This is a genomic window from Flavobacterium sp., assembly GCF_039595935.1.
In the GTDB taxonomy this organism is placed as follows: Bacteria; Bacteroidota; Bacteroidia; order Flavobacteriales; family Flavobacteriaceae; genus Flavobacterium.
Genome location: NZ_JBCNKR010000004.1, coordinates 818,112 through 933,454, shown reverse-complemented (window position 1 = coordinate 933,454; position 115,343 = coordinate 818,112). Strand labels below are relative to the sequence as shown.

The 115,343-nt window shown below is 35.0% G+C and carries 89 protein-coding genes (2 of these 89 cut by a window edge); 37 read left to right on the top strand and 52 right to left on the bottom strand.

Annotation, left to right across the window (positions count from 1 at the left end):
- Positions 1 to 535: the 3' portion of a class I SAM-dependent methyltransferase gene (locus ABDW27_RS04085; protein ID WP_343694693.1), read on the top strand. The gene continues 278 nt to the left of window position 1, outside the view; the window shows 535 of its 813 coding nt (coding positions 279–813); the start codon falls outside the window, past its left edge; its stop codon occupies positions 533 to 535.
- A gap of 195 nt (positions 536 to 730) precedes the next feature.
- Positions 731 to 1,465: a 3-deoxy-manno-octulosonate cytidylyltransferase gene (gene kdsB / locus ABDW27_RS04080; protein ID WP_343694692.1), complete on the top strand. Its 735-nt coding sequence runs from the start codon at positions 731 to 733 to the stop codon at positions 1,463 to 1,465.
- Positions 1,466 to 1,537: 72 nt separating this feature from the next.
- Here kdsB and ABDW27_RS04075 read toward each other — a convergent pair whose 3' ends face one another.
- The 10 genes from ABDW27_RS04075 to ABDW27_RS04030 form a co-directional block, all read right to left on the bottom strand.
- Positions 1,538 to 2,887, bottom strand: a complete 1,350-nt coding sequence (locus ABDW27_RS04075; protein WP_343694691.1) for a hypothetical protein — start codon at positions 2,885 to 2,887, stop codon at positions 1,538 to 1,540.
- A 185-nt stretch (positions 2,888 to 3,072) separates the two neighbouring features.
- The gene (locus ABDW27_RS04070) at positions 3,073 to 5,484 is read right to left on the bottom strand and encodes a thiamine pyrophosphate-dependent enzyme (RefSeq protein WP_343694690.1); all 2,412 of its coding nucleotides are present in this window, start codon (positions 5,482 to 5,484) and stop codon (positions 3,073 to 3,075) included.
- Positions 5,485 to 5,673: 189 nt separating this feature from the next.
- Positions 5,674 to 8,421, bottom strand: a complete 2,748-nt coding sequence (locus tag ABDW27_RS04065; RefSeq protein WP_343695272.1) for an aminopeptidase — start codon at positions 8,419 to 8,421, stop codon at positions 5,674 to 5,676.
- Positions 8,422 to 8,724: 303 nt separating this feature from the next.
- The gene (locus tag ABDW27_RS04060) at positions 8,725 to 9,453 is read right to left on the bottom strand and encodes a TIGR00730 family Rossman fold protein (protein ID WP_343694689.1); all 729 of its coding nucleotides are present in this window, start codon (positions 9,451 to 9,453) and stop codon (positions 8,725 to 8,727) included.
- 184 nt (positions 9,454 to 9,637) lie between these two features.
- On the bottom strand, positions 9,638 to 9,997 hold the full coding sequence (locus ABDW27_RS04055; protein WP_073417913.1) for a cupin domain-containing protein: 360 nt from the start codon (positions 9,995 to 9,997) through the stop codon (positions 9,638 to 9,640).
- Between the two features lie 374 nt (positions 9,998 to 10,371).
- Positions 10,372 to 13,203, bottom strand: coding sequence for an excinuclease ABC subunit UvrA (gene uvrA / locus ABDW27_RS04050; RefSeq protein ID WP_343694688.1), 2,832 nt, complete (start codon positions 13,201 to 13,203; stop codon positions 10,372 to 10,374).
- A gap of 103 nt (positions 13,204 to 13,306) precedes the next feature.
- A complete protein-coding gene (locus ABDW27_RS04045) occupies positions 13,307 to 14,260 on the bottom strand; it encodes a Fic family protein (RefSeq protein WP_343694687.1) in 954 nt (317 codons plus the stop codon).
- A gap of 63 nt (positions 14,261 to 14,323) precedes the next feature.
- On the bottom strand, positions 14,324 to 16,108 hold the full coding sequence (locus tag ABDW27_RS04040) for a chloride channel protein (RefSeq protein WP_343694686.1): 1,785 nt from the start codon (positions 16,106 to 16,108) through the stop codon (positions 14,324 to 14,326).
- Between the two features lie 84 nt (positions 16,109 to 16,192).
- Positions 16,193 to 17,875: a gamma-glutamyltransferase gene (ggt, locus tag ABDW27_RS04035; protein ID WP_343694685.1), complete on the bottom strand. Its 1,683-nt coding sequence runs from the start codon at positions 17,873 to 17,875 to the stop codon at positions 16,193 to 16,195.
- Positions 17,876 to 17,906: 31 nt separating this feature from the next.
- Complete coding sequence (locus tag ABDW27_RS04030) at positions 17,907 to 18,491, bottom strand: acyl carrier protein phosphodiesterase (protein WP_343694684.1); 585 nt, start codon at positions 18,489 to 18,491, stop codon at positions 17,907 to 17,909.
- Positions 18,492 to 18,734: 243 nt separating this feature from the next.
- On the opposite strand from ABDW27_RS04030, the gene glmM reads away from it, so the two are divergent.
- The gene (glmM, locus tag ABDW27_RS04025) at positions 18,735 to 20,123 is read left to right on the top strand and encodes a phosphoglucosamine mutase (RefSeq protein WP_343694683.1); all 1,389 of its coding nucleotides are present in this window, start codon (positions 18,735 to 18,737) and stop codon (positions 20,121 to 20,123) included.
- A gap of 67 nt (positions 20,124 to 20,190) precedes the next feature.
- On the opposite strand, the gene ABDW27_RS04020 is transcribed toward glmM, so the two are convergent.
- Complete coding sequence (locus ABDW27_RS04020) at positions 20,191 to 21,675, bottom strand: glycosyl hydrolase (RefSeq protein ID WP_343694682.1); 1,485 nt, start codon at positions 21,673 to 21,675, stop codon at positions 20,191 to 20,193.
- 206 nt (positions 21,676 to 21,881) lie between these two features.
- Positions 21,882 to 22,757, bottom strand: a complete 876-nt coding sequence (locus ABDW27_RS04015) for a lysophospholipid acyltransferase family protein (protein WP_343694681.1) — start codon at positions 22,755 to 22,757, stop codon at positions 21,882 to 21,884.
- A gap of 110 nt (positions 22,758 to 22,867) precedes the next feature.
- Here ABDW27_RS04015 and ABDW27_RS04010 point away from each other — a divergent pair, with 110 nt between their 5' ends.
- Both ABDW27_RS04010 and ABDW27_RS04005 read left to right on the top strand, forming a co-directional pair.
- Complete coding sequence (locus ABDW27_RS04010) at positions 22,868 to 23,506, top strand: rhomboid family intramembrane serine protease (protein WP_343694680.1); 639 nt, start codon at positions 22,868 to 22,870, stop codon at positions 23,504 to 23,506.
- A 53-nt stretch (positions 23,507 to 23,559) separates the two neighbouring features.
- The gene (locus tag ABDW27_RS04005) at positions 23,560 to 24,249 is read left to right on the top strand and encodes an SIMPL domain-containing protein (protein ID WP_343694679.1); all 690 of its coding nucleotides are present in this window, start codon (positions 23,560 to 23,562) and stop codon (positions 24,247 to 24,249) included.
- Positions 24,250 to 24,336: 87 nt separating this feature from the next.
- Here ABDW27_RS04005 and ABDW27_RS04000 read toward each other — a convergent pair whose 3' ends face one another.
- Both ABDW27_RS04000 and ABDW27_RS03995 read right to left on the bottom strand, forming a co-directional pair.
- A complete protein-coding gene (locus tag ABDW27_RS04000) occupies positions 24,337 to 25,440 on the bottom strand; it encodes a PepSY-associated TM helix domain-containing protein (RefSeq protein WP_343694678.1) in 1,104 nt (367 codons plus the stop codon).
- A 57-nt stretch (positions 25,441 to 25,497) separates the two neighbouring features.
- On the bottom strand, positions 25,498 to 27,879 hold the full coding sequence (locus ABDW27_RS03995) for a TonB-dependent receptor (RefSeq protein ID WP_343694677.1): 2,382 nt from the start codon (positions 27,877 to 27,879) through the stop codon (positions 25,498 to 25,500).
- Positions 27,880 to 28,130: 251 nt separating this feature from the next.
- Between ABDW27_RS03995 and ABDW27_RS03990 the strand changes: the two genes are divergently transcribed.
- The gene (locus ABDW27_RS03990; RefSeq protein ID WP_343694676.1) at positions 28,131 to 29,093 is read left to right on the top strand and encodes an alpha/beta fold hydrolase; all 963 of its coding nucleotides are present in this window, start codon (positions 28,131 to 28,133) and stop codon (positions 29,091 to 29,093) included.
- A gap of 131 nt (positions 29,094 to 29,224) precedes the next feature.
- Here the strand turns inward: ABDW27_RS03990 and ABDW27_RS03985 are convergent, their stop codons facing one another.
- Positions 29,225 to 29,635 (bottom strand): VOC family protein, encoded by a 411-nt coding sequence (locus ABDW27_RS03985; RefSeq protein ID WP_343694675.1) that lies wholly within the window; start codon positions 29,633 to 29,635, stop codon positions 29,225 to 29,227.
- A gap of 171 nt (positions 29,636 to 29,806) precedes the next feature.
- Between ABDW27_RS03985 and ABDW27_RS03980 the strand changes: the two genes are divergently transcribed.
- The gene (locus ABDW27_RS03980) at positions 29,807 to 30,655 is read left to right on the top strand and encodes an AraC family transcriptional regulator (protein ID WP_343694674.1); all 849 of its coding nucleotides are present in this window, start codon (positions 29,807 to 29,809) and stop codon (positions 30,653 to 30,655) included.
- A 106-nt stretch (positions 30,656 to 30,761) separates the two neighbouring features.
- Positions 30,762 to 31,256 (top strand): hypothetical protein, encoded by a 495-nt coding sequence (locus tag ABDW27_RS03975; protein ID WP_343694673.1) that lies wholly within the window; start codon positions 30,762 to 30,764, stop codon positions 31,254 to 31,256.
- A gap of 107 nt (positions 31,257 to 31,363) precedes the next feature.
- On the opposite strand, the gene ABDW27_RS03970 is transcribed toward ABDW27_RS03975, so the two are convergent.
- The 6 genes from ABDW27_RS03970 to ABDW27_RS03945 form a co-directional block, all read right to left on the bottom strand.
- Positions 31,364 to 33,124: a thiamine pyrophosphate-dependent enzyme gene (locus ABDW27_RS03970; RefSeq protein ID WP_343694672.1), complete on the bottom strand. Its 1,761-nt coding sequence runs from the start codon at positions 33,122 to 33,124 to the stop codon at positions 31,364 to 31,366.
- Position 33,125: 1 nt separating this feature from the next.
- On the bottom strand, positions 33,126 to 34,844 hold the full coding sequence (locus ABDW27_RS03965) for an NAD(P)/FAD-dependent oxidoreductase (protein WP_343694671.1): 1,719 nt from the start codon (positions 34,842 to 34,844) through the stop codon (positions 33,126 to 33,128).
- A gap of 350 nt (positions 34,845 to 35,194) precedes the next feature.
- Positions 35,195 to 36,049 carry an alpha/beta hydrolase gene (locus ABDW27_RS03960; protein ID WP_343694670.1) on the bottom strand — a complete coding sequence of 285 codons (855 nt, stop codon included), beginning with the start codon at positions 36,047 to 36,049 and terminating at the stop codon, positions 35,195 to 35,197.
- A 57-nt stretch (positions 36,050 to 36,106) separates the two neighbouring features.
- A complete protein-coding gene (locus ABDW27_RS03955) occupies positions 36,107 to 36,661 on the bottom strand; it encodes a hypothetical protein (protein ID WP_343694669.1) in 555 nt (184 codons plus the stop codon).
- 16 nt (positions 36,662 to 36,677) lie between these two features.
- Positions 36,678 to 37,244 carry a cupin domain-containing protein gene (locus ABDW27_RS03950; RefSeq protein WP_343694668.1) on the bottom strand — a complete coding sequence of 189 codons (567 nt, stop codon included), beginning with the start codon at positions 37,242 to 37,244 and terminating at the stop codon, positions 36,678 to 36,680.
- Between the two features lie 12 nt (positions 37,245 to 37,256).
- Entirely contained in the window at positions 37,257 to 37,478 is a 222-nt protein-coding gene (locus ABDW27_RS03945) for a 2TM domain-containing protein (protein ID WP_343694667.1), read from the bottom strand.
- Between the two features lie 215 nt (positions 37,479 to 37,693).
- Between ABDW27_RS03945 and ABDW27_RS03940 the strand changes: the two genes are divergently transcribed.
- Positions 37,694 to 38,269: a Crp/Fnr family transcriptional regulator gene (locus ABDW27_RS03940; RefSeq protein ID WP_343694666.1), complete on the top strand. Its 576-nt coding sequence runs from the start codon at positions 37,694 to 37,696 to the stop codon at positions 38,267 to 38,269.
- 3 nt (positions 38,270 to 38,272) lie between these two features.
- Here ABDW27_RS03940 and ABDW27_RS03935 read toward each other — a convergent pair whose 3' ends face one another.
- The 5 genes from ABDW27_RS03935 to ABDW27_RS03915 form a co-directional block, all read right to left on the bottom strand.
- Complete coding sequence (locus ABDW27_RS03935; RefSeq protein WP_343694665.1) at positions 38,273 to 39,382, bottom strand: alkene reductase; 1,110 nt, start codon at positions 39,380 to 39,382, stop codon at positions 38,273 to 38,275.
- A gap of 96 nt (positions 39,383 to 39,478) precedes the next feature.
- Positions 39,479 to 40,273 carry a type 1 glutamine amidotransferase domain-containing protein gene (locus tag ABDW27_RS03930; protein ID WP_343694664.1) on the bottom strand — a complete coding sequence of 265 codons (795 nt, stop codon included), beginning with the start codon at positions 40,271 to 40,273 and terminating at the stop codon, positions 39,479 to 39,481.
- Between the two features lie 47 nt (positions 40,274 to 40,320).
- The gene (locus ABDW27_RS03925; RefSeq protein WP_343694663.1) at positions 40,321 to 41,091 is read right to left on the bottom strand and encodes an antibiotic biosynthesis monooxygenase; all 771 of its coding nucleotides are present in this window, start codon (positions 41,089 to 41,091) and stop codon (positions 40,321 to 40,323) included.
- A gap of 441 nt (positions 41,092 to 41,532) precedes the next feature.
- Positions 41,533 to 42,099 (bottom strand): Crp/Fnr family transcriptional regulator, encoded by a 567-nt coding sequence (locus ABDW27_RS03920; RefSeq protein WP_343694662.1) that lies wholly within the window; start codon positions 42,097 to 42,099, stop codon positions 41,533 to 41,535.
- Between the two features lie 152 nt (positions 42,100 to 42,251).
- Positions 42,252 to 42,941 carry a TlpA disulfide reductase family protein gene (locus ABDW27_RS03915; protein ID WP_343694661.1) on the bottom strand — a complete coding sequence of 230 codons (690 nt, stop codon included), beginning with the start codon at positions 42,939 to 42,941 and terminating at the stop codon, positions 42,252 to 42,254.
- A 143-nt stretch (positions 42,942 to 43,084) separates the two neighbouring features.
- Here ABDW27_RS03915 and ABDW27_RS03910 point away from each other — a divergent pair, with 143 nt between their 5' ends.
- Both ABDW27_RS03910 and ABDW27_RS03905 read left to right on the top strand, forming a co-directional pair.
- A complete protein-coding gene (locus ABDW27_RS03910; RefSeq protein WP_343694660.1) occupies positions 43,085 to 44,440 on the top strand; it encodes a HAMP domain-containing sensor histidine kinase in 1,356 nt (451 codons plus the stop codon).
- Positions 44,437 to 45,138, top strand: coding sequence for a response regulator transcription factor (locus tag ABDW27_RS03905; protein WP_343694659.1), 702 nt, complete (start codon positions 44,437 to 44,439; stop codon positions 45,136 to 45,138). The genes ABDW27_RS03910 and ABDW27_RS03905 overlap by 4 nt, the downstream gene beginning before the upstream one ends.
- A 16-nt stretch (positions 45,139 to 45,154) precedes the next feature.
- Here ABDW27_RS03905 and ABDW27_RS03900 read toward each other — a convergent pair whose 3' ends face one another.
- Positions 45,155 to 47,149, bottom strand: a complete 1,995-nt coding sequence (locus tag ABDW27_RS03900) for an ATP-binding protein (RefSeq protein ID WP_343694658.1) — start codon at positions 47,147 to 47,149, stop codon at positions 45,155 to 45,157.
- Between the two features lie 252 nt (positions 47,150 to 47,401).
- Between ABDW27_RS03900 and ABDW27_RS03895 the strand changes: the two genes are divergently transcribed.
- From ABDW27_RS03895 to ABDW27_RS03880, 4 genes are all read left to right on the top strand, one after another.
- The gene (locus ABDW27_RS03895) at positions 47,402 to 47,569 is read left to right on the top strand and encodes a hypothetical protein (protein WP_343694657.1); all 168 of its coding nucleotides are present in this window, start codon (positions 47,402 to 47,404) and stop codon (positions 47,567 to 47,569) included.
- 76 nt (positions 47,570 to 47,645) lie between these two features.
- The gene (locus ABDW27_RS03890; RefSeq protein WP_343694656.1) at positions 47,646 to 48,155 is read left to right on the top strand and encodes a PRC-barrel domain-containing protein; all 510 of its coding nucleotides are present in this window, start codon (positions 47,646 to 47,648) and stop codon (positions 48,153 to 48,155) included.
- 33 nt (positions 48,156 to 48,188) lie between these two features.
- A complete protein-coding gene (locus ABDW27_RS03885; protein WP_343694655.1) occupies positions 48,189 to 48,557 on the top strand; it encodes a DUF4440 domain-containing protein in 369 nt (122 codons plus the stop codon).
- A gap of 328 nt (positions 48,558 to 48,885) precedes the next feature.
- Positions 48,886 to 49,665, top strand: a complete 780-nt coding sequence (locus ABDW27_RS03880) for a Ku protein (RefSeq protein WP_343694654.1) — start codon at positions 48,886 to 48,888, stop codon at positions 49,663 to 49,665.
- Here the strand turns inward: ABDW27_RS03880 and ligD are convergent.
- Together ligD and ABDW27_RS03870 are read right to left on the bottom strand one after the other, a co-directional pair.
- The gene (ligD, locus tag ABDW27_RS03875) at positions 49,657 to 52,224 is read right to left on the bottom strand and encodes a DNA ligase D (protein WP_343694653.1); all 2,568 of its coding nucleotides are present in this window, start codon (positions 52,222 to 52,224) and stop codon (positions 49,657 to 49,659) included. The two genes, ABDW27_RS03880 and ligD, sit on opposite strands and share 9 nt — an antisense overlap.
- Entirely contained in the window at positions 52,211 to 52,690 is a 480-nt protein-coding gene (locus ABDW27_RS03870) for a hypothetical protein (protein ID WP_343694652.1), read from the bottom strand. Before ABDW27_RS03870 ends, ligD begins: the two co-directional genes overlap by 14 nt.
- A gap of 268 nt (positions 52,691 to 52,958) precedes the next feature.
- Between ABDW27_RS03870 and ABDW27_RS03865 the strand changes: the two genes are divergently transcribed.
- A complete protein-coding gene (locus tag ABDW27_RS03865) occupies positions 52,959 to 53,156 on the top strand; it encodes a hypothetical protein (RefSeq protein WP_343694651.1) in 198 nt (65 codons plus the stop codon).
- 71 nt (positions 53,157 to 53,227) lie between these two features.
- Here ABDW27_RS03865 and ABDW27_RS03860 read toward each other — a convergent pair whose 3' ends face one another.
- From ABDW27_RS03860 to ABDW27_RS03810, 11 genes are all read right to left on the bottom strand, one after another.
- The gene (locus ABDW27_RS03860) at positions 53,228 to 53,710 is read right to left on the bottom strand and encodes a CinA family protein (protein ID WP_343694650.1); all 483 of its coding nucleotides are present in this window, start codon (positions 53,708 to 53,710) and stop codon (positions 53,228 to 53,230) included.
- Between the two features lie 48 nt (positions 53,711 to 53,758).
- Positions 53,759 to 54,730 carry an SDR family NAD(P)-dependent oxidoreductase gene (locus ABDW27_RS03855; RefSeq protein ID WP_343694649.1) on the bottom strand — a complete coding sequence of 324 codons (972 nt, stop codon included), beginning with the start codon at positions 54,728 to 54,730 and terminating at the stop codon, positions 53,759 to 53,761.
- Between the two features lie 217 nt (positions 54,731 to 54,947).
- Positions 54,948 to 55,130 (bottom strand): hypothetical protein, encoded by a 183-nt coding sequence (locus tag ABDW27_RS03850; protein ID WP_343694648.1) that lies wholly within the window; start codon positions 55,128 to 55,130, stop codon positions 54,948 to 54,950.
- Positions 55,131 to 56,039: 909 nt separating this feature from the next.
- Positions 56,040 to 56,312, bottom strand: coding sequence for a hypothetical protein (locus ABDW27_RS03845; protein WP_144219267.1), 273 nt, complete (start codon positions 56,310 to 56,312; stop codon positions 56,040 to 56,042).
- A gap of 124 nt (positions 56,313 to 56,436) precedes the next feature.
- Positions 56,437 to 57,723, bottom strand: coding sequence for an Ig-like domain-containing protein (locus ABDW27_RS03840; protein ID WP_276174780.1), 1,287 nt, complete (start codon positions 57,721 to 57,723; stop codon positions 56,437 to 56,439).
- Between the two features lie 269 nt (positions 57,724 to 57,992).
- Positions 57,993 to 58,730, bottom strand: a complete 738-nt coding sequence (locus ABDW27_RS03835; protein ID WP_276174779.1) for a T9SS type A sorting domain-containing protein — start codon at positions 58,728 to 58,730, stop codon at positions 57,993 to 57,995.
- Positions 58,731 to 59,006: 276 nt separating this feature from the next.
- The gene (locus tag ABDW27_RS03830; protein ID WP_144219270.1) at positions 59,007 to 61,187 is read right to left on the bottom strand and encodes a T9SS type A sorting domain-containing protein; all 2,181 of its coding nucleotides are present in this window, start codon (positions 61,185 to 61,187) and stop codon (positions 59,007 to 59,009) included.
- Between the two features lie 118 nt (positions 61,188 to 61,305).
- The gene (locus tag ABDW27_RS03825; protein ID WP_276174778.1) at positions 61,306 to 62,886 is read right to left on the bottom strand and encodes a hypothetical protein; all 1,581 of its coding nucleotides are present in this window, start codon (positions 62,884 to 62,886) and stop codon (positions 61,306 to 61,308) included.
- Between the two features lie 19 nt (positions 62,887 to 62,905).
- Positions 62,906 to 64,636: a RagB/SusD family nutrient uptake outer membrane protein gene (locus tag ABDW27_RS03820; RefSeq protein WP_276174777.1), complete on the bottom strand. Its 1,731-nt coding sequence runs from the start codon at positions 64,634 to 64,636 to the stop codon at positions 62,906 to 62,908.
- A 20-nt stretch (positions 64,637 to 64,656) separates the two neighbouring features.
- Positions 64,657 to 67,746: a TonB-dependent receptor gene (locus ABDW27_RS03815; RefSeq protein WP_144219273.1), complete on the bottom strand. Its 3,090-nt coding sequence runs from the start codon at positions 67,744 to 67,746 to the stop codon at positions 64,657 to 64,659.
- 586 nt (positions 67,747 to 68,332) lie between these two features.
- A complete protein-coding gene (locus ABDW27_RS03810) occupies positions 68,333 to 70,015 on the bottom strand; it encodes a tetratricopeptide repeat protein (RefSeq protein ID WP_144219274.1) in 1,683 nt (560 codons plus the stop codon).
- A gap of 492 nt (positions 70,016 to 70,507) precedes the next feature.
- Here ABDW27_RS03810 and ABDW27_RS03805 point away from each other — a divergent pair, with 492 nt between their 5' ends.
- The 11 genes from ABDW27_RS03805 (at position 70,508) to ABDW27_RS03755 (ending at position 87,839) form a co-directional block, all read left to right on the top strand.
- Positions 70,508 to 73,051, top strand: coding sequence for a sugar-binding domain-containing protein (locus tag ABDW27_RS03805; protein ID WP_223704646.1), 2,544 nt, complete (start codon positions 70,508 to 70,510; stop codon positions 73,049 to 73,051).
- A gap of 23 nt (positions 73,052 to 73,074) precedes the next feature.
- Positions 73,075 to 74,325: a glycosyl hydrolase gene (locus ABDW27_RS03800; RefSeq protein WP_223704647.1), complete on the top strand. Its 1,251-nt coding sequence runs from the start codon at positions 73,075 to 73,077 to the stop codon at positions 74,323 to 74,325.
- Between the two features lie 24 nt (positions 74,326 to 74,349).
- Positions 74,350 to 75,366, top strand: a complete 1,017-nt coding sequence (locus ABDW27_RS03795; protein ID WP_144219275.1) for an alcohol dehydrogenase catalytic domain-containing protein — start codon at positions 74,350 to 74,352, stop codon at positions 75,364 to 75,366.
- A gap of 120 nt (positions 75,367 to 75,486) precedes the next feature.
- A complete protein-coding gene (locus ABDW27_RS03790; protein ID WP_144219276.1) occupies positions 75,487 to 76,257 on the top strand; it encodes an SDR family NAD(P)-dependent oxidoreductase in 771 nt (256 codons plus the stop codon).
- A 25-nt stretch (positions 76,258 to 76,282) separates the two neighbouring features.
- On the top strand, positions 76,283 to 77,737 hold the full coding sequence (aldA, locus tag ABDW27_RS03785) for an aldehyde dehydrogenase (RefSeq protein ID WP_144219277.1): 1,455 nt from the start codon (positions 76,283 to 76,285) through the stop codon (positions 77,735 to 77,737).
- Positions 77,738 to 77,753: 16 nt separating this feature from the next.
- Positions 77,754 to 79,301 (top strand): arylsulfatase, encoded by a 1,548-nt coding sequence (locus ABDW27_RS03780; protein WP_276174776.1) that lies wholly within the window; start codon positions 77,754 to 77,756, stop codon positions 79,299 to 79,301.
- Between the two features lie 19 nt (positions 79,302 to 79,320).
- Positions 79,321 to 81,519: a glycoside hydrolase family 3 C-terminal domain-containing protein gene (locus ABDW27_RS03775; protein WP_343694647.1), complete on the top strand. Its 2,199-nt coding sequence runs from the start codon at positions 79,321 to 79,323 to the stop codon at positions 81,517 to 81,519.
- A 57-nt stretch (positions 81,520 to 81,576) separates the two neighbouring features.
- Positions 81,577 to 82,626: a mandelate racemase/muconate lactonizing enzyme family protein gene (locus tag ABDW27_RS03770; RefSeq protein ID WP_343694646.1), complete on the top strand. Its 1,050-nt coding sequence runs from the start codon at positions 81,577 to 81,579 to the stop codon at positions 82,624 to 82,626.
- Between the two features lie 451 nt (positions 82,627 to 83,077).
- On the top strand, positions 83,078 to 84,124 hold the full coding sequence (locus tag ABDW27_RS03765; protein ID WP_144219281.1) for an aldose epimerase family protein: 1,047 nt from the start codon (positions 83,078 to 83,080) through the stop codon (positions 84,122 to 84,124).
- A gap of 32 nt (positions 84,125 to 84,156) precedes the next feature.
- Positions 84,157 to 85,173, top strand: coding sequence for an L-rhamnose/proton symporter RhaT (locus tag ABDW27_RS03760; protein WP_144219282.1), 1,017 nt, complete (start codon positions 84,157 to 84,159; stop codon positions 85,171 to 85,173).
- A gap of 128 nt (positions 85,174 to 85,301) precedes the next feature.
- A complete protein-coding gene (locus tag ABDW27_RS03755) occupies positions 85,302 to 87,839 on the top strand; it encodes a sugar-binding domain-containing protein (protein WP_343694645.1) in 2,538 nt (845 codons plus the stop codon).
- Between the two features lie 268 nt (positions 87,840 to 88,107).
- Here the strand turns inward: ABDW27_RS03755 and ABDW27_RS03750 are convergent, their stop codons facing one another.
- The 3 genes from ABDW27_RS03750 to ABDW27_RS03740 form a co-directional block, all read right to left on the bottom strand.
- On the bottom strand, positions 88,108 to 88,614 hold the full coding sequence (locus tag ABDW27_RS03750) for a hypothetical protein (protein WP_260852720.1): 507 nt from the start codon (positions 88,612 to 88,614) through the stop codon (positions 88,108 to 88,110).
- Positions 88,611 to 88,946, bottom strand: a complete 336-nt coding sequence (locus tag ABDW27_RS03745) for a hypothetical protein (protein ID WP_223704651.1) — start codon at positions 88,944 to 88,946, stop codon at positions 88,611 to 88,613. Before ABDW27_RS03745 ends, ABDW27_RS03750 begins: the two co-directional genes overlap by 4 nt.
- 120 nt (positions 88,947 to 89,066) lie before the next feature.
- Positions 89,067 to 89,945, bottom strand: coding sequence for an AraC family transcriptional regulator (locus tag ABDW27_RS03740; protein WP_144221583.1), 879 nt, complete (start codon positions 89,943 to 89,945; stop codon positions 89,067 to 89,069).
- Between the two features lie 158 nt (positions 89,946 to 90,103).
- On the opposite strand from ABDW27_RS03740, the gene ABDW27_RS03735 reads away from it, so the two are divergent.
- The 5 genes from ABDW27_RS03735 (at position 90,104) to ABDW27_RS03715 (ending at position 94,941) form a co-directional block, all read left to right on the top strand.
- Positions 90,104 to 91,219: a Zn-dependent alcohol dehydrogenase gene (locus ABDW27_RS03735; protein WP_144219286.1), complete on the top strand. Its 1,116-nt coding sequence runs from the start codon at positions 90,104 to 90,106 to the stop codon at positions 91,217 to 91,219.
- Positions 91,220 to 91,227: 8 nt separating this feature from the next.
- Positions 91,228 to 92,025: an alpha/beta hydrolase-fold protein gene (locus tag ABDW27_RS03730; protein ID WP_288251373.1), complete on the top strand. Its 798-nt coding sequence runs from the start codon at positions 91,228 to 91,230 to the stop codon at positions 92,023 to 92,025.
- A 176-nt stretch (positions 92,026 to 92,201) separates the two neighbouring features.
- Positions 92,202 to 93,353, top strand: a complete 1,152-nt coding sequence (locus ABDW27_RS03725; protein ID WP_276174773.1) for a cytochrome P450 — start codon at positions 92,202 to 92,204, stop codon at positions 93,351 to 93,353.
- A gap of 17 nt (positions 93,354 to 93,370) precedes the next feature.
- Positions 93,371 to 93,679, top strand: a complete 309-nt coding sequence (locus ABDW27_RS03720) for a 2Fe-2S iron-sulfur cluster-binding protein (RefSeq protein ID WP_144219289.1) — start codon at positions 93,371 to 93,373, stop codon at positions 93,677 to 93,679.
- Between the two features lie 14 nt (positions 93,680 to 93,693).
- Positions 93,694 to 94,941, top strand: a complete 1,248-nt coding sequence (locus tag ABDW27_RS03715; protein ID WP_144219290.1) for an FAD-dependent oxidoreductase — start codon at positions 93,694 to 93,696, stop codon at positions 94,939 to 94,941.
- A gap of 109 nt (positions 94,942 to 95,050) precedes the next feature.
- Here ABDW27_RS03715 and ABDW27_RS03710 read toward each other — a convergent pair whose 3' ends face one another.
- The 6 genes from ABDW27_RS03710 to ABDW27_RS03685 form a co-directional block, all read right to left on the bottom strand.
- Positions 95,051 to 95,716 carry a bifunctional 4-hydroxy-2-oxoglutarate aldolase/2-dehydro-3-deoxy-phosphogluconate aldolase gene (locus ABDW27_RS03710; RefSeq protein WP_276174771.1) on the bottom strand — a complete coding sequence of 222 codons (666 nt, stop codon included), beginning with the start codon at positions 95,714 to 95,716 and terminating at the stop codon, positions 95,051 to 95,053.
- Between the two features lie 7 nt (positions 95,717 to 95,723).
- Entirely contained in the window at positions 95,724 to 96,746 is a 1,023-nt protein-coding gene (locus ABDW27_RS03705) for a sugar kinase (RefSeq protein ID WP_144219292.1), read from the bottom strand.
- Between the two features lie 17 nt (positions 96,747 to 96,763).
- Positions 96,764 to 98,023, bottom strand: coding sequence for a beta-porphyranase D (locus ABDW27_RS03700; protein WP_343694644.1), 1,260 nt, complete (start codon positions 98,021 to 98,023; stop codon positions 96,764 to 96,766).
- Positions 98,024 to 98,070: 47 nt separating this feature from the next.
- Positions 98,071 to 100,041: a CRTAC1 family protein gene (locus tag ABDW27_RS03695; RefSeq protein WP_343694643.1), complete on the bottom strand. Its 1,971-nt coding sequence runs from the start codon at positions 100,039 to 100,041 to the stop codon at positions 98,071 to 98,073.
- Between the two features lie 232 nt (positions 100,042 to 100,273).
- The gene (locus ABDW27_RS03690; RefSeq protein WP_144219295.1) at positions 100,274 to 101,524 is read right to left on the bottom strand and encodes a T9SS type A sorting domain-containing protein; all 1,251 of its coding nucleotides are present in this window, start codon (positions 101,522 to 101,524) and stop codon (positions 100,274 to 100,276) included.
- A 467-nt stretch (positions 101,525 to 101,991) separates the two neighbouring features.
- Positions 101,992 to 103,017 (bottom strand): LacI family DNA-binding transcriptional regulator, encoded by a 1,026-nt coding sequence (locus ABDW27_RS03685; protein WP_144219296.1) that lies wholly within the window; start codon positions 103,015 to 103,017, stop codon positions 101,992 to 101,994.
- A 284-nt stretch (positions 103,018 to 103,301) separates the two neighbouring features.
- Between ABDW27_RS03685 and ABDW27_RS03680 the strand changes: the two genes are divergently transcribed.
- From ABDW27_RS03680 to ABDW27_RS03665, 4 genes are all read left to right on the top strand, one after another.
- On the top strand, positions 103,302 to 104,948 hold the full coding sequence (locus tag ABDW27_RS03680) for a sodium:solute symporter family protein (RefSeq protein WP_144219297.1): 1,647 nt from the start codon (positions 103,302 to 103,304) through the stop codon (positions 104,946 to 104,948).
- 26 nt (positions 104,949 to 104,974) lie between these two features.
- Positions 104,975 to 107,254 (top strand): FAD-dependent oxidoreductase, encoded by a 2,280-nt coding sequence (locus ABDW27_RS03675; protein ID WP_276174770.1) that lies wholly within the window; start codon positions 104,975 to 104,977, stop codon positions 107,252 to 107,254.
- 109 nt (positions 107,255 to 107,363) lie between these two features.
- On the top strand, positions 107,364 to 109,061 hold the full coding sequence (locus tag ABDW27_RS03670) for a glycoside hydrolase family 2 TIM barrel-domain containing protein (protein ID WP_144219298.1): 1,698 nt from the start codon (positions 107,364 to 107,366) through the stop codon (positions 109,059 to 109,061).
- Positions 109,062 to 109,107: 46 nt separating this feature from the next.
- Entirely contained in the window at positions 109,108 to 110,388 is a 1,281-nt protein-coding gene (locus ABDW27_RS03665) for a family 43 glycosylhydrolase (protein WP_260850313.1), read from the top strand.
- A gap of 143 nt (positions 110,389 to 110,531) precedes the next feature.
- Here ABDW27_RS03665 and ABDW27_RS03660 read toward each other — a convergent pair whose 3' ends face one another.
- Together ABDW27_RS03660 and ABDW27_RS03655 are read right to left on the bottom strand one after the other, a co-directional pair.
- On the bottom strand, positions 110,532 to 111,782 hold the full coding sequence (locus ABDW27_RS03660; protein WP_276174769.1) for a T9SS type A sorting domain-containing protein: 1,251 nt from the start codon (positions 111,780 to 111,782) through the stop codon (positions 110,532 to 110,534).
- Between the two features lie 1,314 nt (positions 111,783 to 113,096).
- On the bottom strand, positions 113,097 to 113,498 hold the full coding sequence (locus ABDW27_RS03655) for a hypothetical protein (RefSeq protein WP_179005218.1): 402 nt from the start codon (positions 113,496 to 113,498) through the stop codon (positions 113,097 to 113,099).
- 264 nt (positions 113,499 to 113,762) lie between these two features.
- On the opposite strand from ABDW27_RS03655, the gene nhaA reads away from it, so the two are divergent.
- On the top strand, positions 113,763 to 114,947 hold the full coding sequence (gene nhaA, locus ABDW27_RS03650; protein ID WP_179005220.1) for a Na+/H+ antiporter NhaA: 1,185 nt from the start codon (positions 113,763 to 113,765) through the stop codon (positions 114,945 to 114,947).
- Positions 114,948 to 114,952: 5 nt separating this feature from the next.
- Here the strand turns inward: nhaA and ABDW27_RS03645 are convergent, their stop codons facing one another.
- Positions 114,953 to 115,343, bottom strand: the 3' portion of a protein-coding gene (locus ABDW27_RS03645) for a DUF389 domain-containing protein (RefSeq protein ID WP_179005222.1). The gene runs 920 nt beyond the window's last position; only the last 391 of its 1,311 coding nucleotides appear in the window; its start codon lies off the right edge, out of view — the gene reads right to left on this strand; it ends in the stop codon at positions 114,953 to 114,955.

Sequence of the window (115,343 nt, the reverse complement as noted above, 5' to 3'; positions counted from 1 at the left end):
CGATTTAAATGAGCTAAAAGATCAATCTTACGATGTTACGATGAGTATTTTTGGAGCAATGTTTGCTCCAAAACCTTTTGATGTAGCTAAAGAAATGGTTCGTGTCACTAAGCCTGGAGGTAAAATTATTATGGGTAATTGGATACCGGGAGATCCAACATTGATTGCACAAATCTTGAAGATTAGTGCTGAATTTACACCACCGCCTCCTGAGGGTTTTGTAAGCCCGATGCTTTGGGGTATTGAGGATAACGTAATCGAAAGATTCACAAATGCGGGTGTTCCTAAAGAAAAGATTTCTTTTGAGAGAGATACCTTTACATTTAAAGCAGCATTCCCTGCTTCAGAGTGGCTAAATCGATTAAAAACATACTATGGTCCAACTATGAATGCTTTTGAAGCTGCTGAACAAAATGGGAAAACTTCGGATTTGTATGCTAAACTTGAAGAGTTAGTTAATAGTCAAAACAAAAGTAATGACGCAAATTCTACATTAATTCCCGCAACTTACCTTCGTGTTACAGTTTTGGTTTAATTTTTTATCTTAATAATAAGACAAGAAAGTTGGTAATTGATGGTAAATAGAAAATTCCTGAATACGATTTCCGTCCTTTACAGAAATAGAAAAACAGAAAATTTAAAAGTAATTTTTGCATATTTGCAAACACTTAAAAACAGTGAAAATTAAATTACTAAATTTTGAGTTTTTTAAACTCAGTAAAATATAAAAATGAAAATAATAGCGGTAATTCCGGCACGATATGCTTCAACACGTTTTCCTGCAAAACTAATGCAGGATCTGGGAGGCAAAACAGTAATTTTAAGAACGTATGAAGCTGCGGTTTCTACAAAATTATTCGACGATGTTTTTGTTGTGACTGATTCGGATTTGATTTTTGATGAAATTGTTTCGAATGGCGGAAAAGCGATAATGAGCATTAAAGAGCATGAATCAGGAAGCGACCGAATTGCAGAAGCTATCGCAGATCTTGATGTTGATATTGTTGTGAATGTTCAGGGTGATGAACCTTTTACTGAAGCAGAACCTTTAGCTCAGGTTTTATCTGTTTTTAAAAACGATCCCGATAAAAAGATTGATTTGGCTTCGTTAATGCGTGAAATTACAAATGAAGACGAAATCAATAATCCGAATAATGTAAAAGTGGTGGTAGATCAATCGCAGTTTGCTTTGTATTTTTCCCGTTCGGTAATTCCGTATCCAAGAGAGCAAAATGTAGGAGTTCGTTATTTTCAGCACATTGGAATTTATGCTTTCAGAAAACAGGCTTTATTAGACTTTTACAGCCTTCCGATGAAATCTTTAGAAGCTTCTGAGAAACTCGAACAATTACGTTATTTAGAGTTCGGAAAACGTATTAAAATGGTCGAAACAACTCATGTTGGAATTGGCATTGATACGGCAGAAGATTTAGAAAAAGCGAGAGCGATGCTGAGGGATATTTAATTAAATAAGATTGTATAAAATCATAAAAAAAGCTCCAAAATGTTGGAGCTTTTTTTATCAAAAGAAATAAAACTAATAGACTACAACCGAAGTAACTTTGCCATTTGCACCATAATACTGCGTGCTGGCAATAAAGTTTTCGCAAGTGTAATCAACAGAAAATATCTTTGTTTTTCCAGAAAAACCATCATTGAATGATGCAAAACAAGAAACTGGTCTGTTTGTTACTTCTGCATCAAAACGAGATTCGTTGCGGCTAAAAGCCATCGTATCAAATTTGATTAAAATTATCGGGAAAAACTGAATACGGGTAACTTCACTGTTTTTGAAAGCTATTTCATAAGTACCGTTTTTGGTTTTGTATCTGCTTGCCGAATATTGTTGTACATTATAACCTTGACCAACATTCATTTTGAAGTTTTGAGCAATTGGAACTCCAAGATAGCTTTTTACAACTTCATCATTTTGCCCTATAAGAGAACGCAGTTTTATAATATTCGGATGCTCTGTATACCATTTCTTTGTTGCTTCTTTTCTTGCCTGAGCAAATTTAATTTCTTCTGCTTTAGAATATTTCTGATACCATATTTTGCAGGCATTTCCGCCATAATTGTTTTCATGAAAATAAAGAAGATCTGTATGATACAATAACGAACAGGCATTTTCGGTATCGCCCATTTCTATTCTTAATTTTGCTTCATCTATTTTTGTTTTTTTGAGAATGCCATACTCAACTTTATTGTTATAAAAATAATATTCAGCATATTCTTCTCGTTTTTTCAGAATATTCAGAAGTTCATTTTTATCAGTATTCGGATCAGCTTTTTTTTCCTTGTAAACCCTTGCTATGCTGTCGTAGCTAAAAGTATTTTTTTCCTGATAAGCAGTAGAGATTTTGTATAAATTAGATTTATTAAATTCTTTGTATTTCTCTTTTGAATTTTTGCCGATCTCATTAATTTTTTCTGTATAGGCGATCACTTCCTCTTTTTTATATCCATTGAGGTATGCATTTGAGAAATGTTCTAATGCATAATAAAAATAATAACCTTCAGACCAGTCTCTATTTTTTAGTTCTGTTTCTCCGCGGTTTAAGGATTCTATTGCACATTCATAATTAACTGCAGACTGAAGTTGAAAAGCTTCACTGTTGTTCTTGTCCAATAGTAAAGAATTACGAAGATTTATTAATGCATTTTTATACTTATAAGGATTTTTGGTAGTTTCTAAATAGCGTTTAGCAAGAAGTAAATAATAGTTAGAATCTTTTTCTTTATTTCTATACGATTGGATAGGTTCAACAGCATCGTATGTTCCTCTTAATCGTTCTTCAGTATCAACAATTTCGGATGTTTGTGCTTTTCCTTTTTGAATATTTAATGCTAATAAAAGTAGAATAAGGAGTATTTTACTTGTTTTCATAATGTAGAATAGATTGTTTTTGGTTTAATTAGGTGCGACTAAAATAATATTTATTCTACTTTATCTTGTTAAAATACCATTGCTTTTTGATGGTTATTATTAACCAATTTGCATTGATTTTAAGGTATAAAAAAAGCCCCAAAATTAATTTGGAGCTTTTTATTTATTTGAAATATTCTAAATTCTTAGTACAAAGCTGGGAATTTAGAAGGATTAACTTCATTCATCATGCTGTAAACTTTCTCGAAAATATCTTCGGCAGAAGGTTTAGAGAAATAATCACCATCAGTTCCGTATGCAGGTCTGTGGGCTTTTGCAGCAAGAGTCTGCGGTTTGCTGTCAAGATATTTGTAAGCATCCTGCTCTTCCAGAATCTGCTGTAAAATAAACGCAGAAGCTCCGCCCGGAACATCCTCATCAATTACTAACAAACGGTTTGTTTTAGCAATACTTTTTACAATGTCTTTATTCACATCGAAAGGAAGTAAAGACTGAATATCAATAACTTCACAGTCAATTCCTAAATCTAATAATTCATTAGCAGCCTGCTGAACCAGTCTTAAAGTCGATCCGTAAGAAACTAAAGTAATATCAGTTCCTTCTTTTAAAGTTTCAACAACACCAATTGGCGTTTTAAATTCACCAAAGTTTAAAGGCGTTTTTTCTTTTAAACGGTAACCGTTCAAGCATTCAATTACTAAGGCAGGTTCGTCGCATTCTAATAAGGTGTTATAGAATCCGGCAGCCTGCGTCATATCTCTCGGAACCAAAACGTGGATTCCGCGAATAGCATTTATAATCATTCCCATTGGAGAACCAGAGTGCCAGATACCTTCTAAACGGTGCCCGCGGGTTCTGATAATTAATGGTGCTTTTTGTTTTCCAACAGTTCTGTATTGTAAAGTAGCCAAATCATCACTCATGATTTGAATAGCATACAATAAGTAATCAAGATATTGAATTTCAGCAATAGGGCGTAAACCTCTCAATGCCATACCAATTCCCTGACCAATAATCGTAGCTTCACGAATTCCCACATCGGCAACACGAAGTTCTCCGTATTTTTCCTGCATACCTTCAAGACCTTGATTTACGTCTCCGATGTTTCCAACATCTTCTCCAAAAATCAAAGTTTCAGGATATTTGCTGAACAAAGCGTCGAAATTATCACGAAGAATCATTCTTCCGTCTAAATCCGGTTTTGCATCTTCTGCATATACAGGAAGTACTTTTTCTACTGAGAATACATTTTGAGGAGAATCTGAATGAAGGTTACTGCTGAATTTTTCCTGAGTAACTTCAATATAATTCGTAATCCAGTTTGATAAAAGAACTTTACTGTTTGGAACTTCTATAAAACGAAGAATTTTTCTTGCATAAACCAGAATTTCTTTCTTTAAAGGTGCTTTTATAGCACTTAATTCAGAAATATATTTTTTGATTCTTTCTTTATGATTAATGCTTGCTTCTGCAATTTTTTCCAGTAATTCTAAAAGATTTTTTTGATCCTCAATTATTGGATTTATAAAATCATTCCACGCATCTTTTTTAGCTTCAAGAACTTCTTTTTTCAATTCAAAATCAAGTTCTGCTAATTCTTCAGGAGAAGCAATATTAATCGCAATCATCCATAAACGCATTTGGCGGATACAGTCAAAATCTCTTTCCCAAGCCAGTCTTTCTGCACTTTTGTAACGTTCGTGTGAACCAGAAGTAGAATGACCTTGCGGTTGTGTTAATTCATTTACGTGAATTAAAACCGGAATATGTTCTTCGCGTGCAATAGCGCCCGCTCTTTCGTAAGTCGAAACTAACTCAGCATAATCCCAGCCTTTTACTCTAAAGATTTCATAACCTTTAGAATCTTCATCGCGTTGATATCCTTTTAAAATTTCAGAAATATTTTCTTTAGTCGTTTGGTGTTTAGCATGAACCGAAATTCCGTATTCATCATCCCAAACACTCATTACCATCGGAACTTGTAAAACTCCCGCAGCATTTATGGTTTCAAAAAACAAACCTTCAGAAGTACTTGCATTTCCAATAGTTCCCCATGCCACTTCGTCTCCGTTTACAGAAAATTTATCTTTAATGGTAATTCCGTTAACGTTTCTGTAAATTTTAGAAGCCTGAGCCAATCCCAATAATCTTGGCATTTGTCCCGCAGTAGGAGATATATCTGAACTCGAATTTTTTTGTTTAGTAAGATCTTTCCATGATCCGTCTTCGTTTAAACTGTGCGTTACAAAGTGTCCGCCCATTTGTCTTCCGGCAGACATTGGATCATAATCTAAGTCAGTATGGCCATACAATCCTGCAAAAAATTGTTTTGCATTCAATTCACCAATCGCCATCATAAAAGTCTGATCGCGATAGTAACCAGAACGGAAATCTCCATTTTTAAAAGCTTTCGCCATGGCAAGCTGTGGCACTTCTTTTCCGTCACCAAAAATTCCAAATTTAGCCTTTCCGGTTAATACTTCTTTACGACCTAATAAACTACATTCCCTGCTGGTTACAGCAATTCTGTAATCATTCAATACTTCCGTTCTGAAATCTTCAAAGGTTAAAGTTGTATTGCTTTTTTCTGTTATCATAATCTTGTAAGGGTCATGTTGATGCAGCGAAATTACTTAAAAACAATCAATAATCATAATTCTTTAAAATAAATATAATTTAATTATTTGTATTTAAAATCAAAAAACTACGTATTTTTTTTATTGTATTTTTATTGTTTTTGTCTTTTTTGTGATAATAATTTATGTTTTTGATTAAAATTTATTTAATTAAAACCATTTTCGGGTAAAAAGAGTAACTAATGCTTTTGGTGCTAAAGTGATAACAAATCGTATCTTTTCACTGTATTTTGGTTGAGAAATTTCCCACCCGTTGTTAGAATATATAGGAAAATACAGTTCAAAATAGTCAGGAACCAGATTTAATCGTACTCCACTGTCATAACCAAAATAAATACTTTGATGTTTATTTTTCAAAAAACCAACGTCTCCATACACTTCAACCCAATCCCACAAGGCATAACTTCCATTTAAAGTTGTCATCCATTGATTTGCAAAAGAAGGATCCAGTTTTGACTTAAAACCGCCTTCGGAATTTACAAACTGCTGGCTGAAAAGACCCGTAGTTTCAGATCGTCCCAAAATATTATAATCAAATAAATAATCAGTTGGCTTGTCTAAACCAAAACTAAAATAATCTGAATTTGTTGTATTGTATATAAAACTTCCGGCAAATAATCTCAGATTTAATTTACGATTGTTTTCAAATAATCGGCGGTATTCGACTTCGGCAGAAGCCTTTCCAAAACCGCCAGAAAACTGAAGATCAGTCATAAAATTAAAATGGTTAACCAGTTCAGTTTTTGTGTTTACATAACGCGCATCAAAAACAGAATAATTTGGTTTTGAATTGTCGGTAATAAAAGTACTCGCTTCACGATTTACAATTACTTGTCGAAACAAAATAAGCTGTTTTCTATTATCCCTAAAATTTTCTTCACGAATTCTAAGCTGAACCATCGGATTCAATCTCAAATAAGTAGCATCCGGTGCATAATGAAAATAGTTTTGACTTATTGAATATCGAACATTGTATAATGTGCTGTTTCTGTAAAACTGGTTCAAAGAAAAAGCTGATGAACCAGAAATTGTTCCCGCTTTTATAGAATACGCCGGATTTATATCAAAGGTAAAAGGTTTGTCTAATATGGTTTTATTATGAAAACGAATTCCCGGAGTTATTCCGTCATAATAATTATACGTAAGCGTTGGAATGTATAATATTTGATTGTAATACGGATCTTCTAAATCTTTAGCAAAATTAAACTTTATCGGACGGTTTGTAATAACAAGGCTTTTCAAAGATTTCCAGTTGTTTCTCTGATTAAACTCAGGAACCTCATTGTCGTAGTTTATAACTAATTTATCAGCATTTTTTCGGTCAAAATGATAAACAGAATCTGGATTTTTTGGTTCAATCCATTCCTTAAAAACGACTTCATTTTTCTTAATTCCGTAAACAGGAATCGGAGCATAAATGTTAGTTTTATTTTTAATAGAAAACTGAACGCTGTCTGCGGTTCTCGAAACATGTGTAAATTTATAATCAATAATTTCCCTTGAATCGATTATGGTTTTAAAGAACCAATCAATATTTTTTGGACTGTTTTCAGTTAGAATCTTTTCAAAATCATAACGGTTAGTCTGCTGTGATTTGTTTAAATTATAAAATTGCTTTACACTTTCAGGAACAATATTATGATTCAAATAATCATCTAAATAACTTAAACTTAAACCCGCGCGATATTTACTGGCAATTTGCTCGTTAAACTTTATCAAAGTATTTTTTGGATCGCCCAGGGGCTGGTCCAGATTTTTACGAGCCATTAACATATAATAATAGCTGTATTGTTCGTTGAAAGTCAGGTTGGTAATATTATAACTTTTAAAGAGTTTCATTTTCGAAAGTCTTCCCAGCATTTTTTCATCCAGATGGTTTTCTTCCATGTATTTCATCATGGCATAAATCTGAATTCCATCGTAAACCCAGTTGTCTTTTCGAGGATCAAGGCGAAGAGTATTCTTTAGATAATTGTTTAGATAGGTTTTAAAAAAAGTAACCTCAAACATAAATTCATCAGAAAACGGACTGATAAAAGATGGAAGCTGATTGAGGCCGTAAAACGGATTTCGCTCATAATCAGCCTGCGAAACCGTAATTTTTTTATGCGGATATGAACCTATAAAATTATTAGCAAACATCGCAACACGATCGATTATGATTGCTTTTTGAACTTCAGAAATTTTCTTGTTTTTTAAATCAGATAAAACTTCAACGATTCCGTTATCATAACTTTTAAAGTTTTTTTGCTTTTCTATGATAAGATTAAAATCGATTCGGTTATTTCCTGAAAAGAAATAAGAGCTGTAATCTGAGTTTGAAATATCTTTTGAAACTGAATCTAAATCAGTTGAAATAGCATAATTATTTGGAATTTTTATCTCAACTTCAAAATCAGACGTAGCATTTGCAATATCATCCAGATTAAAATTGTTGTATTTTTCAAAACGATGATTTTCAAAACGAGCAGGAGTTAAAAACCAGTTTTTTAAAATCATTCCGTTTTCATTAAAGCCGTAATGTGTGAATTTATCACTCGGAATTTTTGAAATATAAGAAATGTGCAGATCAATTTTTTCGCCCGGACGAAGTTTTTGATTCAGCCTCACAACAATAAAATCAGGATTTTTATCCGTTCTTTCCCATTCAAGTGCCATAAAGTTTGAATCGGCCAGACTTAAAATAGTTGTATTTCCTCTTTCTGCAGCTTTAGCCAAATGAAAACCACGATAAAATTCATCCGAAAAACGTCTTGCTAAAGGGGTGTTTTTGTCAGAAAAAGCATTGTTCCAATCATTCAAAACGATCGAAACCAAAGTATCGTTTGAAGTATTGTAATACGTAATATCCTGTTTTACGTTTAGCGTTTTAAGTTCAAGATTAACCGCCACTTCCATCTTAGACTGATGTTGTGCGTACTGTTTTACTGAACTTAATAAAACAAAAGTTAGGATTATAATTTTATATAATGATTTCAAGAATGGGCTTAAATGTTATGAATGTATCTTATAATTACGTATATAAAGTTGTTTCGGTTTAATGTAAAAATAACATAAAAAAAGCTGTTTTTTAAAACAGCTTTTAATTTTTATATTACTAAAGATGTAAATTTAACCTTATAAGTAAAATAAGTGTAGATTTTTTTAAGAATACTTAATCTTGCAGAATTTATTTAACTTACTGTGATTTAAAACTTTATTTTAGAAATTCGGACTTAAATCGTATTTCTTGTAGAATTTATCCAGATCATCAACAACTTCGTCTTCAGTATCTACGATTTTAAATAAATTCAAGTCTTCCGGACTTACCGTTTTCATTTTTTCAACTAAAACTGTTTTCACCCAGTCAATTAACCCAGACCAAAATTCAACACCAACCAAAATAATCGGGAATTTTCCAATTTTTTTAGTCTGAATCAGAGTAATCGCTTCAAACATCTCATCAAGAGTTCCAAAACCTCCAGGCATAACCACAAAACCTTGTGAATATTTTACGAACATAACTTTTCTCACAAAGAAATAATCGAAATTCAGGTTTTTATCGTGATCGATATAAGGGTTAAAGTGCTGTTCAAAAGGCAGTTCGATATTCAAACCAACCGAAGTTCCGCCGCCTAAATGCGCCCCTTTATTTCCGGCTTCCATAATTCCCGGGCCTCCTCCCGTAATTACGCCATAGCCGGCTTTACTAATTTTAAAAGCAATTTTTTCTGCCAGTAAATAATATTTGTCATCTGGTTTTGTTCTCGCCGATCCAAAAATAGATACACACGGACCAATACGTCCCATACTTTCATATCCGTTTACAAATTCGGACATGATTTTAAAAATCGCCCAGCTGTCATTTGTTCTAATTTCATTCCAGGTTTTTTGTTTTAAACTGTCCTGGATTACTTTATCCTCATCATTATCAAAATCTTCTAATCTCATTTTAGGTATTTTAATTATTTATATTTTATTAAGCTGTCATTTTAATAATAGTGATGCGAAGGAGCTTAATCCTGCTGTTCACTATATCTTTTGTGCCGAACCCCGGCACAAAAGGATGCCGCTCCCATCAGGGCTAGGGCAGTTGGTTTCAATTAAACAATTGATTTATTCGAAGAAATTTTTATTAATACGTTTGCTCTTCAATTGATTTGGTAATGTTACTTTTAACTTTTCCGGTATGTTCTGTAGTTTTAGATTCTATCAACATTATCAAACATTCTTCTTCCGATGAAACTCGGTGATTTACGCCTTTTTTTACAACAAACAAATCTCCTTTTTTCATTGTAAAAGATGGTTCATTTTCAATTTCCATTAAAAGTTCACCGTCGACAATGTAAAATAATTCATCTTCATTTTCATGATTATGCCACGGAACTTCCTGGCCTTTTATTTTAGCCACTTTAATATATTGATCGTTTACGGTATCAATTATTTTAGGCGAAAAATATTGGTCTACATTATTGAATTTGTCTTTTAGATTCATCGATTATATCTTAATCTTTTTGTCAAAATGAAAAAGCGTTGACAAAAAGGGCGTACTAAATTAGTGCTTTTTTTAAGAATTGTTATAAAAATGTAGATTTATTAATTGAAATGTAACATTTCTTTCTTAATTATTTTGCTTGAAGATTAATAATCAATAGATTAAAATTCGTCGTTAAAATATAAAGTGAATCAATGGCTTTTATAAATCAATTGTTGGACAAAAGTTCCGTAGGAACGAAATATCGGTAGCAACGGATTTTAATCCGTTGAGAATATGAATGCGCGTAACAATAGAGTTCCGAAGGAACGGAACATATTGTAGGGATGGATTTTAATCCATCATATTTATCATCATTAAATGGAGATATATTTTTATTCCAATTCCTTTTTCAAAAACTTAGCTGTATAACTCTTTTTATTCTGAGCTACTTCTTCCGGAGTTCCTTTTGCGACTAATTGTCCGCCGCCTTTTCCACCTTCAGGACCAATATCGATAATGTAATCGGCAAGTTTAATAACATCCATATTATGTTCGATAACCAGAATTGTATTTCCTTTATCAACCAGTTTATTAATAACGTCCATCAAAACGCGAATGTCCTCAAAATGTAATCCGGTTGTAGGTTCATCCAAAATATAAAACGTATTTCCAGTATCTTTTTTAGATAATTCTCCAGCCAGTTTGATACGCTGTGCTTCACCACCAGAAAGTGTGGTACTTTGTTGACCTAGTGTGATATAACCTAAACCAACATCCTGAATTGTTTTTACTTTTCTGTAAATCTTCGGAATATTTTCAAAGAAAGGAACAGCTTCGTCAACTGTCATATCCAAAACATCCGAAATTGATTTTCCTTTATAACGAATTTCCAAAGTTTCTCTATTGAAACGTTTTCCCTGACAAGTTTCACATTCTACATAAACATCTGGTAAAAAGTTCATTTCGATTGTTCTTACACCAGAACCTTCGCAGGTTTCGCAACGACCGCCTTTTACGTTAAAACTGAAACGCCCTGCTTTATAACCACGAATCATACTTTCAGAAGTCATAGTAAACAAGTTTCTTATTTCGCTGAAAACCTCCGTGTAAGTTGCCGGATTTGAACGCGGCGTTCTTCCAATTGGGCTTTGATCAATATCGATAACTTTGTCGATATGTTCTAAACCTTCAATTTTTTTGTATGGTTGTGGTTTCTTTACTCCGTTAAAATAATGAGCATTTAGGATAGGGTAGAGCGTCTCATTGATTAAGGTAGATTTTCCACTTCCGGAAACCCCTGTAACGCAAATTAACTGTCCTAAAGGCATTTCGATTGAAACATTTTTCAGGTTGTTTCCGGTTGCTCCGGTAAGTTTTAGAAATTTCCCGTTTCCTTTACGACGTTTCTTCGGAATTTCTAATTTCATTTTACCGTTCAGATATTGAGCAGTGATAGTATCAGATGCCAAAGTTTCTTTTGGGGTTCCGATACTTATTATTTCTCCTCCGTATTTTCCAGCTTTTGGTCCAATGTCAATCACATAATCAGCAGTTTCGATCATGTCTTTGTCGTGTTCTACGACAATAACCGAGTTTCCGATATCACGTAATTGTTCCAGAGAATGAATCAGTTTTTCATTGTCTCTTTGATGTAAACCAATACTTGGCTCATCCAGAATATACAAAACGCCAACTAATTGCGAACCAATCTGTGTTGCTAGTCGAATACGCTGCGCTTCACCGCCCGAAAGTGATTTTGAACTTCGGCTTAAAGCCAGATAATTCAAACCAACATTCATCAGGAAATTCAAACGATCTTTGATTTCTTTTACTACTTCTGATGCAATTAACAACTGTTTGTCTGTTAAATGATTATTTAAATCATGAAACCAAGCCGTTAAATCTGAAATATCCATATCACACAATTCGGTGATATTTTTTTCATTTACTCTAAAAAATAAAGCTTCTTTTTTAAGACGTGAACCTTCGCAAACCGGACAGTTGATTTCGTCCATAAAATCTTTTGCCCAGCGTTTTATACTGGTTGTGGCGCTTTCGTCATATTGATTTTTGATGAAGTTTGAAATTCCTTCAAAATCAATTTTATATTCTCTTGTTACACCAAGATCTTTTGAATTTATGGCAAATTTGTCTTTTCCACCATACAAAATCATTTGCATGGCTTCTTCTGGAATTTTCTCTATAGGGTCGGTAATTTTAAATCCGAATTTTTCTCCAATGGTTTCTAACTGTTTGAAAATCCATGAAGATTTATATTCGCCCAAAGGTGCAAGTCCACCACTTTTGATTGATAGTTTTGGGTTCGGAATAATCTTTTTTACATTGATTTCATGTACAGTTCCCAATCCGTTACAATGCGGGCAGGCCCCTTTTGGAGAGTTAAAAGAAAATAAATTTGGTTCTGGATTTTGATAGGAAATTCCGGTTGAAGGACACATTAAATTTCGGCTGAAATAACGAACTTCATTAGAATCCTGATCTAAAATCATTAATACATTTTCACCATGATGCATGGCTGTATTAATACTTTCTGATAATCGTTTTTGAGTGTCAGGATTATCTTCAATAACCATTCTATCAACCACAATTTCGATATCGTGTGTTTTATAACGATCAAGTTTCATTCCTGAAACCAAATCCTGAACTTCGCCGTTTACACGAACTTTAAGAAATCCTTGTTTGGTGATTTGCTGGAATAATTCGGCATAATGTCCTTTTCTGGCTTTAATAACCGGTGCCAGAATGTTGATTCGTTTTCCTTTATAATCTTGAATAATCAAATCTTTAATTTGTTCATCAGAATACGAAACCATTTTTTCACCAGTGTTATAACTATATGCGTCAGCACCACGAGCGTAAAGAAGTCTCAGGAAATCGTAAATTTCGGTAATTGTTCCTACTGTTGAGCGCGGACTTTTACTGGTTGTTTTTTGTTCAATTGCAATAACCGGCGAAAGCCCGTCAATTTTATCAACATCAGGACGTTCTAACCCGCCAAGGAACTGTCTGGCATAAGCAGAAAAAGTTTCGACATAACGACGCTGACCTTCGGCATAAATGGTATCGAAAGCCAAAGATGATTTTCCCGATCCTGAAAGACCAGTTATAACAACCAGTTTTTCACGCGGAATTGAAATATCGATATTTTTTAGATTATGAACTCTTGCGCCAAGAACTTCAATAGTATTGTCTTTATCTAGCATAAATTTTGAGCAAAACGCAAAGTTACCACTTTGATTTGTTCTTTTTGTACTCAAATGCAAAAGTTTATGTTACAATTAATAACAAATTAACGCTAGTTTATAACTAGCGTTTTCTTTTTCTGGTGGCCATATATTCTTCAATAGCTTCTTTGGTTGTATACCAGTTTCGGCCTTCTTTGTAAGCGTCTATTTTTCCTGTTCGGGCCAGTAAACTAACATATTCCTGTCCATAAGGAGTTTCCGGCTCGCTCACAATATCAGATATTGGCTGATAATCATAAGTGCTTCCGGGCATTGCATTTAGATAAATATTAAGCGTGCGTTCTAAAGCCTGACACATCAAAAGTGTTAGTTTTTGATAATTGCCATTATTTGCCTGATTTAGTGCTTCGTAATATTTCTTTCTGTCATTTTTTAGAATGATGGCAGGAGGAAAACCACAACGCATTAATAATAGATTCATACTCAAACGCACTGTTCTTCCATTTCCATCAAAAAAAGGATGAATCCACACTAATTTATGATGGAAAATTGTAGCGAGCTCTATATCGTTTAGATTTAATGGGTTTGTATTAACAAACTCAATTAATTCATCAAGCAGATCAGAAACTTTATTTGCGTTTGGAGGCATAAAATTGGCTCCTGAAATACGAACACCGCCATTTCTGATTCGTCCTGCAAAATATTCTTCAATAGAACGTAAGACTAAACTATGAAGTGAGAGTATGTCAATGCTTCTAAGTACATAATTATCATTAACAATAGAGTATAAATAATCAATGGCTTTATCGTGATTGTGAGTCTCAAAATGTTCCCTAAGTGATTTTCCTTTAATGGTAATTCCTTCCTGAATAACCATTTGGGTTTCACGTAAAGTCATTGTATTTCCTTCAATACTATTCGAATTATAGGTCCATTCCAGCGATAAGCTTTCCCGAATTTTATTCAAAGCAATATTAGGCAATGGCCTGCTGTTTTGCAGTTCCTGCCTTTTTTGATACAATCGGTCAAAAGTTGACTGAAATTCGGGTCTGTATGTTAAGTCTATATTCCACATTTGACCACAAAGGTATATCTTAATATCGGATACGACAAATTTTTAACTTATCCGATATTAAAACTATTCAATCGTCATAGAACGCAGTTTCATTCTGTAAGCTTCTAATGCAATAGATTTTGAAATGATCCCGAAGTATTTATCATTTCGTAAAACGGGAAGAAAAGCCGATTTAGATCTTTCAAATTTAGTCATTACAATTTCCATGCTGTCGTTTGTTGATATAGTGGCAGCCGGAATTTTCATTACATCTTTAATCAGAGTGTATTTTACACGATATGCATTAAAAATAATTTCCCGAATATCATTAAAATGAACAATACCTACAAGGTCTTTTTCATTGTTTACAACTGGGAAAACAACTTGATTAGAATGTGAAATAAGATCAACTAATTTGCTTAAATGTTCATCAGGATGTACGGTTAAGTAATCGCATTGTATTATGGTATCGATATCTAAAGTTGATAAGATATTAGAGTCTTTATTACTCGTAAAAGCATGACCTTTTTTGGCTAGATTTTTTACATCAAGTGAATATTTTTCAAATCGTTTTGAAATTGCAAAACTAATTGACGAAACGATCATAAGCGGAATCATTAATCCGTAGCCTCCTGTAATTTCTGCGATAAGGAAGATTGCGGTTAGCGGGGCATGAAATAATCCGCTTAGAATTCCGGCCATTCCTACCATTGTAAAATTGCTGATCGGCAGCTTTGATAAACCAGTTAAACTAATGAATTTTGAAAAAAAGTATCCTAAATACGAGCCTAGAAACAGAGAAGGAGCAAAATTTCCTCCGTTTCCTCCACTTCCAAGTGTAAGTCCCGAAGCAAAAACTTTGACCATCATTGTACAGCCTACAAAAAGCAGCAAGACCCAATTATTGTTTCTGAAATCAGCAAATAAAGTATTATCTAATAATTGTCCGGGATCGCTTTCTGATAATATTTTAATACTTTCATAACCTTCACCAAAAAGTGTTGGAAAAATGAAAATTAACAATGCCAAAAGAGAAGAACCAATTAAGGCTTTTTTATAGGGGCCAATTTTTAATTCTGAGAAATAATGTTCAACTCTTTGAAAATTTCGGGCATAATATACCGCAATAAATCCCGTAAGCAGCCCTAAAATGACATAAAACGGAATATTGTGATAATCGAATGTTTCTTGTTTTTTAAAAGACAGAAGAATGCTCTCGTCTAATACAATTGCCGAAACCAAAGCTCCGGTTGCTGCAGAAATCATAATAGGCGTAAATGCCGAAATACTAACATCAACCAATAAAACTTCTATGGCAAAAAGAACTCCCGCAATCGGGGCATTAAAAGCTGCAGCAATTCCTGCCGCAACACCACAGCCAATTAATAAAGTTCTGTCTTTGTATGCGAGTTTATAATTTTGAGCATAGTTAGAGCCAAAAGCAGCACCGGTAATAACGATAGGGCTTTCTAAACCTGCCGATCCTCCTAAACCAACCGTTAAGGAACTCGTAACAATCTGGGCGTACATTTGCTTTTTCGGAATTATACTTGCTTTTTTGGCAACGGCATATAAAATTTGAGAAGTTCCTTTTTGTATAGAACCATTTAATACTTTGTTGACCACAAAAACAGTCAGTACAATACCAATAATTGGCAAGATACTATTAATGAAACTAAGTTTTAAAATTCCGTTTAGATAAGTTGCAAAAGAAAATACGCTATGCGCAAAAGTTTTTAAAATAATTACTGCAAATGCACAGGAAATACCCACCAAAACACTTGATAAAAAAATAAATTGCTTTGGTGTAAGTATAGATTGTCCCAAAGCGATAATGCTTTCTAATCTGCGAAAAAGTTTTCTTATCATTAGTTTTAAAAAATATTACGGAGAATGCAAATTTAGCTCTAAACATTCAATTTTGTCAAATTTTTCTATTGAAAAATTTTCATTTTAAAATCCGGCAGCTTTGTCATCGCCTCTAAAATCAGCTCCTCCTTCAAGAGTATTATCTGGTAAAACTAAAATAGCATCTACTTTACCAATTACGGGTGTTGTTTTTTCGTTAATTAAATATCCTTTGGTTTTTAAACTTTCAATAGTGCTGTAATTGAAAGTATTAGGTTCGAATGTAATTAAATCCGGAAGCCATTGATGATGAAAACGAGGTGCATTTACTGCGGCCTGCATACTCAAATTATATTCATAAACATTCAGGATTGTCTGTAATACAGAGGTAATAATGGTCGATCCGCCCGGAGAACCTACAACCATATATAATTTTCCATTTCTTTCAACAATAGTCGGAGTCATAGAACTCAGCATTCTTTTTTGCGGTGCAATACTATTCGCTTCATTTCCAACTAAACCAAACATATTTGGCGATCCCGGTTTTGCACTAAAATCATCCATTTCGTTGTTTAAGAAAAAGCCTAATTCATCACAATAGTATTTTGAACCAAAACCGTCATTTATTGTTGTGGTGGCAGAAACGGCATTTCCAAATTGATCTACAATAGAATAATGTGTTGTTTCGGTGCTTTCGTTATAGGTAATATTTCCTTCTTTAATTTCTGATGATAAAGTGGCTTTTTCAGAATCAAAATTGGACATTCTTTCTTTTAAATAAGTATCTGATAAAAGCCCTTTTACTGGAATTTTTACAAAATCCGGATCGCCTAAAAACTGGCTTCTGTCTGCATAAGCTCTCCTTTCTGCTTCTACAATTACCTGAATTGACTGTTCAGAATTATGTCCCATTTTTGATAAATAAAAGGGAGAAATCATTTTTAAAATTTGAGCAAGACAGATACCGCCGCTGCTTGGCGGCGCCATCGATGTAATTTTTAAATCTTTGTATTCAAACTGCAGCGGATTTCTCCATTTTGCCTCGTAAGATGCTAAATCTTTAAGTGTTATAATTCCGCCTTTTTTCTTAAGATAATCAACCAAAACCTGAGCTGTTTTTCCTTTGTAAAATTCGTCTCTTCCGTTTTTCAAAATTCGTTTCAAAGTACTGGCAAGAGCAGGATATTTTATTGTGTCGCCTTCTTTAAACCTTCCGGCCATTAAAGTATTGGGACCATTTGCTTTAACAATTGATTCGTGATAATTTTCAAGCTGTTTTTGTTGCTTTAGAGTTACAACTACGCCTTTTTCAGCTAAAGCGATAACGGGTTTTAAAATCTCTGATATTGGCAGTGAACCAAATTTTTTATGAACGGCAAAAACTCCAGCAATTGTTCCCGGAACACCAATGGCCAAAGGAGATTCTGTGCTTTTTCCGGGAATTACATTTCCGTCTTTGTCAAGAAACATATTTTTTGAGGCTGCAAGCGGTGCTTTTTCGCGGTAATCTAAACTTCCTACTTCGCCGTTTGCTTTTCTGTAAACCATAAATCCGCCGCCGCCAAGATTTCCTGCATACGGGTATGCGACAGCCAGAGCCAGTTCGGTTGCGGCCATGGCATCAAATGCATTACCGCCTTTTTTCATTATTTCGACACCAATTTTTGATGCTTCTACACGAGCCGAAATGACCATTGCTTTTGAAGCGGTTAAACCAGTTGGTGCAGCTGTATTTTGTGCAAAATTATAAAAGGATATAAAATAAAATAAAAGTGAAATTTTTTTCATAACAAGAACATATTTTATAAAATGGTTAGGTTTATAAGGAAAGTAATTTTTGTTTGGCCTGATACTGAATATCCTCGAAAAAAAGAGTAAATTCCTGTTCAAATTCATTATAAAATTCTTTTAATTCTTCGCTGGCAAATTGCATTTTTGAAATATTTTTCGACCTCCTGTCCATCTGAGTCAAGATTTGATGGATTCCCTCTACAGTTCTGTAACTTAAGAGCCAGTTTCTTTCAATCATATATGGCATTAAGCCCTGGGTTTTTTCGGTTAAAATAGCATAGTTTGTATGTAAGGAATTGTAAAATCGGGTAATAAAATCTTCTAGTTTTTCATCTGAATAATTGGTCCAGTTTTTGGCCAAAAAATGATCGTAAACTATATCTATAATTACACCCGAATAGTGATGGTATTTATCATGCAGACGTCTCGTACTTTGCCTGAAAACATCATGAGAATCGGTATAAGTATCGATAAATCTATGCAAAAGAATTCCTTTCTGAACATCTTCTGGAAAATGTTCAAACTGTTTTCCGCGAATACCGTCGGCCATAAAATTGCCAATTTTAATTAAGTCGTTATCGCCGGAAAGGTATATGTGAGCCAGGAAATTCATTTTTTGTCAAGATCCTAAGGTTCTTAGATACTAAGAAGCTAAGTTATTTTAGTAAATGTATAAAAACTTTTTTAAATCGTTTTTGTTGTATTGTTTGACTATAAACTTTCGTTATTAATTATTTGTTATTATAATCTTAGCAACTTAGAACCTTAGTAACTTTTTTTAAATCTTAGTGTCTTAGTATCTCAGAACCTTAGTAACTTTTCTATATTTGTAATAAAATAACCATAACTCACAAAGATGACTTTAATAAAATCGATTTCGGGTATACGAGGAACTATCGGTGGAAAAGTGGGAGATAACCTGACTCCTGTTGATGCTGTAAAATTTGCATCGGCATACGGAACTTTTCTAAAAAACAATACTTCAAAAGAAAAATTGACAGTGGTAATTGGCCGTGATGCGAGAATTTCGGGACCAATGATTCATAACCTTGTGGTAAATACTTTAATTGGTTTAGGAATTGATGTTATTGATCTTGGACTTTCGACTACGCCAACGGTTGAAGTTGCTGTTCCGCTTGAAAAAGCTGATGGTGGGATTATCTTAACAGCCTCTCATAATCCGAAACAATGGAATGCTCTTAAATTATTAAACGAAAAAGGTGAATTTTTGAGCGGTGCCGATGGTGCTAAAATTCTGGAAATTGCCGAAGCTGAGGCTTTTGATTTTTCTGATGTTGATAGTTTAGGTGAAATTACGCCTAATGATGCTTATATGGATATTCATATTGATGAAGTTCTAGATTTGGCTTTGGTTGATGCTGAGGCTGTAAAACAAGCTAAATTTAAAGTAGTTGTTGATGGTGTAAATTCATCAGGAGGAATTATTATTCCTAAGCTTCTTAAACAAATGGGAGTTGAAGTGATAGAATTATACTGCGAACCAAACGGACATTTTCCTCACAATCCAGAACCATTAAAAGAACATTTAACGGATATTTCTGAATTGGTTGTAAAAGAAAAAGCTGATTTTGGAATCGTTGTTGATCCAGATGTTGATCGTCTGGCTTTTATCAGCGAAGATGGAGAAATGTTTGGAGAAGAATATACATTAGTAGCTGTTGCTGATTATGTTTTAAGTAAAACTCCGGGAAATACGGTTTCTAACATGTCATCTTCACGTGCATTGCGTGATGTAACAAATGCACATAACGGAAACTATGAAGCAAGCGCAGTAGGCGAGGTGAATGTGGTTGAATTGATGAAGAAAAATAACGCTGTAATTGGTGGTGAAGGAAACGGCGGAATTATCTATCCTGAATTGCATTACGGGCGTGATAGTTTGGTTGGAGTTGCTTTGTTCCTGACACATTTGGCAAACAAAAAAACGTCAGTTTCGGCATTGAGAGCTTCGTATCCGGAATATTATATGAGCAAAAACAAAATTGAATTAACACCGCAAATTGATGTTGACGCGATTTTGACTCAAATGACTGAGAAATATAAAAATGAAGATATTACGACAATTGACGGTGTGAAAATTGATTTTGCTACAGAATGGGTTCATTTAAGAAAATCAAATACAGAACCCATTATTCGTATTTACACTGAAGCGCCTTCTCAGGACGCTGCTGATAAATTAGCACTTCGTATTATTGATGAAATTAAAGTTATTGCTGGGATATAATTTTTTGCAATTCTTACTATAGAAAAAGCCTTTCTTATCTGAAAGGCTTTTTCTATTTAGTTAAACTTTAGTTTTTAATTATTTTCATTGATTTCTTAACGGCTCCATAAGAAACATTTACGATATAAATTCCGCTTGATAATTTATCACCAATTTTAATATCTTCATTTGTAAAATGATCATTTGATGAAAAACAAACTTTTCCGTTTGCATCAATAATTTTTAAAGACAAAGGCTCAGTTGTAAATGATTTTATATGAAGTGTCGACTGTACTTTTACCGGATTTGGATAAATGGTAAACGAATCATTTTCTGCTGTAGGATCGTTTACACCTAAATTTGCTGCAGCTACATCAATATAATTAAAGTTCATATCATCTGATTTGAATTTAATTTTCAGATAAACTTCTCCTTTTGGTAAATTAACACCAGTAACCAATTTATCTGCATACGTCTGCCAGTCTCCAGTTGGCTGAAAAGTTTCATCGGTTTTTACAACGACATTGTTTACCAAAATATCAAATTTACCCGGAATTGTAGGCGAAGCCACTCTAAAAGTTAAATTGTATGTTCCGGCATCGGTAACATTCAGCATAAATTCATTCCAGTCGCCTTTTTCAATAAAACAAACATTTTGTCCAGTACCAGAATCTGTAGTGTTTTGTAATCCCGTTCCTTTTCTTCTATAATGTTTGTTTGCAGTAATTCTTCCCGGAACGGTCATTTTTTTTGTTGTATAACTTTCGTTTACATAAGCGGTTCCAATTGGTTTTAAAACACCACTTGTCGGGCTTAATAATTGTCCTTCAAGCATATCTGTCCAGTTTGACGGAACCCGGCCTGTAAACCATGAATATCTGTAAATATCAGGATCGTTTTCAAAACTGCTGACGATTTGTTTCATAAAAGCAATTTTATCTGCTTCTGATTGAATTACGCGGTTTGCAAACTCAGTTACCCAAACCGGGCGGTTGTAGTTCTTTAAAAGTCCTGTTACACCTATTACAGCACCAGCAGTAGCATCATAAGTATGAAAAGCAATATAGTCTACCTTACAATTTGGACATAAAAGAAAAAATTGATCATGCCATGCAGTAGGACTGCTGTAACCTCCATAATTATCAGGTCCGTTATAAGCAGGAGAAGCACTCACAATTTCCAGATTTTTTGCGGCAGCTACTTTTTCTACATTTACCCAGGCATTTACAGCTTCTTGCGGAGTTAAACGTGCGCCGTCATTAAAATTAGGTTCGTTAAAAGCCAAAAGATATTTAGCTCCCGGTTTAATTTTGTCTATAAAAGCCTGTAAATCGTTATCGCTTAATTTTCCCCAAATCATTGGAACATATTCAACTCCAAGATTTGCGTAATTTGCATTAACGTCATTTTCAGGAAGAGATCCCCAATTGTACCACCAGGAAATTCCGGGTTTTAGTGCCAGCAAATCGGCAGTAGAATTATTTCCATAAGCAATCCCACGTTTTGGACTTTGCGAAAATGCCGAAATCGAAACCGTTACTATGGAAAATGTAAAAAGTAACTTTTTAATCATAGTTAAAATTTTGATGAGGTTTTTTATTTGATTTAGTTAACTTCAAATTTATGTTGTTTATATAATTTTTCTACAAAAAAAAACAGTACAAAAACCCATCAAAATCTATTTGAAAGCCTTTAAAAGCTTTGCTCTCATGATTTCATAATTACCATAAAAAGAAAATCCAAAAAGCCTCAATTACTTTTTGGATTTTCTTTTGTATATTATTCTTTCACGCGATGTTTCCATCTTTTATGTGTCCAAAGATAAAATTCCGGAGCTTCAAGAATTTGTTTTTCTACTTCGTTCAGGTATTTTTCTGTGATGTCAAAGTTTTTATATTCATTCGGATTGTCGGCAATAGTTAAAAATGTAGCTTCATAATACCCTCTGGCCACTTTTTTTACTTTTACCATTATTACGCTCAAATCATATTTTTTTGCCAGCATTTCGGCTCCCGTATGCACAGGAACTTCAATTCCCATAAATTTCATCGAATGAAAAATTCTGTCCAGTTTTGGCGACTGATCGCTTGCTAAACCATACATACTCAGTTTTCCGTCACGCTGGTTTTGCGCCATAGTTGGAATCGCTTTTCTGGTTTCGATCATTTCGGTATTGTATTTTGAGCGTATTTTTCGAACCAGTTTATCAAAATAAGGATTAGCCAGTTTTTTATAAACTGCGATTCCCTGAAAACCAAGTTTTGGATTAATTGTTAAAAGCCATTCATAACTTGCATAATGCGATGCCACAAGAATGACGCTTTTTCCTTTTTTAGCATAATCCAGAACAAGATCAATATTGGTTACCTGAAATCTTTTTTCCATTTCTTCCGGGGTAATGCTCATGGTTTTGATCATTTCCAGAAACATATCACACATGTGTTTATAGAATTTTTTCTCAATATTCTTTCTTTCGGCATCACTTAAATGCGGAAAAGTAAGCAGCAGGTTTTCGCGAACTACTTTTTTGCGGTATCCAATAATTCTATAAACTAAGATGTATATAAAATCAGAGAACAAATAAAATAAACGAAATGGGAGTATAGAGATTAGCCAAAGTAAAGGATAGGCTAAGATATAAACAATAAATTGCATCTAAATTTTTTCTGCAAATATAACGAAAAATGAATAGGGTTGATATTTTGGATATTCTTCAACTTATATTTGATAATGTTTATCTTTACATTTCACATTAAATAATATTTATGAATGCCATTTTAATTGGAATTATCGTTGCCAATGTATTAATCAGCTATAAAGGTTTTAATGATCTTTATTTTTTTAGAAAATATGAATTTCACATAGGAAGTATAAGAGCAGGGGAACAAATTAGAATGCTTTCGTCTGGATTTTTGCATGTCGATTTTATGCATTTGGCTTTTAATATGATTACGCTTTGGTTTTTTGCTCCGGTTGTTATTAATAATTTAGGAAATTTTTCATTTGCTCTGGTTTATTTTGGAAGTTTGATTTTTGGAAGTCTGCTTACAATGTTATTTCATAAAAATGATTACAGTTATCGTGCAGTTGGAGCTTCTGGTGCTGTAACCGGAGTTTTGTATTCGGCAATTTTATTTCAGCCAGATATGACGTTGGGAATTTTTGGTATTATACCTATACCGGCTTATCTTTTTGGAATTTTATATTTATTGTATTCAATTTACGGAATGAAAGCTAAAAATGATAATATTGGTCATACAGCGCATTTTGGCGGCGCAATTGGCGGATACTTAATTACTTTGATAAAAGAACCTTCTTTAATTACCGATCATACGTTTATTGTTATTTTACTTTTAGTGCCAATTTTAATTCTTTTTGGAATGGCGAAATTGGGAAAATTATAATGCTGGCATAACTTTTGAAATGCCTTTATCAAATAACTTAAAATATCACAGAAATGAGAAAACTAGTATTATTTTTAACAATCATGTTTATGACTATGTCTTACGGCCAGGAAACCAAACAAATTCCTCAAATTAATGTAAATGGGGAAGGAAAAGTAAAAGTAGCCCCTGATCAGGTTTGTATTTCAGCTACGGTTGAAACAAAAGGGAATAATGCTAAAGATGTCAAAAAACAAAATGACGAAAAAATGGACGCTGTTTTAAAATTCATCAAAAAAATGAATGTTCCAACAGCTGATTTCAAAACAAAACAAGTAGCTCTTAATCCACAATACGATTACGAGAAAAAGAAAACAAGCTATAATGCAACGCAGACTGTGGAAATCATTTTAAAAGATTTATCTAAATATGATGAATTAATGGAAGGTTTGGTTCAGCAGGGAATTAACCGCATTGACAGAGTTTCTTTTGAAACTTCAAAATTAGCGCAGTTAGAATCTGAGGCTAGAAAATTAGCGATGAAAGAAGCTAAATTAAAAGCAGAGGATTATGTTTCTGTTTTAGGACAAAAAGTAGGTAAAGCGTATACAATTTCAGATAATACTCAAATTTACCGTCCTCAGCCAATGTACGCTGCTATGAAATCAATGGCTGCTGATAATGCAGGAGCTTCTAATGAAACATTAGCAATTGGTGAGATTGAAATTACTGCAAATGTTAGTGTAAGTTTTGTTTTAGAATAAAAGTTTACAAAAATTTCAAAATAGAAAATCCAAATTCCAACTTAAAATTGGGATTTGGATTTTTTTTATTGGAATATTTCGGCACTATTATTTTTTTGCTTTTGCCTTTTTAGATTTTGATTTTTTGCCTTTTTTCCACCAAATGATAAATCCGGTTATAGGCAGTGATGCTCCAATAATACTTACTAAACTCCAGATTATTTTTCCTGTAATTCCAAAGAAAACTCCGGTATGCAGATCATGGTTGCTGGCTTCATAAATATCTGCTGCATTATTGTCTTTATAGAGTTTGGTTCGCAGTATTTGTCCTGTTTTTCCATCAAAGAAAATAGTATTTTGATTTCTGGCCCAGTCGTTTGGATAGGTCATTCTTAATCTCAACTCTCCCGTTTTTCTAATGGAGAATGAAACTGAAGCTGCACCTGGATATTTTGAATTGGCAGTTTCATAAATGTTGTTATATCGAACCGGAATTGTCGTTGAATCAATTTTTTCCTTTGATGCAATTTCGTCGCCTTTTCTTAGTTTAGTTCCCGTTACCAAACTCACGCTTTTTTTTACGGTATCGTATTTAAAATAGGTTCCTGAAAAAGCAATTAAAAGCAAAATTAAAGAAGCATAAAATCCTAAAACCTGATGCAAATCATAGTTTACTCTTTTAAAAGAACCGCTCCATTTTATTTTCAGCGATTGTTTTATTAAACGCTTCTGATTTGGAAACCATAAAATAAGTCCGGTAATCAGCATGATAATAAAAATCACCACAGACCAGCCCTGAATAAATTCTCCAAATTCGCCTAACAGTAAAGTGCGATGAATTTCAAGAACAATATTTAACCAATCGGCACTTTGTTTGTTAATTAAAGAGCCATCGTAAGGATTAAAATAATACGCTTTTTTCTTTTTAGTCGAAATTTCAACTGAAGCATTCGGTTCTTCTTTGTTTACTTTTAATGCCGTAATTTTCTGTTTAGGCTCCAGACGTTCATAATTCTCAATTATGGTTTTCAGACCTATAAAAGGTTTTTGCTGAACGGGAACATGCAGATATTCTTTGTTGGTATAATCACGGATTTCTTCTTCAAAAACATACAAAAATCCGGTTATGCTTACTATAAAAACAATGAGGCCCGATGCTAAACCGAGCCACAAATGTATTTGTCTTATGGTGTTTTTAAAACCTTTAGTCATAATTTGTAATAAAATCCAAATGTAGATAATATCATTTAGAATGATTAACTTAAAATCTTAGAATTTAAAGGTGATATTTCCTGTAACTCTCGTAGGATTTTGAGCTGCTAAACGGTATGACCAATATTTTTCGTTTGTTAAGTTATCCACTTTTAAACCTAATCTGTATTTTGGTCTGTCATAGAAAACAGAGGCATCTAAAACAGTATATTCCGGAATTTGGAATTTAAAAGCTGCTGTATTAGTTTGGTAATACTGGCTTCCGTAAATTCCACCCACACCAAATCCAAGACCAGATGCTGCACCTTCGGTTAATCTGTAACTTGCCCAAAGATTAGCCGTTGTTGGCGAACCTGCAGTTGTTGGTCGTAATCCGTTTGTTGCCGGACTTGCTTTAGTCAATCTGCTGTCATTATATGTATAACCCGCTACAATGTTTAAACCTTTAATTGGGTTTGCAATAAGTTCAGCTTCAAAACCTTTACTTAACTGTGTTCCGTCCTGAATTTGAAAGTTAGCATGATCCGGATCTTCACGAGTTATATTCGTTACTTTAATGTCATAATAACTTAAAGTGGCACTGATTTTATTAAAGTCGAATTTAAATCCTCCTTCTAACTGATTTGCCTGATTTGGTTTGAAAGTATCTCCGTTAAAATCTGAACCTCCAACATTATTAAATCCGTTCATGTAATTTGAGAATACAGAAACTTTGTCTTTTACGATTTGATAAACGGCTCCAAATCTTGGAGAAAATGCCGTTTGGTTGTAATTTCCTGTTGTAGTATTTGTACTTGGATAATACGCTCCTTTGTTAATATAACGGTCAGCTCTAAGTCCGGCCATTACGATTAATTTATCTGTAATGTTCAATACATCAGACACATAAGCGCTGTATGTTCTCTCATTATTAGAAACATAATTTGCGTAAGTAGCTGTTGCAAACATTGGTTTAATCTTTTCAAGAGTAAAGTTGTTGTAAGCATCGCCAGGTGTTCTAAAATTGATAGCCGGCATGTTTATCGATGCATCGTTGCGTGTTGCGCGAAGGCTGTAAAAATCTAAACCAGCAACCACTCTGTTACGCAGACTTCCAATTTTAAAATCTCCGTTAAAATTCTGCTGAATGTCAGTTCCATAATATGGATAATCCTGATTGGTAACCTGTTGTCTTAAAGTTTCATTACTCAAAGCAGTTAATTGTACCGTATATCCTTCTGAAGATGATCTTGTACGGGAAATGATAGTTTGCGATGTCCATTCATCTGAAATTTGATATTTCAACTGAGCAAAAATATTGTATTGCTGACTTGTGTAATTAACCGTATTGTTAGCGAAAGACAATTTGTATGGAATTCCCATTTCTTTAATACTATGAGCTGTAGCATCTGCTTTTGTATAAGGCGCTAATCTTGTTGGAGAAGTTCCTTTTGCTGCACTAAACTCAGCATCAATAAGTAAAGTTAATCTTTCGTTTACCTGATAAGAAAAACTTGGCGCAATAAAAAAACTTTTATTGAATCCTGCGTACTGAAAGCTTCTTTCGCTGTGTAAAGCCGTATTAATTCTAAAAAGTGCTGTTTTTTCGTCGTTAAGAGGTGTATTGATATCGGCTGTAAAACGATTCAAATCCCAATCACCAGCAGAGTAGGATACTTCACCTTTAAAGAAATCAAAAGGTTTTTTAGTTACTCTGTTGAATAAACCTCCAAAAGAAGAAATTGTACTTCCGAATAAAGTTGCAGATGGTCCTTTGATAACCTCAATACGTTCTAAGTTAGATGGATCGATCGTGGTATAAGTAAAACTTCCAACTCCGTTTCTTACCAATTGTGGTGTTGCAAAACCTCTTGAAATATTCGTTGTTCTTCCCTGATTTCTAACCTCGGCAATACCGGCACCAGGAACGTTTTTAAAAGCACTGTTATAATCTGTAATAACTTGCTCTTTCATAAGTTCCTTGCTTACAATAGTATAAGTTTGAGGGTTTTCCATATTTTTAAGTTTCATTTTCGAAACTTCTTCACTTTCTTTTCTGGCAAATCGGTTTCCTCCAGAACTTACAATTACTTCTTCTAATTTTTGTGAAGTATAAGTCAATTCAAAATCCAGAGTTGCATTTGGATTATTTTGATCGACTAAAACCGAAGCTGGAGTAGACTCGTAACCGTTTAATTTTATTTCAACTAAATACGTTCCGAAAGGAATATTTTTTAATTGATAAGAACCGTCAGAATCTGTAGTTGTAGATTTATTTAATTCTGAAATTTTTACTGTTGCACCTTGTAAAGAATTTCCGTCTTTCAAAATTGCTTTACCAGAAATTGTACCTGTAGTTGACTGAGAAAAAGCGGTTTCTGAACATAAAAAGATAGTTAGAAAAACTAGAAACACTTGTTGTAAACGATTGTTTTTAAGTGTTTTGAAAATTGTTTTCATATGAAATTAAATGATTTATTCTTATTTAGACTGATTACAAATATATTAAACAAGATATAACTTCATAGTGCTTCATTAAAATTTTCTTAAAAAAACATTAAAAATTAATGCCCCATAATAATGACATAACTTTAAGATTAGACCTGAAAAAATAATAGATTGATAAATGTGAAATAAAAAAAGACAGTTTTTGATTACATATTGATTGATTTCTTAGATTTGTATTGTGCACCGTAAAAAACTCTTTTATCATGCCAATAATTGAACAATCCAAATACAATTTTCCTCCTATTATTCATCGCAACAGACATGTTTCGACTATTTATGCTGCGTTGATTAAAAAGTTTGATGCGCCTCAATATACAAGGGAAAAAATCGAACTAAACGATGGAGATTTTATCAATGTCGATTTTATACTAAACGACTCTAAAAAGGCTGTTATTTTATGTCACGGTCTCGAAGGAGATTCACGAAGAACCTATAATAATAGCTGTGCGGCTTATTTTCAGCAGAAGGGGTTTTCTGTTTTTGCATGGAATAACCGCACTTGCGGAGGTGAAATGAACCGACTCCCGAGACTGTATCATCACGGTGCTGTTGATGATCTTGATGAGGTTGTTCAGTTTGTTTTAAAAAAAGGATTTGAAGAAGTATACATGATTGGCTATTCGATGGGAGGGGTTCAGCTGCTGAATTATTTTGGCTGGACAAAAATTGATGATCGTATAAAAGCCGGAGTATCAGTATCTGTGCCTACACATATCGCAACAAGTGCTGAGGTGCTAAAACAAGGTTTTAACCGTGTGTACTTAAAGAATTTTACAATTGATATTAAAAGAAAACTAAAATATAAAGCGGCTCAGTTCCCAGACTTTATAAATAAGGATCAAATTGATAAAATTTCTTCTTTTGATGAAGTCGATCAGTATTTTACGGCGCCTCTTCATGGTTATGCCAGCCGTGATGATTATTACACACGTGTTTCTCCGGAGTTTTCGCTTAAAGATATCACGACGCCGGTTTTAATTATCAATTCGCTTGATGATCCTTTTCTTGGTGAAAGATGTTATCCTAAAGCTATTGCACAAGATAGTGTATATGTTTATCTGGAAACTCCAAAATATGGCGGACATTGTGCTTTTCCGCTGAAAGATTCAATGTATTCGTATGCAGAGAAAAGAGCGTATGATTTTTTTACTTCTAATAAATCTTAACTAAACATAAAAAAGTCCTAATCGAAAAATTAGGACTTTTTGTTTTTCTATAGTTGCTTTTTAATCGTCATAATCACCAAAAATTTTGATAAAACTGCGAATTAATTAATAGGGAAATAGGGTTACGAGTGTTAATTTTGACTGCTAAATTTTGCAATTGCTTCTTTGGTTACGGGAGTAAATAAATTTACCAGATTACCATCAGGATCACGAAATAAAAATGATTTGTTTCCCCACGGCATTATTGTGGGTTTTTGAACGATTTTGTTTTGAAGGCTGTCGGCCAGTCTGTTATAGTCTTGTTCAACATCATCTGAACGAAATTCAATAATAACACTATTGTTTTGAGCTGGTTTTGCAACCTCGTCACCTCCAAAAAACTGAAGGGTTTTGGTACTTCCAATAGCTAATGTTGTAGCTGGTGTTTTAACTTCGGCAAAATCCGGAGTATATTGCACAGCAGTTACACCGGTAATAAGCTCATAAAATTTAACTAATTCTTCTAAACGGGCCGTAATAATGCGAATTGATACTAAATTCATTTCTCTTTTCTTTTAAAGTTATTGAGCAAAAGTAATGGGGCATTATGACAGCTGTTTGTCAGTAGACTTTATCTTTTTTGTATTAAGAAAGGCGAAATTCAGCAATTTGAGATTTATCATTTTTATAGATTAACTTTGAACGCAATATTAAAGTGTAAAGAAGAAAAAGTTATGATAAACGACTATAAAAAACACGATTTATATTGCAAAACCCTAATTCAAAAAATTGAATTAACACCGCCTTTTAAATTCGATTTTCCGGTTACAGAACAGGCTTGTTTTTTATATGTGAAAGGAGGAGAGGTTGAATATCAAATCGATGAAGAAGAAATCAGCCTTGCTGCTAATTATTCGTTATTATTGAACTGCATAAATTCTGGAAAACAAATACACAATTCAAAATCAAACAGTAATTGCGAAATTGTGATCGTTACATTTTACCCTGAAATATTAAAAAAAATATACGACAGAGAACTTCCTTTACTATTCCAGAAACCTAATAATGTAGTATCGAATAAATCAAGTGAAAAAATAAATAACGATTTTCTAATTCAAAAATACATTGAAGGATTATTGTTTTATTTTGAAAATCCGTCTCTTATTAATGAAGATATATTAGTGCTTAAAGTAAAGGAAATAATATTGCTGTTGTCTCAGACACAAAATTCAGAATCTATACAGCTGATATTATCCCAGCTTTTTTCTCCAGCTACTTACACTTTCAAACAAATAATTGAAGCAAATTTGTTTTCTCAATTCACAATTGAAGAGTTGGCGCAGCAGAACAATTTGAGTTTGTCATCATTCAAACGTGAATTTGCAAAGATTTACAATGATACTCCTGCCAATTATATTAAAACTAAAAAACTGGAGAAAGCGGCAGAATTACTTCAGTTTTCTGATCAGCGCATTAGTGAAATTGCATTCGACTGCGGCTTTAATGATCTGGCGAATTTTACCAAAAGTTTTACAAGCAAATACAATATCAGTCCCACAAATTACCGTCAAAAAATGCAATAATGATTGTGAACAAATTTGCCAAATAATTGAACGAATTGGCAAAAACATTTTCTTAGAACTGTTAGAAGTTTGTCCCTGTATTTTTAATCATTTAAATCAATAAAAAATGGGATTATCAAGTCTGGGAATTTTTCACACAATTATAGGTGTTGGTGCTATTGTGGCAGCATTAGTAGATTTTATCAAGTATGGTAAAATCAATCTGAACAAAATATCCGGTAAAATTTACTTTTACGGAACAATCATTACCTCATTAACTTCATTAGGAATTTCAAAACATGGCGGATTTAATCCGGGACATGCCTTTTCTATTTTTATAATCGTTCTGGTATTAGCAGCTTATTTTCTGAATTCGAAAAGAACGAATAGCGGGAGAGCGCGTTATTTTGAAAATTTCTGGTTGTCTTTTAGTTTTTTTCTTTCTCTTGTTCCAACCGTAAATGAAACTTTTACAAGAATTCCGTTAGGACATCCATTGGCAAAAGATATTAAAGATCCGGTAATTGGGAATACGCTTTTGGTTATATTACTGCTTTTTATTGCAGGTTCGGTTTATCAGTTTAGAAAACAGAAACTGAATAATAAAGCGGTTGGGTTTTAAGGTATTTGGTATTTCTGTAGAATCTTAAAATAATGATTTTTATTCAAAAAGAGCCGCCTCAGAATTAGAACTGAGACGGCTCTTTTTTTATTACTAAATGTTTTAACCTAACATAAACTCCAGTCTTTATCCAGAAATTCATCTTCTCCGGGTTCTTCTGTTTTATAAGCGATGGCTTCAGGAATAGACGTTTTTGGTATGTTTACATGTACAATGGTATTTTCCTTAATGCCGTCAAGCTGTTTTAAAACCTCTTCAAGCTCGTCGAGACTGCTCACTTCAAAACCTTTGCCTCCAAATACATCAACAAGTTTCGCATATTTCCAACGGTGCATTTCGTTGTAATCGTAAATGTTGTTTAAATCGGGAACACTGTATTCTACTTTGTCTTCACCACGAAACGGATTCGGATTTACAAGCATTTGTTCGATACCATAAATACCATTATCCAAAACAAAAATAATAGTGTCATGTTTCAGTTTATTTTGTGTTGATATGGCTTGACAAGTTTCCTGAAAAGCACCGTCTCCAACAAATACTACCGGTCTTTTATCAGGTCTGGCACATTTTATTCCGGTTGCAGCAGGAACAGAATACCCTATAGAAAGCCATGATGCCTGCGCTATAAATCCGTTAGGTTCTGCAATACGAATACCCTGAGCACCTAATAAAGGAAAACCTGCATCTGCAACTACTACATGACGTTCGTCTATAAAAGTATTGATTCTTTTAAAAAATGTATCATAAGTCAGTTCCGGTTTGCTTTTTTTCAGAATGCTGTCATCTGCAACAAAAAAGGATTCCGGCAGTTCTTTATCATCATACATTTCGTAAGCACTAAATTTAACTTTGGTAAGTTCTTCTTTCAGAAATACCATAAAATCTTTTAGCGATACATTGGCGATGTAAGAAGCGCCAATTCTTACACCACTATGATTAGCAAGTACAGTATCTTCTTTCCAGACATCAAAACCACCCAGATTTTTACCGGTTGTCCATACACCAAGACCAATTTTAAGCTGGGCTTTTTCGAATTGTTCCTTAACGTCTTTTGGTGATGCTTTACCATTAAAGACACCTTTAAATTTAGGATGGTTTTCAGATACGATTGATTTGCCAAGTATTGAAGTTACAAATTCTGTATCAGTAGTTTCGATAAGGTCCAGGAATTCTTTTTGAATACCATAGCGCTGAATTTCTATACCGCCCCAAAAAATAATTTCTTTTCCACGTGCCATTGCTGCCACTCTTTGAGCAGCCTTGCGAGCACTATTTTTACATTTAGAAGTTTCTCTTTCAGCCAATGGAGCGGCAGGCGGATCGCATTCCATTCGCCAGGCATCTTCAAAAACTTCAAGATAAACTGGTCTTCCGTATAAAATACAGGCATTTAACACGGCATCAATTTTATAAGGAGCATCTGATGAACCTGTTACTTGTTCTGCAGCGACAGTAACATTTCGGAATACGTTGATGTTACTGTACATATCACCTGTCATGTGTGATGCCAGCATGCCCTGAACTAGGCTTCGCTGTTGGTCTTTGTTCGTTGGAGCGCCATTAATAACAAGTACAGGACAGTGTTCTACATAAGAGCCTGCAACTGAGTTAAGCAGCGTAAATGCTCCTACGCCATACGTTACGGCTACTGCTGCAAAACCGTTTTGACGTGCGTAGGCATCTGTACAATGTCCGGCGTTTATTTCATTTGTGTCGTTTACGATTTTAATTTTTGCCTTTTTGTCTTCGTGAATTGTATTTAAAAATGGCGCGGTATAATTGCCTGCAATTCCAAATAAATGGGTAAGCCCTAATTGTTCCAGACGTATTTGCAGGTATTTTGCAACGGTTATTTTGTTCTGTGACATCTTAAATTGGATTATTCAGGTTACCGGTATTTTCGTTAACTTCAAGTGCGGTGCGAATTCCAGACTCGATGGCGCCTTCTATCCAGGCATGTTTCAGAGAAGTATGTTCTCCGGCAAAATGTGCTTTGCCATTCCACTCGGTTGAGATTATATGACGCTGTAATAAATGTAATTGTCCCGGATTAAATATTGCGGCTTCACCATAAGCATAAGGGTCGCGCATCCAGCTTTGTGTTGCACCGCCAATTAATTTTCCGTTTTTGTCTTTACGGTTTTTGATACTCGAACTCACTACGGCAAGGTCGATAATACGCTGTTGTTCTTTTTCGTCATCAGAGTGCATGATGGCCAGGTTTTTAAGTGCATAAAAATACCTGTCGTCATCGTCCATAGAATCCCAGCGGCTTGCTTCGTCAGACCAGCAATAAGATGCCAGCACGACACCGTGTCCTTTGCTTCCCAGATCATTGCTCGGATAATAAGTAAAACGGTTAGAAAAATCAGTAATGGTACCGCCGCCCACAATATTATAAGGCGCTTCCTGCCACCATTTCTCACGGAATTCCAATAAAATTTTAGTAGCAGAATCGTAATGCAGTTCGCGGATTGCTTTTCTTTTAAGCTGTTTGAATTGTGGTGTTACATACACATGTCTTAATGCCGAAAAAGGTATGGTAACAATTACTTCATCAAATTCAAGATCACTAACCGGCGTTTTTAATGCTTTGAAACCGGCATCTTCATAAAACTGAAAATCACGCTGAACCTCAATATCTACTTCTATTTTTACTTTGTTGTTAACGAGCATCATTTTGGTCATCCTGCAGTCAAAATAGGTATTTTCTTCAAGATGATGGGCTTTAAAGAAAGCATTTGGCAGCATGTCGCTTCCGCCCACGATTTCCAAAAAGCGAGTAGAATCTTTGATGATATTTTGTTCAATAAAGCTCTGAATAAAATCATAAGCCATTCTCGACTCCAGATTTTGCATTACGCCAATCATTTCGATAGCATTTTCTGAATACATCGAATTTTCCTTTAAAAAACGGCGCATCGAATATTCTCCGTAACGCTCGATCAATAATGGCCAGTTTTTTTCAGGATCTTCAGCAATAAAAGCTTTAAGCGGATTAATAAGATTGGCCATTAATACGTCAGCACGCATGTTTTCACTGCTTCCCAAATTAAAGTCCAAAAGTTTGTTTACATCGACCTTAGCGCCATCTTTTCGGATATATTCATTTTGCACAACACGTTTGCGGTTAACGTAAAAAATAGAATTTCTGGTAACTTCGGGTTCTGGTTTTGAAGGGTCTGCCTGATGTGCAATTGCCTGTTCCTTATCGACAGACAGATAATAAAAAGGTTCGGTTTTAAGTCCGAGTTTAGCAATGTATTTTAAAACCATTTGGTGTATGGTCGGGATACGCATCGCACCGGCTTCGCCATAAACACTATCATCTTCAAAATATTTTTTGTCTTTAGAATTTCTAAAAGTCTTGATCCTGCCGCCAACACGGGTATTTGATTCGACAATTGTAACTTTATGTCCGGCTTGTTTTAACAAAGCTGCGGCGACCATTCCGGCCATTCCCGCACCAATGATTAATACGTCTTTTGGTTTATTCGTACGCGGAATTCCCTCGTCGATGTATTTTAAGTATTGCTGGATAATAGGATCGTTGTCTTCGTCAAGTAAGCCGTGTAAGTAGTTTTCCATAATGAGCTGGTTTGGTTATTAGTTTATTTTTTTAAATGATTTTGGATTTAAAGCCGAATGGACAGATTTTGTGTTTTATAAATTAGATAAACAGGAACGTACATGCTTAGCGTTTATATAAGCATTGTAAAGTGCTTGATCGGAATCTAAAATTATAGCAGATATAAAATAAACTTAAAAGAAATGACACCAAACGGAAATTGTTTGGCATAAGAGTAATTTTATATGCAATAAGATTTTTAAAGCACCAAATTCTAATTGATTTCAGAGGGAATTAAAATTTCTGAATTAATAAAAAAGCTTCCTGAATACTTTTCAGGAAGCTTTTCTCAATCAAAAAAGACTACTATTTATTTTGATATAATTTCTTTTAAAAGTTTAGTCAATTCTGGAGATTTAGATATAAACGGACTGTGCCCTGAATTGACCGTATAAGTATTGGTAATACCTGCAGTTTTAGCCATTTCCTGTTGAAAAGAATATGTTATTGTATGATCAGCTGTTGTAAAAATGTAATATTTTTTGCCTGCTAAATTGTAATCCTCAGTTTTATAAGTCAAAGGTGTTGCCAGCGGAATTGTAGGTTCGGCTTTGTATTTTGCAACAAGAAACTGTTTTTGAGCCTCTGTAGCATCCTGAGAAAATATTTTAGGAAGATTAACTTCTGGATTTACAATTCCTGCTAAAGTTTGATCTTCAGATAATTGTAAAGAAGCAGGCAAAAGTGATGCTTTGTCCATTTGAGAATAATCTAAAACACTTTTTCCGCTTTGTGGAATAAAACCAGCCACATAAACCAATTTTTTTATTTTTTGAGGAACTTCGGCAGCCGTTTGCGTAATAACAGCGCCGCCTAAACTATGTCCAATTAAAATTACAGGTTCGTTATAACTGTTAATAGCTTTTTTAACTTCGTCAACATAAGCTTTAAACGAAACCTGATAAGCAGGAGTTGTATCGTCACCGTGTCCTGGTAATTTTACAACCGTAACATTGTAACCAGCTGCTTTTAAATCAGTTTCGGTTTGGTCCCACACATAAGATGCCTGCCATGCGCCATGTACAAGTACAACTGGAGATTTTTTGGCATCGGGTGTATTTTCATCGTTTGAACAGGATGCAGTTGCAATGGCTGTAAACAATAACAGAAAAAGTTTGGGAATTGTTTTTAAGGAATTTTGAGTATTAATTTTCGATTTTTTCATTGTTTTAAAATTTATTATTTGTTTTTATTTTTTATAAAATTGGATGTCTTATATGAATTAGGAAAGCACATCAAAACCATTTAAAACTGTTGCAAGAAGGGTGTAGGCTCCAATTAAAAATATAAGTTCGGCCAGACCTTCTTCTCCTAATATTTCTTTTGCGAGATTATAAGCAGAGTCTGGAATAATTCTCCCTTTTGTTAAAACAGAAGCGATTTCATAAGCGATGGCTTCTTCGTGATTTAACTCAGCCGGACGAATTCCCGATGCCAGTGATGCTATTGCTGCTGCAGAAAAACCAAAATGTCTGGCCATGATTTCGTGTGCATACAATTCGAATCGTGCGCCAAAAGCGGCACCAACCGTAAGAATGGCCACTTCCCGAACTTTTTTAGGAAGCGATGCATGATTATCTAATGAACGCACAAAGCTTAAAGCCGTAATTCCGAATTGAGGAAAACGCAGCATGGGAGGAAAAGGACCGGTTAGAGCACCTTCATCGTTAATCATTGAAACCGGTCCCTGACTGTTTGTAATGAGTTTAAAAATTTCATCATGTACATATCGAACTTCTTCGTTCATTGTTTCTGGGTTTATAGGATTTACTCGCATACTATTTTGTTTAGGTTTAACGAAGGTTTTCTTCAAATTGCCCGTCAATTAAGATGAAGACAACACGGCATACTTTTCCTGATTTATTGCTCCAGGCATGATTTGTACCTCTTTGCACAATAATATCTCCTGCTTTTGCTGTGGTTTCACCTTCGTCAACAATTAAGGTTAATTCGCCATCCAGAACAATTCCGTAATCAATCGTTTCTGTTTTATGCATTAAAGGATGAGGTGCATTTCCGCCCGCTTTAGAAGCGTGCTCACCGTTCATGGTTTTAAAATGCTCAGCAGCTTGTTCTTTGGTAAGATTTCGTATTTCATCACCTTCTGGCGGAAAATCGATAACTCGTATTCTTGTTCCCTGTTTTGGAGGCCCCAGAATAAGTCCGGTTTCTTCAGGATCTTGAGAAACAGCATCAATTAAAGCAGGAGTTTGTTTCGTGTTCCAAACCTCATGAAATTTGGCTCCGTTTGGTCCGCCAACCATATAAGTTCTTGTTGGAACTTCATCTGAAATAATAATCGCTTTACCTTCTGTATTATGTCCGGTTACGATACGTCTGAATGTTGTATTTGTTTCCATGGTTTCTTCGTTTTAGATTCTATTTTTTCTGAATACATATACACCTAAATAGTGAAAAACAACTCCAACTGCCCAGGCAGATGTAGACCATAAAGGCCATGGATAAGTAGTGTCTGTTAAATACCAAATAATAAAGATTATTGGGGTTGCTAATAAAAAGACAAGGAAATGAATTTTGAATCCTAATTTTAGATTTTTGTTTGTCTTAGTGTCGATGTTAAATCTGGTTTTCATGATTAAGTTTTTTAAACGTTGGTAATAGATTATTTTAAAATGAAATATTTAATTAATTGATTTTCAATTTATTTACATGGCAAAGGTAGAGACGGAAAATCAGTAACGTCATTGACTTTGGTTAAGAACGAATGTTGATTTTTAGAGAGAAAGAATTTTGTATTTAGCAGAATAAAATCTAATTTTAAACAAGTTATTTCTCTTAACGTATTGCTATGGATGCTATTAAAAATGTCATAACATCATTTGTTCCTATGTCTGATGAAGAGTATAATTTGATGCTTCCGATCATTGAAAGAAGGGAAGTTTCAAAAGATACAGACTTGTTACAGCAAGGAGAAATCTGCCGGCATATCTATTTTATAGAAAGCGGCTTTTTTAGAATGTTTTATGTGGATTATAAAGGAAACGAAATCAACTGCAGGTTTGCTAAACCCAATGATTTTCTGGTTGATTTTGCTAGTTTTATTACCCAGAGAACAGCTCAGTATTATTGCAGGGCGATGGAAGATTCGAAAGTGATTGCTTTAGAATATGAAAAAGTAGAAAACTTGTATAACAGTTCTCCAAATTGGTCAAAATTTGGAAGATTAATAGCCGAATCTGCTTACCTTATTATTATCGAAAGAGAAGAAATGCTTCATTTTCAAACTCCCGAAGAACGGTATAAAACCATCTTGAAAAAAGAACCTTATCTTTTTCAACTAGTATCACAGAATCAGCTTTCATCTTACATTGGTATTAAACCAGAATCCCTAAGCAGACTTCGCAAAAGAATGATTGGAAAATAAAATTTAAAGTAATTGTAGTTCTTTATACGTTTTCCAGTCCGTATAACCTTGATTTCCTAAACCGTAATATAAATTTCGATCTGGAGGAGTCAATTCCCAATTGTTTTCTAAGCGTTCTGCCAAATCAGGATTTGAAATAAAAGGTTCACCAAAACCAGCAACATCAATAGTTCCGGCATTAATTAGTTTTTCAGATTTTTCGCGGGTCATGCTTCCTGCCAGAATAATTACACCATCGTACCAGCTTCTAAAGCGTTCCAAAAATCCATCAGGCAAAGCATGACTTCCTTTAGACTGCTGATCCATTAAATGAACATAAGCCAGATTTCTTTTAGTTAATTCTTTTGCCAGATATTGATAAGTTGCTTCAATTTCATCATAATGTGGTAAATCTCCCAAACCACCGTAAGGCGTAAGTCTGATTGCTGTTTTTTCATTACCAAGAACTTCAATAACAGCATCTACAATTTCTAATAAAAATCGAGATCGGTTTTCTATAGTTCCACCATATTCGTCTTTACGATTGTTTACAAACGGATTTAAAAATTGTTCAATCAAATATCCATTCGCACCATGAATTTCAACTCCGTCAAAACCTGCTTCAAGAGCATTTTTGGCTGCTTTTGCAAAATCATTCACAACTTCTTTTACTTCGCTGGTAGAAAGGGCTCTTGGTTTAGAAGAAATTACAGGACCTTCTTTTCCGTTTTCATCATAACCCCAGGCATAAGAAGTTTCAGCCTGAATATCTGATGGGCCAACAGGAGCAATTCCGTTTGGCTGATTTGAAGTGTGAGAAACTCTGCCCACGTGCCATAATTGAGTAAAAATGGTGCTTCCTTTTTCGTGAACTGCTTTGGTTACTTTTTTCCAGCCTTCAACTTGTTCAGCAGTATATAAACCCGGAATATACAGAACACCTTTTGCAGTATCAGAAATCGCTGTTCCTTCGGTAATAATTAATCCGGCTCCGGCACGCTGCGAGTAATAAATTGCATTGTCATTGTTCGGAATTCCGTCTGCATTTCTTGCTCTAGTCATAGGCGCCATCGAAATGCGGTTTTTTAATTGTAATGAACCAAGAGTAACGGGTTCGAAAATATTTGTTTTCATTGTTTTTAAGAGTCTAAATTCTATTTAATAATTTTTGTTTTTAATAACGGAAGATCATTTTCATCTTCCGTTATTTTTTAATTGTAATGGGATGAATTATTTTTTAGCTAACCAGCTTTCAACAGCTTTAGAAAAATCAGCAACATCAATTGGGTGTCTGCTTGTAATAATGTTAGAATCTACAACTACTGGCTGATCAGATACGATTCCGCCTGCGTTTTTAAGATCAATTTGAATGTTCCAGTATCCGGTAAGTTTTCTTCCTTTTAAAATATCAGCAGAAGCTAATACAACTGGAGCGTGACAAATAGCCGCAATTAGTTTTCCTGATTTATTAAAATCCTGAATGAATTTGATAACATCTTTGTCATAACGAAGATTATCAGGATTCCACGCACCACCCGGAATGAATACAGCATCGTAATCACTTACTTTAATCTGATCGGCCGTTCTGTCAAATTTAATCCATCCAACAGGCTGTAAATATTGAATAGCCATAATATGTGTTTGTGCCATTTCTGGAGCGCTTAAACCATATCTTGCCGGAGCAGGATTGTATTTAGGAGCTACAATATCAACCTGAGCGCCTAATTCTCTAAAGTACCAAACTGGTCCTGTTAATTCTATTTCTTCAAAACCATCTGCGGCAAGCACTGCAATTTTTTTACCTTTTAAAACGGTTTTGTCTTTTACAGGATTAAAAAAGAAATCTCTTAAAGCTTCGTTTCCGGGTGCATTCAATAATTGTGAAACAGGCATCACAGAAACATGTGAAGGCGTTGCTAATTTATTCATCACATCTAATTTGTGATCTAAAGATTGTGCTTCTGCATTCAAAGTTGGAACTGCGCTTAAAGCACTTGCTACGATAATTTGTTTTAAATTTTTCATGATTTTTAATGTTTAAATTATTTATTATTTGAAATTATATTTGTGAATTATTCTCTTGTAAGCGGTGCAAATTCTATTAGGTTATGAATTCCGTTTTGAAAAGGCGGTTTTTTGATACTCGTTTCCAAATATTCTATTACAGGTTTAATAGGAGGAAAGTTGAGGTGATACTGAAAAGCATCGTTGCTTCTGAATTTTTCATAGGTTACAAATTGTGTTTCATCTCCTTCAATTTCAGAAAGCTGATACGTTACTACGCCGGGCTCGCTGCGAAATTGGGGCATGGCAATATGATAGGTGTCTTTAAAATTTTGTTCGGTTCCTTTTTTCCCGTCAACAAAAAGCATTATTACCAGTTGGTTGTCTTCCTTTTTAGAAGTTTTTCGCCATTGTTCTTTAGTTAAAGGCTCTAAATCTTTTACATAATAGATTTTAGGAGAAATTTTTAATTTTTCAGTTAAAGACTGTAATGCTTTTGCCGGAGCTTTTTTGCTGAAATTTTCCAATTGTTGTTTTCCGTTCCATCTTTCAATCAGCCATAAAACATTGGTTTTGTCCTGCTCATAAAAAGCTTCGGCCATAATGTTGTCTTTTGATGAAATCGATGCTGTTACATAATCTGTCAATGCTTTGCGAACTTCTGTTGTATTTTGTTCATTTACTTCATATTGGGTTAGTTTAGACGTTATTTTTGTTACATTTCCTGTTTTTATTCTATAGGAATTTTGAGCATTTGTATTTCCTGTAATTAGAGAAAAAGTACACGCTGCAACGGCTAGTGCTTTTTTTGAAATTGATTTATAAGCTGTTGTTTTCATAATTTTTATTTTTTAATTGGTTGAATTCTTTAAACAAAATTTGTGATCTGTAATTAGCTTTACTTTCAAGACAAAGTTCCGTCAACTGTAAAAACTACAGGTTGCGTCAACTCACTTTAAAAGTGTGATTTGAATCACATTTTTAAAACAAGCCTTTAGATGTAAAGCAGTTAAAGATTTTGGGGTTAAAATCAGAATTGAAACTTAGCTGTTAATTCTGATGATTTTATGAGGCAAAAGTAGGCCTGCGATTCTTTTGGAATCATTGACTTGGGTTAAGAAAAAAAAATTTTAATTTGGGAAATGGCATGTAGGGATCAATAAATATACTAAGAATTTTTAAGTATAACGTGTTGATAATTAAATGTTTATTGTTTTTTAAACAAATAACATTGATTTTACTAAGAAATAAGTGATGAGATTATACTTAAAAAAATAGTTTTAATGATTAGAATACAATCTGCTTAGAGTTTCCCGGCTTACTCCCAGATATTCAGCGATGTATTTTTTAGGTATTTTTTGCATAATGTTTGGATAAAGACTCGCAAAATCCTCATATCTTTTTTTCGGATTATTTGATAGAAGCGAAACTATTCTGCGTTGCTGTGCAGAGTAACCTTTGGTCAGTTTCATTCTAAAAAAGTGTTCCATTTTATGAAGTTCTGATGCTATTTTTTCTCTTCCGGAAAGTGTAAGACATAAAATTTCTGCATCTTCCATGCAAACAATATTAATATCAGATTCCTTTTCATTAAAAAAAGCATTATAATCAGAGAGCCACCAGTTTTCTAAGGCAAACTGCACAATATGTTCTTTTCCTTCTTTATCAATATAAAAAGCCCGAAAAATACCTTTAATGATCCAATATTCAGAAGAAACTTTGTCTCCGTCCTGAAGAAGATATTGATGTTTTTTTACTTTTTTCTCAGTAAAAAATGTTTTTATATAATCAAATTCTTCATCCGTGAGCGGCGTAACTTCCTCAATATGTTTTCGCAGTTCATTCATAAGTAGTAAAAAATTAATGTCGGCCTTTATTAATAAAGTGTAAGTGAAGTTAAAATTAAAATAATTACAATTTTGTTTTTCAAATACAATTATTAAAAATAAATCTTTTTTTACTTTGAATGAAAATGATTTTAAAATTCTGAGTCTCCTTTTTAACTCTCTTTATCGATGATGGTTTTTAAATCCTGATATATGTTGTCACTTTTTTCAAGGACGCCTTTAATAATCCCGTTTTTATCAATTACAAAACTAGTTGGGAAATAGAAGATATTATACTTACTAATTATTTCATCTGCATTTGGTAATTGAACGTAATTAAAAGCTCGTTTTTTTAGAAATGCTTCTACATGTTCGGGAGTGTTGAAAGTAATTCCAAGAAAAACAACTTCTTTATATTCATTTACTAATTTATTAAGTTCCGGAATTTCCTTAATACAGGGAGCACAAGAGGTAAACCAGAAATTTAAAACTACCGTTTTGCCTTGAAGTTCTTTTAAAGACCAAATTTTGCCATTAAGATCTTTAAGCTCAAATTGCGGAGCAGGAGTGTTAAGCATTTCTGCTAAAGCTTTTTTGCTTTTAGATTCCTGATTTTTAAATTCTGAAGTTTTCTTTACAAGATGTATTACGCCATTTTTGTCATCTTCTTCATTATGCTTAAAAAGTATCTGATCTTTTCCCCAAGCATTTTGAAGGCTGTCGAGATTTTTAAGAACTTTTCCATCTGGCAAAATAAACTGAATTGACTTTTTTGAAGCATTTTCTGCAATTGAAGTCTGACCTTTCATATTTACAAAAAGTAAACAGGAAGCCGCACACATTAAAAGTTTTTTATTATTCATGATTTCTATTGTTTCAGTTGTACAAGTCAAAAGTAGTTCTAATCTTCTGCGTGGAGGTTAAAGCCTTCTTAACCAATGTTAACTAGTGTTAACTGAGTCGGCCGATTACCAAAATGAGATATATTTGTATAGAATCATTTGCTATGAAAAATCAGTTTAAAATAATCCTAATCACTTCTATCACGGCCTGTAGTATTTTACTATTTCAGCTTTTCTGGGTTTACAGAACCTATCAGGAAAGTCAGGCGAATTTTCAGGTGAAAGTCAAAAATGCGCTGCAGCGAAGTGTTGATTTGTATTTTTTAGAAAAGGTTAGAACTCCTATGAGCTTATCTAATGCCGATCCTTATTTATCCATCATAAGTGAGGTTATTGATGATAAGAAAGAAAATGTAAACTTTAAAAATAATCTTCCAAAAACGACAGGACCGGTTAAAATTGGAATGCAGCCTTTAAAAATTGATACAGCAAATCTCGCAAGTGTACGTTTGTTTTTGGTGAAATTAATAGCTTCATCAAATAAACAAAATGTTGATTTGAAATTAGTAAGTGAAGATTTTAGAAAAGAACTCGACAAAGAAAAAATTTCTATTAACTATAAGTTGTCATTACAAAAAAAAGAGGTTTTAGATTCTAAAGATGAGGTAAGCGTTCCTTTAGGAACAAGTGAGAAAAACTGGGTAATTGAAGCGAGACTTTTTAAAACAGAAAAATTTCTTCTTTTAAATAACATAATTCCGATTTCTATATCTATAATTCTGATTATTCTAAGCGGAGGAAGTCTTTGCTATTTGGGATTGATAATTTACAGACAAAAACAACTGGATTTAAAAAAGAATAATTTTATAAGCAATATTACGCACGAATTGCGAACACCAATTTCTATTCTTAAATCAACTAACGAAGCTTTATTACAGTTTGGAGAAGCGGCTAATCCGGAGAAAACAAATCGTTATTTAAAAATTAATGCAGATGTTTTAAACAAACTGGATTACAATATAGATCGCCTTTTAGATATAACGAGATATGAATTGGGCGTAAAATATGTAAATTTAACTCATGTAAATATTGATGAGTTAGTAAGAAGCATAGTAGAAAAATTTTGTGTAAATGATCATAATCAGATTACAATTAGCACCGAATTAGAAAATGAAACCATTCTTACGGATAAAGATATGATTGATGGCATATTGACCAATCTTATAGATAATGCTTTGAAATATAGTTCCAATACTCCTGAAATTATGGTGAAAGTTTTGAGTTCGTCAAAATACTGGCAGCTCGAAGTTCAGGATAAAGGCAAAGGAATAAGTGAAGAAAACCTGCCTTTGATTTTTGATAAATTTTACAGAATTACATCTGGCTACCTGCATGATGTAAAAGGTTACGGAATTGGTTTGAGTTATGTTAAAGAACTCGTTAGTTTACTTTCGGGCGAAATAATTGTAAACAGCCGTTTAGAATTTGGTACAACCTTTATTATTAAATTTCCATTATGAATGAAGTAATTCACGTTTTGCTGGTAGAAGATGAAGAAGTACTATCGACTATCATTAAAGAAACCCTTGAACTGCGAGGGTTTAGTTTTACAATTGCCAAAAACGGAATAGAAGGCTGGGAGTTATTTCAGAGAAAGAAACCGGACATTTGTATTATTGATATTATGATGCCGAGAAAAGACGGCTATTCGCTTGTAGAAGACATTCGAATAGTAGATCAGCTGACGCCAATCATTTTTCTTACTGCGAAAAATGAAATCACAGATGTTTTAAAAGGATTAAAAATTGGCGCTGATGATTATATGAAAAAGCCTTTTAGTATGGAAGAGCTTATTCTGCGAATACAAAAGTTAATTCGACGAAAATATATACATTCAGCTGAAGATAATCCCATAACTTCAGACAAAAATATAAAAGTGGGAAATTTTCAGTTTAATCTTCATAGACTAGAATTGACAATTGACGGCAAATCGGTTAATCTTTCGCAGCGTGAATCAGAATTATTGGATTTGCTCATCCAAAATAAAAATCAATTATTAGATCGCAATAAAGCTTTGTTACTTCTTTGGGGCGATAATAGTCCGTTTACAGCAAGAAGTATGGATGTTTACATCACACGTCTCCGAAAATATTTAAGTGCCGACCCTGCTGTAGAAATTCTGAATATCAGGAATAAAGGATTTAAATTGATTGATTAAAAAATGACATAGCTTTTTAAAATGTGTTGTGCAGTTCTTTTATAATTTCCTGAATACTGCATTTTAGTATGTCGAGATTGTCTGCCGTTTCTGCGGTGAACTTTTTCTTGCGGGCTTGTTCTTCAATTACAGAAAGTTCTTTACTAAGACCATCAAGCAGAAAAAGATGCAGCCATACCTGAAGTTGTTCTGCCGTGTGAAGAACCGAGCGAAAATCAGAATTTTTCACAGCGTTTTGAAGCTCCTGAATTTCGGCTGGTGCTCTCTTGATAAACTGAGAAGTAACTTCTTTTTTCCAGCCGGGTTTTATGCGATCCGTTTCCTCAATATCAGATAAATCAGCTTTCGGAGTTTTAGCAGGACGGCGTTCTTTTTTTAAAGCAATTTTAATAGCTTCCAGCAATTCATGCTGTTTAAAAGGTTTAGGTACATAGCCATCCATTCCGGCATTTAGGCATAGATCCTGTTCCCCGGCAAGTGAGTGAGCCGTCATGGCAATAATAGGAATAGTATCGCCCATGTTGTTACGAATGTAATGCGTAGTTTGATAACCGTCTCGAATAGGCATTTGAAGATCCATTAATACCAGATCATACTGATTTTTAGAAAGCAGTTCAATACCCTGATCGCCATTTTCCGCAGTATCAAGTTCAAAACCAAAACCTTCGATTACATTTTGAGCCAGTTTTTGATTTAGGCGGTTATCTTCACAAAGTAATATTTTTAGTCTGCCTAGATCATTGACAGGCAGTATTTTTGGTTCCTCTTTTTCTTCGAATGTTTTTTTGTAAGTTACTGTGAAGTGAAATTCAGATCCCATCCCTTCACGGCTTTTAACCTGTATGTTCGAATCATGTAGTTCAACAAGCTGTTTTACAATTCTCAGTCCGAGTCCTGTACCTCCAAATTTTCGGGTTGTACTTTCTTCGGCTTGGGTAAAGCGTTCAAAAATAGTGGTAAGGTGCTGTTTAGAGATTCCAATCCCAGTATCTTTCACAGAAAAACGAATGAGATAAGCATCATCTGTTTCTGCAGTATTTTTTACAGAAATTGTTACTTCGCCTTCACTGGTAAATTTAAGGGCGTTCCCGGCCAGATTTACCAAAATCTGATTTAATCTGCCCTGATCACCAGATATCATTTCAGGAAGTTCGGCATCCAGATAAAGATTGAATTCTACATTCTCCTGAACTTTTACTTTCAGAAGATCATATACATGTCTCAGGGCCTTTTTTAGATCGAAAGGTTTTTTCTCCAGAGTGAGCCCGCCCGATTCAATTTTAGACAAGTCCAGAATATCATTCACAATCAACAGCAGGTTTTCTCCCGCAGTCTGCACGTCCTGAACATACGTATGCTGCTGTTCATCAAGTTTTGTTCCTGCTAAAAGTTCGGTAAAACCAATTATAGCGTTTAATGGTGTACGAATTTCATGGCTCATGTTAGCTAAAAAATTCTCTTTGGTCATAACGGCGCTTTCGGCAATTTTTTTCTGGCGTTCCAGTTCACTGTTATTTGTTCCGAGTTCCAGGGTAGTTATGATATGACGGGCAACAATAAGCAATGCACGACGCTGATTTTCATTTAATTGTCTTGGTTTATGATCTGCCGCACACAAAACGCCTACAGGAACGCCTTCCGGAGTTGTAAGTGGAACTCCTGCATAAAATCTTATTTTTAGACCGCCTGTTACATCAGGATCTTCCTTGAAACGCTCACTTAGCAAAGTATCAGGAATTTCGACAAGTTTAGAATCCTGAATAGTATAACGGCTGAAAGTGATCTCACGCGGCACTGCTGAAAAACCGAGTCCTATTTCGGAGCGGAACCACTGGCGATTTTCATCAACAAAAGCGATATAAGCAATAGGTACTTCACAAATGTAAGATACCAAAGCTGTGGCATCTTCAAAAGCATGGTCTGGAAGTGTTTCCAGTATTGTATTGTAACGCTTTAAAACTTCAAGACGCTGTGATTCAGTATAAGGAATTGATTTCGGGACATTAATCATTACAGATAAATTAACTGTTAAGTTACAAAAAACTGAATTATAGTTACTTATATTCTGATAATTATGTTGTTATATAATTTTAAGATAATGAAAATCGCATTTTATTTAACTGAATCACTTTTTGTAATGTGCTGTTTAATAGCTTACTGGGAATTTTATAAATTCTTACAGAAATTAAATACCTGATGAGCAAATTCCCGGTTGTAACTTTATCTATAAGTTAAAAAATGTGTAATCAAAAAATAATGCGTTATGGCAGAAATTAAAATTGAGAAAAAAAAGCCGGTTTGGCCATGGATTGTAGCAATCCTTTTAATCTCAGCACTTGTATATTATGTTTTTTTGAGAGATAACTATACACAAAGTGAAAGTAATACAAAAATAGAAAATAGTGTAAGTACAGATACTATAGGAAATTAACGAGGGCAATGATGCAGAACAAAAACAAGCTGCATTAGAACTCAGAAAAATATTTAGAACATTAAAGAAAAAAAATATGGAAACTAAAGAACGAAATCTATACAGACTGGATGAGCTTCCGGATTATAAAATTGCTTCTAATTATTCAGATGTTAGAGGATGGAAAATTGTAGATGCTGAAAACCGTACTATAGGTACTATAGATAATCTTTGGGTAAATAAAGATATGCAGCGTGTTATTTATTTAGATGTAAAAGTAGATAAAGCATTAATAGAAGACAGTAAAGAAGTACATGATGTTATTGCTAACGACAATGACAAAGAGTTTATTTATAAAGATGGTAACAGCCATATTATAATACCAATTGGATCTGTAAACATAAACAAAGACACAAAAATTGTCATGGCAAACGGAATAGGATATGAAACTTTTAGAAATACAAGCCGATATGACAGACAATATAATTTTGATCGAAATTATGAAAGAAATGTGATGAAGTCTTATTATCCTGGGCATGATTCCAGCTTTGATCGTGACAATGAAGATGACACTTTTTATAACCGAAGAGAATTTGAAAACAGATAATACAACGGTTTGAATAATAAAAAATGAGTAATTATGGAAACGAAGATTTTTGAATTGGAAAAAAAATACTGGCAGGGAATGGAAAATCATGAATATGAAACAGTAAAAAGCCTTACTCATTTTCCTTGTATAATTGCTGGTAAAAATGGTGTTCATAGTGTAGATGAAGCCAATTTTAAAAAAATGTTTGAATCAGGTGATGGAGATAAGATAAAAGTACTGGGTTTTTCTGATGTGAATTCTCAAAATTTAACTGAAGACAATGCAGTAACGGCTTATGTTATCGAATTAGAAGATACCCGTCAAAAAAAATCAATGAAGTGTGCCTGCACTTCTACATGGGTAAAAGAGAATGATCAATGGGTTTGTGTTCTTCACACCGAAGCTGAATTGTCAGCTTAATAACACTTCAATCAAATAAAATCAATACTCACAATTTTTGAAGGTGACTGGCGGGATTGTCTGGATGGTTTGTTCTGAAATATGGGTTAATTATAATACCTTTAGGCGCCGGCCAGCTGCCTTTTAAACAAAGAATATAAAAACAAAAACCTGCAATTCGAACTTGCAGGTTTTTTTGTTTTACACAATTTGTATGTAATTCAACATGTTTAAAATCTTATTTATGAGGCAAATTTCGAATAGGTATTTTATAAAACCTTCCCATGAAATTGTAAAATAAAAACAGCACTGTTTTTTAAATTTAATATAAAATTTAAAAACTAAGATTATGAGATCAATATGGACAGGTTCGGTGAGTTTTGGATTGATAAATATTCCAATTAAAATGTTTTCAGCAATAGAAGAGAGCAGTCTGGATATGGATATGCTGGATAAAAAAGACCATGCTAATATCAAATTCAAACGTGTTAACGAAGAAACAGGCAAAGAAGTCGATTTTGCCAGTATTGTTAAAGGATATAAACTTAATGATAAATACGTGATACTCGAAGATTCTGATTTTGAAGCGGCCGACGCTATTAAAACTAAAACTATTGCTATTGAGAGCTTTGTTCTTGAAAGTGAAATCCAGAGTATTTATTATGAACAGCCTTATTATCTGGAACCAGACAAAGGCGCGATGAATGCGTATGGTTTGCTTCGTGATGCATTGCAGGCTTCAGGCAAAGTAGGAGTTACCCGTTTTGTATTACGAAACAAAGAAAGTCTTGCTATTTTAAAGCCTTATAATGATGTAATTGTGCTGAACCGAATTCGTTTTGAGCAGGAAATTCGACCTACAAGCGAACTGAAACTGCCGCCTGTTTCTAAGAAAGCTACTAAAGAGATGGACATGGCTGAAAAGCTTATCGACCAGCTTACAGAAAAATTCGACATTACAGGTTTTAAAGATGAATATACTGCGAAGCTTTTGGAAATTATTAAAAAGAAAGCCAAAGGAAAAGTCAGTAAAACTTCTCCTAAACTTAAAGTAGTTCACAAACAAAGTGATGATTTAATGTCGATGCTGAAAGCAAGTTTAGAAGCAAAAAAGAAAAAATCATCTTAAAGCTGTTTCCTGTTTTTCTTCCAGTTTCTTAATAATCTTTTTAATATTGGCACCAGTTGAAAGAACAAGCTGCCATAAATCACCTTTCTTCTCAAAACGTTTTAAAACATTTTTTATCGTAAACTGTGAAGGATGTAATTTTTCTGTGACTTCACTCCACTCCAGCGGTGTTGAAACAGTTGCGCCTGGTTTCGGACGAACAGAATAGGGTGCTGCAAGTGTTTGCCCGCGTCGGTTTTGAAGATAATCAATGTATAATCTGTTTTTTCTCTTTTTTATGCTTCTCTCGGTTGTCGTAATATCCGGAAGTCTTCCCTGAATTTCTCTAGCCAGTAATTCTCCCAGTATTTTAATAGAATCATAATCGTATTTCGCACCAAGAGGAATATAAATATGAAGCCCGGTCGCTCCGGAAGTTTTGCACAAACATTCAGTTTCAAGTTCATCCATAACCTCTTTTACAGTCTGGGCAGTTTGAACCACAATAGGAAAATCGGATTCTTTTGCAGGATCCAGATCTATAACCAGCCAGTCTGGATTTTGAATGTGATGAATAGTCGAATTCCAGGGATTCATTTCGATACATCCAAGATTTGCCATATAAAGCAGTGTTTCTTTATTATTGCAGATTAAATAATCAATATTTTCATCATTTGATTCTGAATAAATTTTCTTTGTTTTCAGCCATTTTGGTGTTTTGTCCAGATCAATATCCTTCTGATAAAAACTAGGCGCCTCGATCCCGTTCGGAAAACGGTTCATTGATTCGGGACGATCTTTTAAATAAGGAAGTATCAGAGTCGAAACTTCATCATAATATTGAAGAATTTCTCCTTTTGTAATGCCGTCTTTTGGGAAATAAATTTTATCCTGATTGGTTAAATGCAGGGTCGTTTTTCCAATTTTCACATCGTAATCATTTTCCGTTTTATGCTCTTTTAATTCTTCCTTTTTTCCCTGTTTAAGTGTTGTATTGGTATTTTTATCCTTATTAGATGAAAGTTGTACTTCAGTTGCTTTTTTATCTATCCTTAAGCCCAGATAGACCGGATGCCGCAAATGCTGATCCTGTGTCCATTCTGAATATTTAACCTGACAGACCAGTTTAGGTTTTACCCATTGAATTTTATCTCTTAATGGTACTTTTTCCTTAAGCGGAGATGTTTCAGTAAAATAAGGCGTGAGTTTTTCATAAAGTTCTTTTAAAACAGATTCAGTAAAACCTGTTCCGCATTTACCAATGTACTGTAATTGCTTTCCATTGAATTGCCCCAAAAGTAATGCTCCAAAGAATTTTCGTGAATTTTTAGGTTCGGTAATACCTATGATAATAGCTTCTTCTTCATTCGAAAGTTTTATTTTAAGCCATTCGTTGCTTCTTTTTGATGCGAGATAATGGCTATCCGCTTTTTTGGCAATTATCCCTTCGCTTTTTTGCTGTCTTGCTTTTTCAAACTGTTCAATTCCGTTTCCAACAGTATGTTCAGAATAGAAAATATTCGAAAATGAATATTTGTTGAATAAGATTTTAAGAAGCTCTTTTCTTTCTAGCAAGGATAATTCCGTAAGGTCGTTGCCATCTAAGTTCAACAGATCAAAAACATAATATTTTAAATTCCCAATGCCGGTTTTAAGATAATTTTGAAGCATTTGAAAGTCGGTTCTGCCACCAGCATCTTCAACAACAACTTCTCCATCCAGAACCACGGTATGATCTATTTTAGCCAGTTCGTCTGCAATAGTTTTAAATGCTGTGTCAAAAGATATTTTATTACGGCTGTATAGTTCGGTTTTATGAGGATTTACAACAGCAATTGTGCGGTATCCGTCATATTTATTTTCAAAAACCCACTGCTCATCATCAAAAGGCTTTTCGGTGGTACCTGCAAGCATGGGTTTAATAAAGTGTGCTGGTTCTATTTTTTCTTTAGGCTTTTTTTTTACCGCTGGAGAAGTCTTCTGTTCTTTGGGTTTTTCAGCTGTTTTTTTTGCATTTTCCTCCAGTTCTTCCAAAGTTCTTTTAGAAATTACAGATTTATTTTTTTCCAAAATATCTTCCTCTGCTGCATATTTATCCTGCTTTTTGATAAGCAGCCATGCATTTTCCTGTTTTCCGTGAAGCTTTACCAGAGAAAATTCACCTTTTAGTTTTTTTCCTTTCAATACAAAACTGAGTCTTCCTTTCTCAAGATCTTTAAGTAATTGTTTTTCGTTGTTATCAGTTTTTTCGTCAGATGTATAAGTGCCGTTATCCCATACAATTACATTTCCGGCGCCATAATTTCCTTCAGGAATGGTCCCTTCAAAATCTTTATAACTGTACGGATGATCTTCTACCATCATCGCAAGGCGTTTTACTTCAGGATCCATCGAAGGCCCTTTAGGAACGGCCCAGCTTTTAAGAACACCGTCCATCTCCAGCCTGAAATCATAATGAAGATGAGAGGCAGCATGTTTCTGAACCACAAAAATCAATTCTCCTGCCGATTTTACAGCTTTACCTTTAGGTTCACGGGTTTGCTTAAAATCCCTTTTTTGGTTGTATTTAGACAGTGACATAGGCTTTAGTAAATATTAAAAGTGTTAGTATAAGAGAGTACAATACTCTTGCAACGATAGCAAATATCATATGAGCGAAGAACAACTGGATATAATAGCCTTTAAAATCAATTTGAGGCTGATAGTGTGTCATTTTAAATATAAGAACCCAGCTCAATATGCCAATTATTCCGCTGGCTGCTCCCAGCACCAAAACACCAATTGGCGACATAAGATCCGGATAATTCAGCCACAAAAGATGATAGCCCACCACAAATAAAAATCCTATCAAATAGTGTGAAAGCCATCCCCAGATTCGTGCGGACTGAGCTGAAACATTAATTCCCATCTTATCAATAGCGTAAGCTAAAAGAACAGGTTCTTTATACAATTCCCTGAAATTTCTAGACATAGCATAGCTAAACCAGGTCATGGCTGAGGTAGCACCTATTGAGACTAATAGTATTTGTAAAATAGTGTAAATCACGATCCTGCGGTTTTAATGAGTTCTAACAAATTTACAACCCAAACCTTTTTTTTATTTATACTATTAAAATGATGAACTTATATAATTACAAGTAAGTGATTGTTTTTCAAATGTTTTTAAGTGTAAATATTGTAAACCTTGAATTTAATTGTGTACGGCTTTTATTACGTGGGAATCTAACTTTGTAATACTGCTTACAAAATTCTTCCCTGAAATCTACAGGGAAATATATAATACAATTAAAGTATAAAATTTTAAAACTATAATTATGAAAACAAATGACCAAAATCAGAATCCCGTAAAGAAAGACGGATCTGATAATAGAAGAGATATGAGAAAACACGAGTATAAAGATCATGATGAAGTTTTAACCAATGATGAAAACTATGACAGCAATACTCATAAGTTTAAAGGCCAAGATCCGGATTTTGATGATAAGCTTAACAATCAAGAGAAAAAGCAGTAAAATGAAAACGTCCCTAAATACTATTTAGGGACGTTTTTTATAAGATTTCAAATGTTTTATGATTTTCTGTATTAACATTTTTCAAGTTCAGCCAAGATCAACTCTGCGGTTCTGTCAATTGTCTGCGATACGATTTCTTCCGGATTTCCAGAAAATACCTCATTATGCGCCAGAGCTCCCATCGGAGTAATAAGATGTATAAAAATGCTTCCTACCGGCTTTTCTTCGGTTTCACTGCCACCTGCTGAAGCCAGTCCGGTAATAGCAGCCGTAAAGTCGCTACAAAACAATATGGCTGCTTTCTCTGCCAGTTCTTTTGTTACCTCAGAAGATTCGGGAGTATATTTTTCAATAAGGGCATGCGGGATATCCATTATCTTTTCTTTTACAATTACATCATAGCACACAATGCTGCCCAAAAGTACATTTCCCGAATTTTCAGTCAGTGAAAATTCAGCAGCCATGCGACCGGCGGTCATACTCTCGGCAAAAGCAATATTGTATTTTTTTCTTTTTAAAGTTTCTGCGCATTTTGATACTATTTCTGAAGGCATAATAATTTTAGATTCTAAGATATTTGAATAAAAATTAAGAAAAGGCTTTTATTTTTTTGCGGCCCAAATAAGAGCTGTGCTGATTCCAATTCCGGCAATAACAGCATAAGCAAGATTGTGCGTATTTTTTACAGGCAATTTGCCGTGAATACGAAGAGGTTCTTTAGAAGGAGTCAGTATATTTCCAGAATCATTTTTCTTATCCTTGTTGCTATTCATTTTCATGCGAACTATTGCCGATGCACCGTTGTTAATTAGTTTTGGAAATAATTTATAAGTGTTTGTAATAGCTGCGGATTTGAAATCGGGGAAAACATCTTTTTTAGGATGCATTGCAACGGAGACCATTACAGCGGCAGTGTCTCGCGGATCTGAAGCAATAGGGGAGATATTCATGTCAAAACCTGAGTATTTAGCAGAATGAAGATTACCAGTAGAATTCTGAAGCTGTGGATATAAATTACAGATATGAATGTTTTTATGGTTTGCTATTTCACCCTGCAAGCCTTCCATCATTCCTCTAATTCCGTGTTTGGCAGCAGAATAAACAGCACTGTAAGGAGCAGGCATAAAACCGCCGATAGACACATTATTGATTAAGATACCGTAGTTCTGATTTTTAAAAACTTTAATGGCATTATAGGCTCCGTGCATATATCCAAACAGATTGGTTTTAATAACCTGCTGGTGAATTTCCATTGGGATTTCTTCAAATTTACCGCTGGCCATCACTCCGGCATTGTTCACCCAGATATCAATTTTTCCATTTATTGCCAAAGCCTCTTGAGTTATCCTTTCTACATCCTGAGCAATAGATACGTCGGCTGAAACCCCTACAGCCTTAATGTTTACGCTTGTACAATATTGAATTACTTCTTCAATGCCTTTTGAGCCTCGGGCAGCGGCTACAATATTGCACCCCTGCTCGGCGAATGCTTCAACAGCCGCACGACCAACACCACTGCTTGCTCCGGTTATTACCACCGTTTTTCCTTTTAAATTATATTTTCCATTTTCCATTTCTTTTTTTATTTAAAATCGCGCAGGACTATATTTCAATTAAATATTTTTCATACCTGCAGTGATAGGTTTGATTAGGGCAGGAGCGGACTTTTCATCTGTTCTTGAAGAAACAAGTCTGTAGCAGCTTTTTTTTATTTGATGTCCTTGTGCTATAGAACTGATTTTTATTTGAAGCATACATATTTTCTTTTCTATGATTATGCCTGAAAATTATTTATTCCGCGGCAGATTCCGTTTTTAATGTATCTGAATCAGCAGTACATGGCACTTTTTCGTCCCAGTCTCCCCAATCACCTTTATAAGATTTAAGACAGATAAGATTGCCGTATTCATCTATGAAATGCTGATTTTGGGAAATAGGGCAGGTATGTCGGGTAGAATTAATTGTAGTTTTCATCGTATGATTTTTTAGATGAGTAAAGTTAAAAAGTATCATATCGTGAATATTACATCTCGGGTTCTTGATTTTATGAAATTTACATGTTTAGGTTATTGTATTTCAGTTTTTTAACGATTTTAAAACAACAGATAGTCACGGCAAATTTAAACTCAGTTACTAATCACAAAATGTTAGAAAAATGTGGCAGCAAAGTGTACCGATTCTGAAGTTTATTTGTTGTGAGTATTTTATAAATTTTGAAGATGTGGCCTAAAAGCAAAAAAACCTGCAAATCAGATTTGCAGGTTTTAATTTCCGTGGGGAGAGCAGGATTCGAACTTTAAGCTTGAAACCGCTGTCAATGCCACTTTTATTTATGTCTTGAACCTCTGTGCACCGATTTTGCACCAAATTCAATTTTTACTATTTCAATATTAAATCATGCACAAAACTTTAAAAATTAACGAATTAACATGCAGTTCTATTATTCTTTGTGTTTAACAAATATATTATAAATTTTTTAAATACAGGGCTGCCATAAATTTTGGCTTTTTGAAGACTTTTGAAAAGTTTCCTTTTAAGTCAACCGCGGTGAAAGAGGGATTCGAACAAAAATTCTGCGTCCCGCTTTTATACTGCATTTCTAATATTTTTTCTGTTTTGCGCCACGATTCTGCCACGGACTTTTTATGCGTTTTTATGCATTTTGAAAAGTTCCGGAGCAAATTATCCGTTTAAATTTAAGTTGTAATTCTTAATTGATTCTAATACAAAAGTAAACCTTTTTATTACAAACTGCGACAAATATTTTATTACCTTTTAAGTAATTTAAATAGAATTGAATTATATTGGCTTTTTGTGTCAGAAAGAAGATTCATTTCAGTTCAAGTAGATAATTCGTTTTTCTTAATTTTCATTGAGGCCACCTTAACTTTTTGTCGCAGAAATAGTATCAAGTCCAGTAAAGGTTTTTCCAGATTTGTCTACACCTACCACCACTCTACCAGCAGGCTCACCATCTAAATGGAACTGAATATTTTTGGAATCTTTCCACCATACTCCAAACGTATGGTAATCTTCATTCCAATTTACATCTTTCAACGGATTTACGTCTAGTAAACCACTTTGATTGAAGTTTCCATAATTTCTAATTTCTCCTGGCGTTTTTCCCGAATCAGCATGAAAATATTGTGGATTCATTTGGGTGGGAAAATTGGGTTGATAACCGCATGATGGTTTTGAATTATTCTCAATAATGTCTGTTAGATAAATTAGGCAATATGGTTGACTTTCTTTTGACAAGAAAAAGACAAAGAATGAGCGCTCAGTCTTTTTCAAGTTTCCAAGTTCTAACCCAATCCACTTTCATGGTATTGATACTATTATCATTCAGATCTGATTTTGAAGCTAATCCGCCTAACCACGTTTCATCAGCCGTCCATAAATCAAAAATGATTTCTAAATCTCTAGTAAACTCGCGATCGGTATAGGTTTTTCCAGATTTGTCTACACCTACCACCACGCTACCAGCAGGCTCACCATCTAAATAGAACTGAATATTTTTGGAATCTTTCCACCATACTCCAAACGTATGGTAATCTTCATTCCATTTTACATCTTTCAACGGATTTACGTCTAGTAAACCACTTTGATTGAAGTTTCCATAATTTCTAATTTCTCCTGGCGTTTTTCCCGAATCAGCATGAAAATATTGTGAATTCATTTGGGTGGGAAAATTGGGTTGACAACCGCATGATGGTTTTGAATTATTCTCAATAATGTCGATTTCATTCCTATTATAAGAGTCTCCATTGTTTAACCAATAGGTATTATATGCAGAAATATGAGCCGATTTTATTCTTGCTTCAGTATACATTGGATAGCTAATTTTAGTTCTTGAATGTATTCTAGCAGTTTGAAACCATCTTCCATCAGGATTACTCTCGTTTAAAGTTGCTTTTATCCATAAATTACCATCAGTAACACCAGAGTTGCTATTTGATGTTGACATGAAAACGGGTATACCGTAATTCCATGTAGATTTATACCATTTTGTAGCATCCCAAGCTGTAAATTCATCAGACATGTCTTCCTGCTTCACCCATTTCATGTCAGATGGAGTTGTATTTGTAATTGAAACAAATGAAGGATAATTTGGATCTATGTTTTTGAAATCTTCTGCAGTGAGGCCTTTAATTAGGGTATTAATCGTTATGTTTACTTTTGCAGTTGCTTTGTCTCCATTTTTATCTGTTAAGGTATACGAAAAACTATCGGATCCGTAAAAATTTATTTTTGGAACATATTCAAAAATACCGTCTTTAACTTCTATTACAGTACCGTTGCTAGCAGTAGATAATAGGCTATAATCATCTCCTTTACCTCCATCTTGACCGATATTATCATTTAAAGAAACATTTACCTGATTGGAAGTTCCAGTGCTGCTGTTTTCATCAACAACAAGGACATCGTCTTGAGCTGTAGGTTTGGAGTAATCAGGAATAATGTCTGACTCAGAACTATTGCTGCTACAACTACATAGATACACTAGAGATGTTATAGCTATAAGTAAAAATTTTGTTTTTTCTGTAAGGGCGTGTTTAAAAATCATTTTATTTAATTTAACTAATTAATCCTAAAAGGATATTTTTTTATTGTTGAAAATATAAGAATTTCGCTTCGTATTTTAGGATTATTATATTTATAGTTTAGTAGTACAAAATTGGTTTTGTTAATTTTAAGCACTTTTTGACAAATGAATGAAGTGCTATTTTTTAAGTAGTTTAGAATTTCGCTATTTTATTTTAAAACCAAATTGTCTTTAACCTCTTAGTTCTAATTACCGAATCAGAGCTATGTGGTTAAAGACCAATTTAGAAATTATTCTTTTATTAATTTTCCAGAACCTGCATCTGTAGCGATGATATAGGTTCCTTTAGATAAATCCGATACATTTAATGAACTAGTTGCTGCTGTTTCTTTTACTAGGGCACCTGACATACTTAAGACTTTATAAGTTTTAGTTTCTAAGTCAGCATTAAAAGTAACTACTTCAGTAGCTGGATTTGGGTAAAAAGCGACAGTGTTTCTGTTTGTTTTTTTTGTACTTAAAGTTTCCGTTACACCTACTACGTAATTTACATAATTTTGATCGGTTGAAGGATTAGATCCAACAATTTGCAGAATATAATTATATCCTTGTACATAGCCAGGAGTTTCAGCTATAGGTAATGTGCCAGTAGGTAAACTGATAACAACAGTTGCGGCTCCATTGGTAAAGTCTGCTGCGGATAAAGTTTTTAAAACAGTTAAATTATCTGAACCCCAACCCAATGGTGCTATTCCGAAACCAGATCTAGAGAAATTTATATATATAGTATTACCAACTGAAGGATTAGTAGCGTCAAAATTAGTAATTTCAATAGTTATTGTTTTGGCAGTTGTATTATCAAAAGTATAGTTAGGAATTCCGCCCCAGGCATAACCAGCAAAGCTACCTGGCTTAGAAACATAGGTATTGCCTCCGTTCATTGTTGTAGAATAATAAACTTGTGCAGTCAAATTTGTAGTGCTTATACTTAAGCCAAACATAATTAATAATAATGTAATTTTTTTCATGGTTTTTTTGTTTTAGTTGTTAATATTTTGAGAAAAGCATGGCGTATATGCTTTTATTCTTTCGTAAGATTATTGTTTAAATTTTCTTTTAAGTAAATTTGTTACTCGACAAAAACTAGACTATAATGAAAGTAAACTACTATTTATATAAACATTTCCCATGAATTATAAGTTTTTTTATTATACTCGTTAAACGCTTGAAAAAATCATGCAAATAGTTCTTAGTTAAGGGGAAGGGGATAACTAAATGGTTCTGGACAGAAAGTATTGAGTGTTTTACTTTTTAATAAACTTTGCTGCCCCTATTTTCTTGTTTTCTTTTAAAAAAACGATATAATAAATCCCTTCTGAAAGTGAACTCACATTAATTCTAGCACTACTAAGGATTTCTTTTTTTACTAATTTCCCAGCACCATCATATATCATTGCAGTCGAGTTTGATTCGTTTGCATACGTATTTTTGATTGTTAGGGTGTCAATAACTGGATTAGGATAAATTGTTATTGTATTGTCGTTTTCGAAAGTTTTTGGATCTACTGATAACAGATTAGTACTAAAATTATATACTTGTAATGCTACTGAACTCACATGACCACCTGTGTCAGGTAATTGTACTGCTATTTGATTATTTGCAGTAACAAGATTATAAGGCACTGGAATTTCTAGAACGCCAAAAAATCGATCTCTTTCTGCTTGGTCATAACCGCGGAAGTTAGTTGGCACAGGGATAATAGTATTGTTCACTTTGACAATCGGACTTAAAGATTGTCCATGATCTCTTCCTAAACCAATTCTTAATACGGCATCTCCATAAGTGCTTTTCTGAACGCCATTTACACTAAAATTAATAGGCTGATTTGCGCTAATAGGTTGCAAATAGGTCGTTGCAAAATATTTAGTTTCGTCGCAAGTTTCATTAATTGTTATGGCATTGGCAAAGGTATACTCTAAAATAATAGTTGATTCGGCACCTAGTGTAACTGATGTTAGTGGTGATGGCACAGTACTTTCTTCTAGTGTAGCGAAGTTATTTATAAGAGTTAATTGTTTTTTGTTAATGCTTGTAATGGCAGTATTGTTGATGTTAAAAAGGTTTAAGTTTACTTTAGTTGCTTGGAAGTTTAAATTGTTTAGAATCACATAAGCCTTATTACCATCGATATAGGTATTGGTTAAAACATCTAAATTATCCGTCTTACTATATACTCGTGTACCTTTAACATTTTTCCATAATTGATAAAATTTTACCAAGTCCGTATAAACCCATTGTCCGGTATAACTCGCTGGTTCATTTGCTTTTCGCATCAAACGATGAGAATATGGAACTCCATTATACATTCCCCATTCCGCTTTGGTAACTACAAATGGAATAGCAAAATCAATAGTATTGGGTCTTTCAAGAAAAGCCATTAATTGGGAATTCATGGCTTTTAAAATCAACCAATCTCTATAAGAACTCCATTGACTGTTATTGTAATCATGAGTTTGAGCTCCGTATTCTGAGATTACATAGGGTTTAGTAACACCAAATTTCATTACGCTATACTGGTCCATCATATCAAAAGTAGCCTCAATATTGCTCCCGGAACGCAATTGTTTTTTTCCGTTATTGATCGATGAAAAATCATAAAGGTGTAAAGACCAAAAATCCATTTTGCTTCCGGCAACGTCCATAAATAATTTATCGCGATTGTTCCAACGCTGAAAATTTCCTACTTCAAATTCAGGAAAGGCATTGGTGTAACCCCCGATTTTAGCGTTTGGGACCTGTACTCTAATGGCATCAGCAACACCATTATGAAAGTCGGCTATATCTTTTATCGATTTAGTGTATTCTTTTAATCCTCCTAAAAGGTCATAATCAGGTTCGTTTATTACTTCAACATAAGTGGGTTTCTTTTGCCCTGTAATTCCATCACCACTAAATGCGTTGATGTAACGCCCCATATATTCACCCGTTGCAGTGGCATTGGCTAAATACCAGCCAGAATTAGTGGGTTGATGATCTGTTCCAGTCCAAAACGGATGCAATTGAGCACATAAAACTAAACTCTTTCTATTTTCGTATTGATGAAGGTTGGTTTTTTGGGCATATTGACTTTTACTGTAATTTCCTAGAGAAGTGATTTGAGTAGGATTCGCAAAACCAGGTCTGGCAGGATCTTGATTTAATTGATTTTTTAATACATAAGTAATTCCTCCTGTATCTCTTCCTAGGTACACATCTAGGCCATTTAAAAATTCATTTCTTAAATCGGGCGAAACATTATCGCCATCCCATTCAGTTTCTGTTTGATTGGCATGCGTTGTTATGAATTTTGAACGATCAAAAGTAGAGATGCCTCCTACGGAATGTTTCACGTTAAGTTTTAGATTTACATTTACTTGCGCATAAGTAGGAAAGGCACACGCTAGTAGTATGGCGTAACGAAACACTATTCGTTTGTTTCTTTTCATGGTATTTTGAGAGTATAAAAATAGCTTGTATTAGAAAGTCTGTTTGAAAGCAAGGGCAGTAAATAGGTAAATTATTTACTGCCCCTTGCACTTATTTGTTTAAAATTATCATTACTAGTTACGGTCTTAATTTAGCTTCACTAACAGTAATGTCATCGATATAGAATTTTAAAGCAGAGGAGTTACCTTGGTTGTCACTTCTAAGCATAAAACTATAATCAGCAGTTGTATTGATTTTTACTAGTGCAGAACTGTAAACCCATTTTCCAACTGCAAAATCTGCTGAGAATCCAGGGTTTGGACCTATTCCCCAGTCTGTATTTGGAGTAAAGTATAATCTTAGATCAGGAACAGAGGCTTTGTCACCTAAGCTTTCTACATAAACCCATGATCCCATAGAATAGGTTTTGCCAGCAGTAAGTCTAAAAGTTCCTTTATCGCCACCATGATTATAACCTAAAATCATACCGCCACGAGCATCTATTTGAACGGACAAGCTTTTTTTGCCGCCATGTGCTTTTGTACTTGTAACCGCCGATGTAAATTTGTTCCACGGAGCTCCCCAGCCAAGATATACCCAGTCAGCACTAGTTGAAGTTTCAAAACCATAATCAAAAGTAGTTGAAGCTAAAATATTAACGGATTTGAAAGATACAGCAACATCTGTAAATGAACTAGCAAAAACAGCATCTGCAGTGGTTAACGATCCTTTTGTGTATGATACAGTAATAATGTCGTCGTTGTACAAGGTTTGCCCAGCTAATTTTAAAAGAACAATATTACCTTCAGTTGGGCTTATTGTCGCACTAGAAATAGTTACAGGTAGCGTAGCACCAGATTTGTTTTTTAATGTAACAGAAAAATCAGATGCTTTTAATGTTTCAGCATTCATTTCTCTACTGTAATTCAGAGCTATATTTCCTTGATCGTCTATTACTTGAGCGTCATCCATGGTAACTGGGTCAGTCGATGGAATTACGTTGATAAAATCTTTAAGCATTACTGTTGCTTCACCAAATGGGCGAGGGGTATTGGCTTTGATAGTAAATCCAAATGTTCCTAGTTTTTTATATCTTACATCTACTGTTTTAGTATCAGTTGTTGATGTCGCAGGATCTCCTCCGTCGATAGTCCAAAGATAGGCTTCTGGTTCCCCTTCAGTAATCAAAGTATATCTAATCGTTCTTCCTGCTAGTACTTCATTTTTTGCACCATTAACTACATTTAGTTCTGCTCCTAAAGTACCGTCTGTATTTAAATAATTTGCTTTAACAACAATGCTTATTGGAGCTAAAACGGTTACTACTATCGTAGTATCTAATACTTTGGCAACAGGATTTGTGCTTCCTGTAGTATAAGCTTCTCCTTTAAAAACTTGATGTAATTTTACTTCATGTTTTCCAACAACGTTAAATATAGCTTTAACATTCTGTTCCGTTGAAGTAACGTCATTGTCAGAATCTACAATGTCAACAACGCCTTCTGGAAAAGTCCAAAGTCTTGACTCAACCCCCGCTGAAATATCTCCAAAGGTTTCGTGGCTACCTACCCTAATTTTATTTCCATAGTCCATTTGTGAACTAACAATAATTCTGCTGTTGGCCGCATTCAAATCGATAGAATCATAAATGTCACTACATGAATATAACCCTATTGCAACAAGAAATAGTGCAATTACTATTTTAAGTTTTGTTTTCATAATTTAAGTGGTATTGAAATTAGTTGTTTAATTGACTATTTGTTTGTCTCTCAACCGATGGTATAGGGAAATAATCATTTTTAGCTGGAGTATAAGTTACAGCAGCATTCTTGAAATCATCCCTGATTCTTTCTATAATATACAATGGTGCTTTGTTAGCTATAGTTGTAAAATTTTTCACTCTCCAATTTTCATCTGCAAGTAATTCAGTGAAAACAGATTTTGCAATTCCCCATCGTACTAAGTCTTTCCATCTATGACCTTCAAAAGCCAATTCAAGCGGTCTTTCTACTCTATGAATATGTGTTAAAACATTTTCTTTTGTAGGAGGTACTAAAGGTTGATTACCATGTACTTCTTTGCTTATATGTAATTGTGGAAACGTATTACTATTTGTTGCTAAATATTGTTTTAATGTAATTACACCCGCACGAGTTCTAACAAAATCAATATACTTAATAGCTTCATTTACATCGCCAGTGCTGTTAAGAACTGCTTCAGCATACATTAAATAAATATCTGCCAATCTAATTTGCCTGCAGTTAATTCCGCTTCTAGAGTTTCCGTCCTCGTTAGCCAAATGATACCAGTTAGTATATTTCTTAACATAGGCACTTTGACCATAACCCCAACCTTTTAATTCAGCTACATTTCTTAAATAATATTGTCCTTCAAGATTTTTTGGGGCAATAGTAGCAGTAAGACGTTTAGACTGTAAATTAGTAGTGTTTATTGGATTTGTGACATCTACCGCATCATTAGTGTATAATTCGTGTAAGAAATAAGAAGGCAATATCGTATTAAATCCACCATAATTTAATTGCGCTAGCCCTACAGCTAAATTTGAAGCTTCTGCTCCAGCTGCATAAGGTGTGTCGTCAACATTACTTCCGTTAGCACCTGGATTTTCAGTTGCACTATAGGCAACTTCAAGAATTGACTCACTATTAAATTCGTGCTCTTCATCAAAATTATCCATGATATTCGCAGTCAGGCTATAAACACCTGAATCAATTACACTTTTAAATTCAGTCGCAGCTGGTCCCCATTGTTTGTCAAATAAATATACTTTTCCAAGTATAGAAGTAGCGGTACCCCAAGTAACTCTACCTAAGTCTTTACCAGACCATGTTTCTGGCAGATTGGCTTTAGCAAATTCCAAATCAGGAATGATAATTTGGCTATTAACCTCTGCGATTGAGCTAAATTTTACATTAAAATCTGCTTTTGTTTGCGGAACTTCTGTATGAATAACAGCTCCTCCATAAGTATTAGCTACTAAGAAATAGAAGAAAGCTCTTAAGGTACGGGCTTGGCCTTCAATACTTTCTTTTTCACCGGCAGCAAAAATACTTGGGTCAGCAGATTGAATTTTTTCTATTACTTGATTGGCTCTAAATATTCCAGTGTACAAATTTGCCCATTTGTTAGTGACCGCTTCACTGGCATCGTTAAAAGTGAAATTTCTGTAAGCATAGGGTCTGTACCAAGATTCAGTACCCCCTAAGTCTGCCATAATTTCATCTTCAATTAGGCCATTACCGCTTATTGATTGAAATTGTAAAGCCCCATAAACTGTAGTTAAGGCTGACTGAAAATCTTTTGTAGTTTTCCAAAAAGTTTGATTTGTAATTGTATTTGGATTTACCTGAGTCAAAAAATCCTCATCATTACAACCTGAAGTAAGTAAAACAGTGCATATCGCTAATGATGCTAGTTTTACTTTTATATTTATTTTTCTATGTATCATTTTAATTTAATTTTAAGTTGTTAAAATTTAACCTGTAAACCAAGCACAAATCTTCTCGAAACAGGATAACTACCGCTATCTACACCACGTGTACTGATTCCATTTCCACCAACTTCAGGATCGTAACCAGTATATTTTGTAAAAGTGAAAGGGTTCATACCTGTAACATACAATCTTATTTTACTTATTCCGTACTGAGTCATAAGCAATTCAGGTAATGAATAACCTAAAGTTAAATTACGAATTCTGAAGTAGGTACCATCTTCTAACCAATAATCAGAACTTGCTCTAACGTTATTGTGATAAGCATTTCCTCTGTCTGAAGGCACATCAGAAGTAGGGTTCTCAGGAGACCACATAGAATATTGGTCTAAATGTCTCCCTTGTGTGTATGCAAAATATCTTGAACCATTGAATAATTTAGCTCCGTAAGAAAAATAAGTCTGAATTCCAAAATCGAAACTTTTGTACGTTAGATCTAAATTCAACCCTGATTCAAATTTTGCCTGACCAGAACCCGCATATACACGGTCATCGTCAGTGATTTTATTGTCACCATTTTGATCAATGTAGCGCATATCACCCAAAATTGCACTTGGTTCTATTTTTTTGTACTCAAGTAAAGTTGCGTCGTCTTTTATAACACCTGCATTTTCTAGTAAAAAGTAAGCGCCAGCTTCATGACCTACTGCAAAGAATGTAGTAAAATCTACAGCATTCCCTAATGAATTGGTAGGACGTCCGTTACCATAACCTCTTTCAATGCCATCAAGGTTAGTTATTTCATTTACGTTTTTAGTAAAAGTTCCAGAAATATTATATTTGAGACCATTTCCCATTTGGTTTTTATAGCTCATTGCTAGCTCAATACCTTTGTTAGTCATATTTCCAGCATTGACAATGATTGGGCTATACACATCGACTGCGTTGGGATTGTACGTACCACCAGACGCAGGAGTTTGCTGAGGCAATAACATATCTTTTTTGTCATTCTTGTAGATATCAGCAGTAAAAGTTAACTTGTTTTGAAACATAGCTAAATCCAATCCAATATTATTTGAAATACTTGTTTCCCATTTTACATCTGGATTAGAGAAACGTCTTTGTATAGCTCCATTTGCTAATGACTGATCTGAACCAAATAAGTAATTTACACCTGACTCAATTTGACCCGCATACGTATATGGAGGGATACTTTGGTTACCTAACTGAGCATAACTTGCCCTTAATTTTAAGCTGTTTACTACTTTGTTGATAGCACCATCCTTGAAAAATTTTTCTTCAGATATATTCCAACCAGCAGAAACACCCGGGAAAGTACCGTACCTGTTATCAGGTCCAAAGTTTGAGGAACCATCTCGTCTAATACTAGCTGATATTAAATAACGATCATTGTAGTTATATTGTACTCTACCTAATAAACCACTAATGCTATTTGTGTAATCATAACTTGTTGGTTTTGTTCCTGCCTGACCTGAACCTAAAGAAGGCGTTTCATTGCTTAATAAACCAATTACACCTACACCAACTTGTTTCGAATTGTATTCTTCGCGTGAGGCTACTCCAGTAAAGTTCAAAGAATGTTTACCTAAATTTAATTTATAATCCAGGATGTTTTCTATAGTAGATCTGTCTGTAAAAGTGTAATCTTCGTTCAATAATGCATCCGCTCTTGAGGCAGTTGCATTATATGAGCCATCAAGACCATATACCAATACTTGTGGACGGAAAAAAGACCTTCTATAATCCCAATTACTTTTACCTATATTTAATTTATAGGTTAAGTTTTTTACTATTTCATATTGTAAATTAACGGCAATATTGCTTGATGTAACTTTTCTTTTGTCAACATTTTGTAATTCTCTTGCCAAATAGCCATAATAAATAGCATTTTCTACAGGATAATCAACACTAGACCCGGATCCCTGTACATCGCTTAATGGAATTTGCCATGGTCTTTGTCCAATAGCATATTCATATAAAGACCATGGTTCTTGCGTTCTATTTTCTACAGTCATCCCCATACTTACAAACGCTTTGAATTTACCTTTTGTAAATTGACCATTAATGCGGTTACTTAATCTATCAAAATCAGAGTTAATTAAAACTCCTTCTTGGTTATAATAATTTGAATTAAAATTCAATGTTAAATCCTGTGTTCCACCAGAAACACCTAGTCCGTAATTAGTAATTAAAGCATTGTTGTTTTGTACGTCGCCAACGTAGTCACTATCATAGTCTAAAAGTTCTGGTGTTGTAATAAAAAAAGTTGGTAACTGGCTAGACAACATTGCCTTTGTTGTATAATCCTCAAACAATTGCTGCTGAGTATTCATTAAAGGTGTACCTGAAGTAATATTTTGGATACCCGAATAAGCATTGAAATCTATACTAATTTTTCCCTTTTTACCTCTTTTAGTAGTAATCAAGATAACACCATTTGAGGCTCTAGTACCATAAACGGAGGCAGCAGCACCATCTTTTAATACGTCTAATGATTCAATTTGATCAGGTGAGATATTTGGGTTGCTTTGATAAGGAATTCCATCCACTACATACAATGGTTCTAATGAACCTGTCAATGAACCAACTCCTCTAATTTGGATATTAGTTGCTTCACCAGGACGCCCACTAGCAGCCTGAACGTTAACCCCAGCAATTTGGCCTTGTAATGATTCTCCAACATCTGCTACTGGAGCTTTCGCAATAAGGTCTGCCTTTACGGTAGCAACAGCACCTGTAACCTCTTTTTTCTTTTGAGTTCCATAACCTACGACCACAACTTCATTTAAAATTTGCGTATCAGGCTGCATCTGAATGTCTAACTTTTTAGTAGTGCCAACAGTTCTTGTGAGTGTTCTGTATCCCATAAATGAGAAAACTAAGGTTTGTTTTTCACTCACCTCCATTTCATAGCTTCCATCCATATCTGTAGAGGTACTAGTTGTAGATCCCTGGATTTTAATTGTTACCCCTGGTATTGGTAGCCCACTTTCATCTTTTACTTTTCCAGTAAGTTTGTTTTGTGCACTCACATCGAATGCACAAAGAAACAAGAGAAAAAACATTATAAGGAATGTCTTTTTCCAAAAGTTATACTCTTTTTTCATAAAGTTTTGGTAGTTAAATTAATTGACGGTTAGTTTTTTTTTTTTTTTTTTTTTTTGATAATGAAATTTTAGTCCGGATTTTTTATTGATTTCGTATTTTATCGATTGCTAAATTACTTAAATGACATTATCAATGGTTTTTTTTAAACTAGATATAAACTGAACAGACATGCATTTTTTTTAGTAAAATAAGGCGTTTAACAACTGAACTAACTAAACTAGACACAACTATATCTTGACAAAACTCAATTTTTGATAAAATACTGCTTATATAGTACTATTTTGTCTGGATTTTTTCAGTTAAAGAATAACTAAAAATAAACTCGTAAAATTAAATTTGGTTTTTATATAAATCTTTGATGAATTCAGGTTAATTTTCAGAATTGAGGTTGTTTTATAGTTATTAGTATTAAGTTTATATGCGTTTTGCAGTTGATTTTGGATTTTATTTTTATGCCAAGATTCTGCGTTAGATTATTTCCTCATATAGTTGACGCACATTAAAAAGATTTTAATTGCTAAAAGGTAAAAAGACAGTATATATCAGTTTAATTTGGATTATTTGTCTCCTATTGTGTAGTATGGATTAAAGTGAAGCAATAAAATCGGCTAAATTTTCATTTCTATCCAGCTTAAACTTTTTGCGTAAACGGTATCTTGAGGTGTGTACGCTTTCGAAAGAGATACCTAATAGAGAGGACATATCCTTGCTGGAAAAATTAAGCTTTACCAAAGCACATATTTTGAGATCAGTTTGCCCCAGATCTGGATATTTCTCTTTAAGGTTTTTATAAAAACTTTGGTTCACGGCAGTAAATCGGGCTTCGAATTCTTTCCAGTTACTTGCAGAAGAACCTTGAATAGTTTTTAGCATATTGTTTATAGAGGTGCTGTCAATATTCTCTTTGTTTTCGGTAATGCTTTTCTTTAGTTTTTCTATAAATTCCTCTTTTTCAATTAGCTGTAAGGCAGATGACGTGAGTTCCTTATTTTTTAATTCTAAAATCTCACTATTTTTTATCAGCTCTAACTCCTGTTTTTTTGCTAATAATTCTTTTTCGGCAAGATGCTTTCTGCGAATGTTTTTAAACAGCTGATGCCCGTAGATTATTAAAAATAGAATTACAATTATCATGATTGTCGATTTGAGAAACCAAATATTTTCTTCGCTTTCCAGTTCTTTTATATGCTGTTCTTTTAATAGTTCTTTTTCCTTTTGCTTTTGAATGCGGTATTTGTCATTTATTTCAAATAAGTGCTGATTGTTCTTGCTTTTTCGGCCAAATATTTTATTATTCAATGTCATAGCTTCATTTGCATGAAAATAAGCAAGTTTGTACTTGTTGCTTTTAGAGTAAACTGTGGCCAGAGCAGTATGATCCATTAATTTATAATTCGCATGGCTTTTGTATATTTTGGATAAGGCTAATGATTTTTCTAAATAAATTTCGCTCTGAGTATAATCTCCTTTCATTTTATATACATTTCCTAATAAAGAATTGATAATAATAAGGTAGGATTTGTCGTTTTTTTCAAAATAATTTTTTGCCTCTAGTAATTTTGAAATAGCGGCATCAAACTTTTTATCAGTAGCGGCAAGAAAACCAGCTTCGGCCTCGATATAGCCATTGTTGGCTTTGTTTTTTGTTTTTTGTTTGGAGATATAGCAGCTATCAAGGTAAATTTTGGCCATTTTGTAATTCCCATTTACACGATAAAAATTTACTAATGCAAAATAATCGCTCACAATGTATCCGTTATCCATTTCATTTGCAGCAACGAGTTTTTCTTTTAATTTATGAGAAAGGGTAAAATATTTTAAGGCTTCATCATCCCGTTGGTAAAAACTATAAAGCCAGCCCAAAGCATGGTATATAGTGGCTTTGGAGAAATCGTCTTTAGATTGGTCAGCAAGTAATAATGCTTTCCAGTACAAATCGTAGGAATTTCCATAATCGACACTATGTCCGTATAAATCGGCAAGTTCGCTTATGCTGTGTATTAAGTTGAAAGTGTCTTTTTCTATCTTATATTTTTCAATACTTTTTTTGTAATAATAAATGGCTTTTTTCGAGTCAATATATTTTATGGCTTTGGCTTTTCGGAGGTACTCATTTTCTTTATATGTTTTCTGGGCGGTTGTCGAAAATGAAAAAAAGAGTACAATAAGTAGAGTAAAATACTTTTTTAAATTCAAAGAATGAATGAATTCAAATTTCTTTGGTTTTTTTCTTTTTACGGGTGCTTGTCGGTTAAATAGGAATTTCATAAATCTTGATGATTAAATTTATATGAAAAAAATGTAAGTTAATGGGGTTTGCTTATAGTATTGTACTTAATAACAAGTGCAATATAAAAATTGTCTAGTTTATTTTGTGTGCAATACCTCTCGATTTTAGCAATGTTCAGTTTATGTCTAGTTGCTTATATGTTACTATATCTCTTATTATCACCATATTTGCTAATGCTGTTTATTCATAAAAAATAAAAGGTTTTTATATGTATTGTGCTATTTAAATCTATTTAAATTATGATATATATAATTTTATATTAAAAGACAAATTTGTTGCGAAATGAATTTGTGAAATAAATATACTAACGATCATTGTTGCTTAATGTAATCCGATACTTAATTTTTTATTTGGATTGTCTATTTGATTATTCTGTCATGTTCAGAATAAAAGAATAATGAAACTCAATAAAAAAACACAAATAGTTAAAAGAGAAACAATCTCTTTATAGTTAATTAAAAAAACATAGAGTGAAAAAGAATTTAAAAAAGAAGAGGTATAATGTACTGAAAAAGATTTCTTACGGAAGTATATTGTGTATGGCTTTATATGGTTGTACAGCTTCAAAAACAGACGGGACTAGTTCTGATTTTAATTTTGACTGGAGGTTTAAATTGGAAAGAGCAGAACAGGCGGGTGTGAATAACTGGGAAGAAATTAATTTACCGCATGATTGGAGTGCCACTTTTAGTTTTGACTCTATTAAAGGAGAAGGAGCTACTGGATATAAAGTAGGTGGAATTGGTTTGTATGAAAAAGATTTTTCACTAGGTAAAGAATCCAATACCTTACATTATATTCTTTTTGATGGAATTTATAATAACAGCGAAGTTTGGTTAAATGATCAAAAGCTGGGTGAGCATCCTTATGGATATTCTCCATTTTATTATGACATCACTCCTTATATAGGTGATAATAAAAATACGGTGAAAGTAAAGGTAGATCATTCAAGATACGCTGACAGCCGCTGGTATACAGGTTCGGGAATTTATAGAAATGTAAAATTAATTGCCAAAAACAAATTGCACGTTCCTATTTGGGGTACTTATATCACAACTCCTGCAGTTACAAAAGAAAAAAGTGAAGTAAATGTAGAAGTTAAAGTAAAGAATGCTTTTGATACGACTCAGGATTTTGAAGTAGTTGCCGAAATTCTAGACGCTACTAATAAGAAGGTAGCAGAAGAAACGACGAAACTTAGCTTGAATGCAGGAAAAGAAAAAGAACTAGCGCTAAGAACAACTATTGCAAATCCTGCTTTATGGGATGTGAATTCTCCCAACCTTTATCATGCAAAAATCACGATTCGACAAAATGGACGATCGGTTGATGAAACGATTACGACTTTTGGTGTGCGTACTATAAAGTTTGATGTTAACACTGGTTTTTATTTGAATGGCAAAAACATGAAAATAAAAGGAGTGTGTTTGCATCATGATGGAGGATTGGTTGGTGCTGCTGTGCCTAAGGATGTTTGGAGAAGACGTTTTGTGAAGTTGAAAGAAGCAGGAGTAAACGCGATTCGTATTTCTCATAATCCAGGATCGGCAGAATTTATCGATTTGTGTGACGAGATGGGATTTCTGGTTCAAGATGAGTTTTTTGACGAATGGGATAATCCAAAAGACAAACGCTTGAATATGAAAGAGAAGTCGGTAGATTACATTACACGTGGTTATGGCGAACATTTTCAGGACTGGGCAGAACGTGATTTAAAAAACACGATGTTACGCGACCGAAATCATGCTTCAATTTTTCAGTGGAGCATTGGTAACGAAATAGAGTGGACATATCAAAGATCAGTTGATGCAACGGGTTTCTTTAATATGAATTGGGATGGTAATTATTTCTGGTCTATTCCACCTATTGGTCCAGAAGAAATTAAGAGAAGGTATGAAACCAGTCCAAAAGAAAAATACAATATTGGTGAAACAGCTCATAAATTGGCAAAATGGACGAGAGAAATGGATACAACCCGATATGTTATTGCAAATTCCATATTGCCATCGGTTAGTCATATAAACGGTTTTGGAGATGCAGTAGATATTTTGGGCTACAGTTACCGTCGCGTAATGTATGACTACGGACATAAAAACTATCCAAATAAAATTATAATGGGTACTGAGAATTTGGTACAATGGCATGAATGGAAAGCCATATTGGATCGTCCGTTTGTATCTGGAACTTTTTTATGGACTGGAATTGACTATTTGGGAGAATCTAACAAAAGATGGCCAAAAAAAGGAACTGACAGCGGTATGCTTGATTTTGCGGGATTTGAAAAGCCTTCTTACCACATGATGAAGTCGCTATGGAATGATGCACCTGAATTATACATTGCTACCCAAACAGAAGAAAAATCAAATTATAAAGTTGATGAAAAAACAGGGCAGCCTGTTGAAAAGAAAAAAGGTGCCTGGGAAACAGCGCTATGGGTTTGGCAAGATGTAAATGAACATTGGGAGTATGCAAACGGTACTAGAACAATAGTAGAAATTTATTCCAATTGTGATGAAGTAGAATTGTTTTTGAATGAAGTGTCTCTTGGGAAGAAAAAATTGGCAGATTTTGAAGATCATATTTACAAGTGGTCTGTTCCGTATCAGAAAGGTACACTTTACGCTAAAGGCACTCATAAAGGAAAAACTGTTCAAACGAAATTAATAACGCCTTCAAAACCCCATGCTATTAAGTTGACAACGGATAGAACATTGATAAATGCAGACGGTTATCAAGTGGCTCACATTGTAGCTCAAGTTGTTGATGCTGATGGTAATCCAATAAAAACTTTTAATCCTGAGATTAGCTTTACGGTTGAAGGAAAAGCTAAAGTTCTAGGGATTGATAATGGAGCTGTGGGTAATGTACAGGATTTTCAGTCTAATAAAATTGTCTTGAGTCAAGGAAGATGCCTATTTATTATACAATCCAAAAAAGACCAATCTTCAAACATTAGTATAAAAGCTAAAACAAGCAATCTAGAAAGCAATACAATAAAAATTACTCAAAAATAAACTAATTAAAAAAAACGATACGTATGAATACTACAACAAGAACAGTAATGATGGGCATGCTCTCTTTAGGGTTGGCATTTACATCGGCTACAGCTCAGTCTAAAAAAGAGGAGAAAGAGCTTAGAGAATTGGCTATAAAATATCAAGACAAATATGGTATTAAAGATGTTGATCATTTAAGTGCGGCTACTAAAAGAGCCTTAAAATGGGATCAATCTTTAGGAAACGAATGGTTTATTGAATTTGGTGAACCACAAACCTTAAAAGGTGATTTGGCTTATGAAGAGGGAGTAGTGCGTCGTGATCCAAGTGGAATTATCCAGGAAAACGGCAAGTATTATGTGTGGTATTCTAAAAGCACCGGACCTACTGAAGGTTTTGGTGGGGATATGGAAAATAAAAAAGTATTTCCGTGGGATCGATGTGATATTTGGTACGCTACTTCTACAGATGGTTGGACTTGGAAAGAAGAAGGCATAGCAGTGGCAAGAGGGAAAAAAGGTTCTTACGATGATCGTTCGGTTTTTACTGTTGAAATCATGAAATGGGATGGAAAATATTATTTATGCTACCAAACTGTCGAAGGAATATACAATGTACGTGTAAAAGAAAAAGTAGGTATGGCTTGGTCAACTTCGCCAGATGGTCCTTGGACAAAATTGGATGCTCCAGTGTTGGCCCCAGCTGAAAATGGTATATGGAAAGGTACGGAAGACAACCGTTTTCTGGTAGAGAAAAAAGGGGATTTTGATAGTCATAAAACACACGACCCTTGTATTTTGCCTTATAAAGGAAAATTCTATTTGTATTACAAAGGGGAACAAATGGGAGAAGAAATGACTTTCGGTGGTCGTCAAATTCGTCATGGGGTTGCTATAGCAGATAATCCTCTTGGCCCTTATGTAAAATCACCTTATAACCCAATTAGTAATAGTGGTCACGAAATTTGTGTATGGCCTTATAATGGCGGAATTGCTTCCTTAATCACGACCGATGGACCTGAAAAAAACACGATACAGTGGTCACCTGACGGAATCAATTTTGAAATCAAAGCTTCTATAAAAGATGCTCCACATGCCATTGGTATAAACAGAACTGCCGATAATGAAAAAGAGCCAACCGAAGCTTTGCGTTGGGGACTCACTCATAAATACAACAACTGGAATTATCAAAGTATCATGCGTTTCTCATCGGAAAGAAAAACAACTCACGTGGCTCCAGGTGAAAAATCAGTTAAAGGAAAAGAAGAGAAAGCTGAAAACATGCATAAATAATAATAATATTAAAATAAAAATAAATTGAAAGCAACTAGATATGAAGGTAATAAAACCTTTTCAGTAATTGATAAAGAAATTGTAGCACCTGCTGAAGGTGAAGTACGAATTAAAGTTGCCTATGTAGGAGTATGTGGAACCGATGTACACATTTACCACGGAATGATGGACAAACGCGTAAGTATTCCAGAAACAATCGGGCATGAAATGTCAGGTGTGGTAGATGCAGTTGGAGAAGGCGTTACGGATTTTGAGGTGGGAGACAAAATTGTAGTGCGTCCTTTAGATGATAGAAAAGTAAAAGCATCTGATAAAGGTTTCAATCACATTTGTGAAGAGTTGAAGTTTATCGGAATTGATAGTGAAGGTGCGATGCAACAATATTGGAATGTGCCCACTTTCGTCCTTCATAAATTAAAAGCTTCTACAGATTTAAAATTAGCGGCACTAATTGAACCGCTTTCTGTAGCAACACACGATGTTCGCAGAAGTGGATTGGTAAGAGGAGAAACAGCAGTCGTTTTAGGAGGAGGCCCAATCGGACTATTAGTAGCCATGGTAGCTAAAGAAGTAGGGGCGCAGGTTATTATTTCAGAAGTAAATCCAAATCGTATTGCAAAAGCAAAAGAACTTGGTTTTGACGCTGTAAGTCCAATTGAGGTCGATTTAGTTGAATATGTAAAGAGCAAAACGGAAAACCGCAGAGCTGATGTTGTATTTGAAGTAGCTGGTGTACAGCCCGCTTTAGATATCATGTGTGAGGTAGCTGGTATTCGTGGGCGAATTGTAATGGTAGCTATACACGGGGTTAAAAAAGAAGTGGATTTGTTTAAATTTTTCTGGAAAGAATTAAACTTAATCGGAGCGCGTGTTTACGAGAAAGAAGATTATGAAAAGTCAATTGAATTGATCACTGCCAACGAATTGCCTTTTGAACAAATGATTACCGATGTACAACCGTTAAGTAATATTCAACAGGTTTTTGAAAACATCGACAAAAATCCAGAAGGATTAAAAGTATTGATGGACTGCCAATTGTAATCCGTTAGTGTAATTATTAAAAACGTCTGTTCGAGTGTTTTTTGTGGAGTGAAAAGGAGCAAGAAATGTATCGGGAATCGTTTTTAATACTAAGAATAAATAATTTAAAAAAAAAAGATAATGAGTGTTTTAGATACATTTAGTTTAAAAGGAAAAGTAGCCTTGGTAACAGGTTGCAAAAGAGGAATTGGAAAAGCAATGGCTATTGGTTTAGCGCAAGCTGGTGCTGACGTGATTGGAGTAAGTGCTTCATTAGAAACAGAAGGAAGTGCAGTTGAAAAAGAAGTAACTGCTTTAGGAAGAAAGTTTAAAGGATACGCTTGTGACTTTAGTAATAGAGAGTCTTTGTATGCCTTTATTGAAGCTGTCAAAGCTGACTTTCCTCAGATTGATATTTTAGTAAACAATGCAGGAACTATTCTTAGAGCGCCAGCAGCAGAGCACCCAGATGAAATGTGGGACAAAGTAGTCGAAGTAAATCAAAATGCACAATTTATCTTGACTAGAGAAATTGGTAAAGATATGGTTGGTCGAGGAAGTGGCAAAGTAGTATTTACAGCTTCTTTATTAACATTCCAAGGTGGAATTACAGTTCCAGGATACGCTGCCAGTAAAGGAGCTATCGGTCAATTAACAATGGCTTTTGCTAACGAATGGGCAGGTAAAGGTGTAAATGTAAACGCTATTGCTCCAGGATATATTGATACTGATAATACAGAAGCCTTGCGTAATGACCCAATTCGTTCTGCATCTATTTTATCAAGAATACCAGCAGGTCGTTGGGGTAAACCAGAAGATTTTGCTGGACCAACTGTTTTCTTATGCTCTGAAGCAGCGTCTTACATGCACGGTACAACGATGCTTGTTGATGGTGGCTGGATGGGACGTTAATATTAATATTTAAAATTGGAGTAAAATGGCTGAAATTAAAGAATACCAATTATTTATAAACGGAGAGTGGAGAACTTCTACTTCTGGAGAAACAATTGACGTTTTAAGTCCCGCAACTGAAGAAGTGGTGGCAAGAGTACAAAACGGTACTGCTGAAGAAGCTTTAGAAACTTTAGCTTTTGCAGATAAAGCTCAAAAAGAGTGGAAGAAAAAACCTGCCAGAGAAAGAGCAGAGTTACTATATAAATTCTCGAACGAAATTAAAGCAAATGCTGAATACCTAGCACAATTAATTGTAAAAGAGCAAGGTAAATTATTAAAGGTAGCTCGTTTTGAAGTAGCGGTAGCTTCATCTTTTATCGAGTATGCTTGTGAAGGCGCTCGTAGAATCGAAGGAGATATTATTCCTTCTGATAATGCCAATGAGCAAATTTGGATTCAGAAAGTGCCTCGTGGCGTAATCGTTGCCATCACGGCTTGGAACTTTCCTTTTGCTTTAGCGGCTCGTAAATTAGGACCGGCTTTGATTGCAGGAAACAGTATTGTTATTAAACCAACTTCTGAAACTCCTTTGTCTACTTTAGAGTTAGGAAATATTGCCAATAAAGTAGGTATTCCTGCGGGGGTTATCAACATTCTTACAGGTCCAGGTAGAGCTATGGGGAATGCTTTGGTAAAAAGCCCAATCACTAAAATGGTTACCATGACAGGTTCTACACCTGTAGGTCAGGATATTGCTCGTAATGCAGCAGATAACTTAACGCACGTTCAATTAGAATTAGGAGGAAAAGCACCTTTTATCGTTTTTGCTGATGCTGATATCGATGCGGCTGTAGATGCTGCCTTACATTCGCGTTTTGACAACTGTGGTCAAGTGTGTACTTGTAACGAACGTATGTATTTGCACGAGGATATCTATGATGTTTTTATGGAAAAATTCATTCCAAAAGTAAAAGCGTTAAAAGTAGGTGATCCAATGTTGGAAGAAACAGATATGGGACCAAAAGTAAACGCTGCGGAATTGAAAGCAATGGAACATTTAGTTGCTGTGAGTGTCAAAGAAGGAGCAACCGTTGCCACTGGTGGAAACAAACCAACGGGTGCTGGATTTGAAAAGGGATATTGGTTTGAACCAACTGTTTTGACCAATGTTACGCAAGACATGACTATTGTTCACGAAGAGTCTTTTGGACCAATTTTACCTGTTTTAAAATTCAAAACTTTTGAAGAAGTTATTGGTTTTGCCAATGATTGTGAATATGGTTTGGCTGCGATGGTTTTTACCAATGACATGAACACGATTATGAAATGTAATGACGAATTAGAGTACGGAGAAATTTATGTAAACCGTGGTCATGGTGAGCAGCACCAAGGCTTCCACAACGGATATAAATTATCTGGTTCTGGTGGTGAAGATGGTAAATATGGTTTTGAACAATATTTAGAAAAGAAAACATTTTACATTAGACATAAAGCTTAGTTAATACACAATTATTATGAAAATTACCCCCTATTTAAAACTTGCAACGTTTCTTTGTTTAACAATCGCTACAACTTGCTTGGCTCAGACTAAGGTTACTAAAACAACTCGCCCCAACGTAGTTTTAATTTACCTTGATGATTTGGGTTATGGAGACTTAAGCTGTTATGGTGCTACTGCATTGCAAACACCAAATATTGATAAGTTGGCCAATGGGGGGATACTTTTCAAAAATGGTTACGCGACCTCTGCTACTTGTACTCCAAGTAGGTATGGAATCTTAACAGGGGTGTATCCTTGGCGTAATAAAGATGCCAAAATTTTACCAGGAACAGCTCCTTTGTTGATTTCTACCGAGCAAGAAACAATTGCAAAGGTTTTTCAGTCAAAAGGATATGAAACTGCCGTTATCGGAAAATGGCATTTAGGTTTAGGAACAGGAAATGTGAACTGGAATGCACACATTTCTCCTGGACCCAATGAAGTAGGTTTTGATTATTCACATATTATGGCGGCAACGCAAGATCGAGTGCCTACGGTTTATATTGAGAATGGAAATGTGGTTGGCTTAGATCCTAAAGATCCAATTGAAGTTAATTACCATAAGAATTTCCCAGGAGAACCTACAGCAATTGAAAATCCTGAATTACTAAAAATGAAATGGCACCATGGACATAACAATAGTATTGTCAATGGAATTCCTAGAATTGGTTTTATGAAAGGGGGACAATCTGCAAAATGGTCAGACGTAGATATGGCGGATCATTTTTTAGCAAAAGCGACCACTTATGTAAAAGAACACAAAAACAAACCTTTCTTTTTGTACTATGCTTTACAAGAACCTCATGTTCCTAGAACACCGCATCCTCGTTTTGTAGGTAAATCGGGTATGGGACCACGTGGCGATGTAATCCTTGAGGCCGATTGGATAATTGGTCAATTTGTAGCAAGTTTAGAAGCAGAAGGAATGTTAGAGAATACTTTGATTGTTTTTTCTAGTGATAATGGACCAGTTTTAAATGATGGATATGAAGATGATGCGGTTGAAAAATTAGGAAATCATGACCCCAAAGGAGGTTTAAGAGGAGGCAAATACAGTCTGTTAGATGCGGGTGCTCATGTTCCTTTCATCACGTATTGGAAAGGAACGATTAAGCCAAAAGTATCCGATGCCTTAGTGTGTCAAATGGATTTGATGGCTTCATTGGCAACCTTAATTGATGCAAAGGCAAGTCCAACGGATAGTCAAGATATTTTGCCTGTTTTTTTAGGAAAAAGTGATAAAGGAAGAACTTCTTTGATACTTGAAGCGAATACAAAAACATTACTGAGAAAGGGAGATTGGTTGATGATTCCACCTTATGAAGGTCCCGCTGTAATAGCCGACGTTCAGATTGAAACTGGAATGGAAAAAAGTTATCAATTATACAATGTAAAAAAAGATCCCGCTCAGAAAAATAATGTAGCAAAATCAAATCCGAAGAAATTATCAGAAATGGTGAAGGATTTTGAAAAAATGCGGGGCGATGCTTATTCTGGTGTTCAACAACTTGAGTTAAAGTAGCGCATAATTATAAAAATAGATGAAGTTTTTTAGTAAATACATTTCGAATATAATCCTTTGCGCTTGTTTAATAGCAGCATCAACGGTGAAAAGTCAGCACCAAAAATGGTTTGACGAATCATTGTCTTTTGAAAAAAGGGTTGATTTGTTGCTGAATGCAATGACTATTGATGAGAAATGTGGTCAATTTACTTCAGATACCCCTGCAATTCCTCGTTTAGGAGTTCCTGAATACAATTGGTGGAACGAAGCACTTCACGGTGTTGCCCGAAATGGAAAAGCCACTATTTTTCCGCAAGGTATTGCGATGGGCGCTACTTTTAATCCTAGTTTGATTAAAGAAGTGGCGAACGCTATTTCGGATGAAGCAAGAGCCAAGTTTCAAGTTTCAAAATCAATTGGAAATAGGGGTATTTATGCGGGATTGACTTTTTGGTCGCCCAATATCAATATTTTCAGAGACCCTCGTTGGGGTCGAGGTCAAGAAACCTATGGTGAAGATCCTTTTTTGACTTCCAAAATTGGAGTTGCTTTTGTAGAAGGTTTACAAGGTAAGGATCCTAAGTATTTTAAAACCACCGCTTGCGCAAAACATTTTGCCGTACACTCTGGACCGGAAGCATTGCGTCATAGTTTTAATGCCAATCCTTCCAAATTAGATTTGTACGAAACTTATTTACCAGCCTTTAAGTCATTGGTACAAGAAGGGAAAGTACAAGGAATCATGGGGGCTTACAATGCTGTTTATGGTGATCCTGCCAATGCAAGCAAGCTTTTGATGGATGACATCTTAAAAAAGCAATGGGGATTTGAGGGTTATATCGTATCTGATTGTGGTGCTCTAGTGGACATTATGAAAGGACACAAAAAAGTAAAAACTGTGGAGGAAGCCGCTGCACTTGCTTTAAAAACAGGAGTGAATTTGAACTGTGGTTGGGTCTATAAAAATATAAAATCGGCGCTGGATAAAGGATTAATTACCGAAGAGTTGATTAATGAGCGTTTGAAAAAACTGTTTTTAATTCGTTTTCAATTAGGTTTTTTTGACAAAGACGAAAGCAATCCATACAATACCATTGGTATTGAAGTAATCAACTCCGATGCGCATAAAGCAGTTGCCAGAAAAGCATCGCAGCAATCCATTGTACTGTTGAAAAATAAGGACAATGTATTGCCTTTGGATAAAAATATTAAAACCTTATATGTTACAGGTTCGTTCGCGGCTTCAACAGATATATTGTTGGCCAATTATTATGGATCTGCGCCCAATATGGTGACCGTTTTAGAAGGAATTACCGAGAAGGTATCTTTAGGAACTTCTGTAGAATATCGTTTGGGAGTATTGCCTTTTCAAAATAATTTAAACCCATTGAACTGGGCGGTGCAAGTGCCCAAAACAGTTGATGCAACAGTATTAGTAGCGGGTATTTCAAACGAAATTGAAGGAGAAGAAGTGGATGCTATTGCTTCGGAACACAAAGGAGACCGTAAAGATTTAAAATTACCGCAAAGTCAAATTGATTATATAAAAGCAGTAAGTAAAAACAAAAAAGGACCGCTTATCTTGGTTTTAGGAACAGGAAGTCCCGTTTCATTAGACGAAGTAGAACCTTATGTTGATGCTATTGTTTTGATGTGGTATCCAGGTGAACAAGGAGGAAATGCCGTGGCTGATGTCATTTTTGGCGATGTAGCACCTTCTGGTCACTTGCCAATTACCTTTCCAAAAAATGTGGAGCAGCTGCCTCCTTTTGATGATTATAGCATGAAAGGCAGAACCTATAAATACATGACCGAAGAACCGATGTATCCGTTTGGTTTTGGACTTTCGTACAGCACTTTAGAAATTAAAAATCCTAGCTCCTCAGAGACAATTATCAAAAAAGGAAAAAGGATTTCAGTGTCTGTAGATGTAAAAAATAGTGGGGACAAAGATTATGAAGATGTGATTCAAATGTACTTAGTACCCGAAGACACCAAAGACTTTTTGCCTTTCTATGCCTTAAAAAGTTTCCAAAGAGTACCATTAAATAAAGGAGAAACTAAAAAGCTAACATTTAACCTGACTGAAGAAGATTTAAAACAAACCAATTTAGAGGGTGAAAAAACATGGATCAAAGGAAATTATAAATTGCTAATTTCGAATGCATTACCAAGTCACAGAAGCGCCAATTTAGGAGCTGCAAAACCAGCAGAAATAAAGATAAAATTAAAATAACAAATTAAGTAACAGATGAATACTGCAATTAAAAATGTAAAAGTGCAATTATTTAAGGTGCCGTTACCTGAAATTTTAAATGATGCAAAACACGGAGATCATTCTCATTTTGAATTGGTTACCACTACAATTACACTTGAAGATGGTTCAGAAGGTACAGGATATACCTATACTGGCGGTAAAGGTGGTTACGCGATCAAAGCAATGGTAGAGCATGATTTTGCTTCGGTATTGGTGGGAAAAGATGGAACTGATATTGATGGAATTTACGACTTCATGGAATGGCACGTACATTATGTAGGTCGTGGCGGTATTGCTTCATTTGCTATTTCAACGATTGATATTGCGCTTTGGGACATTAAATGTAAAAAAGCAGGCCAGCCACTTTGGAAAATGGCAGGTGGTGAAGGCAATACGTGTAAAGCGTATTGTGGTGGAATCGATTTGCAATTTCCAATTGAAAAGCTTTTGCGCAACATGCAAGGCTACATGGATGCTGGATTTAGAGCGGTGAAAATTAAAATTGGACGTGAGAATCTTGAAGAGGATCTACAACGTATCAAAGCAGTGCGTGAATTTGTTGGTCCGGACGTAACTTTTATGGTCGATGCTAATTATTCCATGTCTAAAGAAAAAGCAATTCGCGCCATTGAAGGTTTCAAACAATACGATATTACTTGGTTTGAAGAACCAATCATCCCAGACGATTACAAAGGCTACGGCGAAATCGTTGATAAAACTGGATTTCCTTTAGCAATGGGCGAAAACTTACACACCATTCACGAATTTGAATACGCTTTTGACCAAGCAAAATTGTCTTTTATTCAGCCTGATGCTTCCAATTGTGGTGGAATTACAGGATGGTTAGCAGCGGCTAGATTAGCCGATAAACACAATATTCCTGCTTGCTCTCACGGAATGCAAGAACTACATGTAAGTTTGGTTTCTTCGCAACCCAATTCAGGTTGGTTAGAAGTACACAGTTTCCCTATAGACGAATATACTACACGTCCTTTGGTGGTAGAAAATCACAGAGCAGTAGCACCGGATTATCCCGGCACGGGTGTGATATTCAATTGGGAGAAATTAGCACCTTATAAAATGTAAATAATGTGAAGCCTAAAACGAAAGTAGACAGTCATCTTATGTTTTCATCAACTAGGAATCGGATTAAATAAAGAAAGTCGTTCGAACTTGACAGAGAGTTGCTAACTTTTGATCATAAAAACTGAATTCAATTGCCTTTAGCTTTAGCTAAAGGTTCAATTTAATTAATTAAAATGGCTTTAGCCGAAATTAGATTTTGATTAAACCCTCAATATTATCATGCAATTGAGAATAGTGTTTAAAAAGTCATCCTCAAAAATCTAATATAAATAGAACTAAAAGGAAGTTAGATAAAATCGTTTCGATTAAAAAGATTTGTTATCGAAATGTTTATTAAATCGATTTTAATCTTTGAATCAGTGGCAAAACAAAATAGTAGCTTAATTGAAAGTATAATATTGACTAGCAACTACTATTTGTAATAAAGTATTTGTATAAAAAAAAATAAAAAATGGAAGTAACTAAATCAAAATTCGGAACGCATCATAACAATGAAGTAACGCAATATACTTTGTCCAATGACAACGGAATGGTTGTAAAAATAATGGATTTTGGAGCGACAATAACTTCAATTACAGTGCCTAACAGCGATGGAAGTCATGACGAACTGGTATGTGGTTTTGAGAAGTTTGAAAGTTATTTTTCAGAAGAATACAAGAATAATGCACCTTATTTTGGATCAGTTGTCGGAAGATATTCATCGCAAATTAAGGATTCTAAATTTACTTTAAACGGAAAAGAATATTTGTTAGCCGCTAATTGTGGTAACAACAATTTACATGGAGGTGCAGTAGGTTTTGATAAGAAAATGTGGGAAAGCGAAATCCAAATGAACGGAGACAAAGTAGGGGTGAAAATGTCCCTATTAAGTACTGATTTAGAAGAAGGTTTTCCCGGAAATGTTAAAGTTTTTTGTTTTTATAGTTTGGACAATGACAATGTGTTGAGTGTCCGTTATCTAGCAAGTACAGATGCGGACACACCATTGTCGCTTACCAACCACACGTATTTTAATTTATCGGGTTTTACCAATTCGATTGAAAATCATACTGTGACTGTGGAGGCTGCAAAGAAGTTAGAAATAGACCATACCGGTGCTGCAACGGGTAAAGTAGTAGACTTAGAAGGGCAAGTAGATGATTTAAGATTTACACAAAAAATTGTTGACTTACATGCTAAAATGAATGATGGTTTTGAACATTACTTCATTTTTGATAAAAATAATTTTGAACTTGAACAAGTGGCTGAATTTCAATGTGCAGAAAAGAATCGTTCTTTAACCGTATTTACTTCAGAACCAGGAATGCTTTTTTATACAGGAAAATACACTTCGGATGCATTGCAGCGCGAGACTGGCGAGCAGTACGGAAAATATAGAGGTTTTTGTTGTGAAACACATCGTTATCCAAACGGTATGAACATCAGTAATTCACCAAAATCAATTACCAAAAAGGAAGAAGATTTTCAAAGTGAAACGATTTTTAAATTTTCCTTTTAAAAATTTAATTAACAACCAAAAAAAATAAATACATGACTGAAGGAATGTTTTTGGCAATTTTCGCCGGATTGATGTTAGGGCTTTATGCGCTACCAGAAAAATTTACAAAAGATTTTAAATATGAGAACACCTGGAGTTTATTCTTCTTGTTGACCATGTTTGTAGTTCCCATTATTGCCTCTGCATCGCTAATTACGGGTTTTTCGGAAATCTTTTTGAACATGCCAACTGAAATTTTGGTCAAAATGGCTCTAGCTAGTTTCTTATGGGGAACAGGAGTAATGATGTGGGGAAAAGCCATTAATCACATTGGTTTGTCTTTAGGTTTTTCTTTGTTTATCGGAACGATTATTTTGGTAGGATCCTTATTGCCTTTCGTTGTAGAGGGATTGCCCCCAACAAATAAATTAACACTTATTCTATCAGGACTTTTTGTAGTACTGATTGGGGTTTTTGCCAATGGTCAAGCAGGTCTTATTAGAGAAAAATTTGAAAAATCAACTGGAAAAGACGGCGCTCCTGAAAAAGGATCTATGGCTACTGGTATTATAATCGCTGTTGTAGGAGGATTATTGGCTACTGGATTTAGTTATGCCAATGCTGTCGGAAGACCTTATTTACATGAAGCTTGTCAAGCACATGGAAATGCCGAATGGATTACCGCTGTTGCAGTAATGTTTCCCATTTTCATTAGTGGAGGTGTAGTAATGACCGCTTATTTTATCGGACAATTGTCTACTAAAAAAGCGTGGGTAAATTTTAAAACTCCTGCTTTCTCTCAAAACTTCATATTAATTTTAGTAATGGCTGTTTTTCACTATGCAGCTTCAGCATTGTTTGCGTATGCCGCTTTTAAATTAGGAAGTAGCGGGAATACTGTTGGTTATGCCATATTCAATACCTCATGTGTGGTTACCGCTATTATGAGTGGTATTGTAACAGGAGAGTGGCGTAATGCCTCAGACAAAGCGAGAAATTTTTTGTATGTGGGTTTGGCTTGTATGGTAATCGGAATTGTGATTGTTGCTTTTGGAAATGGCGTAGCATAATTTAAGAGAAGCAATCATCAATGTAATTAACAGATTTTGATATTCAAAACGAAGTGTTTTTATCTCTTTTTTTGAAAATCAGTTTTATGAATTTGTTTTAATACTGTAAAGCAATGGAAAGAAAGTTAGTGAAATGTATTACTTTTTTTATAAGTTTATTTTGGATTTTAGGCAGTTACGCACAACCCAATACGACTTTGTCACTTGAAGATTCAAGTCAGCAAATGCTTGATTTAAGTGGTTATAAATGGCGATTTAAAATGATGGCACCCGGTGAAGGTGTGAAAAAAGGGCTTCATAAGTTACCTGCAGAAGATATTGAAACCTTAGTATGGAACAACGCCAAAGTGCCAGGAGATGTCTATACTGATTTATGGAAAGCAGGAGTAATTGAGGATCCGCATTTTGGAAGAAATAGTGTCAAAGCCCAATGGGTACAACAATATGAGTGGTGGTATGCTTTGCAATTCAGTATAACAGAAGGTATCGAAAACCAGATGGTAGATCTTGTTTTTGAAAGTGTTGATTACAGTTGTGAAGTCTGGCTAAATGGTCATTACTTAGGAAAGCATGAAGGGGTATTTTCTCCATTTTCTTTCAATGTCAACGACTACTTAAGAATTCATAAATGGGATTTCCTCAAAGGACGAAATATGTTGGTCGTAAAACTGGATACACCTCCTCAAGTGAATGCTTTTGTAGCGGGTAAAAAAACACCTTGGTTTGGCGATTATTGGAGAGATATTACTCCAATCGGAATTGTAGGGCCCGTAAAATTGATACGTACGGGTAAGATTCGTTTTAAAGATGTGTATGCCAATAATAAAATTAATAAAGATGGCTCAGCAGATGTAAGTCTTGAAATTACGGTGGAAAATACCAATCCAGTAGCCAAAGAATGTTCTTTTGAAGCAGTGCTGAATGGTAAAAACTTTAAAATGAAGGAAGAGAAAGTTGTTTTAAAAAAAACGATTTCCCCTGGAACGCATAAAGTAATTCAAAAAATACATCTAAAGGATGCTAAGTTATGGTGGCCTTGGGATTTAGGAGATCAAAATTTATATATCGCAAAAATAGCCATTAAAGATGGTAAACTAAATCAGGATGTTAACGAAACTACTTTTGGCATTCGTGAGGTGACTTCCAAATGGAATCCTGGTTTTGTAAAGGATGTCGATGTTAGTTTTCCGCGTTCGACTTATATAAATGGAAAGTTTCATTTCATTCGTTCGGCTTGTTGGGGTGGACCGCCAAATATTTTTGTGGGTCGCACAGAAATAAGCGATTACAAAGAGTTGATTCGTTTGGCTAAAGAAATGAATATGAATAACATTCGGATTTTCGGATGGCATCCTCCAGAAATTCCTGAGTTTTATCGATATTGTGATGAAATGGGTATGACCGTTTGGCAAGACATCATTCCGCTAGGAACAGGTAATATTCCATCGGATGAGAAAAACTTAGCTGAAATTTTTAACGAAGGAGTGAAGGTCGTTGTGGCTCGTAGAAATCATCCTTCATTAATCATGATGGAAGGTGGAGAAGAAATGATGTTCCGTACCCGTGATCCAAAATTCGGGCGACAGTTTTTGGAGCGTTTAGGTGATTCCTTGCAAGCTCATGTGAACTTGCCGTATGTCCCCGATTCACCAATGACGGATCATGTAGGACAACAAGCGGGATTTAAACCAAAAGAAGCGGTTCATGCTTTGCGTTATTTTTATGAAATGGGACGATGGTTGCACGAAGATTGGTACCAAACAAATGCAAACGGATTTCCAATTGTTCCTGAATTTGCTATTACCTCTGTGCCATCGGTAGAGAGTTTGAAAAAATTTATTCCTGAAAATGAAATGTGGCCTCCGGGATTGAGCTGGGGTCACCACTGGGCCGATTTGACGCATTTGCGTATGCAAAACTGGGATGTCTTTAATAGTGAAATGAAAGGTTCGTTGGAAGAGTTTGTCAATGCAACGCAAGATGCACAAGGAATTATTTTCCAAAACGGAATCGAACATTTCCGACGTGACAAACCAAGTTTAAGTGGTATTGCATTGTGCCATTATATCACTTATGGTCCTGATATGAAATGGGCGATTGTAGATAATTACAGAAAACCAAAAAACTCCTATTATTTTGTTCAAAAGGCTTATCAGCCCTTATTGGTAAATTTTGAATTCAAAAAACGCCGTTGGGATACTAAAGAAGCTTTTATTGGAAATATTTGGATCATTAATGATTTTTATAAAGAATATAAAGACTGTAAGGTGAAGTTTGAAATGAAAGATGACTCGGGTGCGGTGATTTCAACCAAAAATTTTGAAGTGTCAAAAATTGAGGAAAATAGTGCCAAATCGTTTTTTCCTATAAATGAAAAAGTACTGAAAACGGTAAAGTCAAAGTTCTTTGTCAATCTGGAACTGACTGATAAATTAGGAAAAGTAATCTCTAAAAATGATTATTTCTTTTTAATAGGCGACCAAAAAGAAGCCACAAAATATTTCAATGAATGGCAAAAACTGCGTTTAAAAGAAGAAAATGATAATGGAGGTTATGGTTCTTACTATCATTATTTCAAAGAGTTTACAGGCGAAGATGGAAAGAGATATGAAAGTCAAATTCAAAACCCTAGAGCTACTGGTTTTGAGAATGATAAAAATAATTAAGACTAACGATTTCCACTTTATAATATTATGAATAGAAAATTGCTTCAAGAAAAGATGAAATCTAAAAGGAGCACTCAGATTGAATTTAAAAGTAAATATAGTTGAAAAAACAAAAACGCTGACAGAGGAACTTTAAAATCCTACTATAAGCGTTTTTTTATAAGCTAGAAAAAAGATGCTAATCAAAACGAGCGAAATTTTTCAGCTTTCTTATGTATTTTTTATAATGCTTTTTTCGGTTTTAATCCACAGCTAACTTAGGACCTCGTTACCCCATATCTACTGGAATTTCTCCCGCTGCAGGTTCATATTTTCCATCAACATTTACTTCGTTCCATTCAAAGCTATTGTTTATAGAAAATGAAATAGTAATCGTTACATCTTTTGTCTCATTTACTGTAATAGCTAAAGCTTTATCAAATTTACTTGTCAGGACGCAAGAACCTTCTGGAATTGGAGAAGTTTGGTAAATTGGGTTTGGAACCGTTATGGCTCCTGCTGGTGCTTGACCATCAATAACAGTCCATAAAGCTTCAAAACCCCAATAACATTGTAGTTTATTAGCTTTTATAACTACGTTTTTACCATTTATGGTATAATTATCAATATAAGTGTTATAACCTAAAAAGCTTGTCAATATTGCATCGTATTCGGCATCATTGTAAAGTGCTTTTACTTTTCCATTTTGATAAGAAGCAGATATACGAAGCCACTCATAATTTCCCTTTTTAATATCTTTTAAAGGGATTTTTAAAAACATTTCTTCGTCTTTCACAAAATTTTCTTTGCTAAAATCAATAGCTTTTTCACCTCCTTGGTTGTTTCTTCACCTTTGTAAATAACTTCACCTTGTCCTATTAAAGTATTCGCAGTAGGGGATAGTTCTAAATAGTGAGCACTCATTTCATTCATTATAGGTGTTTGTGCCGCATTTCCTTGTGCTATAACCGAAGGGTTTCCTAAGTTGTCTAATCGAACCTGATTTTCATCAAATTTTAATTTTACAATCAAGTTGGCATTTGTTTCTGCAGTAGCATCATCTGACGAACTGCAAGAGGTAAGCGCCAGTAAAAAGGATGCAAAAAGTAGTAGGTTAATTTTTTTCATTTTTTTGATTTTGGGATTAATCGATAAAGATATTTTTTTAAAAAACTTCTAGCAAACTTTCCTGAAATTTTTCGAAATAAAATCTATGTTTCTATATGTTATAATCTTTTTTTATATTTTCTATATTTCAATAGTAGTGCCGACATCCTCTAGATGGTATTTTTTTCTAAATACTAAAGGCGAGCATTTCATGAATTTTTGAAACTGACGATAAAAAAAAGGCAAACTTTCATACCCACATTCATAGGCAATTTCGCTTACCTGTTTTTTGGTTTCAATTAGTTGTTTGCAAATTAAATTGATGCGGTACTCATTCACGAAAGTGAAAAATGACTTTCCTAAGTTTTTTTTGAAAAAGCGACAAAAGGTTTCTTCATTCATGTGCACTAAATCGGCAATTTCATTCAGACGAATTTTCTGATTGTAATTTTCTTGTATATAATTATAAATCAGATTTATTCGGTCATTTGCTTTACTGTTTAGATTAGGTACAAAACCGTCTGAACTAAGGGTTTCCACCTCTTTTATTTTGCTTAGTTCTTCTAAAAGTAGAAGTAAGGCAAGTAGTTTTTCTAGTGGTTTTTGGGTAATGATTTTTTGCAGCCGCTCGAGAATCACATCGTTTTCAATAGTGCGGAAAGAGAGTCCTTTTGAAGCATCTGATAATATCCTTTTTATAGAATGAAATTCTTTTTTCTCCAACCAATTTTCGCCCAAAACGCTATCGTCCCATTGCAATACAATCGATTGAACTCCGCCTTTTAGGTTATCATGATTTTTCCAATAATGCGGCAAATTTGTACCTAACAATACAAAATCCCTTTTTTTAAACTCCTGAACGCTATTACCAACAAAACGGGTACCTTCTCCTTTTACAATATAAGTAAGTTCATATTCAGGATGAAAATGCCAAGGTGTTTCAAAATTTTCAGCCTCATATACAAATGCGTTAAAAGAACTTTCTACCGAAGAGGGTACTTTTTCAAATAGTGCTTTCATTTTTTTTCTTCAAATATATTCAATATTGATTAGTAAAAGAAGCTTATTTAAAATTTTAGGTCAATATAAGGTATTAATTGTGCAATATTGGTACTGTGACTAATGACTATAGTATATACTTTTAACTTTTATAAAAAGATAAACTTTAAAAGTATTCTATGAGCATCAATTGTAAAGCAGCTATTGCAAAAGGAGATGGAACATTTTCTATAGAGACCATTACAGTAAATGATCCGCAAGGGGATGAGGTGATAGTAGCCATTAAAGCGGCAGGTTTGTGTCATACCGATTATGACTCCTTAAATTGGGGAAAACCAATTGTAATGGGGCATGAAGGAGCAGGAATTGTTACTGCAGTTGGGACAAATGTAAAAAGTGTACAAGTAGGTGATGCAGTGATTTTGAATTGGGCAACTCCTTGTGGAAAATGCTTTCAATGCGAGCATGAGAATGAACACATTTGCGAAAATAATTCGCCTGTAGTAGCAGGAGGAAATGGGTACACCCCCGGACATGCCCATTTGGAAGGAACAACTCTGAATGGAGTGCCAATCATTCGCTCCTTTAATATAGGAACGCTTGCTGAATATACTCTGGTAAAAGAATCGGCAGTAGTTAAAAATCCAATTCAAAACATGTCTTTTTCGGCAGCAAGTATCGTAAGTTGTGGCGTTATGACGGGTTTTGGATCTGCTGTAAATACGGCTCAGGTTACCGAAAATTCATCAGCTGTTGTGCTTGGAACAGGAGGAGTTGGTTTGAATGTAATTCAAGGATTAAAAGTGTCGAAAGCTTGTAAAATCATTGCGATTGATATCAATCAAGAGCGATTGAATATGGCGGTTGAATTTGGTGCGACTCATACCATTTTGGCCGATAAGAATGACAAAGGACTGTTACAAGCGGCTCAAAAGGTAAAAGAAATGACAGCTGGTCGTGGTGCCGATTACGCTTTTGAGTGTACTGCAATTCCAGCTTTGGGCGCTGCACCGTTGGCAATGGTTCGAAATGCTGGCACTGCTGTTCAAGTTAGCGGAATCGAACAAGAGGTTTTGATTGATATGGCCTTATTCGAATGGGATAAAAAATACATCAATCCGTTGTACGGAAAATGCAATCCGCAAAAAGATTTCCCTAAAATTATCGAACATTATCGAAAAGGAGAAATCAAATTAGACGAGATGATTACTAAAACGTATCCTCTGGAAGAATTGCAACAAGCCTTAGACGATATGTTGGCTGGAAAAAATGCAAAAGGTGTAATTACTTTTTAATTTTAGAAATGATGTCAAAATTTAGAACAACCGAAATATCCAATCCAGAATTTGAGAGCAATAACCTTCGATTCATTACGGTTAAAACCCCTAATCTGAATGGGCGAGGTGACATCTGTGTTTTTGTACCGCCTTTTGAAGATTTAAAAGACCTTCCTATTGTAACGCTAATGCATGGGGTGTATGGTAGTGCTTGGATTTGGGCGCACAAAGCAGGAGTACATTTTACAGCTTTAAAAATGATGGAAGAAGGATTGATAAAACCGATGGTAATTGCGATGCCTTCGGATGGATTATGGGGAGACGGTTCGGCATATTTACCGCACAACAATGCCCATTATGAAAAATGGATTGTCGAAGATGTGATTGATGCCGTGAGAGAAAACATCGATTGCACCAGCGAAAAATCCAAATTGTTTATCTCGGGGCTTTCGATGGGCGGGTATGGCGCTTTGCGTTTGGGAGCCAAATTTCCAGAGCGTTACCAAGCCATTACGGGACATTCTTCGATGACCAATAAAAATCAAATGCATCTTTTTGTTGAAGAAAACGAGAGCAATTTCAATCAATTTGACCCCATTAACGAAGACGTTTTAAGTTTGATTATAAAAAATAAAAAGCAATTGCCACCCATACGTTTTGATTGTGGCAAAGAGGATTTACTCATCGAATACAATCGGAATCTGCATAAAGGTTTAACAGATGCCAATATAAACCATCAATACCAAGAATTTGAAGGCGCACACGAATGGCCATACTGGCAAGAACACATCAAAGACAGTTTGTTGTTTTTTAATGGGTTCTAAAAACTGAAAATAGACTTAAGAAGCTGAGTTTAATGATCAGTATGAAAAGTTTAGTACTAATAAATAATGTTAGTTAATGTTCCTGCAAGGTCTTTTTCGAGACGTTGTAGGTGTGTTGTCATCAGCATTTAAAACGTACCAGGTTGAAAAAAAAGATACTAATAAAAATATAAAAGATGAAAAATAGTGAGTTTAACGATCCATTTGAAGAAGCACGTGTAAACCAAGGTTTTGGAGAAATGGACGATCAAAATGATCCTGTAACCATGCTATTGCGTCACAAAGATGTGCGCAAAGGAGCTCACGACTGGAAAACCTTTCAATCAGGGGCGGTACCAGGTCGTATTGTGATTCCTTCAGAAGTGAACATCAGAACAACACGTCAGATTCCGTTTGAAGTAGATCCGCCGCAACATAAAGACTTTAGAGCTATTTTGGATCCTTGGTTCAAAAGACCTTTAGAGGAAGAATACCAAGCCAAATTAAAAGAGCAAATTAGTGCTTTAGTTGATGAGGTTTTAGCCAAAGATTCGGTAGATGTAATCAGTGAATTTTCATTAAAACTACAGTCAAGAGCCTTGACTTTATTACTAAATACGCCTTATGAAGAAGCTGACTTATGGATTTCATGGGGAACTCACGTTTTTCGTAGTGAAGGAGAAGCCTTAGATGGTGCTAAAGCGGCTATTTTGTATGATTATATCGATGGCCGAATTGATGAAGCCATTGCCAAGAATGGAGAAGATTTGTATTCAGTATTACTGAATGCTGTAGTTGATGGCAAAAAATTAACAAAAGAAGAAGTGAAAGGCGTGATGATTTTGACGTTTGCAGGTGGCCGTGATACGGTAATCAATGCGGTGTCAAATTCCATTGCTTATTTTGCAGAGCACCCAAAGTCATTAGATCGTTTGCGTGTAGAACCCGAAATAAGAAACAAAGCTATTGAAGAGTTGATTCGCTATTTTGCGCCATTAACTCAGATGGGAAGAGTAGCCAAAACTGATTCTGCTGTTTGTGAACATGCTATAAAAGCAGATACAAGAGCTTCTTTGTGTTGGGCGTCTGCAAATCGAGATGCCACTGTTTTTGAAAATCCAAATGAAGTGGTTTTAGATCGTAAAATGAACCCGCATTTGAGCTTCGGATTCGGGACACACAACTGTTTGGGAGCAACCCACGCTCGTACAATTATGAAAATAGCGGTGGAAGTATTAACGGAAAAAGTGAGCACTATGGAAATTGTGAGTGCCGAAGAAAATATCGAAGATTTAGGTGATTTCAAACGTAAAGTTGGCTTTCACCGCTTACAAGTAAAATTTAATTAATTAAAAAAATAAAGAAAATGGCAAAAATAACTTTTATCACTAGCGATGATGAAACAATAACTTTAGAAGGAACATCGGGTAGCGTAATGGCACTTGCAGTTGACAATGGTATCAAAGGAATCGATGGTGATTGCGGAGGGGTATGTTCGTGTGCTACTTGTCACGTACATGTTTTACCAGAACATGTTTCAAAAACGGGAACCGCTAGCGAAATTGAAACGGATATGCTAGAATTAGATGATGATGCGGATGAATTCAGCCGTTTGTGTTGTCAATTAGAAATTACCGAAGCGTTGGACGGAGTAGTGCTTCGTGTGGCTAAATAATTAAAAAATGTTGTATGTCTGAAACTAAGAAACCAATTTGTGTGATTATAGGAGCGAGCCATGGCGGCGTAAATTGTGCTACGGCTTTACGAAAAGAAGGCTGGGAAGGCGACATATTGCTTTTTGATGCCGATCCTGTGTTGCCATACCATCGCCCACCCTTGTCTAAGGCCTATTTGACAAGTGATGATGGTATTGATAAGAATGTTTTAAAATCAGCAGAAAGCTACCAAAAAGAAGACATCACCTTGAATTTGGGGGTAAAGGTGGTCGCAATACATGCAAAAGAGCAAACCATTACTTTGGAAGACGGAACGCAACAGTCTTATGATCAATTGGTTTTGGCTACGGGAGCAAGACCAATTGTACCGCCAATTGAAGGATTAGCAACTGCTCAAAATGTATTTCCTTTGCGTACCGCTGCGCACGTTGCTTCTATCAAAAAGGGCATCAATGCGAGCGCTACCAAACGTGTTGTTGTGATTGGTGGAGGTTATATCGGACTAGAAACGGCTGCTTCCTTAAAAAAATTAGGTGCTCAGGTGGTGGTATTGGAACGTGAATCTCGAATTTTAGCACGAGTGACTGCTCCAGAAATGTCTAGTTTTTTTCATGAGTTGCATCATCAAAATGGGGTAGAAGTGCTTACGGCTAAAAATGTAAGCGCAATTGAAAATAATGACGCTTCAAACGTAGTGGTTTGTACCGATGGTTCTCGTTATCCAGCGGATATGATTATTGTGGGTGTAGGTATTTTGGTAAATAAAGAATTGGCAGAACAAGCAGGAATCAAAATTGAAAATGGGATAATAGTCAATGAAAAGGCGCAAACCAGTGAGGCCAATATTTATGCAATTGGTGATTGTACGTATCATTTTAACCCGCATTACAACCGCTTTATCCGTTTAGAATCGGTTCAAAATGCCGTAGATCAGTCCAAAATCGCGGCTGCTGCAATATGTGGAGGTGCTTCGGTTTACGACACCATTCCATGGTTTTGGTCGGATCAGTACGATCTCAAATTACAAATGGTTGGTCTGTCACAAGGCTATACCGAGGTCGTGGTTAGAAAAGAAGATAAGCCCAATAGTTTTTCAGTTTGGTACTTTAATGAAGATACTTTATTGTCCGTAGATGCGGTTAATAATGCCAAGGCTTATGTATTAGGTACAAAAGCTATTAAGCAGAAAATTAAAATTGATAAATGGAAATTATTTGATAGTACCTCTATTTTAAAGTTAGATACTATTGTAGCGGACTAGATTGGAACTAAAAAAGCGAATATTCAAAAAAATAAAACGAGTTATAAAGTAGAAAAGAGACTGTGAATAAAATAATTTTATCACAATCTCTTTTTATATTTAGATATAATTATTTTAACTTCGAAATAATTTCAATAACTTCTTTAACTTTTTCAGTTAATTCCTTAAAATCTTTATTTGCCACAATCTCTTTAGTTATTAATTGGGATCCCATTCCTACACAAGTTACTCCAGCGTTAAACCATGAAGTCAGATTTTCAGCTGTTGGATGTACTCCTCCAGTTGGCATAATAGATGTCCAAGGTTGTGGACCTTTAATTCCTTTTATAAATTCAGGTCCATAAATATCGCCCGGAAAAAGTTTAACGATTTCGCAACCTAATTCTTCTGCTTTTGTTATTTCTGTAAGTGTTCCGCACCCAGGAGACCATAAAACTTTGCGTCGGTTACAAACTATTACAATATCCTCACGTAATACTGGAGTTACAATAAAATTTGCGCCAAGTTGCATGTATAACGAGGCAGCTGCAGCATCGGTTACGGAGCCAACCCCCATTATCATTCCAGGTAATTCTTTAATTGCATACTTGGTAAGTTCGCCAAAAATTTCGTGCGCAAAATCGCCACGAGCTGTAAATTCCAGCAAACGTGCACCACCATCATAACACGCTTTTAAAATATTCTTACTTAATTCGATATCATTACTGAAAAATAGTGGAATCATTCCAGTATTTTTCATCGCTTGAGCTACTTCAATTCGGGTATATTGTGCCATATTTATATTATCTTGATACTTTTCCTGTAAAATCACCTCCAATTAATTTTTCAACTTCTTCAAGTGTTACTAAGTTATAGTCGCCTGCAATAGTATGTTTCAGACAGCAGGCTGCTACAGCAAAATTAAGGGCTCTTTGTTTGTTTAGTGGTTCTTCATTTAATCCATAAATTAAGCCTCCCATAAAAGCATCACCACTTCCAACACGATCTACAACCGGAGTTACATCTTGAACGTCTGCATCATAAATTGTATTTCCATCGTATAAAATTCCTCCTATACGTTGATGAGAAGCACTTACAGAATAGCGCAATGTGGTTGCCATAAATTTTAACGACGGAATTAGTTTAAAAATGGTATCATACAGCACGGGCAGTGATTCCTGATTTTGATAATCCGGATTCATTTGTGGTAGGCCCAGCATGAAATTTGCAGTGTCTAGATCTCCTAAAATTACGTTGCAATATTGCAGAATTTTAGGCATAACTTCTTTTGGATGTTTACCATATTTCCAAAGTTTTGATCTGTAGTTTAAATCACAAGAAATTGTTAAGCCCATATCTTTTGCAATTTCCAAAGCCTCAACACAAGCCTCAGCGGCACTTTCAGATAGGGAAGGAGTAATGCCACTCCAGTGAAACCAAGTGGCATCTTTTAGAATTTCTTTCCAGTCAATCATTCCTTTTTTTAAAGTTGACATTCCACTATTTTCGCGATCGTAAACAATATTACTGGCTCTTGTACTAGTTCCTGTTTCTAGAAAATAAATCCCAATTCGATCACCATCCAAGAGCACATTCTGACAGCCGACATTAAGTTTTCTCATCTCTTTTAGTGCACAATTACCTAATTCATTATTTGGTAATCGTGTAATATATTCTGTATTCAGACCATAATTTGCCAGAGATACAGAAACATTAAATTCTCCACCGCCATAAGTAGCTTTATACGATTCTGCTTGTGAGAACCTTAAATGTCTTTCCGTTGAAAGACGCAGTAAAATTTCACCGAAAGTGACTATTTTTGTCATTTTAATTTATAGTTTAATTATTTGCTTTTTAAATTAATAATCAATGTACTAGAATCAATATCAACAGGATCTTTAGTGTTCAATGGTCGAATTATAGCCAATAATGAATATCCAGATTTTGGTTCAAGTTTTTTATCTATTCTCATATCGTATTCTAAATTAGCATAACCAGTGTAGGCAATGAATTTAGTTTCTTTAATTAGTTTTCCTTCAGGATCGGATAGTTTTAGTAGTATTTCACGATCTTCAATGGCCTTATATTGTATTGGGATTTTTAAAATTGTTTTAGAAACTAAGTTTATAATAGCCACGTGAAAAAGAATTTGTTCATTAAAAAGAGGGATAACCGGTTCGTTGTTAGAAGACGGAATTGGCATATTAGCCTCTACCAATTTATAAGCGCGTACCCAATCATAATAAACGGTATTTTTTGTTGGATCTGCTAATTCAGCATCATTTGGCAACTCAATCCAAGGAAAAGGGTAGGTTTCTGATACCAGACGCATGTGCATTGGTCTGTCAAACGGTTTTTTGTTTATTTCGGAATAAAATTTTTGATGTTTTGGTTCACCATTATTGTAGTAATAACTTGCTGTTTGTTCATCGCGCCACCATCCACCATACACATTAAAATTTTCAGAAGATAATTCCGCATTTTGAAAAACAACTTGAGGAGCGCGGTAATCATGAACCTCTCCATTGCAGTCTGTGTACCAATAATGAGAGTTAGAATGCATTCCATTGGCAAAATAACTGCCTTCAAAAGGTCCATTTCTGCCAATAGATTCATGAATATCCCATTCTAAACTGTATTTGTCACACTCTTTTAGACTTTTCGTTTTTCCATTGGTAGAAAACCAAAAAGTAGCCGACATAGTGGTAGCCGCAGCCTTAATTCGGGATTCATAGTACCCAAATAACACTGTTTTTTTGGAGACAACCGCTCCGCCTGCGATAGTAAATTTTTCTTCCCCGTTGGCGTTTTTGATAAGGGTGTCTTTTTTCATTTTTTCCCCTTTAATTTGTAAAAAACCATCTTTTACGGAAACCTGAGAAGCCAGAAACAAGCCAGGAACTCTGCCTTTCCATTGCGGATGGTAATCAAACCATTTGGTTGTATCAATTTGCGTTCCGTTAAACTCATCTGAAAGCTCGGGATTTAGAACCCATCTTTTCCCCAAGGGCGGTTCTGGAGGACCAGATGTTATCGTTTGAGATTGAACCCAATGTAAATTAGCAAACGCCAATAGTATCATTATTCTTTTTATAGACATCATTTATATTTTTAGGATAATTGTGTTTTTTAATCTAGTTGTTAAATGATTCACGGAGTAGTATAAACTTGGTTTACCTTTAAATTTTTTGCAGTATAAGTCTCGCCATTTCTCCATCGAACGGTGATGCTTTTAATTGTTTCGTCATCACCTAGACCAAAATGTACGGTATTCAATAAACTTTGCGAAAATACTTCTCCTGATGATCCTACTCTTTTGGTATAGCTTTTAGAGGGTGTAGTGACCGTTACAGTAGCAGACATCGGATCAATATGATGCAAATCGGAATAATTTACGCGAACTAGCACATAGTTTTTATTCTGGATCAAACTATTGTCATACAGATACCATTTTCCATAATTATCGCTTCCGTTTAGTAAATCGATATTTCCGTCAAGGTTAAAATCAAAAGCTTGCCCCATATCCCCATGTCCAGGATCATTAGGGTCATGAGCATTATGAAGCGTTGTAGTTTCAAATTGCCCCTTTCCGTTATTTAGCAAAAGCCAATCACTCACGCTCGATTTCAAAAAGCCAAACCTATATACGAACAAATCAATATGACTGTCATTATTAAAATCGGCTGCAACCACCCCTTGATTATTTCCTCCCAAAGGTACATTCCACTTGGTGGTAACATCGGTAAAATGATTATTGTCGTTTCTAAATAATACATCCTGAACATTTCTGTTTTGCGGTGTCCATTCTGGATGTACAGATTGAACTCCATCAATAGATATTCTAATTTCCCAATAGATATTGCCGTTTCTAACAGATTCCAATCGCCATTTGTTGTTGCCTAAATAACCAAGATACCAACCATTTTCTTTTCTTTCATTCGGCCATCCTTTGGCCATTTCTGGGGTTACTTTTATGGTGTCCTTTTCCTGAACGTCCAGGATCTCTTTTTTGGAAGCGCCTAAGTGCAAAGGAAATCCATCATTATACATACGATACCATAAAAATATACCCGATAAGGTAATGTGACCCGGAGCCTCAAAGTCGATGCTGGTAATGCCTTTGTTGCCTTCGTCTCGCATATCCATACGTTTGGTAATAGGGTTGTAATCCAAAGATTTATTGGCTATTTCGTAGCTAGGTTTTCCTCTACTTAAATAAATATCCATGTCTCCATCATTGTCAATATCTATTTCGCATGCCCCGGTAATCAAATCTGTTTTTTGAAGATTTTCGGGTACCCATTGCTTGGTAACATCAGTAAAGGTTAAATCGCCATTGCCAACCCAAACCGATATAGGCGAAAACAGAATTAAGTCGTCTTTTTGATCTCCATTAATATCCGTCACTAAAACGCGTTCGGCATTGGCACCTTCAATTGCTTTACTATGTGCAATCTTGAAATGACCATTTCCTATGTTTGTGTATATAATTTGTTGACTTCCGGAACTACTATTAATTCCTTCGGCATTGATAAGTAATAAATCCAAATCGCCATCCAAATCCATATCGATCCATCGAACTGCTCTACCGCGTGAGCCGTGTGTAATTCCGGCTTCGATCGAAACTTCTGTAAATTTTCCATTGTCATTGCGTAGTAAATGAGGCGGTTGTGGGTCAGTTCCATTACCACCGCCTTGTGCAATAATAATATCCACATCGCCATCATTGTCATAGTCGCCGACTGCAGAACCGTGTATGTCCCATTGCTTGAGTATTTCGGAATGTTCTTGAACTTTGTTGTTTCCGAGATTCCAAAAAAGTTTGGCAGGCACTTTGTCGTGGTTGTTTAAAACAAAATCATACAAACCATCATTATTCAAATCACCCACCGATGGACCGCCGTATTTCCAAGTATATTCTGTCTTTAATCCAGATTCATCCGAAATGTCTTTAAATTGCGGGATAGCTGGAATGTCTGTAGCGTTAAATTTTATATCCAAAAGGGTGATCTCACCACCTTGTTTGAGTATTTTAATTTTCTTTTCTCCCTCTGTTTTAAAATCGACTAATGCGTTTACAGTAACAATACCAGCGTTCGGAATATCAATATTGTCTACCAAAATTTGGCTATCACAAACTAAGGATAAGTTAGAATAGTTATTTTTGGAATCTACTTTCAGGTGGACTATCCGTTCCGTTTTTCCTTCTACTGTATATTGGATTTCTACCGGTTCGTTATGAACAGCTATAGGAGTTTTTAATGTTTGATTAGTGGTACTCGAGCAGCTATTTAATAAAAGTGAAAGAGTTAGGGTCAGGAGTGTTTGGTGGGTTAGATTGATGAATTTCATTTTATTCTTTAATAATTTTTTGAGTAACAGTAGTGCCATCTTCCCAATTGATTTGTGCAAAATACATTCCAGCGCTTAAGTTTTTGGTAGCAATAGTAGCATTGGTATTATTGATTTTTTCAACCAACAATTTAGTTCCGCTCAAACTGTAAATTTGAACAGTGCTTATGTTTTTTTCTGATTTTACTTGAATAGAATCTTTAAAAGGATTTGGAAATAGCATCAATTTTTTTTCTTCAATCTTGGCATCTTGTTTCCCTAAATTTGGATCGGTCACAGGTTTGTAAATTCGAATCCAATCGATATTGAAATTATGATTGTCAAAATTTGTAATTTCTTCATCAGTAGGAGTACGTCCTTTACAGGCATTCCAGTTTTGATCTTCCATATTAATAATGATATCCATTTCTTTTACCAGTCCCGTGCGTGTAGCGGCAGTTCTTGGAGTAGCTGTTGAGGTATAGTTTAATGGGTCTATTCCGTCTTTGCCGTTCACAGTATCTAGATTGTCCATTACCTTGACTAATTGACCATCCAAGTAGTATTCTAACCGAGTTGGACTAGCCCAGTACACACCAAGACGAATCCATTTGTCTGTCCAATAGGTTTTTGTAGCTCCCGTGTACCATGTGCTGGCATCGGTAGGCTGATAATCCAAAAACGGACTTCTAATAAATACATGGTGACTTAAATGCAAACGTTGTGCTAGCCAATCATTTCTAGTTGCTTTTCCGCCGTATGCTTCCAGGATATCGATTTCTTGGGTGTCATCTGGACTAAGCATCCAAATATCAGAAGCCATAACTGCATTTGCGATTTTAAAACGCGCTTCTACATATACAGGGTACTTTACCCTTGTTTTCGATGTAATGCAGCCCGCTCTTGTAGCCGCCATAGTCCAGCTTTCGGCAATATTATCTCCATCACAATCTACAGTAAAAGTCTTAGTTTCATTTGCCTGTCTAGTTGCAAAAACATGCAGATTTCCTCCGCTAACGGTAGTATTCTCATACCTCCATTTTGTAGGCCCTGGACCATCCCAAGTGTTGTGATAAAAGTTAGTCCACTTTCCGCCAATCGTTGCTTGATTAGTGGACGCTTCATAGGTGTAATTAAAATCATCAGACTGTGGCTGAATTTTCCAAATTTTTCCTGTTCCAGCATTTGCAGGAACGGGAATGCCATTCCAATCTTGACTGTATAAAAACGGAGACATACATAAAGTAAGCAGTACAATTAATTTTAGTTTCATTATTCTTTGTTTAAATAATTATAATCTTTTTTTGGTCCCGCAATTTACTTTTTCAAAGTGTAGGTCAATGTTTAGGGGACTAGATATAAACTGAACAATAGGAATAATTTGTACAAAATGAATTAAAGGTTTTCAGTGTAAAACTGGATTGCTACTGGTTACCTTGCCATAGAGGAATTTTATATCTTTAGAGTTAGTAGCTTATAATAAGTCTTTATTTAAAATCAATAGTATTCTAAACACCTATACTTTTAATGTAATATAATAAGATTAAAAAAATTAGTTGTCGCAATAGTGATGAAGTACTGAAGATTTGACGGTATAGGCAAGTTGTTGTTTTTATGAAAGAAATAATTGCAGAAATAATGTTAAAAACAATTGGATCAAGAATAGCTCCAGCTTCTTCATGCAAAATATTTAATAGCTAATAATTTATCACATTGCTAAAATTTATAAAATGACTTTCGTCACTTCAATGAAGTGATTTTTAGAGAAGAAGCACGTATATTTAATTGCCCATTTAAGGTAATGCTTTTAGGCTGGAAACCTTTCTTTGTTTCAATTTGTTCAATAAGTATTTTAGCAGCTTCTTCACCAATTTCCCTTGCAGGTTGCGAAACAGAAGTCAGTGGAGGCTCAATTATAGTTGCCATTTGTGAATCGGTAAAACCAACAAAAGCAATGTCATTTGGTATAGAAAATCCATTTTTCTTAAAAACTTGCATGGCTCCAATAGTTACCGGATCATTTGCTCCAAAGATAGCGTCAGGAATATTTCCTGAGTCTATTATATTTTGCGCCGCTTTTTGACCATCGGCTAATGTGAATCCCGTAGCTACAATTTGATTTTTATTATAGCTCAATTGGTATTTTTGGTGAGCGTCTAAAAACCCTCTTAGACGCTCATTTGTCAATGAAACGCCATCCCTACCTTTGAGATGTACAATATTCTTGCAACCTTGATTAATCAAATGCTCGGTGGCAAAAAAGGCCCATTTGTAATCGTTAAAAACAACTTTAGAACAATTGAGTTGATTGTTTACCCTATTGAAAAGCACGATTGGAAAGCCCGACGCAATTAAATTTTGATAATAATCGGTATTATTGCTTTCACTTGATAATGAAACAATCAAGCCATCAACCATGCTATCTTCTAAGGTTTTGATATTTTTTAATTCAGTTTCAAAACATTCGCTAGACTGAGCAATTAGCACTTGATATCCATTTTCAAACAAAATTTCTTGAACCCCTATGATGACCTCAGGAAAAAATGCATTGATAAACTCAGGTACAATAATACCAATAGTAAAAGAACGCTGTTGCATTAACTTTTTAGCAATAGGATTAGGACGATATCCTAATGCTTTGGCCGTTTTTAAAACCAATGCTTTGGTTTCAGGATTGATATCAGCCTTGTCGTTGAAGGCTCTTGAAACCGTAGAAACTGAAGTGTTCAATTGTTTAGCAATGTCTTTGATGGTAATATATTTCATGCGAATTAAACAACTTGAAAAGATTATTTTACAAATGAAAATGATTAATAGGTTATAAAAGTACAATAATTTTCGGTAACGTTCTCGAAAGATTTAACAAGCTTCGGTAACGTTCTCGGTAGGGTTTGTAAAAAATATAATTTAATTCCATTTATTCAATTCTTACTTTTAATAAAAATTAAAAAAAGGTTATGAAATCGCCTTTTAAGAAAGCTTTGCATATGCAAATAAAATTGGTTAAAAAGCGATTTTATCAATGACCACTAAAAAACAAATTTACTTATATGAAAAACATTGATATTTGGGTGATTCTGATTTTTTCTGCACTCATTTTTGTTTGCGGTTTGGCTTTTTCTAAAACAGGAAAAAACATGAAATCCTATTTTGCTGCTGGAGGCGCCTTGCCTTGGTGGATGAGTGGGTTGTCTTTATTCATGAGTTTTTTCTCGGCAGGAACCTTTGTTGTTTGGGGTTCTATAGCGTACAAAAGTGGTTGGGTAGCTGTAAGTATTCAATGGACTATGGCTATTGCAGGTATCCTTATAGGTTTTTTTATTGCTCCCAAATGGCGTAAAACAAATTCGCTAACCGTAGCCGAATACATAACCAATCGTTATGGTTTTAAAATTCAAAAAACATATACCTATTTATTTCTACTGACTTCATTATTTACCACAGGAGCATTTTTATACCCTGTGGCCAAGATTGTAGAGGTTTCTACAGGGATTCCTATTTATACCAGCATCATCAGTTTAGGGATCTTAATTTTAATCTATACCGCCGTGGGAGGACTTTGGGCAGTTATCGTTACCGATGTGTTGCAGTTTGTGGTTTTAACAGCCGTTGTCATAATCATAGTTCCATTGGCTTTTGATAAAATTGGAGGAGTAGGCCAATTCATAGAACTTTCGCCTGATGCTTTTTTCAATTTGGTAAACGAAGAATATTCTATTGCTTTTATAATTGCTTTTGGACTTTATAATTTATTTTTTTTGGCCGGAAACTGGGCTTATGTACAACGTTACACCTCTGTTGCCACACCCAAAGACGCTCAAAAAGTGGGCTGGTTGTTTGGAGCTTTGTATGTGATAAGTCCGTTATTTTGGATGTTACCTCCTATGATTTACCGCATTCTAAACCCAAATCTTGATGGAGTAGAGTCAGAAGGTGCTTATTTATTAATGTGTAAAGAAGTTTTACCAGCGGGAATGCTCGGTTTAATGCTCGTTGGGATGATATTTGCCACTTCTAGTTCGGTAAATACCACTTTAAATATCGCCGCAGGAGTTTTTACCAATGACCTTTTTAAACATTTCAAACCTCAGGCAAGTGACGCTCAATTGATGCGTGTGGGGAAAACGGCTACCGTTGTTTTAGGCTTGATTACCATTGGGGTAGCTTTGGTTGTACCACTTTTAGGAGGTGTTGTCAATTTTGTTTTGAGTTTAGCAGCGGTAACAGGAGGAGCCATGTTTTTGCCTCCGTTGTGGACTATTTTCTCTAAAAAACAAACAGGGACTAGTATGTTATCGGTTACCTTAATCACCTTATTGATTACGGGATTTTTCAAATTTTTAGCTCCACAATTACTAGATATAACCCTGAGTCGTAGTGCCGAAATGATTCTAGGTGTTGCTGTTCCAATGGTATTAATGTTGGTATCAGAATTCTATTTAATCCAAACCAATCCATCCCAAGATACTTATGAAGCTTATGTACAAAAAACAGCTATTGGTGAAAATGTATATGAAGATGATTCGGATGGAAGTAATAAAAAAGGGGGAAGAGTCATTGGAATTGGAGTTGCCTTAACAGGAGCCTTAATACTTTCATTAGAATTTATTTCTACTATTTTAATTTCTATCGTGGTAGGAGTGGGAGCAGCAGTTTGCTTATTGGGCATCTTCATAGTTTATAAAAATAAAGAATAAATACATACGATTTAATTAAGAAAAAAATGCAAGTAGAAAGCTTTAGTTCAAAAGTAAGATCCAATAAAATTACTACAATTCAATCTGATTTAGTCGTTGTTGGCGGAGGATTAGCTGGTGTTTGTGCGGCCATTGCAGCTGCCCGTGAGGGTGTAACTGTAACTCTTGTTCAAGATAGACCTGTTTTGGGTGGTAACGCTTCAAGCGAAGTTCGTTTGTGGACTTTGGGCGCAACTTCACATATGGGAAACAACAACCGTTGGGCTCGTGAGGGCGGTATCATCGATGAGATTTTAGTCGAAAATTTATATCGAAATAAAGAAGGAAATGCACTTATATTTGATACGGTTTTGTTAGAAAAAGTTTCGAATGAGAAAAATTTAACGCTGTTATTAAACACCGCAGTTTATGAGGTAGAAAAAGCGGATACCAAAAACATTAGTCAAGTTACTGCCTTTTGTAGCCAAAACTCAACTACTTATATCCTTAAATCCAATTTATTTTGTGACGCTTCGGGAGATGGAATTGTGGGTTTTCAGGCTGGCGCTGCGTTTAGAATGGGTGCTGAAAAAGTGGAAGAATTTGGAGAGAAATTTGCTCCTGACCAATCCTATGGTGAATTACTAGGACATACCATTTATTTTTACAGTAAAGATACGGGAGCACCAGTAAAATATGTCGCTCCAGAATTTGCCTTAAAAGACATTACCGAAATTCCACGATATAAAAGCTTGAGTGATAAAGATTCGGGTTGTCGTTTGTGGTGGTTGGAATATGGCGGACGAAAAGATACCATTCACGAATCTGAAGACATCAAATGGGAACTATGGAAAGTAGTTTATGGAGTTTGGGATTACATCAAAAACTCGGGTGAATTTCCTGATGCTGCAAATCTAACGTTGGAGTGGGTTGGAACGATTCCTGGTAAACGAGAAAGCCGCCGTTTTGAGGGACATTATATGATCAAACAACAAGATCTAATCGAACAAAATACGTTTGAGGATGCGGTGTCTTTTGGAGGCTGGGCAGTCGATTTACATCCTTCGGATGGGGTCTATGACAGCCGTCCGGGTTGTACCCAATACCATTCTAAAGGGGTATATCAGATTCCGCTACGCACCATGATAAGTCAAAATATAGAGAATTTATTTCTTTCCGGACGTATCATTAGCGCTACTCACGTAGCTTTTGGTTCGACTCGTGTCATGGCAACTTGTGCTCATGCCGCACAGGCTGTTGGATACGGAGCGGCACAATGTGTGAAAAATAATTTGAAACCAGCCCAATTGCTAATTTCTGATAATCTAAAAGAATTGCAACAAACCTTGAGCATCAATGGGCAAAGCATTCCAGGGATAGCCATTGATAAAACTCAAAATTTATTGAAACAAGCAACCATCCAAGCTTCTTCTACTTTAAAATTAAACCAAATAGATTTTGACGGTGAATATACATCTCTAGAAGTGGCGGTTGCTCAATTATTGCCTTTCAAAGCCCATCAAAACTATGGCTTTAAAGTAAAAGTAAAAGCGCAAGAAGCTACCATGCTAACAGTACAATTGCGTACTTCGTCCAAAGCCAGAAATTACACGCCTGATATTATTTTAGAAACGATAGAAATAAAAATTAACCCGGGCGAACAAGAAGTAGCTTTTGAATTTAAAACAGCCACGACTGAAAATCAGTATGCTTTTGTTACTTTTTTATCCAATGACAAACTGAGTATTCAAAGCAGTACAAAACGATATACAGGAGTTCTTTCGGTCTTCAACGGACAAAATAAAGCGGTAAATAATAACGGAAAACAAACGCCTCCTGACAACATCGGAATTGATGCTTTTGAATTTTGGATTCCGTTTCGCAGACCCAAAGGACAGAATATTGCCATGCAAATCGAACCAACCATAGCGTGTTTTGGAGTAGAAAATCTAACCAATGGTTTTGTACGTCCTTATGGCAGTGCCAATGCTTGGTTGGCTGATCTTACTGATACCAAACCAACGCTAAAAGTGGAATGGGAAACCGAAGTAGCACTTTCTGAAATAAAACTATTCTTAGACCCTGATTACGACCACCCCATGGAATCGACCTTAATGGGACATCCCGAAGAAGTGGTTCCGTTTTGTGTGCAGAATTACACCATCAAAGACAGGAGTGGAAAAGTTTTATTCGAAAAAAAAAACAATTGTCAAGCAATTAATACTTGGACTTTCGATTCAAAAATAACAACCAAAGGATTTAGCATCGAATTGGAACAAAGCCATTCAAATGTGCCTGTAGCTGTTTTTGAAATTTTTTGCCAATAACCATTGATAGTAGGGATAGAATAAGTCAGTCTTTTATTTTAAAACTAGAAAGAAACAAAGAATAGAGGAAGCTATTGGTCGGAAATAAACAGGCGTAAATATTGAAAATATGAAAACAAAATTAATTATACTGGTATTTTTAGGCTTTATAGTTTCTAATGCCCAAACAATTTCATTAAATGGAAAATGGAAGTTTAAGGCTTCGAATAGTCTTTCTGAATCAGAATTGTTGCAATCGGATTTTTCTAATTGGGATACTATGCAAGTACCGGGGAATTGGGATACTCACGAAAAATATGCAACTTATGTGGGCAAAGGCTATTATCAAAAAGACTTTAGAGTTCCTCAAAAATGGCAAGGAAAACAAATCAGAGTTCAGTTTGAAGCTGTTTATGAAACCGCTATGGTTTGGGTCAACGGGAAATTACTAGGTAAACATGTTGGAGGCTATTTGCCTTTTGAATTTAACATCGCTCCTTTTCTAAAACTAGGCGAAAGCAATTCGATTATTGTCATGGCTGATAACTCTTACAAACGAGGCGCTTGGTGGGCTTGGGGCGGTATTAGCCGTGAGGTGTGGTTGGTAGCTACTGAAGATTTGCGTTTCGTTTACCAACATATTGCATCCATACCTGATTTTGAAAAAGGAGAAATCAATTTTTCTATAAAATACAAGGTGGAAAATAATGGTACCAATAGTGCCACAGCTCAAATTCTACCCAAAATTAAAGGGATTGATGTAGCTCCTGTTTCGGTAAAAATAAACCGAAATGCAACCGCTATTGCTGAAATAAAATTCAAACGCAAACTAGCTGATTTTAAATTTTGGCATTTTGATAGTCCTAATTTGTACCAATTGACGAGCGAACTGCAAGTAGAGGGAAAAAAAATGGATGTTACCGAAGATAATTTTGGTATTCGAAAGTTTGAAGTTCGTGGCGAACAGTTTTATTTGAACAATCAAGCGGTACGTATGAATGGAGTCAATCGGGTACACGACCATCCTAAATACGGCAATACCGAGCCAGATGGATTGATTAAAAAAGACATGAAAGACATTCAGTCTTTAGGTTGTACGTTCTCGAGATTGATGCATGCGCCTTTGTCCAAAAACCTTTTGGATTATTGTGACAAAAATGGTTTTCTATTAGTTGAAGAAATTCCGGTTTGGGGCGATGATGACCCTCAATCGTTTCCAAATAATCCAGTAACCAAAAAATGGATGGCCGATATGATCGAAAGAGATTTTAATCATCCCTCAGTGGTGGCTTGGAGTGTGGGGAACGAATTACGGGATGCTGTAGCAGACTGGGACGAAAAAGCTTTGACTAAAGACCAATACGATTATGTAAATGAGATGCTCGATTATGTGGCTAGTTTAGATACTACCCGCCTCAAAACCTATGTTACCATTACGTCTTATCGTAAGGGAGAAATTGGCACCGAACCTTACGAAAAAGTCGATTTTATTTCGATGAATAGCTATGGAAATGCTCCCGTATTGGCGCAAAAAACACATGAAAAATTCCAAGGCAAACCCATTTTTGTTTCTGAAATTGGATTAAGCCAGATTGGTAATGAACCCAATTCGGAACTGCGTAAAGAATTGGTGACTTATATCAAGGAATTAAAACAATTTCCTTGGATTTCGGGTGTATCGCTATGGAGTTACAATGATTATAGAAGTAATTACAAAGGCACACCCACATCGGGTTATAGAGAATGGGGAATTGTAGATGCTTTTCGAAAAAAGAAAAAGAAAGCGTATGCACAATTGAAAGCCCTTTATAAAGAATGGGAAGAATAATTTAAACAAAAACTATTAAACAGTTTACAAACTCAATAAAATACAAATGATGTTAGCTATTTTAAATAAAAACCGAATTACGACCACAATTTCTATCGGATTAGTTACTTTATTTTTAGCCACTTCTTGTGGAAGTTCGAAGCAAAAAGAGATTGTCGGTTATCCATGGGATATTCCACAAACCAAACCAAACCGAGCTTTGAGTGCGGCTATGGAGCGTTTGTATGACAATTATTTAACTCCAAGACCGGAGGATAACGAACTCTTTTCGAGTTTTAAATATACAGAACTCAAAGGATTTGATTATCATAATGGAGACGGAACAATCTCAAGACGTGACCCTTCCAAAATTATTTTCGAAAATGGAAAATACTATGTTTGGTACACTAAAAGAGATACAGAAACAGCTCCTGTAGGTGCTAGTAGAGCTAGTGAAAGTACCGAAAACATTCCCTCAACCGATTGGGATTTATGTGAAATATGGTACGCTACCAGTAAAGATGGCTTGTCTTGGGAAGAACAGGGCGTGGCAATCGAAAGACCTTTACTGCCACAAGTAGGATGGCGCTCAGTAGCGACTCCTGATATTTTAAAATGGGAAGGAAAATTTTATTTGTATTACCAAGGGTTTATGGAAGCCAGCGGAAAAAAAGGAGATCATTGTCCTGTGACTGCTTCATACTCTGATTCACCAGATGGCCCATGGATAGCGGCAAATAAAATAATTGTCGAAAATGGTGATAAAGGGACTTGGGATCAATTTTCTATTCATGATCCGTATCCTTTATTGTATAAAGGTAAAATCTACTTGTATTTTAAGGCGGCTTATGGTGATCGGCCTGATTATTTAGTTGGGAATGGCTTGGCTATGGCCGATAATCCTTTGGGACCATTCACTAAGCATCCTTTGAATCCTTTATTCAATTCAGGTCACGAAACCGCTTTGTTTCCTTTTAAAGAGGGTATTGCTGCCCTGATTACAAGTAACGGAAATGAAAGCAACACTATCCAATATGCAAAGGATGGAGTCAATTTTAATATTGCTTCGGTTTCGGCTTTGCTGCCTACTGCTGCGGGGGCTTATGTACCCGATGCTTTTACAAGTAACGGCAACGGACGTGGTATAAGTTGGGGATTATGTCATTTTACAGATATGGGTGGTCCTAATAAAAACTATAGTATTCTAGGTCGTTTTGATTGTGATTTAAGTTTAGATATCTATGACCCGAAAATGAAAAACACGAATCTCTTTTTGAAACCAGAAGTATATTTTTCGCAAAAACTTTCAGTAGAGCAATTGGAACGGATAAAAAAGGATAAAAACTAAATCCAGCATGCAAAAGCTCACATTATTGATCCAATTAGCGTTGGATACTGATCTATAGTTAATCTCCAACGCTACTAATGCTCAAGATTTCAAATGTTGTATTTTTTTCGAGAAAAGTAAATTTAGTTTGAAATTTTTGAGCTTTATTGTTTTATGACCTTTTGGGAAATTGTAGTGCCATCTTCCCAGTTAATTTTTGCAATATACATTCCAGCGCTTAAGTTTTTAGTAGCAATAGTAGCATTGGTATTATTGATTTTTTCAACCAACAATTTAGTTCCGCTTAAACTGTAAATTTGGACAGTGCTTATGTTTTTTTCTGAATTTATTTGAATAGAATCTTTAAAAGGATTTGGAAATAGCATCAATTTTTTTTCTTCAATCTTGGCATCTTGTTTCCCTAAATTTGGATCGGTCACAGGTTTGTAAATTCGAATCCAATCGATATTGAAATTATGATTGTCAAAATTTGTAATTTCTTCATCAGTAGGAGTACGTCCTTTACAGGCATTCCAGTTTTGATCTTCCATATTAATAATGATATCCATTTCTTTTACCAGTCCCGTGCGTGTAGCGGCAGTTCTTGGAGTAGCTGTTGAGGTATAATTTAATGGGTCTATTCCGTCTTTGCCGTTCACAGTATCTAGATTGTCCATTACCTTGACTAATTGACCATCCAAGTAGTATTCTAACCGAGTTGGACTAGCCCAGTACACACCAAGACGAATCCATTTGTCTGTCCAATAGGTTTTTGTAGCTCCCGTGTACCATGTGCTGGCATCGGTAGGCTGATAATCCAAAAACGGACTTCTAATAAATACATGGTGACTTAAATGCAAACGTTGTGCTAGCCAATCATTTCTAGTTGCTTTTCCGCCGTATGCTTCCAGGATATCGATTTCTTGGGTGTCATCTGGACTAAGCATCCAAATATCAGAAGCCATAACTGCATTTGCGATTTTAAAACGCGCTTCTACATATACAGGGTACTTTACCCTTGTTTTCGATGTAATGCAGCCCGCTCTTGTAGCCGCCATAGTCCAGCTTTCGGCAACATTATCTCCATCACAATCTACAGTAAAAGTCTTAGTTTCATTTGCCTGTCTAGTTGCAAAAACATGCAGATTTCCTCCGCTAACGGTAGTATTCTCATACCTCCATTTTGTAGGCCCTGGACCATCCCAAGTGTTGTGATAAAAGTTAGTCCACTTTCCGCCAATCGTTGCTTGATTAGTGGACGCTTTATAGGTGTAATTAAAATCATCAGACTGTGGCTGAATTTTCCAAATTTTTCCTGTTCCAGCATTTGCAGGAACGGGAATACCATTCCAATCTTGACAGTATAAAAATGGAGACATACATAAAGTAAGCAGTACAATTAATTTTAGTTTCATTATTCTTTGTTTAAATAATTATAATCTTTTTTTGGTCCCGCAATTTACTTTTTCAAGGTGTAAGTGAATGTTTACGGGACTAGATATAAACTGAACAATAGTAACAATTAGAAAAATATCTCAGCAATACTGTAGAACAGGATCATCATTTATCAACTTTTGCAAGCAGGATGGAGTTTGTAGGTTAAAATATTTTTTTTTGATTATATTTCTTAAATGTACCTGAACTGCCTGATGATTATATATTAAAATCCAAAGGGAAATTTCTGGCTAATATTTGTCAAGACATTTCTATATAAAAGTGGCAGATACTGGATATGACGGTTTCAAGGAATTGCAGCAACAGTACAATACGCTCCAAACGATGACGGACTATATGATGTGGAGGATCTTTTTATTCGCCGATCAATACTTCACTCGTTATATGATGGGAACAAGTGGAAAAGATGGAATGAGGTCTATTGCCATCACGTCAATTTTAGATGTGTGAAGCTGTAATTATAACATTTTCATGAAAGTTATCTGCTTTTTAGATTTAATCTCTTGTTCGAAATAGATACAGTGAATATGCTGCTATTCGCGAGATGCTTTTAAATAAAGTAATGTATAATAGTTTTGAATCTAAACTTGTTAGCACTTGATTTTGCTTACTTTCTATTTTCCAAAAAATCATGTGCCATCATTTTGCTGCAATTCTAAAACGAGTGATTGCTATAATATTTTTGATGTTTAGTAATGTTTCGAACTTAGGGATTCAAGTAGTTGTTTTATAGTGTATTAGGTGGTGTATTGAATGTGCGTGCACCGATTCTGCACCAAGAGTCAAACATCTATTTTCAATATTTTATCCGTTCAAAAATGTCCAATATACATTCGAAGATGCGCTTATCAATTATTGATTGTTTTAATTTTTTATTTTAATCAACAGATTTTATTAAAGTTTTTCCACAAAATTTTGATGGTTTATTGCCATTAGAAACGCTTTTAAATTTTTGGTGAAATTGCAGGCAACCCAAAAAAAATATGTTTTAATTTTTGATTAGGTTGGGGCTTATATGGCCTGTTGGGTTTAAATGATCTAAAAAAGAGGAAGCAATCCCTTATTTTACTAATTCATTTTATTTAAGTTTTCAATATGATACTGAATGTTAAAGTTTAAGCAGTTTTAAATCAAAAAGTATATACAAAACATGTCTTAGGATTTGAAGATTCTAAAAGTTAATCAGTACTGTGCAAGTTTTAACAGGCAGTATTATAGACCTCCATTAAAGAAGCATACCAATTATTTGTGCAATGGTTTTCGATGTGCCTTTTTTATTTGAGCAGCAGTTTAACCCAGTCACGTTTTTCAGCGATTTTTTCGGTGCCGCCAAAATTTGATTTGAGCAGTTCCCTGATTTGAAATTTTGTCTTGTTCCTGATGCTTTTATCCCAAAGAGCAAAATCATAAATATGAATCTGATCGGCATTGGTGTTTATGACCAATGCAAGCCTTGAGGTCAGATCTTTATATTTTTTTATTTCATTAAAAATATCCCGGCTCGGAACCACTATCAGCACATTTTCCCAGTTCAGATATTCTTTGGAAATATCATTTCTTTCAAGCAGACCCAAGGATTCAAATAAAGCCGTTATTTTTTGTCTGTTCAGCCGGTTAATTTTTTCATCTATGCTTTTTAGAGCATCCTGAAGCGACTCTTTATCAATAGCATTCATTTTCATCGGTTTAATTCAAAATAAAATTAATTCAAAATGTCTTTTCTTATTTGGTGAAAACCAGTAGAATGATTCTAAATTTTATTAACGAAAAAAAACAGCAGCTAGATTCCCCTGTTAAAATTTAAAGAGATTTATATGGTGCTGATATCGTTTGCATTCAAAGCTTTGATTTGGATAAGCCCCGCAATTTCTGAATCAGGCCAATTCATATCCTCAATTTTACGATTGGAATAACAGTAATTAAGTTTTAAATTTGCGGATATGACAAAACTGATCAACTTAAAAATATTCGCGCATTTTTTCCGCTCCTCCTCGGCAGGCGGCATTTTTTTGATAACATCCCTGCTGGTGTCTTTGGCCATTGCCAATTCTGGCTGGTCGGAAGGTTTTAAAGGGATCCTTAACTTTGAACTGGGATTCAATACAGCCTGGATTCATTTAAAATATCCTGTAGGGCTTTGGATCAATGACGGGCTGATGGCGGTTTTCTTCCTGATGGTCGGTCTGGAGATTAAACGGGAGGTAATAGAAGGGGAGCTTTCCACCTTTTCACATGCGGTTCTGCCTGTCCTTGCCGCGGCGGGAGGGGTAGCGGTCCCTGCCCTGATTTACGCATTTTTTAATGCTTCGGATCCCCAAACAGCTAAAGGCTGGGGCATTCCTATGGCTACGGATATCGCCTTTGCACTTGGAATTTTATCGCTTTTGGGCAGCAGAGTGCCTTCTGGGCTGAAGATTTTTCTGGCCGCCCTTGCAATTGTCGATGATTTGATTGCAATTTTAGTGATAGCCTTATTCTATTCCTCGGAGCTGAACTTTATGTATCTGGGCTATGCGGGAGCATTGCTGGTTTTATTGGTCATTTTTAACCGCTCAGGTATTAAAAACCTGCTGTTTTACCTGCTCCCGGGGATATTGATCTGGTATTTTATACATCATTCCGGGGTCCATGCGACCATAGCCGGAGTATTGGTGGCGATGACCATACCAACCAATGAAGACGATACCGAGTCGCCGCTTGAAAAACTGGAGCATTTCCTTGCGTGTCCTGTCAATTTTCTGATTATGCCTGTCTTTGCGCTTGCCAATACCAATATAACCTTTGAACCTGCTATGTTGCAGGGGCTTTTCAGCAGTCTGGGCCTTGGGATAGTCCTGGGTCTTTTTTTGGGCAAGCCTGTCGGGATTTTTATCATGTCCTGGCTGTCGGTAAAGCTGAAAATAGCCGCACTGCCCGAATCTGTCACCTGGGTGCATGTGCTAGGACTTGGACTGCTGGGAGGAATAGGCTTTACGATGTCGATATTTATTGCTTTACTGTCTTTTAACGATGCGGTGCTGCAGAACGAAGCCAAATTTGCCATACTGGCAGCTTCCACGGCGGCGGGCATCACAGGCTTCTCCATTCTGCGGCTGTACAGCAGAAAACAGAAAATGAGATTTTAGGGAGCTTAGTGTTTGCGGAAGAGTTCCACATCATTTACCGATAAGCGTTCATTGAGCCATTTCTGCAGTTTTTCGCTGTCTGTTTTGGAAAGGTCTTTTGATGCGTCATAGATAACAGCCGTTACCGAAGTAATGCTGTCTTTAGGGCTTACAAGGGTATTTCTGCTGATGGATAATGAATTGACTGCAGGATAGAGCGCACGGGTTTCTTTGAGGATCTGGCGGCTGTCAAATTGGTTTCTGGCCAGTTCTTTCTCCAGCTGCATGATCCTGACATCTTTCAGGTTCATTTCATTTTCGCTGCTTTTGATCTGGTTCAGAATATCTCCCTTCAGGGCATTGAAACGGTCGGTACTGTCCTGCCTAATGAGCAGCTGGGTGCCGGCCAGGTATTTG

What these genes read in the sequence shown, in the direction of transcription:
- ABDW27_RS03720 (WP_144219289.1), top strand. Translation starts at nt 93,371, where the DNA reads ATGGCAAAAATAACTTTTATCACTAGCGATGATGAAACAATAACTTTA.
- ABDW27_RS03905 (WP_343694659.1), top strand. Translation starts at nt 44,437, where the DNA reads ATGAATGAAGTAATTCACGTTTTGCTGGTAGAAGATGAAGAAGTACTA.
- ABDW27_RS03845 (WP_144219267.1), bottom strand. Translation starts at nt 56,312, where the DNA reads ATGAATCCACAATATTTTCATGCTGATTCGGGAAAAACGCCAGGAGAA.
- ABDW27_RS03880 (WP_343694654.1), top strand. Translation starts at nt 48,886, where the DNA reads ATGAGATCAATATGGACAGGTTCGGTGAGTTTTGGATTGATAAATATT.
- ABDW27_RS03745 (WP_223704651.1), bottom strand. Translation starts at nt 88,946, where the DNA reads ATGAAAAAAATTAACCTACTACTTTTTGCATCCTTTTTACTGGCGCTT.
- ABDW27_RS03960 (WP_343694670.1), bottom strand. Translation starts at nt 36,049, where the DNA reads ATGAAAAAATCGAAAATTAATACTCAAAATTCCTTAAAAACAATTCCC.
- ABDW27_RS04020 (WP_343694682.1), bottom strand. Translation starts at nt 21,675, where the DNA reads ATGATTAAAAAGTTACTTTTTACATTTTCCATAGTAACGGTTTCGATT.
- ABDW27_RS03765 (WP_144219281.1), top strand. Translation starts at nt 83,078, where the DNA reads ATGGAAGTAACTAAATCAAAATTCGGAACGCATCATAACAATGAAGTA.
- ligD (WP_343694653.1), bottom strand. Translation starts at nt 52,224, where the DNA reads ATGTCACTGTCTAAATACAACCAAAAAAGGGATTTTAAGCAAACCCGT.
- ABDW27_RS03775 (WP_343694647.1), top strand. Translation starts at nt 79,321, where the DNA reads ATGAAGTTTTTTAGTAAATACATTTCGAATATAATCCTTTGCGCTTGT.
- ABDW27_RS03690 (WP_144219295.1), bottom strand. Translation starts at nt 101,524, where the DNA reads ATGAAACTAAAATTAATTGTACTGCTTACTTTATGTATGTCTCCGTTT.
- ABDW27_RS03915 (WP_343694661.1), bottom strand. Translation starts at nt 42,941, where the DNA reads ATGAATAATAAAAAACTTTTAATGTGTGCGGCTTCCTGTTTACTTTTT.
- ABDW27_RS03930 (WP_343694664.1), bottom strand. Translation starts at nt 40,273, where the DNA reads ATGAAAAATTTAAAACAAATTATCGTAGCAAGTGCTTTAAGCGCAGTT.
- ABDW27_RS03675 (WP_276174770.1), top strand. Translation starts at nt 104,975, where the DNA reads ATGCAAGTAGAAAGCTTTAGTTCAAAAGTAAGATCCAATAAAATTACT.
- ABDW27_RS03815 (WP_144219273.1), bottom strand. Translation starts at nt 67,746, where the DNA reads ATGAAAAAAGAGTATAACTTTTGGAAAAAGACATTCCTTATAATGTTT.
- ABDW27_RS03860 (WP_343694650.1), bottom strand. Translation starts at nt 53,710, where the DNA reads ATGCCTTCAGAAATAGTATCAAAATGCGCAGAAACTTTAAAAAGAAAA.
- ABDW27_RS03670 (WP_144219298.1), top strand. Translation starts at nt 107,364, where the DNA reads ATGAAAACAAAATTAATTATACTGGTATTTTTAGGCTTTATAGTTTCT.
- ABDW27_RS03800 (WP_223704647.1), top strand. Translation starts at nt 73,075, where the DNA reads ATGAATACTACAACAAGAACAGTAATGATGGGCATGCTCTCTTTAGGG.
- ABDW27_RS04065 (WP_343695272.1), bottom strand. Translation starts at nt 8,421, where the DNA reads ATGGAAGTGGCGGTTAATCTTGAACTTAAAACGCTAAACGTAAAACAG.
- kdsB (WP_343694692.1), top strand. Translation starts at nt 731, where the DNA reads ATGAAAATAATAGCGGTAATTCCGGCACGATATGCTTCAACACGTTTT.
- ABDW27_RS03710 (WP_276174771.1), bottom strand. Translation starts at nt 95,716, where the DNA reads ATGGCACAATATACCCGAATTGAAGTAGCTCAAGCGATGAAAAATACT.
- ABDW27_RS03920 (WP_343694662.1), bottom strand. Translation starts at nt 42,099, where the DNA reads ATGAATGAACTGCGAAAACATATTGAGGAAGTTACGCCGCTCACGGAT.
- ABDW27_RS03700 (WP_343694644.1), bottom strand. Translation starts at nt 98,023, where the DNA reads ATGATGTCTATAAAAAGAATAATGATACTATTGGCGTTTGCTAATTTA.
- ABDW27_RS03655 (WP_179005218.1), bottom strand. Translation starts at nt 113,498, where the DNA reads ATGAATGCTATTGATAAAGAGTCGCTTCAGGATGCTCTAAAAAGCATA.
- ABDW27_RS03925 (WP_343694663.1), bottom strand. Translation starts at nt 41,091, where the DNA reads ATGAAAACAACAGCTTATAAATCAATTTCAAAAAAAGCACTAGCCGTT.
- ABDW27_RS03830 (WP_144219270.1), bottom strand. Translation starts at nt 61,187, where the DNA reads ATGAAAAGAAACAAACGAATAGTGTTTCGTTACGCCATACTACTAGCG.
- ABDW27_RS04015 (WP_343694681.1), bottom strand. Translation starts at nt 22,757, where the DNA reads ATGCAATTTATTGTTTATATCTTAGCCTATCCTTTACTTTGGCTAATC.
- ABDW27_RS04030 (WP_343694684.1), bottom strand. Translation starts at nt 18,491, where the DNA reads ATGAATTTCCTGGCTCACATATACCTTTCCGGCGATAACGACTTAATT.
- ABDW27_RS04070 (WP_343694690.1), bottom strand. Translation starts at nt 5,484, where the DNA reads ATGATAACAGAAAAAAGCAATACAACTTTAACCTTTGAAGATTTCAGA.
- ABDW27_RS03940 (WP_343694666.1), top strand. Translation starts at nt 37,694, where the DNA reads ATGGATGCTATTAAAAATGTCATAACATCATTTGTTCCTATGTCTGAT.
- ABDW27_RS03820 (WP_276174777.1), bottom strand. Translation starts at nt 64,636, where the DNA reads ATGATACATAGAAAAATAAATATAAAAGTAAAACTAGCATCATTAGCG.
- nhaA (WP_179005220.1), top strand. Translation starts at nt 113,763, where the DNA reads ATGACAAAACTGATCAACTTAAAAATATTCGCGCATTTTTTCCGCTCC.
- ABDW27_RS03985 (WP_343694675.1), bottom strand. Translation starts at nt 29,635, where the DNA reads ATGAATTTAGTATCAATTCGCATTATTACGGCCCGTTTAGAAGAATTA.
- ABDW27_RS03900 (WP_343694658.1), bottom strand. Translation starts at nt 47,149, where the DNA reads ATGATTAATGTCCCGAAATCAATTCCTTATACTGAATCACAGCGTCTT.
- ABDW27_RS04045 (WP_343694687.1), bottom strand. Translation starts at nt 14,260, where the DNA reads ATGTGGAATATAGACTTAACATACAGACCCGAATTTCAGTCAACTTTT.
- ABDW27_RS03990 (WP_343694676.1), top strand. Translation starts at nt 28,131, where the DNA reads ATGCCAATAATTGAACAATCCAAATACAATTTTCCTCCTATTATTCAT.
- ABDW27_RS04000 (WP_343694678.1), bottom strand. Translation starts at nt 25,440, where the DNA reads ATGACTAAAGGTTTTAAAAACACCATAAGACAAATACATTTGTGGCTC.
- ABDW27_RS03910 (WP_343694660.1), top strand. Translation starts at nt 43,085, where the DNA reads ATGAAAAATCAGTTTAAAATAATCCTAATCACTTCTATCACGGCCTGT.
- ABDW27_RS03895 (WP_343694657.1), top strand. Translation starts at nt 47,402, where the DNA reads ATGGCAGAAATTAAAATTGAGAAAAAAAAGCCGGTTTGGCCATGGATT.
- ABDW27_RS03680 (WP_144219297.1), top strand. Translation starts at nt 103,302, where the DNA reads ATGAAAAACATTGATATTTGGGTGATTCTGATTTTTTCTGCACTCATT.
- ABDW27_RS04005 (WP_343694679.1), top strand. Translation starts at nt 23,560, where the DNA reads ATGAGAAAACTAGTATTATTTTTAACAATCATGTTTATGACTATGTCT.
- ABDW27_RS04060 (WP_343694689.1), bottom strand. Translation starts at nt 9,453, where the DNA reads ATGAGATTAGAAGATTTTGATAATGATGAGGATAAAGTAATCCAGGAC.
- ABDW27_RS03955 (WP_343694669.1), bottom strand. Translation starts at nt 36,661, where the DNA reads ATGCGAGTAAATCCTATAAACCCAGAAACAATGAACGAAGAAGTTCGA.
- ABDW27_RS03995 (WP_343694677.1), bottom strand. Translation starts at nt 27,879, where the DNA reads ATGAAAACAATTTTCAAAACACTTAAAAACAATCGTTTACAACAAGTG.
- ABDW27_RS03850 (WP_343694648.1), bottom strand. Translation starts at nt 55,130, where the DNA reads ATGAAAACTACAATTAATTCTACCCGACATACCTGCCCTATTTCCCAA.
- ABDW27_RS03975 (WP_343694673.1), top strand. Translation starts at nt 30,762, where the DNA reads ATGGGATTATCAAGTCTGGGAATTTTTCACACAATTATAGGTGTTGGT.
- ABDW27_RS03980 (WP_343694674.1), top strand. Translation starts at nt 29,807, where the DNA reads ATGATAAACGACTATAAAAAACACGATTTATATTGCAAAACCCTAATT.
- ABDW27_RS03780 (WP_276174776.1), top strand. Translation starts at nt 77,754, where the DNA reads ATGAAAATTACCCCCTATTTAAAACTTGCAACGTTTCTTTGTTTAACA.
- ABDW27_RS03855 (WP_343694649.1), bottom strand. Translation starts at nt 54,730, where the DNA reads ATGGAAAATGGAAAATATAATTTAAAAGGAAAAACGGTGGTAATAACC.
- ABDW27_RS03790 (WP_144219276.1), top strand. Translation starts at nt 75,487, where the DNA reads ATGAGTGTTTTAGATACATTTAGTTTAAAAGGAAAAGTAGCCTTGGTA.
- ABDW27_RS03715 (WP_144219290.1), top strand. Translation starts at nt 93,694, where the DNA reads ATGTCTGAAACTAAGAAACCAATTTGTGTGATTATAGGAGCGAGCCAT.
- ABDW27_RS03825 (WP_276174778.1), bottom strand. Translation starts at nt 62,886, where the DNA reads ATGAAAACAAAACTTAAAATAGTAATTGCACTATTTCTTGTTGCAATA.
- ABDW27_RS03705 (WP_144219292.1), bottom strand. Translation starts at nt 96,746, where the DNA reads ATGACAAAAATAGTCACTTTCGGTGAAATTTTACTGCGTCTTTCAACG.
- ABDW27_RS03730 (WP_288251373.1), top strand. Translation starts at nt 91,228, where the DNA reads ATGATGTCAAAATTTAGAACAACCGAAATATCCAATCCAGAATTTGAG.
- aldA (WP_144219277.1), top strand. Translation starts at nt 76,283, where the DNA reads ATGGCTGAAATTAAAGAATACCAATTATTTATAAACGGAGAGTGGAGA.
- ABDW27_RS03840 (WP_276174780.1), bottom strand. Translation starts at nt 57,723, where the DNA reads ATGATTTTTAAACACGCCCTTACAGAAAAAACAAAATTTTTACTTATA.
- ABDW27_RS03890 (WP_343694656.1), top strand. Translation starts at nt 47,646, where the DNA reads ATGGAAACTAAAGAACGAAATCTATACAGACTGGATGAGCTTCCGGAT.
- ABDW27_RS03725 (WP_276174773.1), top strand. Translation starts at nt 92,202, where the DNA reads ATGAAAAATAGTGAGTTTAACGATCCATTTGAAGAAGCACGTGTAAAC.
- ABDW27_RS03935 (WP_343694665.1), bottom strand. Translation starts at nt 39,382, where the DNA reads ATGAAAACAAATATTTTCGAACCCGTTACTCTTGGTTCATTACAATTA.
- ABDW27_RS03740 (WP_144221583.1), bottom strand. Translation starts at nt 89,945, where the DNA reads ATGAAAGCACTATTTGAAAAAGTACCCTCTTCGGTAGAAAGTTCTTTT.
- ABDW27_RS04075 (WP_343694691.1), bottom strand. Translation starts at nt 2,887, where the DNA reads ATGAAAACAAGTAAAATACTCCTTATTCTACTTTTATTAGCATTAAAT.
- ABDW27_RS04040 (WP_343694686.1), bottom strand. Translation starts at nt 16,108, where the DNA reads ATGATAAGAAAACTTTTTCGCAGATTAGAAAGCATTATCGCTTTGGGA.
- ABDW27_RS03660 (WP_276174769.1), bottom strand. Translation starts at nt 111,782, where the DNA reads ATGAAACTAAAATTAATTGTACTGCTTACTTTATGTATGTCTCCATTT.
- glmM (WP_343694683.1), top strand. Translation starts at nt 18,735, where the DNA reads ATGACTTTAATAAAATCGATTTCGGGTATACGAGGAACTATCGGTGGA.
- ABDW27_RS03665 (WP_260850313.1), top strand. Translation starts at nt 109,108, where the DNA reads ATGATGTTAGCTATTTTAAATAAAAACCGAATTACGACCACAATTTCT.
- ABDW27_RS03835 (WP_276174779.1), bottom strand. Translation starts at nt 58,730, where the DNA reads ATGAAAAAAATTACATTATTATTAATTATGTTTGGCTTAAGTATAAGC.
- ABDW27_RS03760 (WP_144219282.1), top strand. Translation starts at nt 84,157, where the DNA reads ATGACTGAAGGAATGTTTTTGGCAATTTTCGCCGGATTGATGTTAGGG.
- ABDW27_RS03810 (WP_144219274.1), bottom strand. Translation starts at nt 70,015, where the DNA reads ATGAAATTCCTATTTAACCGACAAGCACCCGTAAAAAGAAAAAAACCA.
- ABDW27_RS03685 (WP_144219296.1), bottom strand. Translation starts at nt 103,017, where the DNA reads ATGAAATATATTACCATCAAAGACATTGCTAAACAATTGAACACTTCA.
- ggt (WP_343694685.1), bottom strand. Translation starts at nt 17,875, where the DNA reads ATGAAAAAAATTTCACTTTTATTTTATTTTATATCCTTTTATAATTTT.
- uvrA (WP_343694688.1), bottom strand. Translation starts at nt 13,203, where the DNA reads ATGCTAGATAAAGACAATACTATTGAAGTTCTTGGCGCAAGAGTTCAT.
- ABDW27_RS03945 (WP_343694667.1), bottom strand. Translation starts at nt 37,478, where the DNA reads ATGAAAACCAGATTTAACATCGACACTAAGACAAACAAAAATCTAAAA.
- ABDW27_RS03970 (WP_343694672.1), bottom strand. Translation starts at nt 33,124, where the DNA reads ATGTCACAGAACAAAATAACCGTTGCAAAATACCTGCAAATACGTCTG.
- ABDW27_RS03950 (WP_343694668.1), bottom strand. Translation starts at nt 37,244, where the DNA reads ATGGAAACAAATACAACATTCAGACGTATCGTAACCGGACATAATACA.
- ABDW27_RS03965 (WP_343694671.1), bottom strand. Translation starts at nt 34,844, where the DNA reads ATGGAAAACTACTTACACGGCTTACTTGACGAAGACAACGATCCTATT.
- ABDW27_RS03885 (WP_343694655.1), top strand. Translation starts at nt 48,189, where the DNA reads ATGGAAACGAAGATTTTTGAATTGGAAAAAAAATACTGGCAGGGAATG.
- ABDW27_RS03735 (WP_144219286.1), top strand. Translation starts at nt 90,104, where the DNA reads ATGAGCATCAATTGTAAAGCAGCTATTGCAAAAGGAGATGGAACATTT.
- ABDW27_RS04055 (WP_073417913.1), bottom strand. Translation starts at nt 9,997, where the DNA reads ATGAATCTAAAAGACAAATTCAATAATGTAGACCAATATTTTTCGCCT.
- ABDW27_RS04010 (WP_343694680.1), top strand. Translation starts at nt 22,868, where the DNA reads ATGAATGCCATTTTAATTGGAATTATCGTTGCCAATGTATTAATCAGC.
- ABDW27_RS03865 (WP_343694651.1), top strand. Translation starts at nt 52,959, where the DNA reads ATGAAAACAAATGACCAAAATCAGAATCCCGTAAAGAAAGACGGATCT.